Below are 113949 nucleotides of genomic sequence, written 5' to 3' on the forward strand. Positions count from 1 at the left end.
CGGTCTCGGACGTCTTTTTCAGGCCCACCTTCACGGCGTCTTCCATGCTGGTCTTGGATGACGCATTGACCTCGATGATCTTGGCGACGGACATGGTGCTTCCCTCCTCGGTTGCCCCGGCAAGACGCCGGACGGCCACCGTAGACCCGCCGGTGTTAAGGCCACGCCACGCGTGGGCAGTGCTAGCATCTGGAGCATCATGAATCCGGCCCCCAACCTGATCCTGGTCGGCCCCACCGGGGCCGGCAAGACATCCATCGGCAAGCGCGTGGCCGAGCGCTTCGGGCTGGTGTTCGTGGACGCGGACCAGGCCATCGTCGATCGCACCGGCGCCAGCATCACCACCCTGTTCGAGCACATCGGCGAAGCCGGCTTCCGCGAGCGCGAGAAGGCGACCCTGGGCGAACTGCTGGCCGGCCATGGCCAACTGGTCTCCACGGGCGGCGGCGCGGTCCTGGATGCGGACAACCGCGTCCTGATGAGGCAGCGCGGCTATGTGGTCTACCTGCAGGTCAGCGTGGAGGCGCAGTTGCGCCGGCTCGGCCGCTGCACCAACCGCCCGTTGCTGCAACGCCCGGACCGCGAACAGGTATTGCAGGACATGGCCACCCTGCGCGAGCCGTTTTATCGTGACGTGGCGGACCTGACCCTGGACACCGACGGCCTGACGCCGCCCGAGGCGACCGCCCGCCTGACCCAGCTGCTGGCGCATCGCTGGCAGCCCATCGAAGAGAACGCATGAGCAACGCACGCACCGTCGACGTCGGCGGCGAGACGCCCTACACCATCGCCATCGGCCCGGGACTGCTGTCCGATGGCACCGCGCTCGCCGGACACGTGCGCGGCCGGCACGTGCTGCTGGTCAGCGACTCCATCGTCGCGCCGCTGTACGCGGGCAGGGTGCGCGAAGCCCTGCATGCCGCGCGCCCCGACCTGGCCATCGGCACCTTCATCCTGCCTGCGGGCGAAGAGTCGAAGACGCTGGCGCATTTCGGCCATGCCATCGAGGCACTGGCCACGCTGGGCGCCACCCGCGACGCCTGCGTGATCGCGCTGGGCGGCGGCGTGGTTGGCGACCTGGCCGGCTTCGCGGCGGCCTGCTGGATGCGCGGCGTGGACTGCGTGCAGGTGCCCACCACGCTGCTGTCGATGGTGGATTCGTCGGTGGGCGGCAAGACCGCCGTCGACATCCCGCAGGGCAAGAACCTGGTGGGCGCGTTCCATCCGCCACGGGCGGTGTTCGCCGACACGGAGGTATTGGCGACACTGCCACCGCGCGAATTGCGCGCCGGTCTGGCCGAAGTGATCAAGTACGGCGCCATCCGCGATGCGCGCTTCTTCCAGTGGCTGGAACAGGAACGCGAAGCGCTGCTGGCGATGGACGGCGAGGCGCTGGCACTGGCCATCGCCGCCAGCTGCGAGCACAAGGCCGAGATCGTGGCGCGCGACCCGCTGGAAAAGGGCGAGCGAGCGCTGCTGAACTTCGGCCACACCTTCGGCCACGCCATCGAGACCGAGCAGGGCTACGGCGGCCTGGGCAACGACAACCTCAACCATGGCGAAGCCGTGGCGGTGGGCATGGTGCTGGCCGCGCGGCTTTCCGCCGGGCTCGGCATGGCCCCGGCGACCGACACCGACCGCCTGGAAACCCTGCTGGCGGGCTACGGGCTGCCGACGCATATTCCGGCCGGACTGGCACCGGAGGCCCTGCTTGCCCGCATGCGCCTGGACAAGAAGAACCTGGCCGGGCGCCTGCGGCTGGTGCTGTGGCGGGGCCTGGGCCAGGCCGATGTGGTGCCGGACGTGGACGAAAGCCGCGTGCTGGCGCTGCTGTCCGGCTAAAATGCCGGCATGCGCGTCTTCCTCCAGCAACGCCCCGACGCGGGCGAAGCGCCCCGCTACGTCCAGCTGACCCTGCAGCCCGATCTGTTCGGCGGCTGGGAGCTGTTGCGCGAAACCGGCCAGATCGGCGGTCGCGCCACGCTCAAGCGCGAACAGTACCTGCTGCAGGACGAGGCCAACGCGGCCTTCGAGAAGGCCCGCGACAGCCACCTCAAGCGTGGCTTCCAGCTGATGTTCGCCCGCGGCGCCGACGCGCCCAAGTAACCCTTTCCCCCGGATTCCCGATGACTGCCCTCAAGAACGATCGTTTCCTGCGCGCCCTGCGCCGCGAACCCGTGGACCGCACGCCCGTCTGGCTGATGCGCCAGGCCGGCCGCTACCTGCCGGAGTACCGTGCCACCCGCAAGGAGGCCGGCAGCTTCCTCGGCATGGCGAAGAACCCCGACATCGCCTGCGAAGTCACCCTGCAGCCGCTGCGTCGCTTCGACCTGGACGCGGCGATCCTGTTCTCCGACATCCTGACCATTCCGGATGCGATGGGCCTGGGCCTGTACTTCGTCGAAGGCGAAGGCCCGAAGTTCGAGCGCACCGTGCGCAGCGCCGCCGACGCGGCCAAGCTCGGCGTGCCGGACATGGAAACCGAACTGCGCTACGTGATGGATGCGGTGCGCGTGATCCGGCGCGAACTGGACGGCAAGGTCCCGCTGATCGGGTTCTCCGGCAGCCCGTGGACGCTGGCCTGCTACATGGTGGAAGGCGGCGGCAGCAAGGACTTCGCGCGCATCAAGGCGATGGCGCTGAACGAGCCGGACACGCTGCATCGGCTGCTCTCGGTCAACACCGACGCGGTGATTGCCTACCTCGCCGCGCAGCGCTCCGCTGGCGCGCAGGCACTGCAGGTGTTCGACACCTGGGGCGGCGTGCTGAGCCCGGCGATGTACCGCGAGTTCTCCCTGCCCTACCTGCAGCGCATCGCGAAGGAGCTGCAGCGTGGCGAGGGTAGCGAACGCACGCCCTTGATCCTGTTCGGCAAAGGCACCGCCGCCTATCTCGAAGACCTGGCCGACACCGGCGCCGAGGGCGTCGGCGTGGACTGGCTGGTGGAGTTGTCCGAGGCCGCACGTCGCACGCAGGGCAAGGTCGCGCTGCAGGGCAACCTGGATCCGGCCACGCTGTACGGCTCGCCCGACGCCATCCGCCGCGAGGCGCGCCGCGCGCTGGACAGCTATCGCGACGGCAACGGCGGTTCGCGCGAGGGCCACGTCTTCAACCTTGGCCACGGCATGTCGCCGGACATGAACCCGGACCACGTCGCGGTGCTGGTGGACGAAGTGCACGCCTACAGCGCGCGCTGATCCACGCCCTTTCCCGCCGGAGTGACGCAATGGAATGCCGCCCCCTGCTCGCCCCCGCTGCCGCCAGCCTGTTGCTGATGGCAGGGGCACATGCCCGCGCCGAAGACAACCGCGCGCCACACGTCCTGCATGTTGCCGGAGGTGACTTCCCGGCGCTGGTGATGGTGGTGCCGGATGACCACGCATCGCACGCACTGGACGTCGCGCCGGGCTGCGAACGCATCCGCGCACGCCGCCTGGATGAACTCGCGCCCGGATGGCGGCAACACGTGGTCCGCGTGGAACTGGACTGCGATGACGCCATGGCCGATGACGAAAGCGAAGCGCTCACGGCCGTGAATGCCCGTGCGCTGCTGCATCCTGAGCGCGTGCGGTTGGCGGGCCAGCCGGTGACGGAAGTGCGCCTGATGGATTCCCAGCGCTGGGGCGATCATCAATACGTGCTGGCGACGCCTTACGTCACGGCCGCGCCCGCGCTGCGGCGGTTCGTCGAAGATACCTGCCGCGAACAGGCCATCGCGCGGGAAGCAGTGGACATGGCCTGCACGATGCTGAAAGCCGACGATGGCCTTTACCTCCCGGCCGGCGATACCGGCGGGATCTGGATCCACGCCGATCCGGACGACGCCACCCGTACGCTGTACGTCGAAGCCTGGGCGGACTGAGGCCATGCGCTGCCTTGCCCTGTTCCTCCTGGCCTGCATAGCGCCTTCATTCGCTGAAGCAGGCGGACAACCGGCCTTCGTCGGCACGTATGGCCACGGCGCGACCGCACTCCCCGATGACGTGGTGTGGATCGTGCAGCAGGCAGGCGACCACTGGCGCGTCGTGCAGGTAGCCGATGGCGCGGCGTCCGACGCGCATCGATTGCAGCGGCGTGGCCGCGACGCATTCTGGGCCCGCATGGATTGGCCCGAGGGGACCAACGCCGAAGCGGACTGCCTCAGCTGGGGCGAAAAGCCCGGATCGCTCGAAGACCTGCTGTCGGATGTTCCGCCCGTGCCTTCCGCCCCCGGCGAAGACTACGGCCATGCCCTGCTCTGCCATGTGCCGCAGCCGTCACGCGCACGGATCGCGTGGCTGGCGGACAACACCAGCGACTGGTTCTACTACGACCCTGTGTTCGGCGTGATCGAAGTCCGCGCGTTGCGCTGAGGACGCAGGATCACCCCACGCCCGTGCGGCGTCCGCGCAGCCGTGGCGTGGTGCCGTCCGAGCGCTCCGGCGGCAGGCGATATTCGAAGCGGATCTCGCGCATGCCGTCCGGCACGGCGATCTCCATCATCTCGGGCGACACGCACCGGCCCCGCAGCACGTCGCGGATCGATTGGGCCTCGCTGCGCAGCCGCGCCATGTCCTGCTCGCGTGCGATCACCGCCGGGCGAAGATAGACCGTATCGTCGGCGATCCACATTTCGTCCTCGCGCCCGTCGTTCGTACTGGCCATCACCGCCTCCGGCCTCACGCCGCCCACAGGCAGCGGACTGACCTGCAGGATCTGCCGGCAGCGTCCTGTGTTCAGCACGCGCACCTCCTTGGCGAAGCCGGCGAGCAAGGCCTCGGCCTGCCCCTGCACATCCTCGTCGGAAGCAGTATCGGCCTCCACGCTGTAGCGGATCTTGATGAAGTACAGGTCGCGCACGGTCATCGCGAGCACGGACCGGTACCGCTTCTCGCGCATCGGGATCTCCATCGCGAACGAACGTGCCTTGACGGCCAGGTCGCCCAGCATCCCTTCGCCCGCCACCGGCTGCGAGGGGAGCGTCCGCGCGTCGCCCGGGCGCACGTCGCCGGCGCCGCGTGCGCGCGCGATCTGTACGATTTCGTCGACGCTCTGGTCGAACACGCGCTCGAATGCCGGATCGAACATCACGCCGGCCGGGTACAGGTACAGGTCCATCCAGCGATCCGGCTTGCGGGTGTCCTGGTAACGCACCGACACGCCCAGTTCCTGCTGTTCGTAGCGTTTTTCGCCGACGGCCTCCCAGTCGCCCACGCGCAGCGGGTACAGCGCGCGACTGTCGGTGATGTAGTCGCCCAGCAACGGAGGCTGCTGCGTTTCGGCAGCCGCAGTGCCGGCCAGCGCCAGTATCAGCACCAGGAGCACGCCGAGCCCGGGTTTCGCGACCTTCAAGATGCTTCTCCCTTCTGCGGCCCGTCGCTGCGTTCGAGGAGCAATGCGATTGCCATGGCCAGCATGTCGCCGGTCACCGGCTTGCGGATGAAGTCGTCGAAGCCGGCCTGCCGCGCGAGCGGCTCTGCCTCCGCATCGGTGCGCGCGGTCAGCGCGATCAACGGCATGGTCACGCCCCGCAACCGCAACTGCTGCGCCAGCGCCATGCCATCCAGCCCGGGCAGGTCCAGGTCGAGGAACGCCAGGTCGAAGGCAGTGCCCGCGACCTCGGTCAACGCCGCCAGTCCGTGGGGAGCGTGCAGCACGCGATGCCCGCGCGCGCGCAGCAGCCCCGCCACCACGTCCGCCACCGTCGCATCGTCCTCGACCAGCAGGATGTCCAGCGGCCTCACCTGCGCCAGGGTACCCACGGGCGGCGCCGGCGCCTGCACCAGTTCGCCAGCACTCGCGTGCAAGGCCGGCAGGTCGACGGAGAAGCGCGTGCCCTTGCCCGGTGCGCTCTCCACCTCGATGCGCCCTCCCATCGCCACCGCCAGTTCCTGGCAGATCGCCAGGCCCAGCCCGCTGCCGCCATAGCGCGAAGTGGTCTGCGCACCCTCGGCCTGCTCGAAACGACGGAAGAGCCGCATCTGCTGCTCGGCGTTGATGCCCGGTCCGGTATCGCCCACCGTCAGGCGCAAGCCCTGCGGCGCCAGCGGCAGTGCATGCAGCGAGACATGGCCCGCCTCGGTGAACTTGATGGCGTTGCCCAGCAGGTTCAGCAGGATCTGCCGCAATCGCAGCGGGTCACCGCGCACCACGCGCGGCACGCCCGCCGCGATACCGTCATGGAAAGCGAGCCCGCGCTTGCCCGCCACCGGGCCCATCAGCGCGACCACGTCGCCGATCAGCGCATGCAGGTCGAACTCGATCTGCTGCAGTTCCAGCTTGCCTGCCTCGATCTTCGCCAGGTCCAGCGCATCGTTGACCAGCCGCAGGAGGTGCGTGCCCGCACGCTGGATCGCATTCGTGTAGCCCTGCTGGCGCTCGTCCAGCGGCGTGGCCTGCAGCAGTTCGGTCATGCCCAGCACGCCGGTCATGGGCGTGCGGATCTCGTGACCCAGCGTGGCCAGGAAGCGCGTCTTCGCCAGCGAAGCCTGCTCCGCCACCTCGCGCTTGTGCTCGGCCAGCTGCCATGCGCTCCGGCGACGCACCCGCCTGCGATACGCCGCGCCGGCCGCCAGCAGCATCAGCAGGCCCAGGACGGCGAACAGCGCCAGGCCCCAGGTGCTGCGCCACCATGGCGGCAGCACATGGACCTGCAGTATCAGTTCCTTCGATGCGTTGCCGGCGGCATCGAAGGCCTGCACCCGAAGGCGGTAACGGCCCGGCGTCAGCGTCGAGAACACGCGCTCACCGCTGGAACCCTGGTCCATCCAGCCGCTGTCGAACCCCTCCAGCAGGGAGCGATAACGATTGCCCAGCGGATTCTCGTAGCTCAGCAGGCGGGTGCCCACCAGCAGTTCGTGATCCTCCGGGCGCAGTTCCAGCGCCGCCATCGGCGGCAGGTGCAGCACCGTGTCGCCTCGACTCACCTGCAGGCTGTCCAGCACCAGGTTGGGCGTGATCGGTCGGGGATCGGGCAGGTGCGTGTCGAGCAGCGCCACCGAACCGTCCGCGGCCGTCGTGGCGAGCAGCCCGTCGGCGGTCATCAATATGCCGCGATCATTCAGCTCCTGGCTCAGCAAGCCTTCGCGCACACCGAAGTTGCGCAGCAATGCGCGCGAGCCACGCAGGTTGGGATCGATGCGGAACAGGCCGCGACGCGTCCCCAGCCACACGCGCCGCTGCGGGTCCACGGCCAGGCCCGTGGACTCGACGGCCGGCAGCCCTTCCGCCGCGCCGATCCGGCGCTCGCGCACCCAGCCATCCGCCTCGCGGCGCCATGCCTCCACTCCCGACATGCGGTGCAGCCAGAGACGGTCGCCATGTTCGAAAGCGAAGGCATACACGCGCTCACTGCCCAGCGCGGGCACGGCGACGAAACGGCCGGCATCGGGGTCCCAGTGCAGCATGCCCTCCGCGCCTCCCAGCCACACGCGGCCACTGGGCGAGACCGCGATACCCTCGATGTCGGGAAGACTGCCGCTTCCGCCCTCTTCCTTGCGGATCGTCCTGAGTACGCGCCCGCTGACGGCGTCGCGCTGCTGCACGCTGCCCATCTGCGTGACCAGCCACAGCGTGTCGTCCCTGGCCTCGACCAGCCAGTCGATGGACGTGTTGTCGGGCGCAGCATCATCCCCTTCATGCGCCCACTGCAGCATCGCGCCGGTTCGCGGATCCGTGCGGATCAAGCCATTGCGGTGGCCGATCCACACCTGTCCACGACGGTCCTCCAGCACGGAGGTGAGGCGCAGTTCCGACAGCAGGGCGGCATGGTGCGGCAGCGGCGTGACGTGGCCGCGGCGCGTATCCAGGCGTTCCACCTTGCCGGTACTGCTGGCGATCCAGACGCCGTCGGCACCCGCCTGCGACAGGCCGCGATACAGCCCGCCACCGAGCCCTTGCGCCGGCGAGAACGCGGCGATGCGCCGCCAATCCGAATGGAGATAGGCCAGGCCGCGCGTCGGCACGGGCACCCACAGGCCACCGTCCGGCAGCGCGATCACCGCCTGCAGCACGCGACCGATGCCCACGCTCTGCGCGTCGTAGTTCACCGGTGCAGGCGCGCGATCATCCTCGGTCCGCCACAATCCTCCCTGGCTGGCCAGCCAGTACTCGCCCTGGCCGTCGCTGGCCATCGCGATCAACGCATTGGGGCGCGCGAACATCGGCGACCAGGGCGGCGACACCCAGCGGCCCTCGGGCGACCAGCGGTGCACGCCATCGGACGCACCCACCCATACCGAGCCCCCGTCGGCGGTCACCGAGTAGATGATCAGCGCATCGCCGCCGGGCAACGCCAGCCGCTGCACACGCTGGCCGTCATAGCGCGCCAGGCCGCTCATGGTGCCGATCCACAGCACGCCCTTGGCGTCGAACGCCAGCGACAGCACGCTGTCCGACGGCAGGCCTCCGGCATCCCCTGCATCCGCCGCGAACCGCGTGATGCCGCCATCGGCCGACAACCGGTGCAATCCGCCGCCGAACGTGCCGAACCAGATGTCATTGCCGCGACTGGTGATCGCGAACACATCGTCGCTGCCCATCTGCGGATGGGTGGCCTGGCGGTAGTGCCGGAAACCCTTGCGGTCGTTCCCCATCATGCTCAGGCCGCCGTTCTCGGTCGCCACCCAGACCCGGTCCGCGGCATCGATATGCAGCGCCTGCACCACGTTCCCGGGCAGCGATGCCGGATCGGCGGGATCGTGTCGCCACACCTTGAACCCGACACCGTCGTAACGGGCCAGGCCATCCCAGGTGGCCACCCACAGGTAACCGGCGCGATCGCGCGCAAGCGCGGGAATGGTGGTGGAAGGCAGCCCGTCACCCGCGCCGAGCAGGCGGAAGCGCGGAATCTCGGGCACGGTCGCCGGCGCGGACGCGCACAGCAGACACAGCAGCAACAGCCACCACGCACGCATCACCATTCCTGCCCGCCTTCATTCCCTGGTTGCCCCTCGGGCATCGTCGCAACGGACCGTTGCACGCGCAAGCGGGGTATCTTCATGGGCCGGCCCCTAGAATCCGTCCCCATGCCCGGATCGTCCTCCCGCCGCCTGTTGTTGCGCGCCCTCTGCCTCGCGGCCTTGCTGCCGGCGGCCGCGTCCGCGCGAGACGCACTGGCCGAGTACCGGCTGGACCCGGTGCATACACGGGTGATGTTCGCCATCAGCCACGCCGGCTTCTCGCAAGCCATCGGCACTGTCTCCGGCAGCACCGGCACCCTCGCTTTCGATCCCGGCGACTGGACGCGCGCGCGCGTCGATGTGCGCGTACCGCTGGCGCGCGTGGACCTGGGCGACGCGGACTGGAACAAGGCCACGCTGGCGAAATCCCTGCTGGATGCCGAAGGCCACCCGGAAGCGCATTTCGTGTCCACGCGCGTGGAGCCCATCGACGCGGCACATGCGCGAGCGCACGGGGAACTGACCTTGCGCGGCGTCACGCGCGACATCGTCCTCGATGTCGTGCTGAATGCCGTCAAGCGTCATCCGATGCCACCGTTCCGCCGTACGGTGGGATTTTCCGCCACCACGACGATCAGCCGCGCCGATTTCGGCATCACGGCCTGGAAGTCGGTGATCGGCGACCAGGTGGAACTGCGCATCGAAGCCGAAGCCACGCACGACGGCAAGGCCGACGACCGCAACACCGACATCCAGCCTTCCCCGCCACCGCCGGAGCCGACGCCATGACCTTCAAGAACACCGACCAGCGCTGGGGTGCGATCAGCCAACTGTTCCACTGGCTCATCGTGGTGCTGATCCTGGTGATGGCCTACCTCGGCCTGACCATGGGCGACCTGCCCAACGGGCCGCGCAAGATCAACATCTACGCGCTGCACAAGTCGATCGGCCTGACCATCCTGGCGCTGGTCGTGCTGCGCGTGCTGTGGCGTATGTATGCCGGCACACCGGCGCCGGTGCCGGGCACGCCCACCTGGCAGCAGCGCATCGCGTCGGTGACGCACGTGCTGCTGTACGCGCTGCTGTTCGCCATTCCGCTATCCGGCTGGGCGCTGAACTCGTCGGCGGGCTATCCGCTGCAGTGGTTCAAGCTGTTCAACCTGCCGGCCATCACCGGCCGCGATGATGGCGTGCACGAAGCGGCCGAAGGCGCGCACGAACTGCTGTTCTGGGTACTCGTCGTGCTGGTGCTCGCCCATGCCGCCGCCGCGCTGTACCACCATCTCTTCCAGGGCGACGCCACGCTGACCCGCATGCTGCCGGGCCGCGCCAAGGCCGCGTCGCCCGCCCCCGCGGCGGTCGCCGCGCCGGCGACCCTTTCCCCCACCCCGCAGGATTCCCCCGATGAAAACCCCTGACCGTGCGCGCCTCGCACTCGCCTCCCTGTTGCTGGCCACCACGCCGGCCATGGCCGCCGACTACGTGCAGGCCCCCGGCTCCACGCTGGTCTTTGCCAGCAACTACCAAGGCGAAACCTTCACCGGCAAGTTCGGCAGCTTCACCACCACGATGAGCTTCGATCCCAAGCAGCTGGCCACCAGCAAGCTGGACGTCGCCATCCAGCTCGCCGGCACGCAGACCGGCAACAAGGACCGCGACGACACGCTGGTCTCGGCCGACTTCTTCAACGTGGGCAAGTTCGCGCAGGCCCGCTACACGGCGACCAAGTTCCGCGCGCTCGGCGGCAACCAGTACGCCGCCGACGGCACGCTGTCGCTGCGGGGCGCCAGCAAGCCCGTGACGCTGACCTTCACTTGGACGCCCGGTGCGCAGCCGGTGCTGAGCGGCAAGGCCACGGTAAAGCGCCTGGACTTCGGCATCGGCGGCGGTGACTGGGCCGATACCTCGACCATCCCGAATGACGTGGCCATCAGCACGAAGGTGGTACTGAAACCCAGGCCCTGAGACCCGGCATCTTCAGCCGGCCGGCACCGCAGGAATGCCGAAACACCCGCGCCTGCCCGCTTCGTCCGTGAGGCAGGCGCGATGTGCACCCTCCCCCGCCGCCGCAACGTCGGGACGGATGACGAGACCGAACACGTCGCCTGCCCGCGTCAGCAGGACGGCTTCCCAGATCGTGTCGTTGCTGCCCAGTTGCAGAAACCCCTGCCCATCGTGGTCCGCCGTCCGCAAGGGAGCGCCAGCGGCATCGCGCAGCATGCGGCGCAGGTTGCGCAGATCGAGATCGGCGGGCGCGCTGGTCACCGCTTTCAGCAGCACGATGCGTTCGATGGCGTCCACCGGCAGCACCTGCGAGAGCGTCCGGCCTTGCCACGCGAAAGCCTCGGCACGGCCCGGGCCCGTCTTCACCAGGTCCACGTCCGTTGCCGAGGCACTGCCGGACGCGATGCCCAGCAAGGCAAGCCAACGCGACCAGGCGCGCATGTTCATGGCAGCCACGCCTTCACACGATCCGCACTGAACGGCCAATCCAGCTCCGCCCCCGTCGCGTCGTCGCGCAGCACCGGCACCCGCGCGCCGTAACGCGCCTCCAGCACGTCGTCATGGTCGATGAAGACGCTTTCGAACGCCGGTACGCGTGAAGCGGCCAGCACGTCCAGCGCCAGATCGCACAGGTGGCAATCGTCACGCTGGTAAAGGATCAGGGGCATCGAGGTCCTCGTTCCGGCAATCTGCTGCGACGCGGGAAGGGTTGTCCGCGCCGGCGGCATAGAATACGCGGCATGGCAGTCAGCACGTTCGACCTCTTCAAGATCGGCATCGGTCCCAGTTCGTCCCACACGGTCGGCCCCATGCGGGCCGCCGCGCGTTTTGTCGCCCGCTGGCTGGAAGAACCCGGCCGCCTGCACGACGTGGCGCGGATACGTGCGGAAGTGTTCGGTTCACTCGCCCTGACCGGCCGCGGCCACGGCACCGACAAGGCCGTGCTGATGGGGCTGGAAGGCCATTACCCGAACGAGATCGACCCGGACATCATCCCGCCGGCGCTGGAGCGCATCCGCAAGGACAAGCGCCTGCTGCTGGGCGGCACCCACGCGGTCGCCTTCGACGAGAAACGCGATCTGCTGATGAACAAGCGGCAGAAGCTGCCCTACCACACCAACGGCATGCGCTTCACCGCCTACGACGCGCTGGACGAGGTGATCGCTACGCGCGACTACTACTCCGTCGGTGGCGGGTTCGTCGTCAATCAGGATGACGCCGCAGTGGATCGCATCGTCGCTGACGAGACCCCGCTGCCGTATCCGTTCAAGAGCGGCGACGAGCTGTTGGCCCAGTGCCAGCGCAGCGGACTGAGCATCGCCCAGCTGATGTTCGAGAACGAGAAGGCCTGGCGCAGCGAGGATGAGATCCGCGACGGACTCCGCGCGATCTGGAACGCCATGCAGTCGTGCATGGCGCGCGGCATCCGCGAGGAAGGCACCCTGCCTGGCGGCCTGCACGTCTCGCGGCGCGCACCCGCGCTGCACCGCGAACTGTCCAGCAAGCCCGAAGCCGCCATGCGCGATCCACTGACCGTGCTGGACTGGGTGAACCTGTATGCGCTGGCGGTGAACGAGGAGAACGCCGCCGGTGGCCGCGTGGTCACCGCGCCTACCAACGGCGCGGCCGGCATCATCCCGGCGGTACTGCACTACTACGACCGTTTCTGTCCCGGCAACAGCGAGCAGCGCGTGTTCGATTTCATGCTCACTGCCGCGGCCATCGGCATCCTCTACAAGGAAAACGCCAGCATCAGCGGCGCCGAAGTGGGCTGCCAGGGCGAGGTGGGCGTGGCGTGCTCGATGGCCGCGGGCGGGCTGGTCGCCGCACTCGGCGGCACGCCGAGCCAGATCGAGAATGCGGCCGAGATCGGCATGGAGCACAACCTGGGCCTGACCTGCGATCCGATCGGCGGGCTGGTGCAGATTCCGTGCATCGAACGCAACGCGATGGGCGCGGTGAAGGCGATCAACGCCAGCCGCATGGCCATGCGCGGCGACGGCAAGCACAAGGTCAGTCTGGACAAGGTCATCAAGACCATGCGCGACACCGGCCGCGACATGCAGGACAAGTACAAGGAAACCAGCCGCGGTGGGTTGGCGGTTAACGTGATCGAGTGTTAGGCGGCATGACGTGAATCTTCACGACCTTGAAAAGCTGGCATTGCGTCTGAACGAGCTTTACGAGCAGCTTGAGATCAAACGTTATGGCCGCGTCTGGACCACTGAGGAACTGGCACTCGGGTTCGTCGGAGACGTTGGTGACCTGGCAAAGCTGATCCAGGCCAATGCCGGCGTCAGGCATATCGATGACTGCAAAGCCAAGCTTGGCCATGAACTGTCTGACTGCCTGTGGTCAATCATTGTTCTGGCGCACAAGTGCGGCATCGACTTGCAGGGCGAGTTCGTCGGGAATGTCACCGAACTGACCGGGTGTGTCTCCCGCGAACTGGGTGCAGATGCAGGTGCCACCTGATAGGTTGGCCCAAACCTGATCTTCACAGCGTCATCGAGCGCCAGCATCGCGGCGGGACGGCTCACACGCCGCGCTGTCCCGATCACAGTCAGCTGTCGCCCGGTTGTCGCGCTCGGCCATGCCTTTGCCGATGGAATACCCAAACCAGACAACCAAGCACACAAGCAGCACGGCGGGCATGAGCCATGAAGACGCGGCGCTCGCCGGCTTGGGCAGCGAAGGCCCCGTAGAGATGTCGATTGGCAGTTGAGTCCCGGCGATCAGACGCACTGGTACGTCCAGAGCCGCAGCCAATGCCATGCACGTTTCTTGGGATGCTGCCGAGCCTGCCTCGATCCGCTGCAGCGTCCGCGTGCTCAGCCCGGCGACCGTCGCCAGATGCTCCTGCGACCATGCGCGCTGTTCCCTCAGAGTTCGGATCCGTTCCGCGTTCAGTTTCATGTCCATGATGGTTTCAGGGTCCATGCCAGTGTAGGTGAGCCGTAAGCGTCGGAGGAGGACCGCCCCGGTACCACGACAAGAACCCGACACCAGGCCGACACCGCCCGCGGCGATGCCGCGCTTTCCCTTTAGGCACGCGGGTCCGCGCCGATACCCTTTTTGGTAAACCTACTTACCGGAGACGCGCCCTGTCCGACCACACGGACACGACCCGCCGTGCCCGCCCGTCCTGGCGGCACCGACTGGCGGCCTGGTGCCTGCCCCTGCTGGGCGGGATGGCGGGGCTTTGTCCGCCGGCACAGGCGCTCGACCCCTCCAAGTCGTTCCACCACTACGTGCGGAATCACTGGGCGCTGGAACAGGGCCTGCCCCAGCTGAGCGTCCTGGCCATCGCCCAGGATCGGCCGGGCTACCTCTGGTTCGGCACCCAGGCCGGGCTCAGCCGCTTCGACGGGGTGCGCTTCACCAATTTCGACCTGGACAACACGCCCGGCCTGCCCAGCACGTGGATCGAGGCGTTGCACACCGATGACGAAGGACGCCTGTGGATTGGCACGCCACAGGGGCTGGCGGTGCGCGAAGGCAACCAGGTCACGCCGCTGGCCCTGGCCGACGGCGAAGCACCGGGCGTGGTGGACGTGAACGCGCTGGCGCGCGATGCCCGCGGAAGGCTGCTGGTGGCCTCCAACCGGGGCGTGATGGTGGTCGTTGGTCGCCGCCTGCAGACCCTCCACCGGATCGAGGACGGCGGCGCGCTGGCCCTTCATGTCGACGCCGACGGGACGCTGTGGGCCGGTAGCCGCGGACGGGTGCACGTCTTCGATGGCGCAGGCGAACGCACGCTGACACTGCCCGGCAACGTCTCTGCGGATGCGATCACCTCGCTGGCACGCCACGATGGACGGCTCTGGGCCGGGTGCGGTACCGGCCTGTTCGTGTTCGATGGCCGCCGCTGGCAGCGGCACGGCGAAGTCGCGCCGGTGAGTGGCGGCGTGCAGGCACTGCACGAGGACCACGACGGCATCCTGTGGGCGAGCACGCGCGACACGCTCTACCGCTTTCGCCAGGGCCGACTGCTGGAACGGATCCGCGCCTCAGGTCCGCTGGCGGAGATCCGCGCACTCTACGAAGACCGTGAATCCAACCTCTGGCTGGGCAGCAACAACGAAGGCGTCAGCCGCGCCTGGAACGGCTGGACGCGCCGTTACAGTCGAGCGGAAGGGCTGGCCCAGCCTCTGCTGTGGTCGGCCGCGCGGGCCCCCGATGGCCGTACATGGGTGGGCAGCGACGACGGCGTGAGCGTGCTGGAAAGCGGCCGTTTCCGCACGCTGATACCGGGACGCGCACTGCCGCATCCCGCCGCCTACAGCCTGTTGCCCGAGAACGGGCAGACGTGGATCGGAACGCGCAACGGCGCGGCGCTCTACTGCGATGGACGCGTGCAGCGTCCGCGCATGCTGGCGGCGATGGACACCGCGCAGGTCAACGGCATCGTGCGGGACCGGAGCGGACGGCTCTGGTTCGCCACCAGCACCGGGCTGTACCGCTGGGATGGCGGAGACCGGCTGCACCGCTACGCCGAACAGGCGGGCCTGCGCGACATCCGCGTGCGCGTACTGCTGGAAACCCGTGACGGCCGCCTGCTGGTCGGCACGCAGAGCGGCCTGTACGAGTTCGTCGACGAGCAGTTGCTCGCAATCCCGTTTGGCGGCACCGGCCTGGACGCGCCGCACATCGTCGCATTGCACGAACTCGCCGGTGGGCAATGGGTGGCAGGCACGCTGTCGGAGGAAATGCTGCTCCTGTTCGACGGCCAGCGCTGGACGCGCCTGGACAAGCAGCGCGGCATTCCCGCGAACGCCGCGTTCTTCTTTGGCGAGGACGCCAGCGGATTCCTTTGGGTCGGTGGCCTGCGCGGGATCTATCGGGTCGCCGTCGCGGACCTGCTGGCCGCCACCGAAGATCCCGGTGTGCGCGTCAACGCCAGGACGCTGCTCAACGAACGCGGCGACCGCCACGGCGGCCAGAAGGGGGACTGCTGCAATGGCGCCGGCAACAGCCGCGGGTTCCTGGTCGACAACGCTCTATGGCTGCCCACGCGCGACGGCGTGGTGGTGATGGCGACGGACCAGGACCTGGCCAACGCCTACGTGCCCGAATCGGTGGTCGAACGCGTGCAGGTCCAGGGCAAGTGGCGCCCGGCGGATCCCGCCGCCGACTGGTCGCTGCCCAGCGCGGCGCGCGACCTGCGCTTCGAGTTCACCACCCTCAGTTTCCAGGCCTCGGACCACATCGACATCCGCTATCGCCTGAAGGGTTACGACGAAGACTGGCGGTTGCTGGAAGACCCCCACCAGCGCAGCGCGACCTATACCAACCTGCCCGCCGGACGTTACGTGTTCGAGGTCATCGGCACCAACAACAGTGGCGTATCCGGCCGTGCCGCTGCCACGCAGTCGTTCTCCATCGCTCCGTATTTCTACGAGAGCGCATGGTTCTACCTGCTGGTGGCGGTCAGCCTGGCGATCCTGGTGGTGCTTTCCAACCGCTGGGTGCTGCGACGCCACCACAACCGGCGCATCGCACTGGAACGGCTCGTGCAGCAGCGCACGCGGGACCTGCAGCAGGCCAACCGGCAACTGGAAGCCATCAGTCTCACCGACCCGCTGACCGGCCTGCACAACCGTCGCTACCTGACCCGGCAACTCCCCGCCGATATCGCGTACTACCAGCGCATGCCCGGCTTCGCGGCCGGGGTCGACGTACTGGCCTTCGCGCTGCTGGACATCGACCACTTCAAGTCGATCAACGATGGCCATGGCCACCAGGCGGGTGACCACGTGCTGCAGACCGTCGCGCATCGGCTGCGCACGCTGTCGCGCGACGGCGACTACGTGATCCGTTGGGGTGGGGAAGAATTCCTGATGGTGTTCAGGCCGATGCCGCGGCACGAGCTGCATGCGCTGGGCCGGCGCATCTGCACCGCCATCGCCGCACAACCGATCGAAGTGGCCGGCGCGCACCTGCAGGTGACCGCCTCCCTGGGCCTGATCGGCTATCCCCCCTTCGCGACGGCGCCCGAACTGCTGGGCTGGGAACAGCTGGTTTCGCTGGCGGATCGCGCGCTGTACGAGGTGAAGGCGAACGGCCGCAATGGCTGGGCGCTCTACGAAGCCACGACGTTGCCATTGCCTCCGCTCGATCCCGACCTGCTGCGCCGCGACCCCGGCGAGCTGGTCCGTCGCGGCAACCTCGCGTTGCGCGGCCCACATCATCCGCTCGCCACGCCGCCCGCGCCTCTGCCGCGGGATTGACGTCATCCAAAGGGCATCCGCGATACGCTGGCACACCACGTTGCGGAACCGTTGCATGAAGACTGTTCGCTGGAAGCTGGCCACGTTGGCGATGACCCTCGCCACCCTCCCGCCCGCGCATGCCGAGGCACTGCCCCGCCACGGCGCACGGCTCGAGGGGTTCGACTACCCGCACCCGGTGCGGACCTTCGCAATCGCATCACAGGCCCAATCGCTGGAGATGGCCTATCTCGATGTCGCGCCTGCAGCGCCGAACGGCCGTACCGTCGTGCTGCTGCACGGCAAGAACTTCTGCGCCGCCACGTGGGAGTCGGCGATCACCGCATTGACGGAGGCCGGCTACCGCGTGATAGCACCGGACCAGATCGGCTTCTGCAAGTCGGCCAAGCCGCAGCGCTACCAGTATTCCTTCGACCAGTTGGCTGCCAACACGCATGCCCTGCTGGCGGATCTCGGCATTCGGCGCGCGGTGGTCGTGGGTCATTCGATGGGCGGCATGCTGGCCACGCGCTATGCGCTGCAGTATCCGCAGGCCACGCAGCAGCTGGTGCTGGTCAATCCGATCGGGCTGGAGGACTGGAAGGCCGACGGCGTGCCGTGGCGGAGCATCGATGCCTGGTACGCGCGCGAGCTGAAAACCTCGTTCGACACCATCCGCGACTACCAGCGCACGGTGTACTACGGCGGCGAGTGGAAGCCGGAGTACGAACGCTGGGTACGGATGCTGGGTGGCATGTACGCAGGCGACGGCCGGGACGCGGTGGCATGGAGCCAGGCGCTGACATCGGACATGGTGTTCAATCAGCCTGTCGTCCACGAATTTCCGCGGATCACCGTACCGACGACCCTCTTCATCGGCCAGAAGGACCGCACCGCCATCGGCAAGGATCTGGCATCCCCCGAACTGGCGAAACGGCTGGGCGACTATCCTGCGCTGGGCAAGCGGGCAGCCGCTGCGATCCCCGGCGCGACGCTGGTCGAGTTCGACGACCTGGGGCACTCGCCACAGGTGGAAGCCCCGGCGCGCTTCAACGCGGCGTTGCTGGACGCCCTGACGCCATGACGCGCCCGGAAGGGACTTCTACGCCGCCTGCGAGATCGCCAGTACGTCGTCCAGCAGCGCCGCCGCGGTGACGTCCGCGCCGGCGCCCGGGCCCTGCACCACCAGCGGCTGTTCGGGGTAGCGGTCGCTGTAGATCGCCACGCGATTGTCGGTGCCGCCACCGCCGCACAGCGGATGATCGGCCGGCAGTGCCTGCAGCCCGACGCTGGCGCGCTCGGCATCGAAACGGCCGAGGAAGCGCAGGCGCGCGCCATTCCGGTAAGCGTCCTTGAAACGCGTTGCCAGCGGTGCATCCAGTTGGACGAGCGCCGCGTCCAGTTCCGCCAGCGGCAGCGCGGCGAGCTCCGTCGGCACCAGCGAATCCACCCGCACGTCTTCGGCCTGCAACGGGAAGCCCGCCGCACGCGCCAGGATCAGCAGCTTGCGGCGCACGTCCTCGCCGGACAGGTCCAGGCGCGGGTCGGGCTCGGTGAAACCGGCCTGTCGCGCCTGGCGGACGAAGCCGGAGAACGCGCGCATGCCGTCGTACTGGTTGAACAGCCACGCCAGCGAACCGGACAGCACGCCTTCGACGCGATGGATGCGGTCGCCGCCAGCCACCAGCGCGCGCAGGCTGCGCAGCAGCGGCAGTCCCGCGCCGACGGTGGCGGCATCGCCGTATTGCGCGCCGGAATCCGCTCTTGCACGCGCGATGGCCTGTGCGCGCGGCAGCGAGCTGCCGCTTCCCAGCTTGTTGGCCGTCACCACATGCACGCCCCGCGACAGCCATTCCGCATGCCAGTCCGCCACGGTCTCGCTTGCCGTGGCATCCACCACGATGTCGCCGGCACGCAGAGCTTCGCCCTCCGCCCACGGTGGCAGGTCGTCAGCGCGGGCGACGGCCTGGTTGGCCTCGTCCAGTGCCTGTCGCACGGACACGTCGCAAGGCTGCAAGGCGCGCGAGTTGGCCAGCCACGCCAGCGTCGGCACATGCAACGCGCGCTCCTGCAGGCGCTGGTAACGTGCGACGAAGGCACTGCCCACCACGCCCGTCCCCAGCAGCGCCAGTTTCGGCGCGGCACGCGGCGCGGTCGCCAGCCGGACGACGGTGCTCATGCGTCGGCGAGCCGGCGTTTGGAGTCGGCCACCACGGCTTCGGCGCGCGCCAGGGCGGCACCGATGTCGGCCAGCAGATCATCGGTGGATTCGATGCCCACCGACAGGCGCAGCAGGCCGTCGGAGATGCCGGCCTTGGCGCGCGCTTCCGGGGTCATCGCCGCATGCGTCATCGTCGCCGGATGCGCGACCAGGCTTTCCACCCCGCCCAGCGACTCGGCCAGGGTGAAGTAACGCAGGCCCTCGACGAAGGCGCGCACGGCTTCTTCGCCGCCCTCCAACTCGACGCTCAACATGGCGCCGAAACCCTTCTGCTGGCGCGCGGCGACCGCATGCCCCGGATGCGTCGCCAAGCCCGGGAAGTACACCTTCGACACCACCGGATGCCCATCCAGCAAGCCCGCGATGGCATCGGCATTCTCCTGGTGCACGCGCAGGCGCGCATCCAGCGTGCGCAGCCCGCGCAGCGTCAGGAAGCTGTCAAACGGCGAGCCGGTCAGGCCCAGCGCATTCGCCCACCACACCAGCTGCTGATGGGTTTCCGCATCGCGCGCCACCACCGCGCCACCGACCACGTCGCTGTGGCCGTTGATGTACTTGGTGGTGGAATGCAGCACGACATCGGCGCCGAACGCGATCGGCGTCTGCAGGGCAGGCGACAGGAAGGTGTTGTCCACCACCGTGCGCGCGCCGGCCTTGTGTGCGGCTTCGATGACGAAGCGCAGGTCGGTGATGCGCAGCAGCGGATTGGACGGAGTTTCGATCAGCACCAGCTTGGGCGACTGCGCCAGCGCATCGGCCAGCGAGCGCGGATCGGTCAGGTCGGCGGTGATCAGTTCAAAGTGGCCCTTCTTCGCCAGCGCGTTGAACAGGCGCCAGCTGCCGCCGTACGCATCGTGCGGCACCACTAGGCGGTCGCCCAGCTCAAGCAGCGCGTTGAGCACCAGCGTGATCGCGCCCATGCCGGTGGCGGTGATGACGGCACCGGCGCCACCCTCGAGTTCGGCCAACGCCTCGGCCAGCAAATCACGCGTGGGATTGCCGCTGCGCGTGTAGTCGTATTCGCGCTTCTGCGCGAAGCCGGCGAAGCTGAAGTTGGACGACAGCACGATGGGCGGCGTGACGGCGCCGTAGGCGGTATCGCGGTCGATGCCAGCGCGCACGGCGGCGGTGGCGGGACGACAGGCGGTGTCGGCGTCGGTGGGGATGAAGCTGCTCATGCGAGGTCTCCGGCGGCGCGCAGGGCCGAGGTGAGGATGGAATCGATGCGGTCGGTTTCTTTCAGGAAGGCGTCGTGGCCGTAGGGCGAACGCAGCACGCGCAACTGGCCCAGCGTGCCCAGGCCTTCCACCAGCGCCACGGAATCGGACAGCGGCACCAGGCGGTCGCCCTCCACCGCGACCACCAGCGTGGGCACGCGGACATCGGCGGGATCGACGCGGTGCAGGTCGATGGACTCGGACAGGCGTACATAGGCGGTCACCGGCGTGCGCGCGACGTACTGCGCACCGGCGGCATCCAGGTAGTCTTCGGCGGCCACGCGCACGCGGCCGTTGACGATCTCGGGCGCGCTGTCGAAGCGCACGCCGAACTCCTCCGGCGTGCGGTAGCTGAGCATGGCGAACTGCCGCGCCAGCGACAGCCCCTGCGCATCGGCGCACTGCAACTGGCCCAGCGTGACTGCACGCCGTTGCAGGGCACGCCAGGCGGCCGCATACGGATGCGCGCGATGGGCACCACTGACGGCGACCAGCTTCTTCACGCGTTCGGGATGGCGGGCGGCGAACTGCAGGCCGACCAGCGCGCCGTACGAGTAACCGACGAAGGCCTCCAGACGCGCGATGCCCAGTGCGCCCAGCAGCTTGGCGATGGCATCGGCCTGGTCGGCGGAGTCGATCGGCGCATCGAGGCGGCCGTCGGCACCGACGAAGTCGAACGCGAGCAGCTGCCGCTGCGCCGGATCCAGCGCGCGGCCAGCAGCGACCAGCTCGTTCAGCCAGCCACTTTCAGGGAATACGTGGCTGGCGGTCAGGTGGCGGTGCGCGGAAATGCCGCCGGCCACGAAGACCACCGGTGCGCCCACTGGCCCCTGCAGTTCGTAACGCAGCGTCACCGCACGGGTGCCGGCATGGCGCATGGCCAGTTCCACCACCACTTCGCCGCGCAGGGCGCGGGGCGCGTCGTCCTGCGTGGAAGACAGCGAGAGGCCCTCGAGCGACGAAGGCTCGGCAAGGCGATGGAGCGAAGGACTGACGAAACTCATGGCGGCATCCGGTGGGCGTGATCCCTTGCGGGACGGGACTGCACCACCGAGCTTCGCGGAGCTCGCGTTCGCCGTGCTGAGGACACGGTACGAACCATCTTCCGGCAGACGCTGAGGTCCCCGCAGGATTTGGCACCTACACGGCGCTTGCGCGTCGCTGGCTGCCCCGGCTTCTTCGGGCCTGTCCCTCTGCCGGTCTCGATGGTGAGGCTACTCTGCCGCCGGTTTCCGCCCGTGTCAATCGCTTTATTCGGATGAAGCGATGAAATTTGACGCCGGTCTCCCTGCCGGCCGCCACAGCGATAACGCATAATTCACAACATGACCCGGAATTGCCTCCTGGGCGGTCTCTGCGCGGCGCTGCTGGCCGCCTGCTCCACCGCCCCCCTGCACACCTCCACTCCGCCCGCGCCTCCGCCCAGGACCGCAGCCGACGCCACCATTGCGGAAGCCTGGGTCTCCGACCCGGTTGCCGGCGACGAACTCGATTCGCTGGTGGCATGGCCCGCGGAGGACGGCCAGGTCTGGCTGATCGCCACGGCCAAGGCCACCCACCACCTCGCCATCTACGACGCGGACACCGGCCAGCGCCTGCGCACGGTCGGTACGTCCGGAAGTGCAGTGGGCCAGTTCAACCGCCCCAACGGCATCGCGGTGTTCGGCGACCTGCTGTTCGTGGCCGAACGCGACAATCACCGGGTGCAGGCGTTCCGGCTGCCGGAGTTCGCGCCGCTGGGCGCGTTCGGGGCTGACGCGCTGCGCGCGCCGTACGGTCTGTGGGTTCACGAAACCGCGCCGGGCGAACTGGAGTTGTTCGTCACCGACAGCTTCATGGCCGATTTCCGCACCATGAAGCTGCCCCCGATGGAAGAATTGTCCGGGCGCGTGAAGCGGTTCCAGGTACGCGTGGAAGACGGTGGCAAGCTGGAGGCCAGCCTGGTGGGCGAGTTCGGCGACACGGGTGCGGCGGGTGCGCTGCGCATGGTGGAGTCGATCGCCGGCGATCCGGTGCACCAGCGCCTGCTGGTGGCCGAAGAGGACCGCCGCGTGGGCTCCACGCTGCGCGACTACACCCTGTCCGGGCGCTACAACGGCCACAGCCTGCCGGTGTTCGACGCCGATGCCGAAGGCATCGCACTGTGGGCATGCAGCGCCGAGGACGGGTACTGGGTGGCGGTGGACCAGCTGACCCCGACCCGCTTCCGCGTGTTCGACCGCACCACGCTGGCGCCCCGCGGTGTGTTTTCCGGGCAGGTGACGGCCAATACCGACGGCGAGACGGTCTACGCGATGCCGACCAGGCGGTTCCCGGCCGGCGCGCTGTTCGCGCTGCACAACGACGTATCACTGGCCGCCTTCGACCTGCGCGACATCGCCCGCGCACTCGACCTGCAGGGCGATTGCCCACGGTGAGCGCACGCGTACTGGCCCTGGCCTGCGGCGTCGCCGTGCTGGTTGCCAGCATCGGCGACGTCCACGCGGCCCGCCTGTACCGCTGGAAGGACAAGCAGGGCTATACGCAGTACGGCGACCAGCCCCCGCCGCCCGACCAGTTGGCGGACAGCAGCCTGGACGTCATGCGGTTCCGCAATCCGCCCAGTGCGCTGGTGCGCCTGCGGCTGGAGAAACAGGGCCTGCGCTACCAGGCCTGGGCCGACAACCTGATGCATGGGCCGGTGGAAGTGCAGCTCGGCTTCCGTCGCCAGCGCGACGTACGCAGCGTGCCGGCCTTGCCCGCCCGCGCCGTGGTCCCGGCGCGCAGCAGCGTGCTGGTGGCCGACATCGGGGTGACGGACCCGCTGCGGGGCGGCGACTTCGAACTGACCCTCGACGGCATGCCCGGCGATCCGGACAGCCGCCCGCAGGACTACGAGTACCGCCTGCCGTTCGATTACGGACGCGTGCGCGTGGACCAGGGGCCCGGTGGCCGGTTCAGCCACAGCGACGCGCAGAACCTGCACGCGGTCGATTTTGCCGTTCCCGAGGGCACCCGGATCGTGGCGGCCCGCGAAGGGCTGGTGATGCAGGTGGAATCGGATTTCGACAAGGCAGGGCTGAACCGCGAGAAGTACGGCGGGCGCGCCAATTTCATCCGTATCCTGCATTCCGACGGCAGCATGGCGCTGTACGCACACCTCAAGGCGGAAGGCGCACAGGTGCGCGTGGGCCAGTACGTGCGCAAGGGCCAGTACATCGGACTGTCGGGCAATACGGGGTTCTCCACCGCACCGCACCTGCATTTCGTGGTGCAGGCCAACCGTGGCATGCGGCTGGAATCGGTGCCGTTCCGCATGTTCGGCCCCCTGGGACGACTGCAGTTCCCGGCCAGCCGTTGAGCCGGCGCCGACGATCCATCCCCCGCGCCCCGCTATAATCGCGCCCCTCCCCGCTTCCTCTGCGCCCGTCCGGGCGCCCGCCCCATGTCCGATCCGAAAAGCGCAGTGGCCTCCGAAGCGGCGCGCCGCCGTACCTTCGCCATCATTTCCCACCCCGACGCCGGCAAGACCACGCTGACCGAAAAGCTGCTGCTGTTCGGCGGCGCCATCCAGATGGCCGGCTCGGTCAAGGGCCGCAAGGCCGCGCGCCACGCGACCTCGGACTGGATGGCGCTGGAAAAAGAGCGCGGCATCTCGGTCACCTCATCGGTGATGCAGTTCCCGTACGAGGGCAAGATCGTCAACCTGCTGGATACGCCGGGCCACGCCGACTTCGGCGAGGACACCTACCGCGTGCTCACCGCGGTCGACAGCGCGTTGATGGTGATCGACGTGGCCAAGGGCGTGGAGGAACGCACGATCAAGCTGATGGAAGTCTGCCGCCTGCGCGACACGCCCATCATGACCTTCATCAACAAGCTGGACCGCGAAGGCAAGGACCCCATCGACCTGCTGGACGAGGTTGAAAGCGTGCTCGGTATCCAGTGCGCGCCCGTCACCTGGCCGATCGGCATGGGACAGCGCCTGAAGGGCGTGGTGCACCTGATCACCGGCGAAGTGCACCTGTACGAGCCCGGCCGCAACTTCACCCGCCAGGATTCGACAATTTTCCCCTCGCTGGATGCGCCCGGTCTGGCGGAGAAGATCGGCGAAGAAATGCTGGCGCAACTGCGCGACGAACTGGAACTGGTGCAGGGCGCCAGCCATCCCTTCGACAAGCAGGCCTACCTGAACGGCAAGCAGACGCCGGTGTTCTTCGGCTCGGGCGTCAACAACTTCGGCGTGCAGCCGCTGCTGGACTTCTTCATCGAACACGCGCCGTCGCCGCAGCCGCGCGAGACCACCGGCCGCGAGGTGCAGCCGGAGGAGAACAAGCTCACCGGCTTCGTCTTCAAGATCCAGGCCAACATGGACCCGCAGCACCGCGACCGCGTGGCGTTCATGCGTGTGTGCTCCGGCCGCTTCGAGGCGGGCATGAAGACCTTCCACGTGCGTACCGGCAAGGAAATGAAGCTGGCCAATGCATTGACCTTCATGGCCAGCGACCGCGAGATCGCCGCCGAGGCCTACCCCGGCGACGTGATCGGCATCCACAACCACGGCACCATCTCCATCGGCGACACATTCAGCGAAGGCGAAGCGATCAGCTTCACCGGCATCCCCAACTTCGCACCGGAACTGTTCCGCCGCGCGCGCCTGCGCGACCCGCTCAAGCTCAAGCAGTTGCAGAAGGGCCTGGCGCAGCTGAGCGAAGAAGGCGCCACCCAGTTCTTCCGCCCACTGATGAGCAACGACCTGATCCTGGGCGCGGTGGGCGTGCTGCAGTTCGATGTGGTCGCGTACCGCCTGAAGGACGAATACGGCGTGGATGCGTCGTTCGAGAACGTCAGCGTGGCCACGGCGCGCTGGATCCGCTGCGACAACGCGAAGAAGCTCGAAGAGTTCCGCGACAAGAACGCCATGAACCTGGCCCTGGACGCGGCGGGCCAGCTGGTCTACCTGGCGCCGACGCGGGTCAACCTGCAACTGGCGCAGGAACGCGCGCCCGACGTGGCGTTCCTGGCGACGCGCGAGCACGCCCACAGCGTGGACCTGGGCTGACCAGCGGCGGGAAGCCGGTGCGGCATGCCGTTGAGGGCTCCAGGCCAAGCCGGAGCCCCTTCATCCACCGACCATGAGCGCCATGTCCATGCATCAGGTGCTGCATTGCGGTAACGTTGGCGCATGTCTGATTCCTCCCCTCTCGAGACCCTGCGCGCCCGCAAGCGGGCGGATCACCTGATCGATATCCGCGACGAGATCGCGAGCGCCCTGACGCACGGACTGGGTGCCGTCGCCGCACTTGCGGGTGGGGCAGTGCTGATCACGCTGGCGGCCATCCACGGCGACGGCTGGCAGCTGGGCGCCTCCATCGTGTTCGGCGTGACGCTGCTCCTGCTCTACACGGCCTCCACGCTGTATCACGCCATCCAGCACCCGGTGGCGAAGGGACGGCTGAAGGTCTTCGATCACTGCGCGATCTACCTGCTCATCGCGGGCACCTACACCCCGTTCACCCTGATCGGGTTGCGCGGACCATGGGGCTGGGGACTGTTCACGGCCATCTGGACGCTCGCCCTCGCCGGGGTGATCTTCAAGCTCTTCTACACCGGCCGCTTCAAGCTGCTCTCCACGATCATCTACATCGCGATGGGATGGCTGGTGGTCGTGGCGGTCAAGCCGCTGCTGACCTCCGTCGACCCGTGGACGCTGGGATGGATGCTGGCTGGCGGCCTGTTCTATACCTTGGGTACCTTCTTCTATCACCGCGAATCGATCCGCTATTCGCATGCCATCTGGCATCTTTTCGTCATCGCGGGCAGCGTCTGCCACTTCGTGGCGGTCACCCAGCAGGTGCTGACGCCGCGCCTGGCGCCCTGAACCGGCCCTCGACGTTCGTGTCCCGCACATGAACCGGCGGGCACGCACTTCGCAATGCATGAACACGCGGCGCCGGACGATGGGGCCATGGACGAAGCGCCCTCCCCACGCAGCCGTTTCGCTCTACGCACGTTGACGCGCACCCGCGCGCTGGTGCTGGGCGCGCTGGCCGCGTGCCTGGTGGTGCTGGCGCTGCTCTTCCAGTGGAACTGGCTTCGCGGCCCCATCGAACGCATCGTCACGTGGCAGACCGGGCGCAGCTTCGAGATCGCGGGCGATCTGGACGTGGACCTCGGGCGCGTGACGACGCTCCGCGCAAACACCCTGAGCTTCGGCAATGCGCCCTGGTCGAAGGTCCCTGTGATGGCCGCCGCAGACCGCGCCGAACTCAGCGTGGAAATCTGGCCGCTCCTGTTCAAACGGGAAACACGCATCACGGACATCCGGCTGACGAAGCCGCACCTCCGGCTTGAAACCGGGCCCGACCGCAAGGGCAACTGGGTGTTCGGCGACCGCGATGGCGAAAGCCACATCATCTATCGGGCGCTCTGGATCGACGACGGACGCCTGCTGTTCCTCGACCCGGCACGCAGGACGGACGTGGACGTGCGGCTGGCAAGCACGCCGGGCGCGACGCCTGCGGAGTCGCCCCCGGTCGACATCGAAGGCAAGGGCCGGTGGTCCGGAAACCGGTTCACCCTCGCCGGCCAGGTGGCCTCGCCTCTGGCACTGCGGGAGACCGACAAGCCTTACCGTATCGATCTCCGCGCCACTGCAGGCGCTACCCGGGCGCACGCACGCGGGACACTGCTGGATCCGTTCCGCCTGCGCGACTTCGACCTCAAGCTCATGCTCGCGGGGCAGAACCTGGAAGACCTGTTCCCGCTGATCGGCGTGGCCACGCCACCCACACCGCCCTACCGCCTCGATGGCCGCTTCACCCGCGACGGCAACACCTGGAACTACGATGGATTCACCGGCGTCGTCGGCGACAGCGACCTGGGTGGCTCCGCCAGCGTGACGGTCGGCCGCGACCGCCCTCTCCTGAAGGCAAACCTCGCATCGAAACGGCTCGACTTCGACGATCTCGCGGGTTTCGTGGGTGCCCCGCCACAGACCGGTGGCAGCGAAGCCGCCAACGCCCAACAACGTGCCGAGGCCGCCGCTCTGGCCGCCGACGCCCGGATGCTGCCCGACAGGCCCTACAACCTGGCGAAGCTGCGCGCGATGGATGCCGACGTGCGATGGAAGGCCCACCGCATCAATGCCCCCGGCCTGCCCCTCGATGACATGGATGCCCACCTGCTGCTCGAAGGTGGCCTGTTGCGCCTGGAGCCGCTGAACTTCGGTGTCGCGCAGGGCGACATCCGTTCGCAGATCCGCATGGATGCGCGCAGCAGCCCGATCCGCACCCAGGCCCGCATCGCGGCGCGCGGACTCGACCTGGGAGAACTGTTCCCGCAGGCCGAACTGACGAAGTCCGCCATCGGGCGCATCGGCGGCGATATCTCGCTGACAGGCACCGGCAATTCGATCGCCGCCATCCTCGGCAGCTCCAGCGGCGACGTGGCCATCGGCATGGGACGTGGCCAGATCAGCAATCTGCTGATGGAACTGGCCGGCCTCGATATCGCCGAGGCGTTGAAGTTCCTGGTGACGAAAGACCGCACCGTGCCCGTCCGCTGCGCATTCGGCGACTTCACCGTCAAGGGCGGCGTGATGCAGGCACGCGCGCTCGCGTTCGACACCACCGACACGCTCATCGTCGGCAAGGGCCAGATCAGCCTGAAGGACGAGACGCTGGACCTGGAACTGCGTCCAAGACCGAAGGACCGCAGCATCCTGGCGTTGCGCTCGCCGCTGGTGGTGGGTGGCACGTTCAAGGACCCGTCGTTCCGTCCCGACTTCAAGCGACTCGGCCTGCGCGGCGCCACCGCGCTCGCATTGGGCAGCATCGCACCGCCGGCCGCCCTGCTGGCGACGATCGAAGTGGGTCCCGGTGAAGACAGTGGCTGCGGCGGGCAGTACGCGAAGTAGTGGCGTCGGCCTCAGCTGGCGATGTAGCGCTGCAACTGGTCCAGTTCGACCTGCTGGTCCTCGATCACGGCCTTGACCAGGTCACCGATGGAAATCACGCCGACGATCGCCTCGCCTTCCACCACCGGCAGATGGCGGATGCGATGTTCGGTGACGATCTGCATGCAGTGGTCGACACTGTCGTCGGGACGCACCGTCACTACCCTGGCGGTCATGATGTCGCGCACCGGCGTGTTGGATGAAGACCGTCCCTGCAACACCACCTTGCGCGCGTAGTCGCGCTCGGACACGATGCCGCAGAGTCGCGCGCCCTGCATGGCGAGCACCGCGCCCACGCCCTTCTCCGCCATCAACTTGATGGCATCGAGGACGGAGGCATCGGGAGAAACCGAAAAGACTTCAGGGGTCTTGGACCCCAGCAACTGACGAACCGTGCGCATGGCGATCTCCGGAATGGGGAGCGGGTCGATCTGGCACGGGCAAGGATACTCCTGCCGCCGCCGGTTGCCACGCGTCGACCAGGTACAGCGGACGCTGCTTGGATTCCTCGTACAGACGGCCCAGGTATTCGCCGATCAGTCCCAGCGCCACCAGTTGGGTGCCGCCGAGGAACAGGATGACCACCATCATGGTCGGCCAACCCGCGACCGGATCCCCGAACAGGAACGCCTTGGTCACGATGTAGATGGCGAACGCGAACGCCATCAGTGCCGTGAGCACGCCGATGTACGTCGCAACCCTCAACGGCGCGGTGGTGAAACTGGTGATGCCCTCCAGCGCGAAGTTCCACAGCTTCCAGAAACCGAAGCTGCTGCTGCCGGCCACCCGTGCTTCGCGATGGTAGGGCACTGCCACCTGGTTGAATCCGACCCAGCCGAACAGCCCCTTCATGAAACGGTGCCGTTCCCGCAGTTCGCGCAATGCGGCAAGCGCACGCGGCGAGAGCAGGCGGAAGTCGCCGGTGTCGGCGGGGATGGGTGTCTTCGACAAGCGGCCGATCACGCGGTAGAACGCATGCGCCGTGGCGCGCTTCAGCCAACCCTCGCCGTCGCGCGCGATCCGCGTGCCGTGCACGTTGTCGTAACCGGCCTGCCACTGGCGCACGAATTCGCCAATCAGCTCCGGAGGGTCCTGGCCATCGGCATCCAGGATCAGCGCCGCACCGGTTTCCACGCGATCCAATCCCGCCGTCAGCGCCGCTTCCTTGCCGAAGTTGCGTGAAAGCCGCAGCACCGAGACCCGGGAATCCGCTGCGGCCAGGGCGCGCAGCACCGGCCATGTGGCATCCCGGCTGCCGTCGTCCACGTACAGCACGCGCCCCCGCACCTCCGGCATCGCATCCAGGGCCGCCACGATGCGCGGATGCAGCAGCGGCAGCGATAACGCTTCGTTATAGGCAGCCACCACCACGGTGACCTGCCACGTGGCCACGCCGCTCACCGCAACGTCTCCAGATAGGCCGTCCCGCCAATCTGGCCGACCTGCCGCTGGATGCGTCGTGCCTGGCGTTGCACGTAGGGGCCGGGCTTCTGCGCGCTGTAGCGGCGCGGTGCCGGGAGCACTGCGGCCAGGCGGGCGCTTTCGGCGGATGTCAGGCGCGCCGCATCCTTGCCCCAGTAGCTTCGTGCCGCAGCCTGGCCGCCGTACACGCCATCACCGAATTCCGCGATGTTCGCGTAGACCTCGAGGATGCGATGCTTCGGCCACAGGATTTCGATCAACACCGTGTACCAGGCCTCCAGCCCCTTCCGCGCCCAACGGGTGGCGGCATGACGGCCTTGCCACAGGAACAGGTTCTTGGCGACCTGCTGGCTGATGGTGCTGGCGCCACGCAGTCGCGTCACCGGCCGGCCGCGCTTTTCGGCACGCTCGACCATCTTGCGGTTGTGCGCGCGGGCCTTCTCGATGGCGGCCAGGTCGAACCCCCGATGGACGGCGAAGTTCTGGTCTTCCGCCGCCACCATCGACACCGGCAGGCTGGGGGCGATGCGCTCCATGTCACGCCAGTCGTAGGCAATGCGGAAGCCCCATTCCCCCTGCCCCCAGGCTTCGAACATCCGGGCCGCCATGAACGCGGTGAACGGCGGATCGACGAACCTCAGCACCGCGACCTGCAGGATGCTGGCGGCCGCGAACAGGAACGGCAGCGCGAGCAGCCAGCGGAACCAACGACGCGGACGCCGCGCCTTGGCGGCCGTCGGCACATTCATCGGGCCATCCCGAGCTTGAGGATGGTCATGGTTGCCCCCATCGTGGCGTTTCCCTTGGCGGATTCGTACGGCGCATTATGCCGAGACGCTCCGCCCGACCGCACTTCCCCTGTATGGATCTCCCGTGACCGCCGACACCACCGCCGATACCCTGACCCGATTCCTGCTCCCCGCTGCCGGCGTCCGTGGCGTGGCCGTGCGCCTGGACGATGCATGGCAGGCCGTGGCCGGACAGGATGCATATCCGCCGGCCGCCCGCGAACTGCTGGGTGAAGCCAGCGCTGCGGCAGTGCTGTTCACCGGCCACACAAAGGTGGATGGGCGGTTGTCCATCCAACTCCGCAGCAGCGGCGCCCTGCGTACCCTGTTCGCGGAGTGCACGGCGGCTGGCACCGTACGCGGCATCGTCCAGATGCCGGAAGAACAGGATGCCCCGCGCGATCTGCGCGACCTGGGCGACGACGCGCTGCTCGCCATCACCATCGAGAATCCCGGACTGGATCCCCGCGAACCCCAGCGCTACCAGAGCCTGGTCGGGCTTCAGGCCAGCCGCCTGGCAGAAGCCTTCGAGGACTACTTCCGCCAGTCCGAACAACTGCCTACCCGACTGCTGCTGTCCGCTGACGGCGAGCGCGCCTGCGGCCTGATGCTTCAGAAGCTGCCGGGTGACGAGGGCGACGTCGACGGCTGGAACCGGGCGGGCGCCCTCTTCGATACCCTCGGTGAAGCCGAACTGCTGGCGGTCCCCACCCGGGACCTGCTGCACCGCCTGTTCCACGAGGAAGCCCCGCAAATACTGACCGAACGCCCAGTTCGGTTCGGATGCTCTTGTTCGCGCGAACGGGTTGAGAGCATGCTGCAGTCGTTGGGGGAGGAGGAGGCGACGGCCGCACTGGCCGACGGGGTGGCTGAAGTCCGTTGCGAGTTCTGTGGGCAACAGTATCGATTCACGCCCTCGGAGATCGCGGAACTTTTCAGTCCGCACCCGGTCGAAGTCGAGGCGCCGCACCGCCTGCAGTAGTTCGGTCATCAGCCGGACGCCCCGGGGACTTGTTAAAGAAACATAAACGGCATAGCATCGGTTCCCCTTCGGGAGGGGAACTCCAGGTCGTCCTAGGAGTCTGAAGCGAGCCATGAACCTGCGTAGCCTGTCACTGTCGCTTGCCCTGCTGCTCGCCTCCGGCGTGGCAGTGGACGCACATGCACAGAAGAACACGCGCAAGCCGGCCGCCGATGCCCAAGCCACTGCCCTGCCCATCTGGAACAACGATGGCAAGGTCGAGGCCGTCCTGTTGCTGGAGCCTACGGGCCAGGCAGAGGCCGGTGCCCGCTGGCGCATGGGCCGCAATTCACTCACCACGGCATTCGGGCTGGAAAGCGGCGATGCGCTTGGGCTGGTCTGCAATCGCAAGGCCGGGGTGGTTGGCAACATCGGCAACCTGGCGAGCCACTGCATGCTGGCGACCCTGGACGACGAGGACGAGGCAACGTCCAGCCAGCGCATCAGCGCGTCTGCCGTCCTCAGCCGCCCGGGCGGCAAGCTCGGTCTTTCGGCCGGCACCGGCCGCGACACGCTGCCGGCATGGCTGTCGTCCGGCCGTGGCACGGGTCGGGTCGAACAGAACGATCTGGCCGTGTTCGGGCAGAAGAACATCGGTCGCGAGGGCTTCGTCTCCATCGGTGGCGCAGTCGCCAAGGCCACCTTGGTACCGGCTTCCGACCTGCCGGCGTTCGCGGAGCGATGGAACAGCCGCAGCCTCACCGTCGGCGGCGGCTACGGCCCCTTCAGCGCAAACATCATCGGCCGCGTCATCGACGTGCCTGGCCAGCCTGGCAAGTTCGAGGGCCTGGGCCTGGGCCTGACCTGGCGTACCCCGTGGAGCGGACAGCTCACCGTGGGTGCCGAGAACGTCATCACCCGCGGCAAGAATCCGTTCTCGTTGACCAACGACAACGCCGACGAAGGCACCGTGCCTTACGTCCGGTACGAGCAGGACCTCTAGTCCGCCACTACCTTCTGCGGCTCGCCTCATTCGGGGGCGTACGGCCCTGTGCTTGCGTATGCACAACCCCGATTCGCCCCTCTCCAGCACCATACGGGCACGCGTGGCGGCTGAATTGTGTGCGCCACCTCACAAAAACGTAACAAAACTTACGTCTCTCCCCTCTCAATCTTCACGCGGGTTTAATTCCCGTTAAAAGCCGACTAGTATCCGGTCACCCCCTCGTTTCGTGGTCACCCTTTTGACCGCCTCGAGGGACACCTTGGGATACCCCTTACGGGAGAGAGAGAAAAATGAACTGCAAAACCACGAAGCTTCGTGACGCGATTTCGTTCGCGCTCGCGGTCGGTGCTGTGTCGGCCACGGGCGTGGGCGCTGCCTTCGCTCAGGAAGCCAGCAGCGATCAAACCACGACCCTCAATCGCATCGAGGTGACGGGTTCGCGCATCAAGCGCACCGATATCGAAACAGCAGCGCCGATCACCACGATCACCCGTGCGGACATCGAAGCGGCGGGCGAACTGTCGGTCTCCGACTTCCTGCGCAACAACGTCTACAACTCGTTCGGCTCGGTGCGTGAGTCCTCGGGTTCCGCCACCGGCTCCCAGGCGACCATCAACCTGCGCGGTCTGGGTTCGGCCTATACGCTGGTCCTGATCGACGGCCGTCGCATGACCAATTCCGGCGCCCTGGCCGGCGGTGCGGCCAACATCAACATGATCCCGACCTCGGCGGTCGAGCGCATCGAGATCCTGCGCGAAGGCGCAGGCGCCGTGTACGGTTCCGATGCCATCGGCGGCGTGGTCAACATCATCCTGCGCAAGGATTATGAAGGCCTGAACCTGACGACCAGCTACGAGACTTCGTCCGAAGCCGGCCCAGACGGCAACACGCTGAGCGTCTCCGGCGGCATTTCGTCCGACCGCGGCAACGTCACCTTCGTGCTGGACCACCAGCAGCGCGACATGATGTACAACCGCGACGTCCGCGACAAGATTCCTGCCGCGTGGTGGACCGCCGGCCTGAGTACCTATAATTCGTCGGCCACGTTCTCCAACGGCAGCGGCACCCGCAACGTCGCCAACTGCGACCAGTTCGAAAACAGCATCCGGATCAGTCCGACCCGCTGCGCCTTCGACCATGGCGCCACATCTGCCAATGAATCCTCGCTGCGCCGCAACTCTCTGCTGGTCAACGGCAACTACAACCTCACCGAAGCCACGCAGTTCTTCTTCCGTGCGCTGAACTCGGAAACCCGCAGCCTCGGCGTCTATGCCTCGGCGCCCGTCGACAACGGCGGCCGCGGTGCCGGCTTCCTGCCGACCATCTCGGCGACCAACCCGTTCAATCCGTTCGGCCAGGCGGGCACGCTGTTCTACCGCTTCACCCCCCTCGGCACCCGCGATTCGATCCGCTACGACAAGCAGCGCGAGTATTTGGTCGGCCTCAACGGCAGCAACGACTGGTTTGGCGGCGCCGACTGGGAAGTGAGCCTTGGTCACGGCCTGAACACGCAGAACAGCATCAACTACAACTACGGTATCGGCAGCACGCTGCAGCAGCTGATCGACTCGGGTTCGTTCAACCCGTTCGATCCGACCCACCCGAGCGTGGCCGCCAATGCGGGTCGTATCGGCCACACCGTGTTCGTCGAATCCCAGATGCGCTCCGTCACCGGCGATGGCCATATCAGCTTCGACCTGTTCGAGCTGCCGGCCGGTGCCGTTGGCTTCGTGACGGGCTTCGAGTATCGCGATGACCGCTTCACGCAGATCTACGACGCCCAGAGCGCGGCCGGCAACGTATTCGGATCGGCAGGTGCGGGCGGTGACGGCGAGCGCGCCTACTACGCGGCCTACTTCGAAACCCTGGTTCCGATCTTCGAGAGCCTGGACCTGACCCTGGCCGGTCGCTATGACAGTTACAACGACCTGGGCAGCAAGTTCTCGCCGCGCGTGTCGCTGGAGTTCCGTCCGTTCGACGAACTGCTGTTCCGTGGCACCTGGGGCAAGGGCTTCCGTGCCCCGACCCTGGTCGACATGTACGGCGACAACCGCAGCACCAACCTCAACAGTGGCCCTGGCCCGACGCTGAGCCCGACGCATGCCGGCGGCGACGAACTGGCCTGCGCCGCGCTGACCGCAGTCCGTGCCACCCCCGGCAACGCGACCTACCAGCCCTACCCCGTCAACCCCTGCATCTCGAGCCCGCAATACACCTGGATGATCACCTCCAATCCGGATCTGACCCCGGAAGAGTCGACCAACTGGGGCTTGGGCGTGGTGTGGAGCCCGAGCGCCGACCTGTCGTTCGCCCTGGACTACTATGACGTCGAACTGGAGAACGTCATCGGCACCGTGCCGCGCGCCCTGGCCTTCCGCCTGGGTGATGCCGGCGAGCCACTGTATGGCGTGACTCGTGGCCCTTCGATCACGGCCCCGAATGGTGCCGTGTTGCCGGGCCCCGCCAATCTGATCATGCTCCCGACCGTCAACGGTGCAGTCCAGACGGCGCGTGGCGTCGACCTCGAAGCCAACTGGCGCTTCCAGACCGACAGCTGGGGTTCCTTCAGCACCAAGCTCGCCTGGTCGCATCAGCTTGAGTACGACTTCACCCCTGTGGGAGCGGGAACCATTGAACAGGCGGGCACGGCGGGCTTCCCGGATGACCGCGGCCAGTTGGCACTGAACTGGTCGGGCGGCATCTACAGCTTCGGCGTGATCACCAACTACATCGGCGACAGCGGCAACTCAAGCACTACCGCCTTCCTGCCGTCGTGGACCACCGTCGACGTCCAGGCTGGCGTGCAGCTGCCCTGGAAGGCCAAAGTCACCGTGGGCGCACGCAACGTCGGCAACAAGGATGCGCCGATGAGCAACGTGCTGTTCGGCTTCCCGTTCTACAGCAACACCCTGCACAACATGTACGGCCGCATGATGTACATGAAGTACGAGCAGAACTTCTGATCTGATCAGAGACTGTGAACCGGACTCAATCCATCGGGTCCACGCGATGCCCCCTAACGGGGGCATCGTGCTTTCCGGTCCACCCGATGCACCGGAACACCGGCATGGCATCATGAAATCCAGATATCCGAGGGCGACGGCATGACGGACAACATCATCCAGGCACAGGTTTTTCCGCTCTACGCGGTGCCGATGCTGCAATGCCAGATCGCCGACGCTTCGCGGCTCAACGCTGAACTCTCTTCGTTGTTCCTTCGCTTGGAAAGCCAGGGCGACAAGCATCGCGACCCCATACGCCGGGACACCCAGTACGGCATCTTCGAGAGCCACTTTTTCCTGCACCAGCGCCCGGAGAAGGCTATCCAGGAACTTTTCGGTTTCCTGCGCGCGTCGTTGCAGACCTTCATCCAGGGCATCAACCAGCTGTCCGACGAAGACATGGCCAACATCAACCTGGACATGCATTCCTGGTTCCATGTCACGAGGAAGGGCGGGTTCCAGAGCCTGCACAACCATCCCAACGCCAGCTGGTCCGCCATCTACTGCGTTGATCCTGGCGATGCGAGTGCACCGGAAAGCGGTGCCGTACGATTCCACGATCCCCGGACTGGTTGCGACATGTACCGCGACCCATCCATCGAACGCATGCAGACCCCTTACCGGATTGGCCCGTGGCAGCTGAACCACAAGCCCGGCCAGATGATCGCCTTCCCTTCCTACCTGCTGCACGAAGTGTTCCCCTACACCGGTGAGCGTCCCCGGATCGTCGTTGCACTGAATTCCTGGTGCCGCTGGAAGAACGTGCCTGCGCCGTGAGCCACGAACACACCATGCCGACTGGACCCGCGGCCCTCGAAAGCGATGCCTGGAGCAGGCTCTGGCGCGCCGGCGTGCTGCACTCCTGTTCCACCGCCATCGAAGGGAACTACGACGGCGAGATCGCGGCATTCTGGAATGCCCGCTTCAACGGTCTCCAAGCACGGCAGCGGGTGGTGGACATCGGCACCGGCAACGGCGCATTGCCCCTGCTTGCAAAGCGGCATGCCGCGCAGCGTGGCATCGACTTCGATATCCATGGTGTGGATGCGGCGGATATCGACCCTCCGCGCTGGGCATCCGGTGCGACGTCATTCGACGGGATCACCTTCCATGCCCGCACGCGCATGGAGGATCTGCCCTTCGAAGCGGGCAGTGTCGCGCTCGTCACGTCCCAATACGCCTTTGAATATTCACGCACGCGAGAACCTGCGCTGCAGGAGATTTTCCGGATCATCGGGCACGCGGGCACGGCGGCGTTCCTGCTGCATAGCTCGGACTCGCTGATTTCCATGACGCTGCGCCAGCAACATGAAGCGTGCGCCCTCTTGTTCGACGAAACCAGGATCCTCGACCTGGCGCATCAGTGGGTCTCGAGCCTGGCCGGGCCGCCGGCTTCGAGCCAAGGCACCGCGCAGATCCAGCAGGCCTTCCAGTCGGCGTCCACCCGGCTTGTCGCCGCCGCCTCGGCGCTTCCCGAGGCGGCGATCCTGCGCAAGGCATTCCACTACCTGCACGCCACGCTGGAACAGGCGCAAGGTTCGCCATGGCACGCGCTGCAGTATCTTGCAAATGCACGCGATGACCTGGAAAACGAACGCACGCGACTGCAACACCTGGCCGGCGCCATCATGGACCTGCGGGAACTCGAGGGCCTGCATCAACAGTGCATTGAGGCAGGTTACGCATCATCCATCCTGCGCCCTCTCGACCAGGCCGCTGGCAGCCGCATGGGCTGGACCCTCGTCGTCTCGCCATGACGGACGCCGAGCAAGCGCGCCGTTCACACGCGGCCGGTGATGCCGTCACCGCGGGCATCCACTACGAACGCGCCCTCGCGGCGGATCCTGCGAATGCCGCACTCCTGTTCGACTACGCGCTCCTGCTCATGCAGACGGGGCGAACCCAGGATGCGGCGAAGATACTGACGGATGTCAGGCGCCTCGCCCCCGGCGACGCCCAGGTGCTGCTCGCGCTGGCCACGTGCCTGCGCGAGGGCGGCACCGTCGAAGACGCGATGCAGGCGGCGGACGAAGCCACGCGGCGTTTGCCGCATGACGCGATGGCCTGGATGCTGAAGGGAAGCATCGACGTCCGGGCGGGCGAGTATCCGCGCGCGGAGATGTCGTTGCGGCGCGCCCTTTCGCTTGCGCCGGGATTCGGCGAAGCCTGGCATTACCTGGGGGAAAGCCTTCATCAGCAGCAACGCTGGGAAGAGGCTATCCACGCCTACACGAGAGCCTCGGCCGAACAGCCGGGAGAGATCTACAACATCGCGATGTGCGCCGAGCAGTCGGGGAACCTGGCGTTCGCACGCAGTGGATACCAGCAGGCGTGCCGCCTCTATCCCGACCGTCCGGACATCCTCCTTCGCCTGGCGCAGACCGAAGCGCGACTCTGCGAGTTCTCGAGCGAACATGAAACGCTTGAGCGGTTCCGGCGCCTGGTCGCCGATGGCATTCCACGCGAGCCCGTTCTCGAGGCGTTCCCGCTCACGTATCTCCCGTTGGAGAGCGCGTTGGTCCAGGCCGCCCTGAACCACTACATGGAGGCTGTTTCCGCGCGTACGGCTGCCCTTGTCCGACTCGCGCCCGCAGCCCCGGAACCCATTCCAGCCGGCGGCAGGATCCGGATCGGCTATCTCTCCGCAGACCTGGGCATGCACGCGGTGGGGCAACTGGTGGACGATGTGTTCCGCCTCCATGATCGGGAGCGATTCGAGGTCTTCGTCTATTCCCTCCGCCGGCACGATGATGCGGTGGCATCGCGGATCCGCGAGAGCAGCGACATGTACGTGGAGTGCGGGGATCTGGGCGTCGCTGGCGTCGTCGAGCGTATCCGGCAGGACGGCATCCACGTCCTGATCGATCTGAACGGACCTACCACGGGCGCACGCCTGGAAATCCTGGCATCCCGTCCCGCAGCCCTGCAACTCGGCTGGCTTGGCTTCCTTCATGCCCAGCAGGCGCCCTGGCTGGACGCCATCCTGCTCGATGAACATGTACAACCGTCAACGCAGGCCTGGCCCTTCGACGACCGTGTCGTCCGCCTTCCGGTAAGCGTCTTCCCTCCTCCCCCGCGGGTTGGCGGTCGCAGACAGCGCGAACGTTTCGGCCTGCCGGCGGAGGGAAGCCCGGTTCTTGCCAGCTTCAACAACAGCTACAAGCTGGACGCAGCGCTGGTGGCGGCATGGCTCGAGATCATGAGGCTGGCGCCGCGGGCCACGCTGATGGTGTATCTGCCTCCTGCGGCCCGGCCGGGCTTTCTCAGGCAATGGAGCGCCATCGGAGGTGATCCATCCAGGCTCATGGTGGTCGACGCCCTTGCACCGGAAGAGCAGGCCGACCGGGCGGCGAGCTGCGACCTGATGCTCGACGCCTTCCGCTATCAAGGTGGCGCCACCACACTCGATGCGGTCGCCAGCGGACTGCCCGTACTCTGCCGCGCCGGGCAGACCCCACCCTCACGCCTTGGTGTCAGTGTCAACCGGGCCCTCGGGCTGGAAGAACTCGTGGTGGCGGATACCACCGAGTATGTGGAGCGGGCCGCCTGGCTCGCGAACCATCCCGACGAACTGGAAGCGCTGCGCCATCGCGTCGCGACGGCCGTGCGGGAAGGCGTCCTGTTCGACGCAAGGCGCTCGGCAGCGGGAATAGAAGCGACCTGCGAGCGGATGCTCCGGGAGAAAGGCATCCTCGCCTGACGGACCATTCCCTCCGTTCGGCAGGGTCCAACCGGTAACCACGAGATGACGAACGAACATTCCTCCATCGAAGAACTGATTTCCCGGGCACGCGCGGCGTTGCAACAGGGCCAGACCGGTGAAGCGATCCGGCTTTACCGCCTGTGCCTGGAAGCGGGGGCTCCCGTTGCCAGCGAACTGGCCGGCGTGCACTACCAGGTGGGCAACCTTGCCGCCGCGCGGGAGGTGCTGGATCGCGCCATCGCGCAGGCACCGGGACACGATGACTGGTACTTCCAGCGCGGTCTGGTCCTCATGGGATTGAGCGAGCCGGCACAGGCCTGCGCGGATTTCGACCACTTCATTTCGGCGTCGCCCGGCTTCGCGCCGGCCTACTTCCAGCGTGCGCTGGCCCACCTCGGCCTGCACCGGCTCGGCGAGGCCCTGGACGATTTCCGGCACGCCACGCAACTACAACCCGACATGGTGGATGCCTGGGTCAACATGGGCATCCTGCTGCTGCGGAAGGGCGATGCGGCCGACGCCATCCACGCACTGCGCGCCGCGGAACTGCGTTCGCCCGGACAACCGGCGATCCTGCACGCGCTGGCCAGCGCCTACGATGGCGCGGGAGATGTTCCGTCTGCGCTGCAGCTCTATTCGCGGCTCGAACCCGCAACGTCGTCCAATCCCGAGTTCCTGACCAACCACGCCCTGTGTCTTCTGCGGGGACGCCAGCCCGACGCGGCCTACCGGCGATTCGAGCGCGCACTCGCGCTGGCACCGGGAGACCAGACCGCCCTGGCAGGCCTGTACATCGCAGCCAACGAGCTTGGCCGCCACGACGAGGTGGATGCGCTGATGGACTTCGCCGCATTGCTCGGCGTGACGACTCTCGACACCCTTCCCAAGACCGCACGGGACGGATTGCGCGTGGCCGTCGAATCCCATCCCGAGCTCAACTGGGAGCCGGCCGGCCGTTCAACGGTGCGCGGCCAGCAGAGCATCATGCTCGACCTGACGGAAGGGTCTCCCTTCCATGCGCTTGGCGAGGCGGTGTCCGAAGGGGTTACCCGCCAGATGGCGGCACTGGCCGCCAATCCCGGGCTGGCAACGCATCCCTGGCGGCTTGCCATGCCCCGGCGCTGGCGCTTGCAGATGTGGGCCACCGTTCTGCACGAAGGAGGCCACCAGACGCCCCATATCCATCCGGCTGGCTGGATGAGTGGCGTCTTCTATCTGGATGCGGGCCAGCCCACGGCGACGGACAGTGGTGCCATCGTGTTCGGGCATCCGCAGCCCGAGTTTGCCCGGAGCGTGCCTCCCCGCAGCCTCCAGCACGTTCCCCGCACGGGTGAAGTGCTGCTTTTCCCTTCGTACTTCTTCCACCACACCGTCCCCTACAGCGGCCCCACCGCGCGCATCAGCCTGGCGTTCGACGTCATCCCCACCTGATCCCCGCCGAATCTGGGGCTTTCACCCGTTCATCACGCGCATGAATAGAGGGAAATGGAAATTTCTCCCGCCCGGGCCTGCCAAAGCGCCTTAACGACTCTTTAATTCTCCCGGCCGCGCGTCTATGATCGGGTCACCCCAGCATTTTGGTAGCCGTATTTGGCTTGCCAGCCGGGTATCCCTAGGGCGTAACAGACCTCATCTGGAGAGAGAATGAACTTCAAGACCACCAAGCTGCGCGAAGCCATCGGCTTCGTCCTCGCAGTGGGTGCGACCAGCGCTGCCGGCACCGGCCTCGCGTTCGCACAGGAATCCACCACCGAAGGCGCCAAGACCCTGGACGCCATCCAGGTCACCGGTTCGCGCGTTGCCCGCGTTGAAACCGAGACCGCCAGCCCGGTCGTGATCATCGACCGCGCCGCCATCGAACAGACCGGCAAGCTGACGCTGGGCGATCTGATCCAGGAACTGCCCGCCGTTTCCGGCGCCGCCACCAACCCGCAGGTCAACAATGGCGGTGGCGACGGCTCGTCCACCGTGGAACTGCGCGGTCTGGGTTCCGAGCGCACCCTGCTGCTGGTCAACGGCCGCCGCATCGTCAACAACGACCTCAACTCCATTCCGTCCTCGGCCGTCGAGCGCATCGAAGTGCTGATGAGCGGCGCCTCGGCGGTGTACGGCTCCGATGCCGTCGCAGGCGTGGTCAACTTCATCCTGCGCCGCGATTTCGAAGGCCTGACCGCATCGGTCGACTTCGGCATGACCCCCAGCCACCAGGACGGCCAGCGCAGCGGCGGTTCGGTGACCTTCGGCCAGGTGGGCGAGAAGGGCAACATCATCGCCGGCCTGAACTACAACAAGTTCGATGGCATCTCTTCGGCTGACCGTGATTTCTCGAAGGATGCGACCTACCTGTACAGCGGTGCGGTCTCCATCGCCGGTTCGAGCCGCGCTCCGCGTGGTCGCATCTTCTTCCCGGAAGGCAGCCCGCTGATCGCACAGTACGGCTGCGACAACGTCACCCGCATCCCCGGTGCTGCCGGCGACACCACCGACGATTACCGCTGCTACACGGGCTCGACCGACTCGTACAACTACCAGGCCACCAACCTGATCATGACGCCGCAGGAGCGCACCAATGCGTTCTTCCTGGCGAACTACCAGATCACGGACAACCTGAACGCATTTGCCGAGGTCTACCACAACAAGACGTCGTCGAACTTCGCGATCGCCGCGCTGCCGTTCGACACCTCGTCCGACGGCGTTGTCATCTCCGCCGACAACTACTACAACCCGTTCGGTGTGAACTTCGGGCCGGTCAGCGCCACCGATGACAACCTGTTCCTGACGCGCTTCACTTCGCTGGGCCAGCGTCGCTCTTACTACGACACCACCACCTCGCAGGTCGTCGCAGGCCTGGAAGGCTTCGTCGGCGAAACCTGGAAGTGGGACGCCGCGTTCAACTATGGCCACTACCTGAGCGAGAACACCAGCTACGGCTACGTGTACTACGCGGGCCTGGCCGATGCACTGGGTCCGTCGTTCCTTGACACCGACGGCGTGGTCAAGTGCGGCGCCCCGGGCGCCATCATCGCCGGCTGCACGCCGCTGAACATCTTCAACATCGATGACCCGCAGACCATCGCGACGCTGAGCCAGTACGAAGCACGTCCGTACTACTCGACCATGCGCCAGAACCGCAGCTTCGAAGCCAACGCGAGTGGCGAGTTGTTCAACCTGCCGGCCGGCGCCGTGCAGCTGGCCTTTGGTGCTTCGTGGCGCGAGGAATACCAGCGCAGCGAAGTCGACTACATCGCCATCGCCAACGAGGAAGGTCGCTGCTTCATCTCGCAGGAAGCCTGTAGCTCGGCACTGTCCGGCAAGTTCGATGTGTCCGAAGTGTACGGCGAACTGTACGTCCCGATCCTTTCGGAGATGCCGTTCGCGCACCTGCTGTCGGTCAGCATCGGTAGCCGCTACTCCGACTACAGCACCTTCGGCGACACCACCAACAGCAAGCTGCAGGTGGAATGGCGTCCGATCGAGAACCTGCTGTTCCGCGGCACGGTGGCCGAAGTCTTCCGTGCGCCGCGCATCCAGGATCTGTACGCCGGTCCGCAGGGCGACTCTCCGCAGCTGGACGACCCCTGCCAGGGCTACGGCGCCACCGGCGCACCGCGCAACCACGAGAACGCGTGTGGTGCGGGTGCCGGCGCGACCAACATCCCCACCACCGGTATCGGTGCTGCCCCGACGTCCCAGACCAACGGCGTGTGGTCCGGCTCCGTGGCCGCCGGCTTCGACCTGCAGCCGGAAGAAGGCAAGTCGTTCTCCTGGGGCGCGGTCTACGATCCGGAGTTCCTGCCGGGCTTCTCGGTCAGCCTGGACTACTGGCGCCTCTACCTCAACGAGACCATCACCCGCGCTGACGCGCAGACCGTGGTGAACACCTGCTTCAGCAACGACAGCCACCCGTTCTGCGACTTCATCAATCGCCGTTCCAATGGCCAGGTCGACTTCATCCGTGAGCCGATCGTGAACCTTGGCCGCCTGGACACGAAGGGCTGGGACCTGGCGCTGCGCTACCGCCTGCCCGACACCGCGTGGGGCAGCTGGGTGCTCGGCATGGACGCGACGTACATCGCGCAGTACGACAATGACGTGAACCCGCTGGATGACACCGATACGGTCGTGAGCCTCGCCGGTACGTACAACAAGTCGTACGGCAACTACTCGCGCGTCCGCGCCCGTACCTTCGTCAACTGGCAGAAGGGTGACTTCGGCGTTTCCTGGCGCACGCGTTACGTCAGCGGCTTCGAGATCGCCAGTGCGGACGGCGGTTGCAGCGCCGACAGCCCCGAGTACTGCTACTCGGTGGACTTCGACGACTACCTGACCCACGCCATCAGCGCCAGCTACAACCTGCCGTGGTGGAACTCCAAGGTCGAGGTCGGCCTCGACAACGTGTTCGACAAGCAGCCGCAGATGATGTACCAGAACAACGTGCTCAATGCGAACACCGACGTCAACACGTTCGATACGGTCGGCCGCTACCTGTGGGCCCGCTATACGATGAACTTCTGAGTCTAGATTGCACTTTCGTGTACTTGAGCCGCGCGGTGTCCCCGCGCGGCTTTTTCTTTCCCGGTTTGCGATACTTCCGGGATGAATCGCAGCTCCATCGCCAGCATCGTTGACGCCTACGAGTCCGGGCGCTACGCGGTCGCACTGACGTTGTGCCGGGCCGCCCTGGAGGACCAGCCGGAGGATCCGTCGCTGTGGACGCTCATGGGCATGGTCCTGCAGGCACAGGGGCAGTTCCCCGGCGCGGTTGCGGCATACGAACGCATGGCGGCCAGGCATCCGGGGGTGCTCGCGCATTGGGCCAACCTCGGCGCTGCCGCACGCATGGCGGGTGACTACCAGAAGGCGGATCACGCATACCAGCGTGCAGTGGCGATCGACCCGGGCCGCGTATCCTTGCTCATCGATCACGGCCTGTTGCTGTTGGAAATGGGGCGACTGGGGGAGGCAAGGCATCGTTTCCTCGACGCGGTGGACTTGGCGCCCGGCTCGGCGGAAGCCCGCATCAACGCCGCACTTGCCTGTTTCGAATGCGGCGACGCGCAACGTGCGGCGGCGTTGATCCCATGCGAAAGCGAATGGCTCGCCCTGCCGCCGGATCTCAAACACGAACTTGCCACGGTCCTGATGCAGGTCGGACGGACCGACGATGCCGAACGGCTGCTGTTGTCCGCCGAACCCGACAGCGTCGGCACGATCGTGCGGCTCGCCCAGTTGCTCGAACGCACCAACCGCATCGGTCGCGCCAGGGAATTGGTCTCGCAACTCGAACATCGTGTTGAATCGCTGAACCTGCACGAACGCATCGACCTGCTGCAACTGCAGGCGGCCATCGCCATGCGCGACAAGAACTACGCGCAGGCACTGGCTGCATCGAATGCAATCCTGGACCGTACGCCGCACGTGCAGGCCGAGACCACTGCCTTGTTCACGCTCGCCAGCATTGCGGACAAGCAGGGGCGACCAGCCGATGCGATGTCCTGCCTTGAGAAGGTCCACGCCATCCAGTTCCGGCTTGCTGCTGACGTCGTGCCGGAGATCGCGCATTCCGGTGCCGAGCCGCTCAAGGTGTCCAGCAAATGGCTGACTGCGGACGAAGGCGCGTTCCGCCACGACCCCCGCGCGCCGTCAGCGGGTGACTCCCCCGTCTTCATCGTCGGCTTTCCGCGCTCCGGCACCACCATGCTGGAACAGATGCTGGACGCCCACCCGCACTACGCCTCGATGGACGAACGCGCCACGCTGCAGCGCTGCATCGAGCGGATGGAAGCGCGTGGCGTCGAGTATCCGCATGGACTGGACATGCTCGATGGTGCGGCCGCCGACGAGCTGCGCGCCGTGTACTGGTCCGAAGTCGCCAAGGTCATCACCCTGCAGCCCGGGCAACAGCTGGTCGACAAGAACCCGCTCAACATGCTGCGCCTGCCGATGATCCTGCGCCTGTTCCCCAATGCAAAGATCATCCTGGCACTGCGCCACCCCTGCGACGTGCTGCTCAGCTGCTACATGCAGAATTTCCGCTCACCCGCCTTCATGGTGCTGTGCTCCAGCCTGGAGCGGCTGGCGAAAAGCTACGTCAATGCGATGAAGTTCTGGATCCATCACCAGGCATTGCTGGCACCCGACACGCTGGTGCTGCGCTACGAGGACACCGTCGGCGATTTCCCCGCGCAGGTGGAACGCATCGGCAGCTTCCTGGGCATCCAGGACCGCGACTTCCTCGCGCAGTTCAGCCAGCACGCCGCGCGCAAGGGTTACATCAGCACGCCCAGCTATTCGCAGGTGGTGGAGCCGGTCAATGCGCGCGCCGTCGGCCGCTGGCAACCCTATTCGCGCTGGCTGGTGCCCGCGCTGCCCATCCTGCAACCCGTGGCCGACCACTGGGGCTACGACCTCACCGTACGATGACCCCATGAAAGCGCTGGCCGACTACATCCGCATCTACGACGACGCACTGCCGGCGGCGTTCTGTCGGCAGCTGATCGACGGCTTCGAGTCTTCCACGCAATTCCAGGCGCCCAACGGGCGTGGCTACCGGCCGGCGCTGGACGACAGCCGCTGGACCGAGTTGAATCTCACCCGCCTGGCCGATCCCGCCTTCGTCGGGTTCTTCATGACCCGCATCGAGGAAGCCCTGGCACGCTACAACGCAGACCTGTCGCTGACCCTGCCCGTACCGCTGCGCCCGCGCATCGACCGGCTGACGATGAAGAAGTACCGCGCCAATGCAGGCGAAGGCTTCCAGCCGCATTTCGATTCCGTCGACGAGGTCGCGGGGCGCTACATGGTGTTCCTGTGGTACCTCAACGACGTGCAGGAAGGCGGCAGCACCCGCTTCATGGACCTGGGGGTCGACGTGCAGCCACGCGCGGGACGGCTGCTGGTGTTTCCGCCGTACTGGATGTTCCAGCACGTGGGCAACGCGCCGGTTTCGAACGACAAGTACATCCTTTCGACCTACCTGCTGTTCGACAAGCCCGGCAGCCCCGAGCACACGCACGAGTAAGGCAGCGATCAGCCCAGGCCCGCCTGCCTGTTGAATCCGCCGATGACCTCCACCAGCTGTTTCAGCGCCTGGGTTTCCTCGGGCCTGAGGCGCGGATGCCAGGTGTCCAGGATCATCACCACGCGCAATTGGCTGCTGTGGTTCCAGGCCTGGTGCAGGTAGGAGTCGTCGAAGGTCACGCAGCGTCCTTCCTGCCAGTCGTGCTGCACCCCGCCCACCTCCAGCGCGCAGTCCGCGGGCACGATCAGCGGCAGGTGGGTGACCACGCGGCTGTTGGTCACCCCATGGTGCGGCTTGATCAGGGTCCCCGGTGACAACAGCGAGAACAGCACCTCCGGCGCGTGCGCGTCGATGCGCGTCAGCGGCACCTGCGCCAGCGCCCGGGCGGTGGCGGGACACGCAGCCAGGTGTTCGGGATAGGCCTGCCCATGGCGATGGAAGAAATACGCATCCCACGCGGCCGCGTCGATGTCCTGCCGGCTCGCCAGGAAATCATCCTTGCGTGCAGTGCCACTGAAATCGAGGAAGGGCTGCAATCCGTCGCGCGCCTGCAGCACCTGCTGCAGTTCGGCACGGATCGCATCCGTTGCCTGCTCCAGCGCTTCGTACCACGGGAACAATGCACGCTCGAAATAGGGCTCGGGCTGCAGGTCGGGGATGTACAGGAACGTGGGGCGTTGGCGCGGGTCCGGGCTGCCGCCCGGCGCGATGCCCAGATAGGCTTCCAGCGCGCGCGTGACCCGCGACAGCGCCTGTGCGCCGTGCTGTTGCTGCAGTGGCGCGATGGCCGAGAAGAACAGGCGGTGCCGGCCTTCATCGATCAGCCGCATGGCGGTCTTCACCCGCTCCCGCAGCTCGGGCGCGGTGGTCGCATCATTGAGCCAGCGCCCCTGTGCCTGCGCCGTGGTCACGGCCCGGAAGTACTCCACCAGCGCCGCATCCGGATCTCCCTGCTGCAGGCATTCGGCCAGTTGCAGCCGCGCCGGCGCCGCCTCCGGCATGAGCGCCAGGCCCCGCCGCAGCGCTGCAGTGGCGGCCACCGGATCGTCCAGCCGTTTCAGGCAGGCTCCCAGTTTCAGCCAGGCATCGCCATGGTCGGGCTGGGCGTGCACCAGCGCTTCAAGTTGGCGGGCTGCGGCGGCAGGTTGCTGCAGTGCCACCAGGCTGAGCGCGGCCACCCATTGCAGGTCCGGGTCATGCGGATGTACTTCCAGCCCCTGCCCGGCCGCGGACAGCGCGTGTGCGGCATTGCCGGTTGCCAGGTGGCGTCGCGCCTGCTGGACGTGGAATGCCGCACTCGTCATGCCTGCCTCTGTATCACCGGAAACCCGTCCCGATGATACGGGAGATGCGGCGCGCGTCCGTGCGGCCGACTTACTCCACGCGCACTTCCGCGCTGCCCGAGAACGTCTCCACCGTGACGCGGGCACTGCCGCTGCCGTAGCGGGTGGAGAAACTGGCGCCCGGGCCGCGGCGCTTCTCGATGTCCACGCCCGTGGCCTTCAGGCTGCCGCTGAAGCTCTCGCCACTGACCTGCGCGGACACATCCTTCGGCAGGCGCAGCAGCAGGTCGCCGCTGACCGATTCCATGCTGATCTCGCCACCGGGCGCCAGCGCCGTACTGACATGCGCCGTGCCGCTGACGGTGCTCGCGCTGAGATCGCGGATCTCTTCGCCGGTGACGGCGACTTCGATGCGGCCGGACACCGTCTCGGTGCTGATGTCGCCATTGAGCCGTCCGCGCAGCACGATGTTGCCGCTGACGGTCTGCACGTCCACGTCCGCGCTGTTGAGGGTCAGGTGGGCGCTGCCGCTGACGGTTTCGATGTCCGCTTTCTGCGGTGCGGCGGCGGCGGCCACGCTGCCACTGACACTGCTGATGGAAAGTTCGCCCGAGGCAACGCCGGTCACGTACACGTCGGCCGCGACCGACTCGATGTCCAGGTCGGCGCGCAACGGCACCATCAGCACCAGGTCGGTCGGTCCGGTCTGGTTGCCACCCCAGCCGCTGCTCTTCGGGTAGCGCACTTCCACGCTCAGGTGCGGGCCACCGCCGTCCACCTCCAGGCGCTCCACGCCCTTGCCCAGGGTGCCGGTGATCTTCACCTCGTCGCGCTCCCAGCCGCGCACTTCGATGCGGCCCTTGAGGTTGCTGATGTCCACCCGGCCACGGGCGTCCAGCGGCCGGGTTTCGTTGATGGCGGTCTGCGCCAGCGCCGCGGGCGCCAGCAGTGCGCTGCCCAGCAGCAGCGAGAAAGCGATGGTGGTACGCATGGGTAACTCCTCAGGTCATGGCCGCGCGCTGGGTCAGCGCGAGGCGTCGTGCATAGGTGCGGCGCAACTGGTTCAACAGGAAGTGCGCGTTGGGTTCGGTGGCGATGGCGTGGCGGATCTGCGCGGCGCTCTCGTCCAGCGCATGCAGCGCGGGGGCGATCTCGGGTACGGTCTGCACCTGCGTGTCCAGTTGCGCCAGTGCACCGGTGTAATCGCGGGTCAGCGCGGCGGCTTCGCGCTGGATCAGCGCATCGCCTTCCGGCGCTTTCTGCAGTTGCCAGGTCACCGTGACCGCCAGCAGCACCGACGCGGCCAGGGCAAAGGGCGCCATGCGGCGGCGTGGCGGTGCCACGGCCTGCTGCGGCGTGGCGGCCAGGCGCGCGGCCAGGTCCGGCCACAGATCGCGCGAGGGCGGCGTGTCCTGCCGCAGTGCGCGCAGCTGCCAGCGCAGCGCGTCGTCTGAAAGCGGGGTGGGATCGTGGGGGGTCATGCGTGTCCTCCTAAACGCTCGCGCAGCAGGTGCCGCGCCCGGTGCAACTGTGCTTTTGAACTTCCGACCGCCATGCCCAGCTCGGTGGCGATCTCCTCGTGCTTCCAGCCTTCCACGTCGTACAGCACCAGCACGGCCCGCGCCCGTGGCGGCAGGGTGGCGACGGCGCGCTCCAGGTCCAGCGACAGCGCCGTGCCATGGCCCGCGCTGTCCGCCATGCCCAGGTCGTCCAGCGCGTCCTCGTCGTCATCGAAGCGGGGACCGCTGCGGCGGCTGCGCAGTTCCATCAGCGCGGTGGTCACCGCCAGGCGATGCAGCCAGGTGGAGAAAGCACTCTCGAAGCGGAACGCCGGCAATGCCTGCCACGCCCGCACGAACGCTTCCTGCGTCAGGTCTTCCGCCCGCACGCCCTGCCCGCCCACCAGCCGCTGGATGACGCCATGCACGCGGCCCGCATGGCGGCGGTAGAGCGCCTCGAACGCCCGCATGTCGCCACCCGCAGCCGAACGGGCCAGTGCGGTGTCCTGGGCGGCGGAGGCCTCCGGGGCGAGGCTGTCAGCGAAAGGTTCGATCACGGCATTCAGCATACTGACTGGGATGCAGCCGGGAACGCAGGGGTTTAGAGCTGCACGGCATTTTCCGCCGGCGATTGTTCAGCCTGGAACTCATGGCCCTCTCCCCGTGCGCAGATCCCCTCTCCCCGTGGAACGACGGGAAGGAAAGCCGGACGCAAGAAAAAGCCCCGCGGCGTCCGGGGTGGACGCACACGGGGCGTGCGCAGGAAACAGGATGCGCGAGGCGGGGAATCAGTGCGCCAGGCGGGCCGCGATGCGTTGCTGTTCGTCCTTCAGTGCCTGCGGGGTGCGGTCGCCGAATTCCTGCAGGTACTCGCCGATGCTGGCGAACTCGGCCTGCCAGCCGGCGCGATCGAAGCCGAACAGCAGCTCGTGCGCTTCATCGCTCAGTGCCACGCCGTCCAGATTGAGGTCTTCGGCGCGCGGCAGGTGGCCGATCGGCGTTTCCACCGCGTCCGCCTTGCCCTCGACGCGCTGGATCATCCACTCCAGCACGCGCAGGTTCTCGCCGAAGCCAGGCCACAGGAATTTGCCGTCGCCGCCCTTGCGGAACCAGTTGACGTGGAAGATCTTGGGAAGCTTCGCATCGGTATCGCCGAACGACAGCCAGTGGGCGAAGTAGTCGGCGAAGTTGTAGCCGCAGAACGGCTTCATCGCCATCGGGTCGCGACGCATCACGCCCACCGCGCCGGTCGCGGCGGCGGTGGTCTCAGAACCCATCGCCGCGCCGACCAGCACGCCGTGCGTCCAGTCGCGCGCTTCGAACACCAGCGGCACCAGCGAGGCGCGGCGACCGCCGAAGACGATGGCGCTGATCGGCACGCCCTGCGGATCCTCCGCCTTGGCCGAATAGCTCGGGCACTGGCGTGCGGAGACGGTGAAACGCGAGTTGGGGTGCGCGGCCGGACCGTTGGCCGGGTCGTACTTGCGCCCCTGCCAGTCCAATGCCGGCGTGCGCGAATCCAGTCCTTCCCACCACGGCTCCTGCTCGTCGGTGACGGCGACATTGGTGAAGATGGTGTGGTGGCTGATGGTGGCCAGCGCATTGGGGTTGGAACTGTCCGAGGTGCCCGGCGCCACGCCGAAGAAGCCGGCTTCCGGATTGATCGCGTACAGGCGGCCGTCGGCGCCGGGGCGCATCCAGCAGATGTCGTCGCCGACCGTCCACACCTTCCACCCGGCCTGGCGATAGCCCTCCGGTGGAATCAGCATGGCCAGGTTGGTCTTGCCGCACGCCGACGGGAACGCCGCCGCGATGTAGTGCGTCTCGCCCTGCGGGTTTTCGATGCCGACGATCAGCATGTGCTCGGCCAGCCAGCCTTCGCTGCGCGCCTGGTGCGAAGCGATGCGCAGCGCGTGGCACTTCTTGCCCAGCAGCGCGTTGCCGCCATAGCCGGAGCCGAAGCTCTTGATGGTCAGCTCATCCGGGAAATGCATGATGAAGCGGCGGTCCGGGTCCAGCTCGCCGATGGAGTGCAGGCCCTTAACGAACGAACCGTCGCGTTCGATCCGCGCCAGCGCCGGTGCGCCCATGCGGGTCATGATGCGCATGTTGGCCACCACGTATGGCGAATCGGTGATCTCCACGCCGCAGCGCGACAGCGGCGAATCGATCGGGCCCATGCAGTAGGGGATCACGTACAGCGTGCGCCCGCGCATGCAGCCGGCGAACAGCGCATCCATCTTCGCGTGGGCCTCGGCCGGGGCCATCCAGTGGTTGTTGGGGCCGGCGTCTTCCTGCTGCGGCGTGCAGACGAAGGTCAGGTGCTCCACGCGCGCCACGTCGCTCGGGCTGGAGCGGTGCAGCCAGCTGTGCGGGTGGGTTTCGGGATTCAGCGGCAGCAGGGTGCCGTCGGCCAGCATCTGCTTCGTCAGCAGCGTGTTCTCGGCATCGCTGCCGTCGCACCAGTGGATGTGGTCGGGTTGGGTGAGCGCGGCAACCTCGGCAACCCAGGCATTCAACGCGGCAAGCGAACTGCCCGGAAAATCGTTGCGTTTGAAAACATCGACCGCTGCGTTCATGCCACGCCCTCGAAAAGTGAGACCAAAATGATACCAATGTCCTGTCCCCGTGACGAGGAGAACGCGGCCAGGGTCGGCGGGCGGTCAGCCCAAGGGGGGATGCCGGGCGAACTCTGTCGCAGGCACGAGGTTGCGTCTCACGGCCGTGCGAGAAATCGCGGAGTGCGAGGCTCGGAGCCGTGTCGATGGGGCTCCGAGGGCCGGGGATGGAGATTGGAAGGCCGTTGATGGGGCGCGGAAGCCGATCGATGAGGCTCCGGGAGCCATCGGTCGCGCCCGCCATGCCGTCGATGGGGCTTATGCACTCCCATCGATGGCTTTCAGAAAGCCATCGATGGCACTCGCAGAGCCATCGATCGGGCACCGAGCCTCATCGATCAGGCTCGGACAGCCCGCGATGGAGCTCATAGACCCATGGACGGAGCTCCGAGGGCCATGTCGATGGAGCTCAACGGCTCATCGATGCAGCTCGAGGGGCGATCGATGGAGCTCTGAAAGCCATCGATGGGATTCCGGGCCCCATCGACGGCACTCCGGGCACGATCTCCGCCACAGCGCTTACCCGTCGCGCGAGCGCCGGTACGGGTTGAACAGCTGCAGCAGCCAGGGCTTCTGCGCCAGCACCAGGCTGACGCCGACGCGGTCTTCCGCCGGCAGCGTGGCATCGCGGGCCAGCAGCGCATCGAACTCGCGCGCGACTTCCTCCAGTCGCTGGCGCACCTGCTTCACCCCGTCGATGCTCAGGCTGCCGCTGAGCAGCAGCAGTGCGTCCTGTTCGCCATCGAACGGATCGGCGAAGTAGTCGGTCAGCAGGGTCAGCCGGAAGTAGCGCTCCATGGGCCCATCGGCGCGCCAGCGGAAATTGCGTGCAGTCAGCGCGCGGCCACGGTTGCCGGGCATGAGTTCGATGATGCCCAGCCGGTCCAGCTTCACCAGCAGGCCGGTCCACTGCGCGGGCGTAAAGCCGAAGTGCCCCATCACGTTGTCCTCGCGCCAGCGGTTGAGCGTGAGGAACAGCGCCATCAGCAGCGGCGGATCGTCCACCAGCGCCTGTTCCTGCGCTTCGCTCAACTGCGCCATCGCCTTGCGCCCGCGCGAGGCTTCGGCGCTGAGCTCGGCCAGGCCCACGTCCAGCACGTCGCAGACCTGCTCCAGCCGCTGCAGGCTCATCGCCCGGCGGGAGAACATGCGCTTCACCGCCGCCTCGCTCATGCGGATGCGCGCGGCCAGGTCGCGGTAGGTCATGTCCTGCGCGCGCAGGCAACGCTTCAGTGCATCAACCAGATCTACCGAGACGGCCATGGGTAGCGGATTCCTATACCTGTCGTTCCGCCAGAGCTTACCTTGTCGATGATCCTTGAATCCCTGCCAAGCCTGCGCCCACCCTCCGGCGTCCCTGGAGGAACCCGCATGCGCCGCCTGATCGCCCGCTCACTGACCCTGGCCCTGGCCACCGCGCTCTCCGGCGGCGTCGCCCTCCCCACCCACGCCGCGCCGCAATCCGATGGCGCCAGCCGGATGTCGCAGGCCAGCCTGGAGGCGTCCATCGAGGTGCCGGTGGCGGTGATCCACGCACTGGGCCACGGCGCCTCCGCGGTGGTCAGCGGCGTGGCCGTGGTCGCCGGCAGCGTGGCGGTGACGGTCTCCGTCGCGGCGGCGGGCGCGGTGGCCGGCGCGTCGTTCGTGGTCTACCTGAGCGTGGAAGCGATCCGTCGCCTGGGCATCGCGGTCGGCACCGCGATCAGCGTCACCGTGGTGGCGACGGGCTGGATCCTGAGCGCCGCGGGTGAAGCGCTGTGCTTCATCGCCAACGACGCCGCGCGTCCGCATATCCACAGCCATCGCTACGGCGGGTGATCGCGTGATGCGCGCGCTCGCGATTCTGGGTTTCGTCTTCGTCCTCGCGCTGCCAGGGACGGCGCGCGCGGGCGATGCCTGCAGGCAACTGGAGATGCCGCCGTACAAGGTGGCGGAAGCAGCCCGCACCGCGCTGCTGGCGGCGCAGCAGTTGGACGAGGTGGACGCACCCGTCGCACTGATCGCGCGCGTCGGCACCGACCTGTCGAAGCAGGGCCTGGTCTACAGCCACGCGGGCTTCGCCGTGCGCGACCACGCGCAGGGGCGCTGGACAGTGGTACACCTGCTCAACGAATGCGGCAGCGACCGCTCGGGCCTGTATGCGCAGGGACTGGTGAACTTCTTCGCCGACGACCTGGTGAACCAGGACCTGCGCATCGTGTGGTTCACCCCCGACGTCGCCAACCGGCTTGCCGCGCGCCTGCAACAGATGCCGCGCCACAGCCTTCACCTCCCGCGCTACAACCTGATCGCACGCCCCGGCAGCGAGGACTACCAGAACTCCACCGCGTGGATCGTGGAGGTGATGGCGGCGGCGCTGGCCGACCGTGGCATTTACGACCGCCGCAGCGCATACGCGTTCGCGCGGGACGACGGCTTCGTGCCGGATACGGTGCACGTCGCGTACTCCAAGCGCGTGCTGGGCGGACTGTTCTCCGCCAATACCGACTTCACCGACCACCCCGTCGGCACGCGTCTGTCGGGCGACTACCCGGTCGTCACCGTGCGTTCGATCTTCCAGTGGCTGGAGCGCAGCGGGTATGTGCGCGAGCAGCGGGAATGGCGGGGTGGTGTGCGGCAGGCGGCGATGGGGCCGGCGTGACCGCTACTTTCGAAGAATCGAACAGGGAGGACTATTCGTGGTGAGTCGATGCGTCGCCATGGCGGCAACGCTTTTTCTGGCGGGTTGCTACATGGTGAGCTATGAAGATGTCAGTCGCGAACCGAAGTATTCGAAGTATGTGGGAATCGATTACGTCACCACATCAGACATGCACATCTACCGTGTCAGCATAGATCAGAACTACGGCCCGTCTCCGAGCGTGTACATGATCGTCCAGCCCCCCGGATTCGATGGCCCGGAGGTCATCTCCAGCGCACGCTTCCCGGAGGGATCAACGATGAAGGTCTTGACGATCCAGCGATGCACGGATTGTTTCTTGGACTTCTCGCCGAGAGTTCACGCGACAGTACGTGTCACGTCGAGTGCCGAGTTCGATGATCTGGACGTGGAAGTCGATCTGGACCTGTTGTCTTCGCACATGCAGACCATCAGCAAACCCGTCTCGGACAGCTGACTCTGGGAGGTACGCGACCCGCCATCCACATGGCGACCGACGCGGTGGGCCAAGGCCCACCCTACGATCAGGTCGGGATCAACGTCGAGATGACGTGCTCGAGGTAGGTCTCGAATTCTTCCGAGGTCATCCGCGGCTGCTGCAGTTGCAGCGACAACTGCAGGAAGCCCACATAGGCCGCGTACGTCAGGCGCGCGCGGTGGGTCGCGTCGGTCCGCTGCAGGCCGGCCTGGCGGAACATGGCGACCAGATAGTCCAGGCGACGCTGGGAGATGCGGTCGATCACCGGCTGCACGGACGGGTGGTCCAGCGCCTTCAGCAACTCGCTGTAGATGATGTGCGGCTTCACTTCGTGGCCGACGAGCTGGAACAGCGTCCGCAGGCGCTCGCGGGGATCGGCGACCTTCTCCAGGCTGCCGAAGATGTTCTCCTGCTCGCCCGCCTCCCAACGTTCCAGCGCCGCCTGCAGCAACGCATCACGTGAGGGAAAGTGCCAGTAGAAGCTGCCCTTGGTCACGCCAAGACGCCGCGCCAAAGGCTCCACCGCGACCGCCGAGACACCCTGCTCCGCGATCAGGTCGAGGGCGGCCTGCGCCCAGTCATCGGCGCTGAGGCGCGCGGTGCGGGCGGGGGGAGAAGAGGGGCTTTCCGGACTGGGTGTGCTCATGTTCCGCATTTAACCATACGCCGGGGTGTGTAGCGGTACGTTTGCTGCGGCGCGTCATAAATAAAGGCAAATCAATCGGTTGCATTTGAAACGCTTGCGCGGGATCGATTGACTGCTCTAAATGCGAGAGCCCATACTAGCCCGTATGGTCACAACCCCCTCCCCTGTCTCTTTCCGCTTCGACGGTGACACTGCTGCCGCATCGGATCGCATGCTGCCGGGACAGGGGAATGTCGCCCTGGCGATCCGTCGCTTTGCATCGCCACGCGCGCTCCAGGGCCATCCTGCATTGATCTATGCACACGGTTTCGGGCAGACGCGCGGTGCGTGGAACCGCACCGGCGAAGCCATGGCGGCCCACGGTTACGCGGGGCTCGCCTACGACGCGCGCGGCCACGGCGAATCGTCGCGCAACGCGGCCGACGTGCCCTACACCGGTGACCAGTTCGCCGACGATCTGATCGTGGTGGCCGGGGAACAATCCGAGCCGCCGGTGCTGGTGGGCGCTTCGATGGGCGGACTGTTCGGGCTGATCGCCGAGTCGCGCTGGCCCGGCCTGTTCCGCGCGATGGTGCTGGTCGACATCACCCCGCGCTGGGAGCACGCCGGCCTGCAGCGCATCCTCGCCTTCATGACGGCGTTCCCCGACGGTTTCGCATCGCTCGAGCACGCGGCCGACATCATCGCCGCCTACCAGCCGCAGCGTCGTACGCGCAAATCGGCAGACGACCTGCGCGAGCTGCTGCGCGAAGGCGACGATGGTCGCTGGCGCTGGCACTGGGATCCTCGCCTGGTCGACGAACTGGCCCGCGACAGCGCCCAGCACCAGGACGCCATCGCCGAGGCGGCGCGCCAGGTACAGTGCCCCGTGCTGCTGATCAGCGGTGGCCGCAGCGACCTGGTCTCGGAGAAGACCGTCGACGAGTTCAAGGCCCTGGTGCCGCATGCGCGCCACGCCAACCTGCCGCAGGCCACGCACATGGTGGCCGGCGACGACAACGACGCATTTACCAGCACCGTGCTGGAATACCTGGCGAGCCTGTCGGCCGCGCCGGGTAATGCCGAATCCGATGTAACCGAATCCGTGTCCGGAGCAACCCCATGAGCATCGTCATTCCCTTCATCGCCTTCCTGCTGGCGGGTGCGTTCGCCGCCTATCACCGGATCCGGCTCGCGTACTGGGCCGCCATCACCGCCAGCCTGCTGGTCGCGTGCTGGCTTCTGGGCGCCAATCCCACCGCCACCCTTGTCGCGGCGGTTGTCGTGGTGGCGATCGCGGTGCCGCTGCTGATCCCGGCCATCCGCAAGCCGCTGATCACCGCGCCGGCGCTGGGCTTCCTGCGCCGCGCACTGCCGCCGCTGTCGCAGACCGAACGCATCGCGCTGGAAACCGGCTCGGTCGGCTTCGAAGGCGACCTGTTCACCGGCGACCCGGACTGGAACAAGCTGCTGGCCTATCCCAAGCCGCAGCTCACCGCCGAAGAGCAGGCCTTCCTCGACGGCCCGGTGGAAGAGCTGTGCCGGATGACCAACGACTGGGAAATCACCCACGTCCACGCCGACCTGCCGCCGGAGTTGTGGGACTACATCAAGAAGAACAAGTTCTTCGGCATGATCATTCCCAAGCAGTACGGCGGCCTGGGCTTCTCGGCGCTGGCGCACCACAAGGTGATCCAGAAGATCGCCTCGGTCAGCAGCGTGGTCAGCTCCACCGTCGGCGTGCCGAACTCGCTCGGCCCGGGTGAACTGCTCAACCACTACGGCACGCAGGAACAGAAGGACTACTACCTGCCCCGTCTGGCGATCGGCCAGGAAGTGCCCTGCTTCGGCCTGACCGGACCGTTCGCCGGCTCCGATGCGACCTCGATCCCCGACTACGGCATCGTCTGCAAGGGCGAGTGGAACGGCGCCAACGTGCTGGGCATCCGCCTGACGTTCGACAAGCGCTACATCACGCTGGCGCCGGTGGCGACGATCATCGGCCTGGCTTTCCGCATGTACGACCCGGACGGCCTGATCGGCGATACGCGCGACATCGGCATCACCCTGGCGCTGCTGCCGCGCGATACCGACGGTGTCGAAGTCGGTCCGCGCCACTTCCCGCTCAACTCCCCGTTCCAGAACGGCCCGGTGCGCGGCAAGGACGTGTTCATCCCGCTCAGCCAGCTGATCGGTGGCGTGGAGATGGCCGGCAAGGGCTGGAACATGCTCAACGAGTGCCTCGCCGTGGGTCGCTCGATCACCCTGCCCTCCACCGCCAGCGGTGGTGCGAAGGCCGGTGCGCGCGTCACCGGCGCCTATGCACGCATCCGCAAGCAGTTCGGCCTGTCGGTCGGCCGCTTCGAGGGCGTGGAAGAAGCGCTGGCCCGCATCGGTGGCAAGGCCTATGCGATCAGTGCGCTGTCGCAGGCCACCGCCGCCGCCGTGGACCGCGGCGACGTGCCCTCGGTGCCGTCGGCCATCGCCAAGTACCACTGCACGAACATGGGCCGCGACGTGGCCAAGGACGTGATGGACATCGTGGGCGGCAAGGGCATCATCCTGGGCCCGCGCAACTTCGCCGGCCGCGCGTGGCAGGCCTCGCCGATCGCCATCACGGTGGAAGGCGCGAACATCATGACGCGCAGCCTGCTGATCTTCGGCCAGGGGTCGATCCTGTGCCATCCCTACATCATCAAGGAGATGCGCGCCGCGCAGGATCCGGACACCGGGGCCGGCGTGAACATGCTGGATGCCGTGCTGTATCCGCACATCGGTGGCGCGATCTCCAACGCGGTGCGTTCGTTCTGGTTCGGCATCACCGGCTCGAAGATCGGCGCCGCGCCTGGCGATGCATATACGAAGAAGTTCTTCCGCAAGCTCGATCGCTACGCGGCCAACCTGGCGCTGCTCACCGACATCTCGCTCGGCGCACTGGGCGGCAAGCTGAAGTTCAAGGAATCGCTCTCCGGCCGCCTGGGCGACGTGCTGAGCCACCTCTACATGATGAGTGCCGTGCTGAAGCGCCATCATGACGAAGGCACGCCGGAAGCCGACAAGCCACTGCTGGCCTGGGCCTTCCACAACAGCGCGTACGAGATCGAACTGGCGCTGTCGCAGGCGCTGCGCAACTTCCCGATCAAGCCGCTCGGCTGGCTGCTGTGGCCGGTGGTGTTCCCGTTCGGCCGCCGTGCCGTGGCGCCGGGCGACCGCCTGAGCCATCGCGTGGCGATGCTGCTGATGGCGCCGAACGAAGCACGCGACCGCCTGGGCCAGGGCGTGTTCCTGACTCCGTGCGAGAACAACCCGGGTGGCCGCATCGACAGTTACCTGGCGACCGCCGTTGCCGCCGAGCCGGTCGAACGCAAGTTCCTGAAGGCGTTGAAGACCAAGGACATCGAGGCGCTGGACTACAGCGCGCAACTGGACGAAGGCGTGCGCGAGGGCTGGATCACGGTCGAGGAACGCAAGCTGCTGGAAGAGCTCCGCGCGATCACCCTGGACACGATCACCGTGGACGAATTCGAGACCCACGAGTTGCGTGCGGCCAGCTACTACGACCTGCCACAGAACAAGCGCCAGCCGCGCGAAGCGGCCTGAGGACGCGATCTGATCCCTCTCCCGCCAGCGGGGGAGGGCTGGGGTGTGGGGCGACCGAAGCCCCCTCCCCGTGCGGGTCGTGATGCCATCCGAAGACGGTCGCGGTGCGCAGTGAACCGGCATCACTGTCGCCGCTTGCCCCCCATCCCAACCTTCCCTCGCAAGCGGGGAAGGAGCAGACAAGGAAGCCTTGAATGAGCGCGAATGTCCTCGGGATCTACCGCCGCCTGGAGCGCAAGCCGTTCGGCGCCTGGCTGTTCTCGCGCCTGATCTGCTTCAAGGCGCCCTACTTCGGCAGCATCGGCCCGCGCATGGTGCGGCTCGAACCCGGGCGCGGCGAGGCGACGATCCGCCACCGGCGCTCGGTCACCAACCATCTGGGCACGGTGCATGCGATCGCGCTCTGCAACCTGGCGGAATTCGTCGGCGGGCTGACCACCGACGTCAGCATCCCGCGCTCGATGCGCTGGATTCCCAAGGGCATGACGGTGGAATACCTGAAGAAGGCGGTCGGCACGATGCACGCCGTCGCCACGCCGGCGTTCGAGCCGCGCGAATCCATCGAGGGTTACGAGCTACCGATGGAGGTGGTGGTCAGCAACCCGCAGGGCGAACCGGTGTTCCGCGCCCGCATCAGCATGTGGGTGTCGCCGAGGCCTGCGCGGTGAGGTGCTGACGTTGTAGGAGCGACGTCAGTCGCGACCGCCCGGCATCCGTTCGCGCGAACAAGCGGCGATGGCGATTCGAAACGTGCGGTCGCGACTGACGTCGCTCCTACAACCGCGTCTACGACAGCCAGACCGCGCCCAGCGCCGCGATCGCCGGCAGTCCCTGCACGAAGAAGATGCGCTTGTTGACGCTCCAGGCGCCGTAGAGCGCCGCCACGATGACGCACAGCAGGAAGAAGACGACCACGTTCCACTGCGAGGTCAGCAGGCCCCATAGCAGGCCGGCGGCCAGGAACCCGTTGTAGAGCCCCTGGTTGGCGGCCAGCACGCGCGTGGTCTCGGCCTTCTCGGGCGTGTTGCGGAAGGTCTTAAGGCCCAGTGGCTTGGTCCAGAGGAACATCTCCAGGACCAGGAAGTACCCATGCAGCAGTGCCACCAGCACCACCAGTCCCGTCGCGATCACGTCCATTCGCACCTCCCGTCATGTGGCAGGCAGCATAGCGTCAACACACACGGGCGTCAGGCGCTCGCCTTGGTCGATGTCTTCCCGGGGAGGGCGCGCTCGGACGGCAGCTTCGACTCCTCGCGCAACAGGCGCCACGCGCTGAAGGTCATCGCGCTGGCGACCAGCAGGCCGGCGCCGAACACCACGTTCGAGCCGAATGCGGACAGGAACTTGTGCAGCCAGACGAAACTGAGGTCGCCGCCGCGGTAGATCACGGTATCGATGGCCGCGCCCGCCTTGTAGCGCCATTCGCGGCCGACGCGGGTGTAGATGGTCTCGCGCGCCGGCTTGGCCAGCGAGAACTCGCTGGCGCGCGTCACCACCTGCACGATGGCCACCATCATCGGCAGCGGCGAGGCGGTCAGGAAGGAGTAACCGAGGATGATGGCGCAGCCGGGGATCAGCAGCGCCGGCCCGATGCCGAAGCTGCGCAGCAGCCAGCGCGTGACCAGCAACTGGATGAGCAGCGTCAGCACGTTGACCGCCATGTCGATGCCGGCGTAGTACGCCGTGCTGGCGGCGGGATCGGTGTAGTACTGGCGCACGATCGCGGCCTGTTCGTTGTAGAGCAGCGTGCCGACGCCCACGCCCATCACCACCAGCGACGCCAGCCAGCGCAGCAGCGGCTCGCGCGCGATGAGCTTCAGGCCGGCCAGGATCTCGCCACCCATCGGCTGTTCGCCACTGACCGCCTTGCGCTCCTGCTCGCGCGCCACTGCCCACAGGCGCAGGCGAAGTTGGCATACCACGCAGACGGACAGGAACGCCGCCGACACCAGCATCAGGTTGGCGATGCCGATGCGCTCCACGAAAGTGCGTGTCAGTACGGGCCCCAGGATCGCGCCGACGGTGCCGGCTGCCCCGATGTAGCCGTAGAACTTGCGTGCTTCGGCATTGCTGAACACGTCGGCCATGAAACTCCAGAACACCGCGACCGCGAACAGGTTGAACACCGCGATCCACAGGAAGAAGGCCATTCCGCGCCCGGGCATGCCGCTGTCGAACAGCAGGTAGAACAGCAACAGCGTGCCGATGAAGAAGCCGTAGACCGCCGGGAGGAAGACACGCCGCGGATACCGGCTTACCAGCCAGCCATACACCGGCTGCAGCAGCAGCATGATGATGAAGGTGCAGGTGAACAGGACCTGCAACGTGAAGTCCTTCAGCGCCATGCCGCGCGCGGCGAAGAACTCGATCATGGCGGGCGGGAACACGGCCTGTACGTCGTTGGACGCCCCCATCGCCTCGCGCACCGGGCGCAGCACGTAATAGCCGCTCAGCAGGCAGAAGAAATAGACGAAGGCCCACAGCAGCGGAGGCGATTCGGCCATCGCGGCGCGGAACCGGCCGAACCGGGTGGTCGCTGGGGAAGACGGGTCCATGGTGTGCGGCCTGCCAATCGCATCATCGGGAGCGGACGAGGCCCGCCTGTGGCGCGCAAGGTATCCGATGCACTGCAACATCGCCAGCCTCTTGCGCCGCGTACCGCGCCGGAACACCGGCGATGCGGGCGCCGATGCGTTCCCCCGCGCCAGCCCGAGCATTTGCTCTACCCCTCGCCGCTAGGTTCGGCCGTACTTCGCAACAGGGCAGCATGTGTACGACTACATCATCGTGGGCGCCGGTTCAGCCGGCTGTGTCCTGGCCCACCGCCTGAGCGAAGACCCCGCCTGTCGCGTGCTGCTGCTGGAAGCCGGCCCGCGCGACTGGCATCCCTTCATCCACATGCCGGCCGGCCTGGCCAAGCTGGTCGGACAGAAGGGCGTGAACTGGAACTACGACACCGCGCCGGAGCCGCAGCTCGACGGGCGCCGCCTGTGGTGGCCGCGCGGCAAGGTGCTCGGCGGTTCCAGTTCGATCAACGCCATGTGCTACACGCGCGGCGTGCCGGAGGACTACGACGCGTGGGCCGAAGCGGGCGCGGAGGGTTGGGACTGGGCCGGCGTACTGCCCTACTTCCGCCGTTCCGAACGCAATGCGCGCGGTGCGGATGCGCTGCATGGCGACGAAGGTCCGCTGTACGTATCGGACCTGCGCCACACCAATCCACTGTCCGCAGTCTTCATCGAGGCCGGCACCCAGGCCGGCTTCGCGCGTAACGGGGACTTCAACGGGCCGGCCCAGGCCGGTTTCGGTCTGTACCAGGTGACCCAGAAGGAGGGCGCGCGCTGCTCGTCGGCGGTGGCGTACCTGGATCCCGCACGCGATCGCCAGAACCTCGACATCGTCACCGGCGCCCTGGTCCGTCGTGTGCTGCTGGAGAAGGGCCGCGCGATCGGCGTGGCGTACGCACGTGGCGGGCAGGAGATCGTTGTCCGCTGCGACCGCGAAGTGCTGCTGAGCGGCGGCGCGATCAACTCGCCGCAGTTGCTGATGCTGTCCGGCATCGGACCGGCGGAGCATCTGCAGGAACAGGGCATCACCGTCCGCCATGCGCTGCCGGGCGTCGGCCGCAACCTGCAGGACCATCTGGACATCTGCACGCTGCAGCACTGCACCCAACGCGTCACCTACGACCGCACCAGCGAACTCAGGACCGCCTTCGACTACTTCCTGCGTGGCCATCGCGGCCCGGGCAGCAGCAATATCGCCGAGGCCGGCGCCTTCGTGCGTTCAGCGCTCGCACCCGACGAGCGCCCCGACATCCAGTTCCATTTCGTCCCGGCGATGCTGGACGACCACGGACGCAACCGCCTGCCCGGGGACGGCTACACCGCCCATGCGTGCTTCCTGCGCCCGCGCAGCCGCGGCCAGATCCTGCTGGCCAGCGCCGACCCACGCGTGGATGCGCGCATCGAGGCGAACTACCTGAGCGACCCGGAAGGGTTCGACCTCAGGATGATGGTCGAATGCGCCAGGATCTCGCGCGAGTTGTTCGCGCAGCCCGCCTTCGACGCCTACCGTGGCGCCCCCATCCACCCGGCGCGCAACGACCTGTCGGATGCCGAGCTGATCGCCTTCATCCGCGCCAAGGCCGAAACCGTCTACCACCCCGTCGGCACCTGCCGCATGGGTGAAGACGAAGACGCCGTGGTCGATTCCGGGTTGCGCGTGCATGGCATCGCGGGACTCCGCGTGATCGATGCCTCGGTGATGCCCACGCTGATCGGCGGCAACACCAACGCACCGACCATCATGATCGCCGAGCGCGCCTCGGACCTGATCCGCGGACTGCCGGTGCTGTCGGGCCACCCTGCGCGTGCGGCGACCACGGCACCTGCCGCCCTTGCCGCCACCGACTAGGACGGGACGGGCAGCGCGCCACTCGCGCGTCACGCATCTCCGGGCTGCGACTCGCCCCGGTTGCGGCCCGGCCCCGCATTCAGCCTGTCCGACGCCCGCCGCAGCGCATCGCGCGTGCGCATGCTGAATGCGGTGCCGCGATGTTCCTCAATTACCGGCATTCGATCGCCCACGACGCTCCGCACTTGCAGCGCTCCGGCGAATCGGGCCGAAACGGCGCGGAAATTGCATGCGATGGATAGCAGGCATTCCTGAACGTGTCGCATGCGTTCAACCGCCTGTTGGAAGCGTCCGCGCCTTACTGAACTGGGACGACCGCCACACCTGTAATCAGCAGCAGGATGAACAACATGGACATGGAATCTCTCCCTGTTTGTGCAATCGAAAAAAGCGGCGTTATGATCCGAGCAGGCAAGGGTCTTACGCAGGCGTCACGCACGATGAAACACAAGACAAGCCGGCGCTCGCTGCACGTCTTCCGGATCGGCCTGGTCGGGCTGCTGCTTCCGCTGACGCTGTCGTCCACGGCACAGACACCGTTGCGCTGGACGTCCGCCAGTCACGGCGCTGAAACCGCCCCGGTCTCCGCCAACGCGGCTGCGAGCGCGGGTGCCTACGTCTCGCCAACGCAGCCGCGCCCGTACCGCACGGCGCTGACGGGACAGAACATCCAGCCGCTCGCGGCGGGGTTCGATGTGCGGGCCTTCGAGACCATGGCCGAACACCTGACGGTGGGCCAGCGGGTTCCCGGCCTCGCCATGGCCATCGTCCACAACGGCCGCGTGATGAGTGCGCGCGGCTACGGCGTCACCGACGTGGTCAATCCGCAGCAGGTCGACGCGCATACGGTGTTCCGGCTGGCGTCCTTGTCCAAGGCCTTCGCCAGCACGCTGACCGGCCTGATGGTGCAGGACGGTTCGCTGCGCTGGGACAGCAAGGTCAACCAGTACGTGCCGGGCTTCCAGTTGAGCGATGCGAATGCGACCTCCCATGTGACCGTCGCGGACGTGCTGAGCCACAGCGTCGGCCTGCAGGCGCACAACGCCTTCGACCGCGACATCGAAGCCAATGCGGAGTACTACGACGTGGCCCGCAAGCTGGCGTACGCGCCGCTGAAGTGCGCACCCGGCGAATGCTATGCCTACCAGAACGTCGCCTTCAGCCTGATCGGCGACGTGGTGTTCGCCGCCACCGGCACGTTCTACGACCAGGCGGTGGACCGTCGCATCTTCAAGCCGCTGGGCATGAACGATGCGAGCATGGGCCTGGCCGGCATACAGGGCAGCACGCGCTGGGCGCGACCGCACGTGCGCAGCCGCAATGGCTGGGTGTCCCTGACGCCGAAGCCCACCTATTACCGGTTGCCGCCTGCCGCGGGCGTCAACGCCAGCGCCAGCGATCTTGCGCAGTGGCTGATCGCCCAGACCGGCCATCGCCCCGACGTGCTGCCGGCGCCGCTGCTGGCGACGCTGCATGCACCCGTGGTCACCACGCCCGGCGAAATGCGCGGTGGCTGGCGACGCGAACGCATCCACTCGGCCAGCTATGCGCTTGGCTGGCGCGTGTTCGACTACGCAGGCCAGCAGGTCGTCTTCCACGCGGGGGCCGTCCAGGGATATCGCGGCCTGGTCGCACTGGTTCCCGGACAGGATCTGGGCGTGGCGATGGTGTGGAACAGCGACAGTTCGCTTCCCTCGGGGCTGTTGCCGACCATCCTCGATCGCGCAATGGGCCTGCCCGGTGAACCCTGGGTCGAGACACCGGCAGATTACGACCTGCTGCTCGCCGAGTCGCCCGAGGCGACGCCTGCGGACGGAAAGAAGGACAGCGGCACGTCTTCGCACCGCAGCACCGCGTCTCCGCGTTAAGAGGCACGTGCACGGCGGCGCTGCCCGCCGTGCCCCCATCGGGTCAGGCCTGCGTGCCTTCCAGCAGCGACTTGAGCTTGCCCAGTCCCTTCTCGTAGTCGGCACCGATCATCCGGTCGAACAACAGGCCCAGCCAACGCTTGAACGGATTCATGCCGTGCTGGGTATCGAACGCCCACGTCAGGCGGGTGCCATTTCCTTCCGGCTCCAGCAGGTAGGCTGCCTGCGCCTGGCTGCCGTCGAAGTCGAGCGCCACCACGACGCGCCGGTGCGGCTCGCTGGCGGTGATCTCCTGGCTACCGCTGCCTACGGAACGATTGCCGGACCATCGCATGCGCGCGCCGACGCCGCTGGCCGGACCCTCGAACGTGTACTTCGCCTGTGGGTCGTACTCTGCCCATGGCGACCAGGCGCTGAAGCGCTCGAACGAGTTGAGCGTTGCGAAGACCTGCTCCGGGCTGCGTTCGATCACCACGCTGCGCTCCACGTGCGTCGTTGCCGGCAACAGCAGGCCGCCCAGCCCCAACAGCAACCCGATGGCCGCGATGGCCGCCAGTACCCACTTGAAGAACCTCATGCCTACCCTCCTCGCATCTCCAGAGGAGGCAGCCTAGCCGTTCGCCCATAAAAAAACTCTCCCCCCGCTGGGCACAGGGAGAGAGTCCATGGTGTTACGGCTAATCGGGTTGGCTTAGATCAGCGGAGCCGGGGTTGCCGGCAGCGCGACGGGGGCCGCTTTCTTCTTGGACTTCTTGGCAGGCTTCTTGGCGGCCTTCTTAGCGGCCTTCTTGGCCGGCTTCTTGGCTACTTTCTTGGCAGCCTTCTTCGCGGTCTTCTTGGCAGCCTTCTTCGCCGTCTTCTTGGCGGGCTTCTTGGCTACTTTCTTGGCCGACTTCTTGGTGGCCTTCTTCGCGGTCTTCTTGGCAGCCTTCTTCGCCGGCTTCTTGGCTACCTTCTTCGCAGCCTTCTTGGCGACCTTCTTCACTGCCTTCTTGGCCTTGGCGACCTTCTTGGCGACCTTCTTGGCAGCCTTCTTCACTGCCTTCTTCACGGTCTTCTTAGCAGCCGCCTTCTTGGTGGCCTTCTTGGCAGCCTTCTTGGCGGCCGGTTTCTTTTTCGCAGCTTTCTTCGTTGCCATGTGATGGCTCCTCGTCAATGAACTATGGATTTTTACGTCTGGTTACAGCACATCTGCCCGGAGGCAGGCCCAGCTGCAAGAAACGCCGCGGGAGTCGGACCCGTCGGCAGCCGTCGTCGCGACACGCGCGGCGATGCGGATTCCCCAGGGGGCCAGGCGTGCGAAACCCGGCTCCCTACAAATACGAAAACACCCGTGTCGCCAGGCGACACGGGTGCGATGAAGGAGGTGCTTTGCGTTTTTCCGGGGGAAGCGAGTCCTGCGTCCACCGTGATCCCGGTGCGGACGATGGGCTGTGTTGTCTTTCGCGCTGTCGTGTTGATTCGACTCACTCGCTTCCGCAGGACGCTCTGCTTGGGGCGAAACCTAATCACGGTTTTTCAAGGTGTCAACACCTTCGCTCAACTTTTTTTCTCTGGTCGTCATGGCCGGACGGTGCCGGCAAGCGTGGATGGCGGCGACGCCATGCCGCCGACGGGCGAACCCGATTCGACTGACGGACATGCGCCTGAAAAAAAACATCGGTAAAACGCGCTTTTTTTTCTCCGAGGTCCTGCACGCCACCGGTTGGAGCGACGATGCAATGCGTCCTCGACGGCTGCGCGCTGCCGCCCTGACGGGTTGAACAGCGGCTAAAAAAAACTTTTGCCGAGGGTGTCCGATTTCGCGTCGCACAAGTCGGATTGCGCCGATTTGCGCAAACATTTTTCCTTCCACCGGCGACTTCGTCGCCATCGCCGGCGCCGGAAAGTCGACACGACGGGCATCGCATCGCGGACTCGGCACGCCACTGCACGCGCTCGCATCGGCAGGCGTACCTGGCATTCCGCTTCGCCGTTCGTCGGCTACGGCCCTTCGCGCGTGTCGCCCTCCGCGCTACGCACGGCGGACGTGACGCGCCTGGCGGTCGGTGATCCGTCCTGGGTGGTGGCGGGAAATCCGTGGCGCCACACAGGAGCAGGAAACGAAACGGGGAACCGGCAACGGGGAACACCAGGTTCCATCGTTGCCGGTTCCCCGTCGGGGGACAGCCTGTACGGATGCCTCAGTTGTCGTCGTCTTCGATCAGTTCGGCATAGTCATCGGGCGACAGCAGGTCGTTGAGCTGGTCCGGCTCCTCGGCCTCGATCACGAAGATCCAGCCTTCGCCATAGGCGTCCTCGTTGATGGTCTCGGGCTTGTCGGCCAGCGCCGCATTGACCTCCACGATCTTGCCGGTGACCGGGCTGTAGACATCGGACGCGGCCTTCACCGATTCGACCACCGCGCTGGCGTTGCCCGCTTCGATGCGGTCGCCGACGTTGGGCAGCTCGACGTAAACCAGGTCGCCGAGCAGGCCTTGCGCGTGGTCGGAGATGCCGACGGTGATGCGACCGTCACCTTCGAGGCGGGCCCATTCATGGGACTTGAGGAATTTCAGATCGCCAGGAATTTCACTCATTGGGGGCTCCGGATTGCTGCTGGGGTCGGGTAGGGGAAGATAGTTTAGCGGAGGAATGCGCGGGTGAAGAATGTCGGGGTGCGATCACGCCAGCACGCCGGGCTGGGCTTGGCCGTCGCGCACGAACGGGAACTTCACCACACGCACTGGCACCTCTTTGCCACGGATGTCCACGCGCACGCCGCCCTCGGCACCGAGCGGGATATCGCCGGCCGGCACGCGCGCGAAGGCGATGGCCTTGCCCAGCGTCGGCGAGAACGTGCCGGACAGGATCTCGCCGTCGCCATGCGCGGTGAGCACTTTCTGGCCGTGGCGCAGCACACCCTTCTCATCCATGACCAGGCCGATCATCTGCCGCGGTGCGCCGCCGGCCTTCTGTGCTTCCAGCGTGGCGCGGCCGGTGAAGGCGCGACCTTCGTCCAGCGCGACCGTCCAGGCCAGCGCGGCTTCGTACGGCGAGACGGTGTCGTCCATGTCCTGCCCGTACAGATTCATGCCCGCCTCCAGCCGCAACGTGTCGCGCGCACCGAGGCCGGCGGGCTTGACGCCCGCCTCGATCAGCGCGTTCCAGAACGCCACGGCCTGCGCCTGCGGCAGCACGATCTCGTAGCCGTCCTCGCCGGTATAGCCGGTGCGGGCGACGAACAACGGCACGCCGTCGGTGCTGGTGGTGTCGGTGGCGGCGAACCGGGTCAGCTTGCCGACTTTCGCACGGTCCTCCTCGCGCAGCAGGCCGTGCACGCGCTCGCGCGCCGTCGGACCCTGCACGGCGACCATCGCGAAGTCGGGACGCTCGGTGACCTGCACATCGAACGCGACCGCCTGCGCGGTGATCCACGCCAGGTCCTTCTCGCGGGTGGCGGCATTGACCACCAGGCGGAAGAACGCCTCGTCCAGGAAATAGATGATCAGGTCGTCGATCACCCCGCCCTGTTCGTTGAGCATGGCGGTGTACAGCGCCTTGCCCGGCTTCTGCAGCTTGTCCACCGAGTTGGCGACCAGCTGGCGCAGGAACTCCCGCGTGCGCGCGCCGCGCAGGTCGACCACGGTCATGTGGCTGACGTCGAACATGCCGGCGTCGCGGCGCACCTGGTGGTGCTCTTCGATCTGGGAACCATAGTGGATCGGCATGTCCCAGCCGCCGAAGTCGACCATCTTGGCGCCAAGCGCGCGATGGGTGTCGTTGAGGATGGTCTTCTGGGTCATGGCGGCGTCCGGGCGGGCAAAGAAGCGCATTATCCCAGAACGCACCAGCAGGGTGCGCCGTCGCTACAACCCGTAGTACGCCTCGTTGATGCAGTCGACGGTGCGCGCATCCAGCACCTCGAAACGGGCGTCGGGCAGGCGCAGGCGGCCCGCCCAGGCGACATCCTTCAACCATTCCGTCGCCGTGTCGTGCTGGCGCACGATGGCCGCGACGCGGGCATCGTCCTGCCCCTTCACGCGACAGGTACCGAACTGCAGGTAGTAGCCGGGCCGGTCGCCCGCGTATGGCACGGCATCGGTGATGCGCCATAGCGCGCGAGGCCCATCGCGTCCCGCCAACTGGCCGGCCACCACGAAGCGCGGCACCGGCTCATCGCTCTCGGCGGCGGCGCGCGAGGCCAGCACGCCGACCGAGTACTCGCACACACGGTCAGGATCCCGGGACAGGGAAACGCAACTCCCGCCCAGTTCGTCGAGCCCGTCGGGATACGGCGGCATCACCCGGCCGACGAGGTCCGCTGCCGTGACGGACAGCGTCGCCAGCACGGACATCGATCGCGCCAGCCCCGTCGCACCCATCTAGGCCTCCTGCACCTTCAACGTCATGCCATTCACCGCGACCACCCTCACGCGCGTGCCGACCGGCAGGTCGGGGCCTTCCACTGCCCAGAACGCGTCGTCGATCCTGACCCGGCCGCGTTCTCCCACGATGGCCTGGTCCAGCACGGTCACCGTGCCGACCAGTTGCTCCGCGCGGCGGTTGAGCAGTGGCTTGTCGCTCTGGCGACCCTTGCCACGGAACCACGTGCGGTAGATCTGGATGGACACGAAACTCAGCACGACGAAGGCCGCCACCTGGGCCAGCAGCGGGATGCCCGGCACCACCAGTACGCCGATGAACACCACTACGGCGGCAAAGCCCATCCACAGCATGAAGGCGCCTGGTGCCATGGTCTCGGCGGCGAACAGCAGCAGTGCCACCGCCGCCCAACCCGCAACGTCCCAGCGCATGGCTCAGCCCCCCACCCGCGGCGGCACGCGCGGCGGCGCGGCCTGCTGCTTGCCCAGGGCCTCCTTGGCCAGTTCGGCGATGCCGGCGATGGAGCCGATGATGCCGCTGCTCTCCATCGGCATCAGAACGAACTTCTGGTTGGGCGCCGTGGCCAGCTCCTTGAAGGCTTCCACGTACTTCTGCGCGATGAAATAGTTGATCGCCTGCACGTCACCCTTCGCGATGGCGTCGCTGACCATCTGGGTGGCCTTGGCTTCCGCTTCGGCCAGGCGCTCGCGCGCCTCGGCGTCGCGGAACGCGGCTTCCTTGCGGCCCTCGGCCTCCAGCACGGCGGCCTGCTTCTCGCCCTCGGCACGCAGGATCTCGGACTGGCGCGAGCCCTCCGCTTCGAGGATCTGCGCGCGCTTCTCGCGTTCGGCCTTCATCTGGCGCGCCATCGAGTCGATGAGGTCGCGCGGCGGCTGGATGTCGCGGATCTCGATGCGGTTGACCTTGATGCCCCACGGATTGGTGGCCTGGTCGACCACGCTGAGCAACTGCGCGTTGATGGTTTCGCGCTGGCTCAGCGACTCGTCCAGGTCCATCGAACCGATCACGGTACGGATGTTGGTCTGCACCAGGGCGATGGTTGCCACCTCGAGGTTGGACACCTCGTATGCCGCCTTGGCCGCGTCCAGCACCTGGAAGAACACCACCCCGTCGACCTTCACCACGGCGTTGTCCTTGGTGATCACGTCCTGGCTGGGCACGTCCAGCACCTGCTCCATGACGTTCACCTTGCGACCCACGCCATAGATGATAGGCACCAGGAAGTGCAGGCCCGGATCCAGCGTGTGGGTGTACTTGCCGAAGCGCTCCACCGTCCATTCGTAACCCTGCGGCACCATCCGCACGGTCTTGAACAGGATGATGACGCCGGCCACCAGCAGGATGATGGCCACGAAACTGGTCTCGAACATCGATGTTCCCCTCTTGGTCCCTGATGCGACCCAGTATAGACCCGCGGGCACGGCCGTCCGGGGCCGCAGCGTGCCGGCGATCGATGAACTTTCCGCACGCTGCGACGGTATTGCCCTCTGCCGCATCCCTGTATGGGACGACCCGACGAATTCCCCCGCTTGAGCCGATCCCAGTTCGCCATCGACGTCCCCGACAGCCTGGTCGCCCGTGCGCGCACAGGATGCAGGGAGGCGTTCGAACAGATCTATCGACGGTTCGAGCGCCCGGTGTTCACGCTGGCGCTGCGCATCTGCGGCGACCGGGAGCAGGCGGGCGATGTGTTGCAGGACACCATGCTGAAACTGTTCCACCACCTGCCCGACTATCGCGCCGACTGCCCGTTCTGGGGTTGGCTGCGCCAGATCGCGGTGAACGAAGCGCTGCTCCGCCTGCGCAGGCAGAAGCGGCTGGTGGCCGAGATCGCGGTCGACGAAGACGACCTGCCCGAAGACCAGGGCCTGCCACCCACTGCAGCAGCCGATGCCGTCCTGTTGCAGCGCGCACTCGATGCCTTGCCGGCCGCCACCCGCAGCGTGCTGTGGCTGTACCACGCCGAGGGCTATACCCACGACGAGATCGCCGCACTGATGCAGCGCACGCCCAGCTTCTCCAAATCGCAACTTTCGCGCGGCACCCGTCGCCTGCGCGCGTTGCTGCAGATCGAGGAACCCGTCCATGCCTGATGTCCGCACCCGCGATGCCATGCCGCGTGACTGGGGAGACGCCTTTGCAGGCCTGCCGCTGGAAGCAGCACCCGCTGACAGCTGGGCGACCCTGGTTGCCCGCCTCCCTCCGCCCGTGGTGGTACAGCCCCATCGCTGGCCGCGGCGCGTGGCCATGGCCGCCGCGCTTGCACTCGCCGTGGTGCTGCCCCTGCGATGGACGGACCCAACCACGCCTTCACCCGCACCCCCGACCACCTCGACACATCAACCCGCCCCGCCGGCGGACACGGATTCGCCACCTTTATATGCAGAGGCCGCAAAAGGTTTGCCCACCCCGATCGGCGCGCGCGCCACGGACACCGCAGCCGCGCGGTCCACGCTCCAGCGCGGCACCCTTCCGGTCGCCCGGCAACGCGCGGCACGTCCCACCGGTGACATCGAGCCTGCAAAGGTCGCCGCGCCCCCCGCCACTGATCCGCTGGATGCGCTGTATGCCGAATCGGCACAACTGGAAGCCGTGCTGGCACGGCTGCCCGAATCGCGCATGGCCAACGCCGCCACGGAAGCGCTGTCCGCCGGACTGCAGGAGCGGGTGGCCAGCATCGACATGGCGCTGTCGCAGGCCGCCTTGTCCGACGACACGCAGGCGCAACTGTGGCAGGCGCGCGTGGACACGCTCCGGCAGTTGACCGGCGTGGAAACCACCCAGCGCTGGCAGGTGGCGCGCGGCGAATCCTATCCGCACCCCGACACCGCGATCTACTGACCCGACACCGACCCATGCCGGAGGCACGCATGAAACCCGCCCTGCTCACCGCTTCGTTGCTGATCATCGCAGCGGCATCACCCCTCGACAGCCTCGCCCGCCAGGACGCGGGCTCCATGCAACAGAAGGAGCTGGAAGCGGCGCGTGCCGACCTGCAACGGGCGGCCAGGCGCGTGGCCGAACTGTCGCGGGGTTCCGCCGTACTTCCACACGCCATTCCCATGCACAGCCCGCTCCAGCGCAAGCCACGCCTGGGCGTCCTGCTGACCGGCGATGACGACACCGGCGTGCGTATCACCGGCATCACGCCCGACAGCGGCGCGGCGAAGGCTGGCCTGAAGGCCGGCGATCGGCTGGTCGGCATCGGCGGCAAGCCGATTGCCGGCACCAGTGCCGACGAGCGCCTGGCCAACGCACGCGCGGCCCTCGCGGACTTGAAGATCGACGTGCCCGTTTCGGTTTCCTACCAGCGCGATGGTCGGGACCACGAGACCAAAGCCACGCCCATTCCCATCCGTCCCCAGTTCGCCTTCTCCACCCACCGGATGGCCGGGTCGGACGCGCTCAGTGGTCTGGATGAAGACATCACCATCACGCTCGACGATCTGCCGGTGGGCATTGCACCGGAGGTGCAGCGCGAGCTCCGGCAACTCGGCAGGCTCGGGGATTGCAAGGAGCAGGAATGCAGGCTGCCGGTCCTGGCCGAAGCTTTCCGCTGGAGCAACCTGAATCTCGCCCGCGTCGATCCATCGCTGGGGCGCTACTTCGGAACCGATACCGGCGTGTTGGTGCTCTCGGTGGGGGAAGAGCTGAAGGGCCTGCAGGCAGGCGATGTCATTCGCAGGATCGAAGGCAAGCCGGTGACCACGCCGCGCGAAGTCATGCAGGCACTGCGTGGCAGGCCCGAAGAAGCCAAGGTGTCGATCGACTACCTGCGCGACCGCCGGACGCAAACCACGACGCTGACGGTCCCCGAAGCCACGTCGTTCCATTTCCCCGCCATGTCGCGGATGGAAGCAAGGCCGCGCGTTGGCGCGACACCCGGCACGGCGCCGAAAGTCCTCGAAAGCCGGCGCGTGATGATCATCGACCAGGACGGCAACGTGCGTACGTTCGAAGACGAGAAAGCCGCCCCGTTGCCGCTGCCCGCATCTCCTGTTCCACCCGCCGGCAAAACCGGCACTCTGCTCTGACCCGCACTACAACAAGAGACGCGTTGAATCCCCTGCCGCCGCATCTGCGGGGGTCTTTTTTCCAGGAAGAACGGCACGTCCCTGTGCCGGAGAGAGCGTCAGCGGACTGTGTCCGCGGTGCCGGCGTGTTCGGGCGGCGCGGGCTCCACCCAGTCGGTGAACACCTTGGCGATGTCCGCGTCCGGTACCGGCTTGCCGGCCTGCACATCGCCGGCCTGGGTGAACAGCGGGATGATCATGGCCATGCCATCGACCTTGGTTTTCAGGTGCAGCCCCGGCGCCCTGGACAGGAAACCGTTCCAGTGCGCCCGTACCTTGGCCCAATACCCGGCCGTCGCCTGCCAGTAATCGCGCGCGGGCCTGAAGTCGACCTCGGTGGTCTTCACGTAGTCGTTGAAGCCGAACTCGCGTGCCAACGCCACCTGCGTGCCATCCGGCTTGCGCAGCACCTTGGTGTTGAACTGTTCGTGCGTCCAGCCATTCGGCGTCAACGTGTGGCGGTTGACGACCGACAGCGCGTTGTAATCGCTGCGCTTGGTGTACTCGCGCCGCGGCAGCGGCCGCCAGCTGAGATCGCTCGTCCAGGTGGCCACGCCGTGGGCGTAGTCCCAGCGGCCGGTGCCGCAGTACCGCGGCGCATCGCTGACTTCGTAGACGCACTGGGTCCAGGCACCGCGGGTCACCTCGGCCGGGACCGGACGCACCCTCCAGGTCTGGTCGGCACTGAACTCGAAGCGTGTCGGCGCCTGGTAGACCCAATCCTGGCGCCAGTGCTTGGTGACATGGCCGCTCCTGGCGTCGACCAGAATGTGCTGCAGGACGATCCTGGTCGGCGTGTCCTCGACGACGATCACCGTCTCGTCGCCGCCACTGCGCATGGCCGCCTGGCGTTCGTAGTCGGGTTGCAGCAGCACGGTTTCGTCGAAAGCGAAATCAACGATGTAGTCGCCCTGCATCGCCAGGATGGACTGGCGGTCACGGGCGGGATCGGCCGCGGCAGAGGCAGAGGCAGCGTGGCACAGGGCGGCAATCGACAGGATGACGGCGACCGGCTTCTTCATGGTGGCTTCTCTCATTTCAATCTGACCAGCGGAACGACGTTGTCGTCCGCCTCCTTTTCATTCCGTGGATATGCACTCACCGGATGCACGGATGGCGCGCAGCGGCCATCGTGCAGTCCGCTTTCAAGCTCGGCGCCTTCGGCATGCGCGATGCGGCGTGCGGTGGCCACGCCGAGGGCGGACATCAGCGACAGGCTCGCCGCCAGCACCGGCAGCGAGGCAGGCTGCGGCACCGCGTGCAGTTGCAGGGCGCAGGCACGCCACTGGCCTCCCAGAAGGCGGCCGGCCAGGCGCTGCCACAAGCGATCGGCCAGTCCGGCCGTGCCCTCGTCGCACCCCTTCGGCAACGAGGCCACCAGGCGGTCCCAGGCGACGAAATCGCTGTCCGGAAGCAGGCAAAGACGCCAGCAGCAACGTCCCTGCGCATCGAAGAACAGCAGCCGCTCATCCAGGCCATCGCTGTCGAGTCCGGCATGCGCCTGCACGCGCACCGCCTGCTGCCAGCCCGCGAGTTCGCTGCCCTGCTGCGTGCGGTAGAGACACAGCACCGGACCCAGCGCCGCCACCTGGGCGGCGGTGGGGAACGCATCCCGTGACCTGCCGGTGACAGAGCCCTGCACCGCGCGCAGTGTCGCCATGGCGGCTACCAACTCACCGCCACGCTGGCCGACAGCGAGCGCCCGGACGCGGTGTAGCGGTCCAGCGTGGTGCTGTCGGCTGCGACCAATGCGATGTCGCCCGCCTCGATGTAGGTGCGATCAGCAAGATTGAAAACGCCGACATTGAACTTGGCCCCGGGCGCGAAGTCCCAGTGCGCGTACAGGTCCAGCACGCCGTAGCCCGGCTGTCGGTAGTAGCGGTCATCGGACACGCGCTGCTTGCGTTCGACGAACCGGCCCGCCAGCTCCAGGCCCCAGGCATCGGCGTCGTACGCCAGGCCGAGCGTCGCCGTGAGGGGATCCACGCTGTCCAGGTCACGGGTGACGACCTGTTCGACGGTGTTGCCGTTGCCAAGATCCACAGACTCCGGCCCCCTGCCCTTGCCCCGCGACCACGCCATCGCGCCACGCAGCGACCATCCCTGCCAGCGCTCGGACAGGGCGCCGAAATCCACGCCCGCCTTCATCTCGACGCCATGGATGCGCGCCTCGGCGATGTTCTGCGACTGGTACACGGACAATCCTGTCGGCCCCAATGCCGGGTCGAATCGGATATTGCGCATGGAGGCGATGAAATCTTCGTACTCGTTGTAGTACCCGCTCAGTTCGGCATACATCGCATCACCCGAGTAACGCACGCCAAGCTCGAGCCCATCGCTGGTTTCCGGCTTCAGATCCGGGTTGGCGATGGCCGTGTAGCCGAACTGCACGTTGGTGAAGCCGATGTTGACGTCGTTGTAGGGCGGCGAACGGAAGCCGTGCGCATACCCGCCGAACAGCGACCAGGCCGGCGCGAATTTCCACACCATGCCCAGCTTGGGCGACACGCTGGTCTCGCGGATGTCGGCCAGCGCCACGCCGGGGTTGTCGGCATCGAAGATCGCGTCATGCCGCGGATCCAGGCGGTAGTGGTCAACGCGCAGGCCCGGCACCAGGCGGAACGCGCCCCCGGCGAAGCCGATTTCGTCCTGCACGTACAGCGCCGCCGTGGTGGTCCTGCTGACCGGGAAGTCGCGCACGGGAAACACATCCGGCGACATCACCGGCGTGCTGGCGCCTGTCAGCGGAAAGGTCCTCAGACCGTCGCGCTTCTGCCGTGTATCACCGCGCGCCAGGTCCACGCCGTAGACGAGGTCATGCCGCACCGCCTGACCGAACGTCTTGCGGAAGTTCGCCTGCAGGCCATACGTCCGCTGGTCGAAGTTGAACTCGCGCTCGCGGATGTCGCGCAGCGTCGGCGCCGCCAGCGTGCGCTCCTCGCGCGTGTACTGGGTGGTCTCACTGTCCTGGCGATACACCTGCCAGTCCAGGCTGTCGGCGAAGCCCGCCGACAGGTCGTCCCATTCGTGCGCAAACGCCACCCGCGCGCGGGTCTGGTGATCGCGGGCGATGACGCGATCGTTGGTGGCGCGCGTGAGCGACTGGTAGCCCTGCTGGTTCAGCAGGTCGGTATCGACGCTGTCTTCATTGCCTTCCACCGTCAGCCTGAAGCGCTGCCCTTCACCAGGCGCGAACACCAGCTTGGCCAGCAGGCTGCGGCCGTCACGCTCCTGCGGGTTCGGCAGCGTACGCGTGGCGCCGGTGCCGCCGACATCGGCCCGGTTCTCGGTCTCCTGGCCCTGGCGATGGCTGACGTTGACCAGGCCGCTCCAGCGCTCGCCGCCGAACGCGGTGGTGGCATTGCCGAACAGGCCATTCCAGCTGCTGTCATGACCGAGGCGGAAGCCGAAGTAGGCGTCCTTGCCTTCATCCAGGTAGTCGGATGGATCCCTGGTGATGAAGGACACCACGCCGCCGAGTGCATCCGAACCGTACAGCGAGCTGGACGGGCCGCGCACGATCTCGACCTGCTTCAGCGTATCGAGATCCACGAAATCGCGATTGGCATTCGAGAAGCTGCCGATGGAAAACGCATCGGACACGGCGATGCCGTCGGTCTGGATACGCACACGGTTGCCTTCCAGCCCGCGGATGCGGAAACCCCCCAGGCCGAAGCGGCCGAAGCTGGAAGTGACGGTCACGCCGGGTTCGTAGCGCACCAGATCCTTGATGTCGCGGACCAGGTGATCGTCCAGTTCCTCGCGGTCGATCACGCTGACGATGTTCGGCACGTCGACGACCGCGCGTTCGCTGCGCATGGCGGTGACCTGGATGCGCTCCAGTTCATGCGTGCCGGCGTCGGCGGAAGCGGGAGAAGCCATGGTGGCTTCGGGTGCAGCGTAGGCGGGCCCGGCAAAGGCCAGCCACACGGCCGCGGTAAGCAGCGTGGGGCGCATCATGGCGTACAGCTTTCCTGTGGGTGATGGAGAACCCGGAAGGCTGGCGGCCGGAAAATCCTTGGCTGGCGCCCGGTGGAGAGAGGGAGTGACCGCAGGACGACGGCCTGCGACGGACACCGCGTTGGAGGGCGATGCCGGACTGCGTGGCTACTTGGTGAGGATCAGCTTGTCGTTGCTGGTGTGGCGCAAGCGATAGACGCGATCGCCATGGCGGATCAGCACTTCGCGCTGCCCCTTGAGCAGTGCATCGCTGTCCAGCGTTTCCTCGGCGCGAGGCGCAGCCTGCGGCAGGGACAGGCGCTCGCGCAGCGCCGGCGTGTCGATGGTGGGCAAGGCAGTGACGTTCGAGATCATCGGGAAGCTCCGTGGCGGAACGGAATTTGATGATAATGATTCTTATTACGGAGTCAACGGGTCCGTGCCGGGTTTCATGCGGTTCAATCGGCCGCTGCGGTCAGCCGGGCCCACACGGCATCGTCGTAGCGCGCCGCCAGTTCGAGCGCCGTGAGGTTTTCGCGCAGTTGCTCCGGGCGGCTGGCGCCCAGGATGACGCTGGAGACGTGAGGGTTGCGCAGGCACCAGGCGATCGCCAGCGGTGCAGGCTTTTCGCCCAGTTCGCCGGCGACCTGGGCGTACCGCCGGGCGCGCTCCCGGCGACGCGCGCCTGCCGTGCCGAAGACCATGCGCTGGAGTTCCTCGTGCCCGGGCTGGCCGAGTCGCGTGTCAGCGGCCACGCCTGCGTCGTACTTGCCCGTCAGCAGGCCGGACGCCAGGGGCGACCAGGTGGTGGTTCCCAGTCCGAGTTCCGCGTACAGCGGCGCATATTCCAGTTCCACCCGCTGCCGGTGCAGCAGGTTGTACTGGGGCTGTTCCATGGTCGGCCCGTGCAGATGATGCCGGCGCGCGATCGTGGCGGCCTCGCGGATGCGCGCGGCCGGCCATTCCGATGTGCCCCAATACAACACCTTCCCCTGCCGCACCAGCGTATCCATCGCCCATACCGTTTCCTCGACCGGCGTGTCCGGGTCGGGACGGTGGCAGTAGTACAGGTCCAGGTAATCGACCTGCAGCCGCCGTAGCGCTGCATGACAGCCTTCAACCACATGTTTGCGCGACAGCCCGCGCTGGGTCGGGCGCGGATTCTCCACGGCACCGAAGCAGACCTTGCTCGACACGCAGTAACCGTCGCGTGGCAGGTCGAGGTCGCGCAACACCTCGCCCATGACGCGCTCGGCTTCGCCATGACCATACACCTCGGCGTTGTCGAAGAAGTTGATCCCCTGGCCCCAGGCCAGCGCGATCAGTTCGCGCGCCTCTGCGCGTCCGACCTGTTGCCCGAAAGTCAACCAGGCACCGAAGGACAGTGCGGAGATCTGCAGGCCAGAATTGCCCAGGCGTCGGTAGTGCATGGCGTGCTCCGGTGACAACGACCCATCCTAGCGCCGTTCGACCGGACGACCACGCGATGCCCGCACAAATGAGAATGACTCCGCCGCGGCGGGCGGTGCCTCCGTACAATGCGCGCACTTTCCTCCTCCGGGGAGTAGCCCACTCGTTCTGACGGGGTCCGCGCGTCAACACACTTGGTCGCCGACCATGGTGCGCGGGACGAAGCGATCCGCTTCGCCGGGCAAGACCGAAGGCAGGCGTCGCGCTTACCCGGGCCGGGCAGTGCGTCGTTTGCCTTCGCGTTCGACGCGAATGCCTGGCCCCGGAGTTGCTGATGCTGTCCCTGCATGCCCTGCTGGTTTCCACCGGCACCGTCACCCTGGCCGAAATCGGCGACAAGACCCAGCTGCTGGCCCTGCTGCTGGCAGCGCGCTATCGCAAACCCTGGCCGATCGCGCTGGGCATCCTCGCGGCAACCTTGGTCAACCATGCGATCTCGGCCTGGCTGGGCGCGGAACTGACCGAGTGGCTGTCGCCCGAAGTATTGCGATGGGGCGTGGCGGCGAGCTTCCTGGCCGTGGCCCTGTGGACGCTGAAGCCGGACACCCTGGAGGACGAGGCCGACAACCTGCCCGCGCATGGTGCGTTCCTGGCAACGACGGTGGCCTTCTTCCTGGCCGAGATCGGCGACAAGACCCAGGTAGCGACGGTGTTGCTGGCGACCCGGTACGAACCGCTGTGGCAGGTCATTGCCGGCACCACGCTCGGCATGCTGCTGGCCAACCTGCCGGTGGTCTGGCTGGGCCATCGCTTTGCGGACAAATTGCCGTTGACGCTGGCCCGGAGGCTGGCCGCCCTGGTGTTCCTGGCGCTGGCCGGCTGGGTCGCCTGGCGGGGTGTCGGCTGAACGGTCGCGCGCGGGGGCCGGCTGCTAGACTGCGCGATCAGAAAAACGACGATGGCTGGGGGATGGCATGGTGGAAGTCCTGGGGCGGATTGGCTTTGGCCTGTTCGGCCTGGCGGTGCTGATCGGCATCGTCTGGCTGTTTTCCAACAATCGGAAGGCCATCGACTGGAAGCTGGTCGCCACCGGCATCACCCTGCAGATCGCCTTCGCCGCCCTGGTGCTGCTGGTGCCGGGCGGGCGCGAAGTGTTCGACGCGCTGGGCCACGGCTTCGTGAAGATCCTCAGCTTCGTCAATGCCGGCTCCAGCTTCATCTTCGGCAGCCTGATGAACACCGAAACCTACGGTTTCATCTTTGCCTTCCAGGTGCTGCCCACCATCATCTTCTTCGCGGCACTGATGGGCGTGCTGTACCACCTGGGCGTGATGCAGTTCATCGTGCGGATCATGGCGCTGGCCATCACCAAGGTGATGAAGGTGTCGGGCGCGGAAACCACCAGCGTCTGCGCCAGCGTCTTCATCGGCCAGACCGAGGCGCCGCTGACGGTGCGCCCGTACATCCCGAAGATGACCGAGTCCGAGCTGATCACCATGATGATCGGCGGCATGGCGCACATCGCCGGCGGCGTGCTGGCGGCCTACGTGGGCATGCTGGGCGGGGGCGACGCCGAGCAGCAGGCCTTCTACGCCAAGCACCTGCTCGCCGCCAGCATCATGGCTGCCCCGGCCACGCTGGTCGTCGCCAAGTTGCTGATCCCGGAAACCGGTACGCCGCTGACGCGCGGCACGGTGAAGATGGAAGTGGAGAAGACCTCCAGCAACATCATCGATGCCGCCGCGGCCGGTGCAGGCGATGGCCTGAGGCTGGCGCTGAACATCGGCGCGATGCTGCTCGCCTTCATCGCCCTCATCGCCCTGCTCAACTGGCCGCTGACATGGTTCGGTGAAGCCACCGGCCTGGCGGCGGCGATCGGCAAGCCGACCGACCTGGCCACGATCTTCGGCTACCTGCTGGCCCCCATCGCGTGGGTGATCGGCGTGCCGTGGCAGGACGCGACCACAGTCGCCTCGCTGATCGGCCAGAAGGTCGTCATCAACGAGTTCGTCGCGTATCTGCAGCTTGCCGACATCGTCAACGGCAAGGTCCCGGGCGTGACGCTGTCGGAAGAAGGCAAGCTGATCGCCACCTATGCGCTGTGCGGCTTCGCCAACTTCAGCTCGATCGCCATCCAGATCGGCGGCATCGGCGGGCTTGCGCCCGAGCGGCGCTCGGACCTGGCGCGCTTCGGCCTGCGCGCCGTGCTGGGCGGCACCATCGCCACGCTGATGACGGCCACCATCGCCGGCGTGCTCTCGAACTTCGGCTGATCCGGGCCGGGCGGCCGACGGCCGCCCCGCTCCTTCCGTTTACGTTTCCCTCCCGTGACCGTAGCACTGCTGCGGTCCGGACTGCAGGTACCGCATCATGAACACGCCATCATCCTCCGCCTTCCGCGTCGTCGTCGTGGGCTCCTTCAATGTCGACCACGTATGGCGCTGCGATACCCTTCCCGCCGCCGGCGCGACCATCGCCGGCCGCTATGCGAGCGGTCCCGGCGGCAAGGGCTTCAACCAGGCCGTCGCGGCGGTCCGCGCGGGGGCGCAGACCATCTTCGTCTGCGCGCTCGGCGACGATGCCGGCGGCAGGCTGGCACGCGATCTTGCCGCCGCCGACCGGCTGGACCTGCGGGCGCAGGCCAGCGATGAACCCACGGGGACGGCGGGCATCTACGTGGACGCGCACGGGCGCAACACCATCGTCATCGGTGCGGGCGCCAATGCGGCCCTGGCGACCGATTTCGCGGCTGCGCAGGGCGACGTCCTGGCGACGGCCGGCGTGCTGCTTGCACAACTGGAATCCCCTGCGGAGACCGTGCTCGCCGTCCTGCAGGCGGCCCGCCACCACGGCTCGACGACCGTGCTCAATCCGGCGCCCGCGAATGCCGCGACGACCACCGAGCTGCTTGCGCACGCCGACATCATCACGCCCAACGAAACCGAGTTCGCCGCCCTGCTCGCGCGCCACCTGGGCGAGCGGATCAGCGCCGACGACGTCGCCACGCTCGACGGCGTGACCCTGCACCAGCATTGCCGCCAGCTGTTCCCGCATGGCACCGTGGTGGTGACGCTGGGCGCGACCGGCGTCTACGTCTCCCATCCGGAAGACGCACTGCGCGGCGACATGCGCCCGCATTACCGCGTCGCGGCCGAGGCGGCGACCGTGGTGGATACCACCGGCGCCGGCGATGCCTTCAATGGTGCGTTGGCGGCGTCGCTGGCGGAGAACGCGGTGCCGGCCTTCGCCGACCACGTGCGTTTCGCCAACCGCTATGCCGCGCTCTCGACCGAGCGCGCGGGCGCTGCGCTGGCGATGCCGACACGCGCTGACCTCCTTGCCCGCCAGGGCGAATAACCGCGTCACCGGTTCCCCCGCCGACACGCGCGGCGGATAATGCCGCCATGCAGATCGGCCCCTACCGCATCGAACCCGCGGTGATGCTGGCCCCCATGGCCGGCGTCACCGACAAGCCATTCCGGCTGCTGTGCAAGCGGCTGGGCGCGGGCATGGCGGTGTCGGAAATGACCATCAGCGACCCGCGTTTCTGGAACACCTCCAAGTCGCTGCATCGCATGGACCACGAGGGCGAACCAAGCCTGGTCAGCGTGCAGATCGCCGGCACCGAACCGGAGCAGTTGGCGAATGCCGCGCGCTACAACGCCGACCACGGCGCACAGATCATCGACATCAACATGGGCTGCCCGGCGAAGAAGGTGTGCAACACCTGGGCGGGTTCCGCGTTGATGCGCGACGAGCCGCTGGTGGGCCGCATCCTGGAAGCGGTGGTGAAGGCCGTTGATGTGCCGGTGACGCTGAAGATCCGCACCGGCTGGGATTGCGACCACCGCAACGGCCCGGTGATCGCGCGCATCGCGCAGGAAAGCGGCATCGCATCGCTGGCGGTGCATGGTCGCACCCGCGACCAGCACTACACCGGCAGCGCCGAGTACGAAACCATCGCCGCGATCAAGGCCGCGCTGCGTATTCCCGTGGTGGCCAACGGCGACATCGATTCCCCGGACAAGGCGGCGCGCGTACTGGCGCAGACCGGTGCCGACGCCGTGATGATCGGCCGCGCCGCGCAGGGGCGCCCGTGGATCTTCCGCGAAGTCGCCCACTTCCTCGCCACTGGCGAATACCTGCCGCCGCCGTCGCTACCCGAGGTGCGCGACATCCTGCTGGGGCACCTGCACGCACTGCATGGCTTCTATGGCGAACCGCAGGGCGTGCGCATCGCGCGCAAGCACCTGGGCTGGTACGCCAGGGACCGCCCCGAAAACCTCGCATTCCGCGCGGTGGTCAATCGCGCCGAGAGCGCGGACGAGCAGGTGCGGCTGACACGTGACTACTTCGACGCCCTGATCGCCGGCGTCGCGCCGGTACTGCCTGCCGCCGCCTGAGGAGAGAGCCCATGTCCGAGAACGATGAACGCCCTGCCTACCTTCATGGATTCTCGTCGGTCGAACAGGCGCGCCTGATGAAGCAGGCGCGCCTGCTCGAAAGCACGCTGTTCAACCATGTCGACTACACCGGGGCACGCCGGTTGCTGGAAGTGGGCAGCGGCGTGGGGGCTCAGACCGAGATCCTGTTGCGCCGCTTCCCCGACGTGCACGTGACCTGCGTCGATTTCAACGACGTGCAACTGCAGGCCGCGCGGCAGAACCTGGCCACCATGCCCTGGTGCCGCGACCGCTACACCCTGCAACAGGCAGATGCCAGCCGGCTGCCTTACGGCGCGCGCGAGTTCGACGCTGCCTTCCTATGCTGGATCCTGGAGCATGTGCCGAACCCGGCACGCGTGCTGAGCGAAGTGCGCCGCGTGCTGGCACCCGGTTCGCCGATCTACATCACCGAAGTGATGAACTCATCGTTCCTTCTGCATCCCTATTCGCCGAATACATGGCGCTACTGGATGGCATTCAACGACTTCCAGTACGACAGCGGCGGCGACCCGTTCATCGGCGCGAAGCTGGGCAACCTGCTGCTCGCCGGCGGCTACCGCGACGTCGCCACCGAGATCAAGACGGTGCACTTCGACAACCGCGAGCCGGCACGGCGCAAGGACATGATCGCGTTCTGGGAAGAACTGCTGCTGTCGGCGGCCGACTCGCTGGTCGAAGCCGGCCGCGTGACGCAGGACGTCGTGGACGGCATGCGCCGGGAAATGCGCGACGTGCAGAACGACCCGGATGCGGTGTTCTTCTATGCGTTCGTGCAGGCGCGCGCAACGGTTTACTGATGAAGGTATACGCACGCTAAACATGACCTGAGTCACCGTGCTTTCCGGCACTGGGGCGTGCAGCCATGCAGCGCGAGGATGGGCGTGCCGGTTCCCCCGCCGGCCTGCGGAGTACCGCAGCCAACAAGCGGTAATCACCTCCCCTGGAGGCTGTCATGAATGCAAGAACCCCGCTCTTCGTCGCCTTGTTCGCCCTGCCCTTCTCCGTGCAGGCCGGCGACAGCATCAAACAACTTGCCGAGTACACCGGCATGAGCGAACGCAAGGTACAGATGGTGATCGGTCCGCGCACCGCTTTCCCGGAATATCGCGCTTCCTACCAACGCGCCGCCACCCAGTTCCGTGCCGCGGTGGGTGAAGACAATTTCCGGCGGGCGTTGAACGGCGAGTCGTTCGTTCTGGAACGCCGCACCGATTCCAGCCCGCAGCAACGTGTTGCGGTGGACGCGGTGCCGGCAGCGCAACCCGCGGACCCCGTCCGCAAGGAACGGCTCACTGGCTCCTGACGCCTCGCCTGTCCCACGGGGCTGACGTGCCGGCTTCCACGACGCGTCAGCCGATGGCGGACCGCAATGGCTCCGTTGATGGATGACGGATGCGATGCCACATGGCGGCAACCAACTGCAGCAGCCCTTCCGTGCCCGACACGGGTGCGGCCCAGGGCTGTTGCACCGGCGTCACCGGAGTCCACGCTCCGTCGCGTCGCTCGGCCACTTCGAAGCTGAAGCTGTAGTCCGGCTCCAACCCCATTCGCAGATCCGACAGCACCAGGCGATCCTGCTGCACTCGCGCGCGCATGAAGCCGCGGTTGAACCAGGACAGCCGCTGGACCGCTGGAACAGCGTGCGCCTCCGCCAGTGCCTGCACGTTGGACGGATAGCCGCGGAACCGCAGCGGACCGTCATCGGCCAGGACGGATCGCTCCGCTTCCACGTATCCGGACGGCGTCATCGCCACCACGCGCCACAGCAGCGTATTGAACGGCATCGGCACGGAGAAGCGAGGCGCAGCGCCCAGCCCCATCGAGGCAAGCGTCCGCTCCGCCTCGCGATCGACCATGGCCTTGGCCAGCAGCGACCACCCCAGGTATGCGCTGCTCAACACGAGACCGACCGCGAGCGCGCGTTGCGCCGCGGCGCGTTCGCGCAGGAACCACGCCACGATGCAGGCCACCAGCAACCACACCGTGTACAGCGGATCGATGATGAAGACGCTGGACCACATGACCGGCGGCGGCGTCAGTGGCCACCACAGCTGCGTGCCGTAGACAGTAAAGGCGTCCAGCAGCGGATGCGTGACCAGGGCCAACTGGATGGCCCAGAACCACCGCGTCGGCGATGCGGCAACCCGCCCATTGCCGAACCGCTTGAACAGCCACCAGACCAACCAGCCGACCAGGGGCAACACGAATAGCGAATGGCTGAAACTGCGATGCACGGTCATCAGCGTGACCGGGTTGTCCGAGAACAATGCGATGGGCAGGCTGTCGAGGTCCGGCAGCGTGCCGAGGGCCGCGCCGGCGAGCAGCGCGGCACGGCGATGCGCGGCGGGGGCGATGGCGGCGGCGATGGCACCGCCGAGGAAGATCTGGCTGAGGGAATCCATGCGGCGATCCTAGCAGCCGCCGAAGGGATTCCTCACGCCGCGCGCGGCACGTCCTGCGGGACCAGGCGCAGGCGCGGCGCAACCTCGGCCAGCACCTTGCCGGTATGCGAGAGCAGGCACAGGGTGCCGTCGGCCTCCTCGCTGAGCGCGGTAAGGCTTTCGACCCAGTCGCCGTCATTCGCGTACAGCAGACCATCGCGCTGGAACAGCGACGCGCGATGGATGTGTCCGCAGACGATGCCGTCCAGCCCGCGGCGCCGCGCATCGTCCAGGCCCGCCTGCACGAAGCGGGCGATATAGCGCTCGGCCGCATCGCTCTGCCGCTTCAGGTATTCCGCCAGCGACCAGTAGCGCAGGCCGAGCCGGCGACGCAGCTGGTTGGTCAGCCGGTTGCCGGTGAGGATGCGGTAGTAGAGCCAGTCGCCGAACTTCTCCTGCAGCCCGCCGAAGTGGGTGATGCCATCGTAGTCGTCGCCATGCGTCACCAGCAGCCTGCGTCCGTCCAGGGTGGTGTGGATCGCGCGACGCCTGACCTGCATGGCGGGCAGCATCAGGCCGCAGAACCGCCGGATGGGCCGGTCGTGATTGCCGGGGACATAGATGAGCTCGGTGCCGTTGCGTGCCAGCGCGTGCAGCGCCTCGACGACCCGATTGTGGGCCGCATCCCACGACGCGCGGCGCTGCGCCATCCACCACAGGTCGACGATATCGCCCACCAGATACAGGCGCCTGCAGCGCAGGCCGGCGAGGAAGTCGGCGAACTCAGCGGCGTGGCAGTGCTTGGAACCGAGGTGGACGTCGGAGACGAAGACCGCGCGCCGCATCGGGGGTGGCGCGGCCAGCGGGCTCATGCCGCCGTCTCCATCGGACGCCACGCGTCGCCGAGGTAGCGTTCCCGCTTCCTCGGGCGGATCCGGTGCAGATCCACTTCGATCAGGCCATCGATGGAGTCGCTGAAATCAGGATCGACGCCGAACGCGAGGAAGCGTGCACCACCGGGTTCGCACAGGTCGGTGTACTGCTTGTAGAGCATCGGTACGGTCGCCCCCAGCGTGTCCAGGTTGGTCTTCAGCACGCGGAATGCGGTGTCGGCATCCAGCGCATCGAAGCGGGGGGGCGTGGCGGTGTAGCGGAACGGATGGCGCGAGCTTGCTTCGCCGTTCGGGTCGCCGTAGTAGTGGGCGTAGTACGCGACGATCTGCTCGCGCGCATCCAGCGGCAGCGCCGCACTCATCGACACTGCGCCGAACAGGTAGCGCACGCGCGGATGGCGGCGCAGGTACGCGCCGATGCCCTGCCACAGGTAGTCGATGCTGCGGCTGCCCCAGTAGTCGGGCACCACGAAACTGCGCCCCAGTTCCATGCCGGCGGCCAGGCGAGGCAGGGCGTCGTCCGCATAGTCGAACAGCGAGGCCGTGTAGAGGCCCTTCAGGCCCTGCGCCGCCAGCACCGGCGCGCCGCGCGCGATCCGGTAGGCGCCGGCGATCTTCCGCTGCGCGGCATCCCACAGCACGATGTGCTCGTACCACGCGTCGAAGGCATCCACGTCCATCCGCTTGCCGGTGCCCTCGCCCACGGCTCGGAACGTCAGCTCGCGCAGACGCCCGATCTCGCGCAGCAGCGCCGAGCCTCCGGCCAGGCGCCCCACGCAGATGCGCTTTCCATCGCTGGTTTCGCCCAGCACGTCGAGCGAAGCGATGCAGGCTTCGAGCGCTTCCGGCGCCAGCGCATCGACCAGGGGCTCCAGTGGCTCGCCAGCGTCCGGCGCGGGCAATTCCACCCCGCCCCCCAACGCATACAGCGCCTTGCGCACGCGCAGGATCTGCGCAGCGGCATCCTCCTGCGCATCCATGCGCAGGCACTGCCCCACATGCAACCGCAGGCGCCGCTGATGGCGACGGAACATCTCGCGCGCAAGCAACGCCGTGCCGGCCGGCTTGAACAGCGCCGATGCACCGTAGAACAGCGCCGAATTGCGCGCTTCCACCCGGATGGGCAGTACCGGAGCGGCTGTCGTGCGGGCGAAACGGAGGAAGCCCCGGCGCCAGCGGGTATCGCGCACGCCCCGCGGGCCAAGCCGGGACACCTCGCCGGCGGGGAACACAATCACGCATTGCTCGGCTTCCAGCGCCTGTTCGACCGCGCGCACGCTGTCAGCGCCCGGCTTGCCACCAAGGATGCGGACCGGCAGCAACAGGCTGGCCAGCGGTGCGATTCCCGTCAGGAAGTCATTGGCGACGATCTTCACGTCACGCCGCACACGACCGACCAGTTGCAGCAGCGCCAGGGCGTCCAGCGCACCGGAAGGATGGTTGGCCACGATCAGCAACCGGCCCTGCGCCGGGATGCGTCGCTCCGCAGCAGGGTCGACGGTCGGCCGCAGGTTGAGGTGGTCGATGGCGGCATCGACGAAGTCGAGTCCGTGCAGGTGGCCGTGATCGGCCAGGAAGGCATACGCCTGGTCCAAGCGGGACCAGCGGCCCAGGGTGCGCAGCAGTGGCCGGGTCAGCCCGGCGCGACGGCCGCGGAACCAGTGCGGATAGCGTTCGACGATCTGCTGTTCCAGGGGGCGCATGGTCGTGGCAAAGCCTGGCGGCGGGGTTTCGCCGCGCAGCCTGCGCCTGGCCGGCGACAGCCCGGTTTCCGTTTTCTGGCAGTCAGGTGACAGCGGAGCCGTGATCCCCGCTTAACCCGCGGCAACCCTGAACGACGCAGAATGCACGCACCGCCTCCGGCGTGTATCATGCGCGCCCATCTTTTCATCCGAATCAAAGGATATAAGCCTGATGTCCAGCTACCTGTTCACCTCCGAATCGGTCTCCGAAGGCCATCCGGACAAGATCGCCGACCAGATCTCCGACGCCGTGCTGGACGCGATCCTGGCCCAGGACAAGCGCGCACGCGTTGCCTGCGAGACGCTGGTGAAGACGGGCGCCGCCATCGTGGCCGGCGAAGTCACCACCACCGCCTGGGTGGACATCGAGTCGCTGGCGCGCAAGGTCATCAACGACATCGGCTACGACAATTCGGACGTCGGCTTCGACGGCCACACCTGCGCCATCATCAACATGCTGGGCAAGCAGTCGCCGGACATCAACCAGGGCGTGGATCGCAAGAAGCCGGAAGAACAGGGCGCTGGCGACCAGGGCCTGATGTTCGGCTACGCCTGCAACGAGGCGCCGGAATTCATGCCGGCCCCGCTGTACTACAGCCACCGCCTGGTGGAACAGCAGGCCAAGGTGCGCAAGAAGGGCAAGCTGAAGTGGCTGCGCCCCGACGCCAAGTCGCAGGTCACCCTGCGCTACGACGGCAACACCGTCCTGGGCCTGGATGCCGTGGTGCTGTCGACCCAGCATGATCCGGACATCAAGCAGAAGGACTTGATCGAGGCCGTGCGCGCCGAGATCCTGGTCCCCGTGCTGCCGAAGAAGTGGCTGGACGCGCTGCCGAAGAACAAGGTGCACATCAACCCGACCGGCAAGTTCGTCATCGGCGGCCCGGTGGGCGACTGCGGCCTGACCGGCCGAAAGATCATCGTCGACAGCTACGGCGGCATGGCCCGTCACGGCGGCGGCGCGTTCTCGGGCAAGGATCCGTCGAAGGTGGACCGTTCGGCCGCCTACGCCGCGCGCTACGTCGCGAAGAACATCGTGGCCGCCGGCCTGGCCGACAAGTGCGAAGTGCAGGTCTCCTACGCCATCGGCGTGGCCGAGCCGACCTCGATCTCGGTGACCACCTTCGGCACCGGCAAGGTCGGTGACGACGTGATCGAGAAGCTGATCCGCAAGCACTTCGACCTGCGTCCGTACGGCATCACCAAGATGCTGGACCTGGAGCACCCGATCTACCAGCCGACCGCCAGCTACGGCCACTTCGGCCGCAAGCCGCGCGAGATCAGCTACGTGGACGGCGCCGGCAAGAAGCAGACCGCGACCGCCTTCTCCTGGGAGAAGACCGACCGCGCCGAGGCCCTGCGCAAGGACGCCAAGCTGAAGTAACCGCCGCCGGACATCGCGACGACCGGAACGGGCCGCTCACGCGGCCCGTTTTCTTTTCCGGCGACGGGCCGCACGCCCCACGCCGGGATCGGTTAGCCTGCGCGCCTCACCTTGCGGAGGCGTGCCATGGAATCGCTGAAGAGCCACCAGCTCACGATGACGGTGCTGATGACGCCCGACATGGCCAATTTCTCCGGCAAGGTCCACGGCGGCGCGATCCTCAAGCTGCTGGACCAGGTGGCCTACGCCTGCGGCAGCCGCTACGCCGGCAAGTACGTGGTCACCCTGTCGGTGGACCAGGTGATGTTCCGCCAGGCCATCAACGTGGGCGAGCTGGTGACCTTCCTCGCCTCGGTCAATCACACCGGTACCTCGTCGATGGAGATCGGCATCAAGGTGGTGGCCGAGGACATCCGCAAGCAGAGCGTGCGCCACGCCAACAGCTGCTTCTTCACCATGGTGGCCGTGGACGACGAGGGCCGCACCACCCCGGTGCCGCCGCTGGAGCCCACCACACCGGACGAGATCCGACGCTTCGCCGCCGCACGCCTGCGCCGCCAGTTGCGCGAGGAAATGGAACGGCGGCACGCCGAACTGGGCATCCGGGCAGCGGAAAACGCCTGAACCGCCGTTTCGGCCGGCGCGCGCCGGCTACAATACGCACATGTCCTTGATGCAATTCCAGCGGGTCGACTTCAGTGTCGGCGGGCCGCTTCTCCTCGAACACGTAGACCTTTTCATCGAACCCGGCGAGCGCGTCTGCATCGTCGGCCGCAACGGCATGGGCAAATCCACGCTGATGCGGCTGATGGCCGGCGAGCTGAAGCCCGACGACGGCGAAATCCGCGTGCAGAACGGTGTCGTCGTCGCGCGCATGGCGCAGGAAGTCCCGCAGGACACGCAGGGCACGGTGTTCGATGTGGTGGCCGAAGGGCTGGGCGACCTGGGCCAGTTGCTGGCGCGCTACCACCATGCACTGCACGACGGCGACATGGACGCGATGGGCGAGGCGCAGGCACAGATCGAGGCGCAGCATGGCTGGGACCTGGATCTGCGCGTGCAGCAGGTGCTGACGCGCCTGGAACTGCCCGAGGAGACCGACTTCGCCGCCCTGTCCGGCGGCATGAAGCGGCGCGTACTGCTGGCGCAGGCCCTGGTCCGCAAGCCCGACATCCTGCTGCTGGACGAGCCGACCAACCATCTGGACATCGAAGCGATCGCCTGGCTGGAGGGCTTCCTCAAGCAGTTCGACGGCAGCATCGTCTTCGTCACCCACGACCGCAGTTTCCTGCGTTCGCTGGCCACGCGCATCGTCGAGATCGATCGCGGCCAGCTGACCAGCTGGCCCGGCGACTACGACAACTACCTGCGTCGGCGCGAGGAGCGCCTGCATGCCGAAGCGCAGGAGAACGCGCGCTTCGACAAGCTGCTGGCGCAGGAAGAAGTGTGGATCCGCCAGGGCATCAAGGCGCGCCGGACGCGCAACGAAGGCCGCGTGACCGCGCTGAAGGCGATGCGCCGCGAACGCGCGCAACGGCGCGAACTGTCCGGCAACGTCCGGATGGAAGTGGCCAGTGCGCAGAATTCCGGCAAGAAGGTCATCGAGGCGAAAGGCATCACCCAGGCCTACGACGGACGCGTGCTGCTGGACGATGTGTCGGCCACCATCATGCGTGGCGACCGTGTCGGCATTGTCGGCCCGAACGGCGCCGGCAAGTCGACGCTGCTGAAGATCCTGCTGGGCGAACTCGCCCCGCAGCACGGCGAAGTGAAGCTGGGCACCGGGCTGCAGATCGCCTACTTCGACCAGCACCGCAGCCAGCTGGATGAATCGCGCACCGCGCTGGAGAACGTGGCCGAAGGCAGCGACTTCGTCGAACTCAATGGCAGCCGCAAGCACATCATCGGCTACCTGCAGGACTTCCTGTTCTCGCCCGAGCGCGCACGCGCGCCGATCACCCGCCTGTCCGGCGGCGAACGCAACCGCCTGCTGCTGGCCAAGCTGTTCGCGCAGCCATCCAACCTGCTGGTAATGGACGAACCGACCAACGACCTGGACGTGGAAACGCTGGAGCTGCTGGAAGAACTGCTGCTGGACTACAAGGGCACGCTGCTGCTGGTCAGCCACGACCGCGACTTCCTCGACAACGTGGTCACCAGCACCCTGGTGCTGGAAGGCGAAGGCAGGCTGGGCGACTACGTGGGCGGCTATTCGGATTGGCTGCGTCAACGCCGCATGCCGGCCGCGACCTCCGGATCACCCACCAAGCCGACGCTCTCGCAGCAGCCCGAACCTGTCGCCGCCAAGCGCAAGCTGGGCTTCAAGGAAGCCCGCGAACTCGAACAGTTGCCTGCACGCATCGAAGCACTGGAAGGCGAGGTCGCGAAACGCACGCAGGCCATGAATGACCCGGCCTACTATCAGCAGCCTCCTGCCGACCTCCAACGCGCGAACGACGAACTCGCGGCGAAACAGGCGGAACTGGACCACGCCTACCAGCGCTGGTCGGAGCTGGATGGGTGAGCAATGGCTTCACTGTAGGAGCGACGTGAGTCGCGACCGCAGGCGTTGACTGCCGGTGGCCGTCGTTGCATCCGCCGGCCCATCGATCACGTCTTCTCTCTGTTTCGATCCACCGCGACCGGATAGCGTGCGGTCGCGACTTGCGTCGCTCCTACAACGGCAGGTTCGCTCACCCCGTGTTCTGTACGCCCTGTGACACGCCGTTGATGCTCGCCACCAGTGCGTGCAGCAATGCCTCGTCCTCGCGCCCGCTCGCGCGCCAGCGCTTCAGCAGGTCGGCCTGCATGACGCTGATGGGATCGATGTAGGGGTTGCGCAAGCGGATGGACAGCGCGAGGCGCTGGTCGTGCTGCAGCAGCCATTCGTTGCCGTTCAGCGCCAGCACCCAGTGCAGTACCGAAGCATGTTCGCGCTGCACCTGCGGGAAGAACACGTCGTGCAGGTCACCCGCCATGCGCGAGTACATCTCGGCAATGCTCAGGTCGCCCTTGGCCAGCACCATCGATACGTCGTCCAGGAAGGTCTTGAAGAACGGCCAGTCGCGCGCCATCTCGCGCAGCGCGTCTTCGCCGTAGGCGTCCGCAGCTGCCTGCAGGCCGGCGCCCACGCCGTACCAGCCGGGGATCACCGCGCGTGCCTGGCTCCAGGCGAACACCCACGGAATCGCGCGCAGGTTGCCGAGTGCCGCGTCCTGCCCCAGGCGTCGCGAGGGACGCGAGCCCAGCGTCATCCGCTCGATCACATCGATCGGCGTGGCGCTGCGGAAATAGTCCATGAAGCGCGGCGACTGCACGAACGCGCGGTAGGCCTGCGTGCTCTCGCTCGCGACCAGCGCCATGACTTCGCGCCAGCGTGCTTCGCGCGGTTCCGGTGGACGCGGGCGCAGGCTGGACAGCAACACGGCGCCGACGGACTGTTCAAGCGAGCGCAGTGCCAGCGCACGGATGCCGTACTTGCGATGGATCACTTCGCCCTGCTCGGTCACGCGCAGGCGGCCGTCGACGCTTCCGCGCGGTGCCGCTTCCAGCGCGCGCGAGGTCTTGCCGCCCCCGCGGATGATCGACCCGCCACGGCCATGGAAGAACGTCAGCTTGATGCCGAGTTCATGCGCGGCATCGACGAGATCCACCTGTGCCCGCTGCAGGCCCCAGCGCGAGGCGGCGATGCCGCCGTCCTTGCCGCTGTCGGAGTAGCCCAGCATCACCATCTGCACGTTGTCGCGCGCGGCCAGGTGGGCGCGGTAGACGGGGTCGGCCAGCAGGTCGCGCAGCACGTCGGTGCCGTGCCCGAGGTCGTCGATGGTTTCGAACAGCGGCGCGATGTCGAGCGGCACCTGCCCTGCATCGTCGACCAGCCCGCCCCGCCGCGCCAGCGCCAGCACGGTCAGCACGTCGGCGCGACTGTGCGCCATGCTGATGATGTAGGTGCCCAGCGCGTCGGTGCCATGGCGCGTGCGCGCATCGGCCAATGCACGGAACACGGCGTCGAGGCGTTCGTTGCCTTCCTGATCGGATGCGGGCAATGCCTTGTCGCCGTGCGCGTAAGGCCCCAGCAGCGCTGCACGTTCCACGGCGTCACGGTTTTCCCACCCGCCATCGCCGAGTGCGGCCGCCACGGCGCGCGCGTGCACGCTGGATTCCTGGCGCACATCCAGCCGAGCGAGATGGAAGCCGAAGGTCCGCACGCGCCACGCCAGCCGGCGCACGGCGAACCAGCCGGCATGGATGCCGCGGTTGGCTTCCAGGCTGTGCAGGATCAGATCGATGTCGTGCGCCAGTTCCTCCGGCGAGGCATAGCCTTCGGCGCGGTCTTCCAGCGTGGCCTGCAGGCGCGCACGCATCAGGTCGTTGAGCAGGCGGTACGGCATGTCGCCATGGCGTGGGCGCGACTTCTTCACGGCCTCCGGCATCAGCGCGCGATACGCCTCCACGCGCGCGGTCACGTCGGACGACACCCCGATGATGGAACTGGACTGGCTGAGCAGCGTGGTGAGCTGGCGCAGTTCCTTCAGGTAGCGCGTCAGGATGGCGCGCCGTTGCGCATCCAGCGTGGCGGTGACGGTGCCGGCGTCGACGTTGGGATTGCCGTCCATGTCGCCGCCGACCCAGGTGCCGAAACGCAGCACGCGCGGGAGGTGCGCGGTGACCTGCGGCGCAGCGCCGTAGACCTCGGTGATCGCGTTCTCCAGCGTTTCATACAGCACCGGAATGACCCGGTAGAGCACTTCGATCAGATAGAAGCCGACATGCTCGCGCTCGTCTTCAACGCCCGGGCGTACGGGTGACGAGTCGGCCGTCTGCCAGGCCGAGGTCAGCGCCATGCGGAAGCGTGCCGTGTCGGTCGCCAGCTCGCCCGGCGTGCGCGTGCCATCCAGCCCGTTGATCAGGCTGGCCACCATCAGTTGCTCCTTCTCCAGCAGCGCCCGGCGCACGGCTTCGGTCGGATGGGCGGTGAACACCGGCTCCACATCGATGCGCGGCAGCCACTGCGCCAGCTCGTCCAGCGTCACGCCCTGTGCTTTGAGCTTGGACAGGGTGTCGTGCAGGCCGTCGGGCTGCGGCCGGGCGCTGCCGGCCCGCTGGTAGTCGCGGCGGCGACGGATGCGGTGGACGCGCTCGGCGATGTTCACCACCTGGAAGTACGTGCTGAAGGCGCGGATCAACGATTCCGCCTGTTCGGGCGGTTGGCCATCCAGCAGCCCGGCCAATGATTGCGGCGGCTCGCCGGTCTGCCGGCGCGCGATGGCCGTGGTGCGTACGCGCTCCACGCCCGCCAGGAAGTCCGGTGACACCTGTTCGGCCAGCATGTCGCCGACCAGGGCGCCCAGCCGGCGCACATCTTCACGCAGGGGGACGTCGGGTGGAGCGAATTCGAGACTGCGGGGGCTGTTCATGCGCGGCGCGTGGATCCCGTCGTTCGTTTGGCTTGTATTGGTATTGCCCAGAAGGACAATTGGTCTGCTGCAGGGCAACAATCCAAGCCTACCCGATCAGGCAAACCCGTGCGCCATCGTTTCATCCGGAACAAGCGATATATAATGGCCGCCCTTCGCCGAGGGGCGCTGCGACCGTGACCATGGAGTCCGGCCAGGCTCGGTGGAATGAACCTGCAACGGCGCCCGGATAACCTGCGACCCTGATCGCACAGACCGGAGCAAGAGCCATGAACGCAGTACGGACGTTTTCGACCGAGGGCGACTACAAGGTCGCCGACATTTCCCTGGCCGACTGGGGCCGCAAGGAACTCGACATCGCCGAGCACGAGATGCCCGGCCTGATGTCGATCCGCCGCAAGCACGCCGCCACCAAACCGCTGAAGGGCGTTCGCGTGACGGGCTCGCTGCACATGACGATCCAGACCGCGGTGCTGATCGAGACGCTGAAGGACATCGGCGCCGACGTGCGCTGGGCTTCGTGCAACATCTTCTCGACGCAGGACCACGCCGCCGCCGCGATCGCTGCCACCGGCACGCCGGTGTTCGCCTGGAAGGGCGAGACGCTGGAGGAATACTGGGACTGCACGCTCGACGCACTGACCTTCACCCTGCCCGACGGCACCCAGACCGGTCCGGAACTGGTGGTGGACGACGGTGGCGACGTCACCCTGCTGATCCACAAGGGCTATGAGCTCGAGAACGGCAGCGACTGGGTCAACACCGCGTCGGGCAACCACGAGGAGCAGGTGATCAAGGACCTGCTGAAGCGCGTCGCCAAGGAGCGTCCGGGCTACTGGACCCGCGTGGTCAAGGACTGGAAGGGTGTGTCCGAAGAGACCACCACCGGCGTGCACCGCCTCTACCAGATCGCCGAGCAGGGCAAGCTATTGGTACCTGCGATCAACGTCAACGACTCGGTCACCAAGTCCAAGTTCGACAACCTGTACGGCTGCCGCGAGTCGCTGGCCGATGGCCTGAAGCGTGCGATGGACGTGATGCTGGCCGGCAAGCTCGCCGTGGTCTGCGGCTATGGCGACGTGGGCAAGGGCTCGGCGCACTCGCTGCGCGCGTACGGCGCCCGCGTCATCGTCACCGAGATCGATCCGATCTGCGCGCTGCAGGCGGCGATGGAAGGCTTCGAGGTCAACACGGTCGAAGACAGCCTGGGTCTGGCCGACATCTATGTCACCACGACCGGCAACAAGGACATCATCACCCTCGAGCACATGAAGGCGATGAAGGACCAGGCCATCGTCTGCAACATCGGCCACTTCGACAACGAAATCCAGGTGGACGCGCTGTACGCCTCGGAAGCCAAGCGCATCAATATCAAGCCGCAGGTCGACAAGTTCGTGTTCCCCAACGGCAACGCGATCTTCCTGCTGGCCGAAGGCCGCCTGGTGAACCTGGGCTGCGCCACCGGCCACCCGAGCTTCGTCATGTCGAACTCCTTCGCCAACCAGACGCTGGCGCAGATCGACCTGTGGGCGAACAAGGACGTGTACGAGAAGACCGTGTACCGCCTGCCGAAGCAGCTCGACGAGGAAGTCGCGCGCCTGCACCTGGAGAAGATCGGCGTGAAGCTGACCACGCTCACGAAGGACCAGGCCGACTACCTCGGCGTGGCGGTCGAAGGCCCGTACAAGCCGGACCACTACCGCTACTGATCGCGGCGGCGGTTTCGCTGCACTACCGGAACGGGCGCCCCAGGGCGCCCGTTCTGCATTGCGTGACGGAATGCGCTTTACCGTCACCGTCACCACACCCCGGCGCTTGCCTCCCCGGCGCGATCATCGCAAGCTTGGCCGCCGTTTCGGTTTGCGCCGGGCACTGTCCTTCGTGACCCGTCGCGCAACGACGTCAATCCGGGAGTGGACATGCAACGCGACCAGGGGAGCGGCGGCACAGCGCACCCCGCAAGCAAGGCAACACCAGCAACGGAACCCCGCCTGGGCGAAAAACTCGGCTACGGCGTCGGCGATTTCGGCTTCAATCTGTATTGGGCCAACATCTCGGCGTTCCTGCTCATCTTCTATACCGACGTGATGGGACTGGCGGCTGCTGCGGTCGGCACGATGATGCTCGTCACCAAGGTGGTGGACGCCATCACCGATCCGCTGATGGGCGCGCTGGCCGATCGCACGCGCAGCCGGTTCGGCCGCTTCCGGCCCTACCTGCTCTATGGCGCATTGCCGATGGCATGCGCGGGCGTGCTGACCTGGACCGTGCCCGACCTGGGCGACGGGGGAAGACTGGTGTGGGCGTACGCGACGTTCACCCTGATGATGCTCGCCTATACGGTGCTGAGCATTCCCTACTCCGCGCTCTCCGGCGTGATCACCGCCGACAGCCAGCAGCGCACGCAGTTGATCAGTTTCCGCTTCATCGCCGCCTTCGCCGGCACGATGGCGGTGAACTGGCTCACGCTGGATCTGGTGCGGTGGCTGGGACGCGGCGACGAGGCGCTGGGCTGGCAGTTGACGCTGTCGCTGTACGGCGTGATCGCCACGGCAGCATTCGTCACCGTGTTCCTGACCACGCGCGAGCGCGTCGCGCCTCCACCGCAGCAGCGCAGTGCGATCCGGCAGGACATCGCGGACCTGCTGCACAACCGGCCGTGGATGGTGCTGTTCGCGCTGGCGCTGATCATCATGGTGACCATCGTGATGCGTGGTGGCTCGCTGGCGTATTACCTCAAGTACCACCTCGAGCGGCCGGAGCTGACCGGTCTTTTCCTTGGCACCTATGCGCTGGCCCTGGCCGTGGGCGCCGGACTGACGCCCCTGATGACCCGCTACGTGGACAAGCGGCGATTGATGGCATGGCTGATGGCGGGCGTCGGCGTGGTGAGCTGTGCGATGTTCTTCATCCCCCCTGACGCGGTCTGGCTCATGTTCGCGCTGAACCTTCTGGTCGGACTGATGCTGGGGCCCAAGTCACCCCTGGCCTTTTCGATGTACGCCGACTGCGCCGACTACACCGAATGGAAGACCGGTCGGCGCGCCACCGCGATGACCTTCGCCGCGGCGACGTTCTCGCAGAAGCTCGGCGGCGCGCTGGCTTCGGCGACCATCGCCTGGATCCTGGCCGGGATGGGCTACGTGGCCAACGCAGCGCAGTCGGACGCCTCGCGGCTGGGCATCGTGCTGCTGCTGACCGTGATTCCGGGCGCCGTCGCCCTGCTGGCCGCGTGGGTCATGCGGTTCTATCCGCTGGATGGCGCCACGTTGTCGCGGGTCCAGGCCGAACTGCAGTCCCGCCGGGAGGCATCGGCATGACGGACGTGCCTTGCGGCTTCGAGGAGCAGGGCCGCCGCTTCGTCCTGACCAGCCCCACGGCGATGCCCGCCGCGTCCACGTTCCTGTGGAACCGGAGGATGCTGCTGCAGCTCAACTGCCGCGGGTTCGCCACGGCGCAGTTCATGCAGCCGGAGCCCGCCAAATACGCGCATGCACCGACGCTGGAGGCCAAGACCTTCATGCAGCCGGAGCAGCCGTACTACGCGCATCACCCGGGCCGCTTCTGCTACGTGAAGGACGAGGAGGACGGCGGACTTTTCTCCGTGCCGCACGAACCGGTGCGACGGATGCCGGAGGCATTCGCGTTCTCCGTCGGCCTGGCCGATGTGGCGTGGCGCGTGCGATGCGCGGGCATCGAGGTCGAAATGGGCGTGGTGTTGCCGGTCGACGAGGTGGCGGAGTTGTGGACGGTGCGCGTGCGCAACCGGTCGGGGCGTCGACGACGCCTCAGCCTGTATCCCTACTTTCCGGTCGGCTACATGTCGTGGATGAACCAGTCGGGCAGCCATCGCGCCGATCTGGGCGGCATCGTCTGCGCCAGCGTCACGCCTTACCAGAAGGTCGAGGATTACTTCCGCAACCGCGACTTCAAAGACCGCACCGTCCTGCTCTACGAGCGGACGCCGGATGCATGGGAAGCCCACCAGGCGAACTTCGAAGGCGAAGGCGGATTGCATGCGCCGCAGGCCATCGTCGGCCAGGAACTGCTGGGCGGCGGCGACGCGGCCTACGAAATGCCCACCGCCGTGCTGCAGTACCGGGTGGACCTCGCGGAGGATGAGGTACAGGAGTACCGCTTCCTGTTCGCGCCGGCGCGCGATGACGACGAGATCCGGCGCCTGCGCGAACGGCATCTGTCGAAGGAAGCGTTCGCAGGGGCGGCGACAGGCAGCGCGGCCTACGTCGACGCGGGCACGGGATGCCTGCGCATCGAGACACCGGACCCGTGGCTGGATGCGTTCGCCAACCACTGGTTGCCGCGCCAGGTCTACTACCACGGTGACGTCAACCGCCTGACCACGGACCCGCAGACGCGCAACTACCTGCAGGACCACATGGGGATGGGCTTCCTGCGTCCGGAAGCCGCACGGGCGGCGTTCCTGCACGCCCTGTCGCAGCAGGAGCCTTCCGGGGCGATGCCGGACGGCATCCTGCTGGTGGAAGGTGCCGAGCTGAAGTACATCAACCAGATCCCGCACACCGACCACTGCGTGTGGCTGCCGATCTGCCTGCGCGCATACCTGGACGAGACCGGCGACGACGCCATCCTCGACGCCCTGGTGACCGACCGCCATGGAGAAACGGTCAGCGTGTCCGAGCGCATCACGCGCGCCATGCGCTGGCTGCTGCAGGCACGCGACGCGCGCGGCCTGAGCTATATCGCGCAGGGCGACTGGTGCGACCCGATGAACATGGTCGGCTGGCGCGGACGCGGCGTGTCCGGCTGGCTGACGCTGGCCAGCGCCTATGCATTGAAGCAGTGGGCGGAGATCTGCGCGCGCCGCGGCGATGACATGCTCGCCGGCGAGTTCCGCGTGGGCACGCAGGCGTGCAACGCCGCCATGAACACACACCTGTGGGACGGAGACTGGTACGGGCGCGGCATCACCGACGATGGTGTCGCGTTCGGCGTCAGCGGGGATGGCCAAGGCCGCATCTTCCTCAACCCGCAGAGCTGGGCCATCCTCAGTGGCGCGGCCGACGCCGACAAGCGCGCGCGCATGCTGGCCGCCGTCGACACGCACCTGGTGTCGCCCTACGGCGTGACCATGTATGACCCGCCGTACACCCGCATGCGCGAGGATGTCGGACGGGTAACGCAGAAATTCCCCGGCACGGCCGAGAATGGCGCGGTCTACAACCATGCGGCGGCGTTCTATCTGTACAGCCTGTACCAGGCCGGCGACGCCGACCGTGCATGGCAGGTACTGCGCGCGATGCTGCCGACGCCGGACGCCGCCGATTGCCTGCAGCGTGGCCAGTTGCCGGTGTTTGTGCCCAACTACTACCGCGGCGCTTGGCGCCTGCACCCGCGCACCGCCGGCCGCTCCAGCCAACTTTTCAATACCGGCACGGCCGCCTGGCTGTACCGCTGCCTGGTGGAGGAACTGTTCGGTATGCGTGGCGATGGCGATGGGCTGCGGATCGCGCCCCAGCTGCCTTCCCATTGGCCATCGGCACGCGCAACGCGCCGCTTCCGGGGCGCCGTGTTCGAGACGCACATCGAACGCGTCACAGGGCTCGCGCGGATGCGCGTCGCACTGGACGGGCAGTGGCAGGACGACAATGCGATCGAAGGTATCGAAGCCGGACGCACGTACCAGGTGCGGGTGGAACTGCCGGCATGAGCGGCATTCGGGTCGCGGTGGTGATGGGTGTATCCGGCAGTGGCAAGACCACACTGGCGCACGCACTGGCCGACGCCTGGCCCGCGACGTTCCTGGATGCCGATGATTTCCACAGCATCGCCGCGAAGGCGCGCATGGCCGGCGGGCTTCCCCTCACCGACCGCATGCGGGCCCCTTGGGTGCGCCGCATCGCCCTGGAGCTGCAGCGCCGCGTGGCGGCAGGCGAACGCGTGGTGCTGGCGTTCTCCGGCCTGCGCCGACGTCACCGCGATAGGCTGCGTGCGACCGGGTTGCCGTTGCGCTTCCTGTTCCTGCACGGCGACAAGCGGCTCATCGCCGCACGGATGCACGCGCGCAGCGGCCACTACATGCCCGCGTCGCTGCTGGACAGCCAGTTTGCCGCGCTGGAAGAACCCACTGCGGAGACCGATGTAGTCCGGCTCGGCATTGAACAGTCACCGGCAGTGCAGCTGGACCAGGCGTTGGCAGAGCTGCAATGACGTTCTGCGTGCAGTAGATGGCCACCGCGTGAATGCACGGCTTCCCGCATCGCGCATCAGGGGCGCCAGTTGGCGTTGCGGTCCCAGAACGCCACGCTCTGCCGGTAGGCCTCGGCATCCAGCGGCACGCCCGACCCACCCTCCTCCACGCCCAGCGCATTGCGCATCATCGTGATGGGCGCCATGGGGATCTCGTGCGGCGTGGCGGTGTAAAGGCAACCCACCACGCCCCAGTCGCCGTCGATCGGCGCCTTCTCCTTCGCCAGCTGCGCGGCGCTGTACAGGATGACGATCAGGTAGTCGGCCACCGGCGGTTCGACCCCTTCGAACCAGCGCACCAGCACGGGCAGTTCCGCCGACGAACGCGCTTCGTAGGCCGACCGCAGCAGATGCCGGTTGTCGTCGGTGATGGGCACGGTCAGGCAGCGGGTCGCCGTCCAGTTCCGGTGCACATGCAGGCGACAGAACGGCGCATAGCCGGCGAGTACTTCGAACGGCTTCTCATCGTTCAGGCGTTGCTCGAATGCCTCCGGGGTGCAGTCCTGGATGGCATTGCGGCGCCTGTCGGCCGGGAACAGGCGGGTACGGGCGAAAGGGGTCAGGACGATGGTCATGCGGCAGGCGAAGGTGGGAGGGCGACAGGGTAGCTGCGCGGGCCCGCTGTGGGATACGGCCCGGCGCCACAAAGATGCATCATTCATCCGGATGAAGAGATATAATGCCCCCACGATCCGACGGGCGCCCTCCATGCCATCCATCAGCTTCGAGTTCTATCCCCCCAAGACCGATGAGCAGCGCACGCAGCTCGATCGCACCGCGGACAAGCTGAAGACGCATGCGCCCGACTACGTGTCCTGCACGTTCGGCGCCGGCGGCTCCACGCTCAGCTACACATCGGAAACGGTCCGGCACCTCAACCAGCACCACGGCTTCGACGCCGCGCCGCACCTGTCGTGCGTGGGGGGCAGCCGCGAGGAGATCCGCGAACTGCTGCGCCTGTACCGCGCGCTCGGCTGCAAGCGCATCGTCGCCCTGCGCGGCGACCTGCCTTCCGGCATGGGGCATCCGGGTGATCTGCGCTACGCGTCGGAGCTGATCGAATTCATCCGCGCCGAACACGGCGATGCCTTCCATATCGAAGTCGGTGCGTATCCCGAGACGCACCCGCAGGCAGAAGACGCGCTGACGGACCTGCACCACTTCAAGGCCAAGGTCGATGCCGGTGCCGACGGCGCGATCACGCAGTACTTCTACAACCCGGATGCGTACTTCCACTTCGTGGATGCGGTGCGCAAGCTCGGGGTGGAGATCCCGATCATCCCGGGCATCATGCCGATCTCCAACTTCACCCAGCTGCGTCGCTTCTCCGAAGCATGCGGCGCGGAGATCCCGCGCTGGATCGGCAAGCGCATGCAGGCACTGGGCGACGATGCGGACGCCATCCGCGACTTCGGTGCCGACGTGGTCGCCAGCCTGTGCGAACGCCTCGTCGCCGGCGGCGCACCCTCGCTGCACTTCTACACGCTCAACCTGGCCAAGCCCACCCAGACCGTGCTGGCGCGATTGGGCTGGGCCCGTTGAGCGTCGGCCACCGGGTCCGTCCTTCCGGCAGGTGAACGACCTCCCATTCCGTGCGCTTGCGCCATGACCTGGACGCAGGCGCGGATTAGGCTGGCCACATGCGTTCCCTGCCCTGTCTTGCCCTGATTTGCCTGGCCCCGTGGACCTGCCTGAAGGTGCATGACGCACGTGCGCAGCAGCAGGGCGTGCAGCGCTGCAGCACGATGTCCGGCCAGACCGTCTACACCGACAAGCGTTGCGAGGACATCGGCGCGATGGACCGGTTGCCGTCGGGCGACACGCCCGCCGCCGCGACGGGCGCCCTCTACCGTGGAGGTTGCTCCCGCACGCTCAGCGACCTGGTGATGCAGGTCTCGTCCGCGATCCAGGCGAAGGACGTCAACCGCCTGGCCGGCGTTTACCACTGGACCGGCACATCAGACGCCACCGCACTGCGCATCCTCGACCGGCTCGATGCGGTCACCCAGCGTCCGCTGGTCGACATCGTCCCGGTCCGGCCAGCACCTGCACCAGTGCTGGATGCCGCCGGACAGGTGGTCGACGCCAACCAGGATGGCTATTACCCGCATACCGCGCAGCGGCAGCGTCCCATCGGCCTGCGCGTGGTGCAGACGCTGAAGAACAGCGCCACACCCGCCGACACCACGTTCGGCCTGCGCAGGGCCTACAACTGTTTCTGGATAACGCTGTAAGAAACCCCGGGGCCTCACGCGCCCTGCGGCGCAGCGCCCGGCGACTCCGGCGACGTGTCCCGCGCTGGCGAGAAACGCAACGTGGCCACAACGCCTTTCGAGTCCCCCGGACGGACGCCGACCTGCCAGCCATAGAGCGCGCACAGGCGACTGACGATGGACAGGCCGATGCCGCCGCCTTGCGAATGGCCGGCATGCGTGCCGCGATAGCCGCGCTCGAACAGCCGCGCGGCGTCTTCCTTGCTCAGCCCGGGCCCGGAATCGACGACTTCGACGGCATCCGGCAACAGGCGGACGACCACTTCGCCATCCTTGGTGTACTTGACCGCGTTGCCGATCAGGTTGCCCAACGCCACCGACAGTGCGGCTTCGGGCGAGTCCACGGTGATGCCACCTTCGCCTTCGACCCGGAGGATCAGCGGCTTTCCTCCCAGCGTGGCGCGATGGGCATCGAGCAACTGGTCGACCACGCGCGCGACATCGGTGTTGCCATGGCCACGCTCGTTGCGCGACAGCAGCAGCAGCGCGCTGATCAGGTCCGTGCATTGCTGCTCGGCGCGCTGGATGCGCTGGATGCGGGTGCGCGTCTTCTCGTCCATGTCCGGCCGCGACAGCATCAGCTCGACCGAGCCGCGGATGATGGCGAGTGGCGTGCGCAGCTCGTGGCTGACGTCGGCGTTGAACTCGCGGTCGCGCTGGACCACTTCGGTCAGGCGGCCGGAATAGTCGTCCAGCGCCTTGGCGAGTTCACCGACCTCATCCTCGGGAAAGTGGGATGCCAGCGCGCGAGGGTTGCTGCTGCCGCGATAGGAACGGAGACGTGCGGCGAGTTCGGATACGGGGCTCATCACGCGCGAAGCGGACCACCAGCCGATCAACAACGATATACCAGTGAACACCACCACCACGCCGATCAATGCACGATTGAACTTGTCCTTGCCCTTGGCGGACTCTGTCATGTCGTAAGCAAGGAAAAACCACGCGTCCGGCGTCTTCTGCACGGCAAGCCAATAGGAAAACGGCGACCCGTCCTCGTCCGTGCCGGACAACGCGTGTATGCCGTTCGCCAGTTCGTACCAGTCGGGTTGCTCGTTCTTGAGCTGATCGAACTTGTCCGGCGCAAACGCGTAGGCGCGCATCGTCTGGACACGCAGGTCGCGCTGGCGTCCTCCGCTCTCGACATAGCGCCGCTGGTACTCGCTGATGTTCTGGCTCATCGCATCGACCACGAGGTCTTCCTCGACGCGATTCCGCACCCAGTTCGCCGAGAACGCGAGAAGCAGCGTCAGGCAGAAACCCAACAGCACGAACGACAGGATGATGCGAGTGCGCAGCCGCCGCCGGAAGCGGCGGTGGCGACGGGGTTTCGGCGACTCAGCTGCTGGCATCGGGCGCGGCGATGCGGTATCCGATGCCGTGACGGGTCTGGATGTACGGGCTGTCGAACGGCTTGTCCACTACCGCACGCAAGCCATGGATGTGCACGCGCAGGGAATCGGAGTCGGGCAATTCCTCGCCCCAGACCCGCGTTTCCAGCTCCTGGCGCGTCACCACGGCGGGAGACGCCTCCATCAAGGCCTGCAGGATCTTCAACGCAGTGGGATTCAACTGCAGCAGCTTGCCCTGGCGGCGCACTTCCAGCGTATCCAGGTTGTACTCCAGCTCGCCGACCTCCAGCACCCGCGTCTGCACGCCCTTGCCGCGCCGGGACAGCGCATTCAGGCGCACCTCGACTTCCTGCAGCGCGAACGGCTTGATCAGGTAGTCGTCGGCACCGGAATCGAAGCCGGCCAGCTTGTTGTCCAGCGAGTCCCGCGCCGTCAGCATCAGCACCGGCGTCTGCTTGCGAGCCTCGTTGCGCAGCTTGCGGCAGACCTCCAGTCCGTCCATGCCGGGCAGGTTGAGGTCGAGCACGATCGCATCGAACTCATGCACGACCGCCAGGTGCAGTCCGGTCACACCGTCGGCCGCGAAGTCCACCGTATGACCCCGCTCCTCAAGGTAGTCACCAAGGTTGGCGGCGATGTCGCTGTTGTCTTCGATAACCAGGATTCGCATGTCAGGCTTCAGTCAATAATGGGGGAGCGGAAATTCTTGTCCATCTCGTTCCGCGCTTCTTCACGATGACGTCGACGCTCCGCGACCGTGATGCAATGGGTGGTGGCGCGCCTGGTTCCGACAGGCTTCTCCCTCGTGCACACGAGTCGACTCTCTTCGCCTGCATGAGTAAGGATGGCGTTGATCAACTCCTGGTCATTCAATACTGCCACCCGTTGCTCGGCGGACAGTCCGTCTACTGAGCCATTGGCTCTGTCCAGCTGGCTGGACATGCGGCTCAACGCTTCCTTCACCTTGGCCGAATCCTGGGGGCTGATCTCACCATATTTCTCGCCTCCGGCCAGATCATTCAGGATCCGCTGCTGCTGGGCTTCAAAGGGCGACTGGATATCCAGTGCATTGCGGGAGCCCTCGCGTGTAGACAGGGAATCAATCTTGGCATGCGCTACCGAGGATGTGACCAGCAATACGCCCAGAACAATCGCCTTGTGCATGCTTTGAATCTCCTGATGGGTGGCTTGGAAGCACGGTCGAACACGTCGCAAAAACTATCTTGGGATGGCCCGGCTGCAGGGTCGCCTGAACGACCGGCACTGGACCTTCGCCCCTCAACTGCCCTTGTTGTAGGTCCCCGAGGGGTTACGGCGCATCACTTCCTGCGCGTCCTGGGCATCGCGACGACGTTCCGCAACCGTCTTGCACTGGGTCGTCGTCCGCAGCGACCCGATCTGTGCCTCGCGACGGCAGACAAGACGGCTGTCGGCGGCGGCCTGGGACAGGATCTGGTTGATTTCGTTCTGCTCGTTGACCAGCTGGGTTTTCTGCTCGGGGTTCAAGGACCCGCCACTCTCGTTGATGATCGCGGCAAACCGGGCAAGGGATTCCTTGACCTTGGCACGGTCGGCGGTCGCGATCTCGACATAGGTTTCGCCGTCGTCCAATTGCTTCTGGATCAGCTCGACCTGTTCGGGCAGCGGCTTGTCGAGATCCAGCGCTTGCGGTTTGGTGGACTTGTCGCGGGGAGCGCCGTGGGCGGTCGCTGCCAACAGCAGCAGCATCAATGCCATGAAGGGAGGGCGACGCATGCTGCTTCCTTACGTGATGGGGATTACCGAATTTAGCCAACGGGACCCATGCCAGCAAGTATCGGAAGGGCTGGCTGAGAAAAACAAAGGCCCAAGCGGGCTTCCACCCGCTTGGGCCAAACTAATGCCCCGATTACCGTAAACCTGTGCTTTCCAGATGCAAACACCGGGAGGAACGCAGAGCTGCGGTTCGGACAAGGCTACGCGGGTTTCGATTAAACCACCGTTAAAGAGCGCGTTAATTTCACGTGAAAACAGGATGTTGGGGGCTGCAAAGCGCCCCGTCACCCTATTCAGCGCGTGCGGCGAGGTGCTCCACGATCCGCCCCGCGACGTCCACGCCACACACCGCCTCGATGCCTTCCAGTCCCGGGGTCGAGTTGACCTCGAGGACCAAGGGGCCACGCTTCGCGCGGATCAGGTCCACGCCCGCCACGCCCAGACCCAGTACCCGTGCCGCCCGTATGGCGACGGCGCATTCCTCTTCCGTGGCCACCGCGTGCTGGGCCGTGCCGCCCCGATGCAGGTTGGACCGGAAGTCACCCTCCGGGGCCTGGCGGCGCATCGACGCCACCACCTCGTCACCGACCACGAAGCAGCGCAGGTCGGCCCCCTCGGCCTCCGCGATGAATTCCTGTACCACGAAGCTGGCATACAGGCCGCGCAGGGCCTCGACGACGCTGCGGGACGCGGATGGCTTCTCCGTCAGCATCACGCCGGCCCCCTGGGCGCCTTCGTTCAACTTGATGACGTGCGGAGGGGGACCCAGCATCGAAAGCAGGTCGTGGGTATCGTCCGGGTTGTCGCCGAAGACGGTCACCGGCAGATCGATCCCCTGCGCCGCCAGCAACTGGTGCGTGCGCAGCTTGTCGCGTGCACGCAGGATGGCATCCGACGGGTTGGGACTGTACGTCCCCATGAGCTCGAACTGCCGCAGCACGGCCGTGCCGTAGCGCGTGATGGAGGCGCCGATGCGCGGGATGACCGCATCGTAGTCCGCCAGCGACCTGCCCTTGTAGTGCAGTTGGAAGCCGGTGGACGCGATGCGCATGTAGCAGCGCAGCGGGTCCAGCACCCGCGCCGTGTGGCCACGCTGGCGCGCGGCCTCGACGAGACGTCGTGTGGAATACAGCTTGCCGTTGCGCGACAGGATGGCGAGCTTCATGGGTGGGCAATCACGGGGGCCGGGCACAGCATGCCACGCACGGGATACCGGGCGATGACAGGACGCGGGAAAGGGAATGCGGAGATGGAGCGGGTGATGGGAATCGAACCCACGCTAGCAGCTTGGGAAGCTGCAGTTCTACCATTGAACTACACCCGCACGATGCGGCGAGTCTATGCCGCAGGACGCGGCAAGGCAATGCGGCGCCGTCATTCGGCGCCGCATCGCGGGTCGTGCATCAGAAGTTGCCGCTCAAGGTCATGAACGCCGTGGTGTTGGTCCCGCCGCCCTGGTTGACCGTCGTGTTCACGCCCAGGTTGGCGTCGAAGCCGAACAGCCGCGTGCGCGCACCCAACAGCAACGTCCCGTAGCTGTCATCGGTGTCCAGGCCAGGTACCGCATAGGGCGCGGTGCCCGGCAACGACAGGGCCTGCGCGAAGACTTCTTCCGCCGGGTCCTCGAATTCCCTGTCCACCGTCAGCCGGGCATAGGGCGCCAAGTGATCGTTGATCGCGTAGCTGACCTGCCAGCCCGCACTGCCGATCAATGAATCGAAATCCTGGTCCGGATACGCCAACGCCGTCGAATTGACGTTGCTTTCGGTGTAGCCATCCATCTCGATGGTCTGGGACACGACACTCACCATGGGACCATGGCGGAACGCACCCTCGCCGAATTCGTAGCCGGCGCTTGCACCCACCGTCAGGTTGGTGCCGTCCGGTGAGCCGCTGTGCCGGCGGGTCACGCCACCCAGCTGCACTTCGCGGTCCACGTCGTACGAGAGCCAGCTGTAGCTGACCTGCGCGTTGGTCCACAGGTGGTCGCCGTACCAGCCGGCAAAACCGCCCAGCGTGGCATCGGATTCGTCGAAGCTGCCGCGACGCAGGCCGAAGTCGTACTTCGCGCGACCGTAACCGGCGAAGGCGCCGTAGACCCAGGAGCCCTTCGACCAGTCGACGCCGAAGGTTCCCATCGGGCCCGCGCCGTCGTACAGGTCGCCATCACCGTAGCGCAGGAAGTCGCCCCGGACGTCACCCCACCAGCGCATGCCGTCGCCGTCCGGCTTGCCGGCCACGTGTGACGCCACGCGGTCTGCGCGCGCGCGCCCATGCACGGAAGCGGTGTAAGGCAGCAGCGCGATCTGGCGCGGGCCTTCCAGCATCGCCACCGCGTATTGCGACAGGATGCCGTGGGCCTTCGACGACGGATGCACGCCATCGGCGAAGGCATACACGTCCGGCGCGTTCGGGGTGGCGTAGTTGAGCGGGCTGCAGGTGACCGAGGATGCGGTGATCTGCGGATTGCAGGCGGTCCCGGTGACATTGCCGAAGCCGTATTCCGCCGGACTGGCGACGATCTCGCGCAGCAGCGTGAAGGTATCCAGCGGGATCACCCGCAGGCCGGCCGTGTTGATGGCCCCGAAGAGCGCATTGTTGTAGGTCGTGGCCAGCTGCGTGCCGGCGGCCGCGCTCGCAGGTCCCTGTGCGCGGAACGACGGCGTGACGCCCAGGTCGGGTACGGTCGGCACCAGGATGTAGCGCGCACCCGCATTCTGCAGCGTCCCGATGATGCCGACCTGCGCCGTGACCGCGCCGCCGATGGTGGTGGTCGGGTTGGCGCCGGCAACCACGGCGAACAGGTCGTTCGCCCCGCCCCAGACGGTGTACAGCGCGTTCGGATCGGCGCGGCCGCCATTGGCCGACAGGTAGCTGGTCAGCTGCGTGGTCATCGACGGGATCGGGCCCAGCGCACCCGCCGTATTGGTGCCGACGCGCGCACCACCGACGGCGTAGTTGGTGCCGCCCTGGTTGGCGCTGCCAGCGCCCGTGCCGTAGTACTCGGCCAGGTACTCGGACCACACCAGGCCCGGATTGGTGGTGAAGCGGCCCAGCAAGGCGCCGTTCGGCCCCACCGCCTGGACCAGCGCCGGGCGGAAGTGGCCGGAATCGGTCAGGCTGTCACCGAAGAAGATGGTCTGGGAGTACGGGTTGTCGCCTGCCAGGGCAGGGGCGGCCGCCACCGCCAGCGCAACGGTCAGCAGCGAGCGGACGGGCGAAAAGGAACGCTTCATGGAATCTCCGGGGCAAGGGATGGTCGACTGCGCGCCGGCTCTGCCGTACGGCTGCGCATGGCGCGCATCGTTCCACCAAGCCCGCCGGCGCACACGCTGCAATGCGGCAAGCGCCCGGGCCATCGGCGACAATGGCGGCATGGACATCCACTTGAACGGGCAGCCGCTGGCGCTGCCGGACCACAGTACCGTCGCCACCCTCCTCCACCTGCAAGGCCTGGCCGAGCGCCGGGTGGCGATCGAGGTCAATGGCGAGATCATCCCGCGCGGACAGCACGCACGGTGCGTGCTGCAGGCGGATGACCGTGTCGAGATCGTGCACGCACTGGGCGGCGGCTGAAACTGCGGATCGATCCGGGTCGGCGGGACGCACCGGCATGACATGGGCGATAATCGCCGCATGTCCAACACCGCCCCCCATGACCCGCTGGTGATCGCGGGCAAGACCTATCGTTCCCGCCTGCTCACCGGCACCGGCAAGTTCAAGGATTTCGAGGAAACCCGCCTGGCCACCGAGGCCGCGGGCGCCGAAATCGTCACTGTCGCCATCCGCCGCACCAACCTGGGCCAGTCGCCCAACGAGCCCAACCTGCTCGACGTGCTGCCGCCGGACCGCTACACCATCCTGCCCAATACCGCCGGCTGCTATACGGCCGACGATGCCGTACGCACCTGCCGGCTGGCGCGCGAACTGCTCGACGGCCACACGCTGGTGAAACTGGAAGTGCTGGGCGACCAGAAGACCCTCTACCCGGATGTCGTGCAGACCCTGGCCGCAGCTGAAAAGCTGGTGGCCGACGGCTTCGACGTGATGGTCTACACCAGCGACGACCCGATCCTGGCCCGTCGCCTGGAGGAGATCGGCTGCGTCGCGGTGATGCCCCTGGCCGCCCCCATCGGCTCCGGCCTGGGCGTGCAGAACAAGTACAACCTGCTGGAAATCATCGAGAACGCCAAGGTGCCCGTGCTGGTCGATGCCGGGGTCGGCACCGCCTCCGACGCCGCCATCGCGATGGAACTCGGCTGCGACGGCGTGCTGATGAACACCGCCATCGCCGGCGCGAAGTACCCGGTGCTGATGGCCAGCGCCATGAAGAAGGCCGTGGAAGCAGGACGCGAAGCCTTCCTGGCCGGACGCATTCCGCGCAAGCGCAACGCTTCGGCCTCCAGCCCGATCGACGGCCTGATCGGCTGAACCGATGACGGACCCGTTCTCCAGTTCCGGCGCCAAGGCCCCGCCCAAGCCCTTCACGATCAGCGAAGGCCGACGCGAAATCCGCAGCTTCGTGCTGCGGCAGGGCCGCTTCACCGACGCCCAGCAGCGCGCATTCGACACGCAATGGCCGCGCTTCGGGCTGGACTACACGGGCGCGCCACGCGACTACGACGCTGTGTTCGGCCGCACCGCACCGCGCGTGCTCGAGATCGGCTTCGGCAACGGCGAAGCCCTGCGCTTCGCGGCGGCCCGCGACAAGGACCGCGACTACCTCGGTCTGGAAGTGCATGCGCCCGGCGTGGGCCGCCTGTTGAATGCACTGGCCGAAGACGGCAGCGACCACGTCCGTGTCTACCACCACGATGCGGTGGAAGTGCTGCAGCACGAGGTGGCCGACGGCTCTCTCGACGAAGTCCGCATCTACTTCCCCGACCCGTGGCACAAAAAGCGCCACAACAAGCGCCGGCTGGTGCAGCCCGACTTCGCGGCGCTCATCGCGCGCAAGCTGCGCCCGGGCGGCCGCCTGCATTGCGCCACCGACTGGGAAGCCTATGCCGAGCACATGTGGGACGTGCTGGACGCGACGCCGGGACTGGCCAACCGCGCCGGCCCGCGCGGCAGCGTGCCGCGCCCCGACTGGCGGCCGCAGACGCATTTCGAGACCCGCGGCCAGAAGCTCGGCCACGGGGTGTGGGATCTTCTGTACGACCGCGAGTAATACCGCAGCACGCACCAGGAAACCGACCGCGACATGGAAAACGCGCTGACGCTGACCAACGACATGAAGCTCGTCCTCGGGCTGGTCGGCTTCACGATGGCGATGTTCCTGTTCGAACGCATCCGCGCGGATCTGGTCGCCCTGGTCGTGCTGGTGGTCCTGGGCATCACCGGGCTGATCGCGCCGGAAGAGATCTTCGGCGGCTTCTCGGGCAACGCGGTGATGAGCATCATCGCCACCATGATCCTCGGTGCGGGACTGGACCGCACGGGTGCGCTCAACCGCCTCGCCTCCTGGCTGCTGCGGCGTGGACATGGCATCGAGCAGCGGCTGCTGCTGATGACCACCGCCATCGCCAGCCTCAACTCCTCCTTCATGCAGAACCCATCGGTGATGGCGCTGTTCATGCCGGTCGCCTCGCGGCTGTCGTCGCGCACCGGACTGTCGTTGCAGCGCCTGTTGCTGCCCATTGCCGCCGCCATCGTCATGGGCGGCGCGTTCACCATGGTCGGCAACTCGCCGCTGATCCTGCTCAACGACCTGCTGGTCTCCGCCAACAACAACCTGCCCTCCGGCATGGCCACGCTGGAGCCGCTGCGCATGTTCGCGCCGCTGCCGATCGGACTGGCGCTGGTCGCGGCGTCGCTGCTGTACTTCCGCTTCCATGGCGACCGGAAGTTGAAGGAGGAAACCCCTGACGCTGACGGTGCCGTCACCCCGGCACGCACCGAGAGCTACTTCGCCAATACCTACGGCATCGAAGGCGACGTGTTCGAACTGGTGGTCACCGCGGAAAGCCCGCTGGTGGGCATGTCGCTGGGCGAGGCCGAAGCGCTTCACGATGCGCCGTTGATGCTGGCCCTGCAGACGGGCAACGATACGCGGCTCGCACCGCCGGCCGACATGCGGATCTGGGTGGGCAGCGTGCTGGGCGTGATGGGCACGCGGCAGGAGGTGGGCGATTTCGCCCAGAACCAGTTCCTGCGCATGTCCTCGCGCCTGCGCCACTTCGGCGACCTGTTCAACCCGAGCCGCGCCGGCATCTCCGAGGCCGTGGTGCCGCCGACCTCCAGGTTCATCGGCAAGACCGCGCGCGAGCTGCGCCTGCGCAAGCAGAACGGCATCAGCCTGCTGGCGATCAACCGCGACAAGAAGGTCATCCGTGACAACGTGCGCGAGGAGAAGCTGCGCGCCGGCGACATGCTGGTGTTCCACAGCATCTGGCAGGACCTGGGACTGGCCGCCGAGAGCCGCGACTTCGTGGTGGTGACGGACTATCCGAAGGGCGAACAGCGTCCGCACAAGTTCAAGATCGCGATGACCATCTTCGCCATCACCATCATCATCGCGTTGACGTCCAAGCTGCCGGTCGCGCTGACCCTGATGACCGGCGTGGCCGGCATGCTGCTGACCGGCGTCCTGCGCATGGACGAAGCCTATAGCGCGATCAACTGGAAGACCGTGTTCCTGATGGCCGGCCTGATCCCGCTGGGCTGGGCGATGGACAGCAGCGGCGCTGCCGCCTGGGTGGCCGGGCACACGGTCGAACGACTGCCCGAGGGCATCCCCGTGTGGGCGCTGGAGATCGCCATCGCGCTGCTGACCACCGCCTTCTCGCTGGTCATCAGCCATGTCGGGGCCACCATCGTGATGGTGCCGATGGCGATCAACCTGGCGTTGGCGGCGGGT

Annotated in this window: 103 protein-coding genes, 1 tRNA gene and 2 riboswitches (2 of these 106 cut by a window edge); of the genes, 59 read left to right on the plus strand and 45 right to left on the minus strand. The window is 67.0% G+C overall.

The features are described 5' to 3' along the window. On the minus strand, window positions 1-94 hold the 5' portion of the coding sequence (locus WBN46_RS04605; protein WP_142123577.1) for a dodecin family protein. 110 nt of this gene lie to the left of the window's left edge; only the first 94 of its 204 coding nucleotides appear in the window; it begins with the start codon at window positions 92-94; the stop codon falls past the left edge of the window. A gap of 105 nt (window positions 95-199) precedes the next feature. Here WBN46_RS04605 and WBN46_RS04610 point away from each other — a divergent pair, with 105 nt between their 5' ends. The 6 genes from WBN46_RS04610 to WBN46_RS04635 are packed head-to-tail and all read left to right on the plus strand — an operon-like array spanning window position 200 to window position 4352. After that, window positions 200-742, plus strand: coding sequence for a shikimate kinase (locus tag WBN46_RS04610; RefSeq protein WP_337730481.1), 543 nt, complete (start codon window positions 200-202; stop codon window positions 740-742). Continuing rightward, entirely contained in the window at window positions 739-1842 is a 1104-nt protein-coding gene (aroB, locus tag WBN46_RS04615) for a 3-dehydroquinate synthase (protein WP_337730482.1), read from the plus strand. Before WBN46_RS04610 ends, aroB begins: the two co-directional genes overlap by 4 nt. Window positions 1843-1851: 9 nt before the next feature. Then, on the plus strand, window positions 1852-2106 hold the full coding sequence (locus WBN46_RS04620; protein ID WP_093300856.1) for a WGR domain-containing protein: 255 nt from the start codon (window positions 1852-1854) through the stop codon (window positions 2104-2106). Window positions 2107-2126: 20 nt separating this feature from the next. Further along, the gene (gene hemE / locus WBN46_RS04625; protein WP_337730483.1) at window positions 2127-3197 is read left to right on the plus strand and encodes a uroporphyrinogen decarboxylase; all 1071 of its coding nucleotides are present in this window, start codon (window positions 2127-2129) and stop codon (window positions 3195-3197) included. A 29-nt stretch (window positions 3198-3226) separates the two neighbouring features. Further along, on the plus strand, window positions 3227-3862 hold the full coding sequence (locus tag WBN46_RS04630; protein WP_337730484.1) for a hypothetical protein: 636 nt from the start codon (window positions 3227-3229) through the stop codon (window positions 3860-3862). A gap of 4 nt (window positions 3863-3866) precedes the next feature. Continuing rightward, window positions 3867-4352 (plus strand): hypothetical protein, encoded by a 486-nt coding sequence (locus WBN46_RS04635; RefSeq protein ID WP_337730485.1) that lies wholly within the window; start codon window positions 3867-3869, stop codon window positions 4350-4352. A 10-nt stretch (window positions 4353-4362) separates the two neighbouring features. Here WBN46_RS04635 and WBN46_RS04640 read toward each other — a convergent pair whose 3' ends face one another. Both WBN46_RS04640 and WBN46_RS04645 read right to left on the minus strand, forming a co-directional pair. After that, window positions 4363-5331 (minus strand): hypothetical protein, encoded by a 969-nt coding sequence (locus tag WBN46_RS04640; RefSeq protein ID WP_337730486.1) that lies wholly within the window; start codon window positions 5329-5331, stop codon window positions 4363-4365. Beyond that, on the minus strand, window positions 5328-8894 hold the full coding sequence (locus tag WBN46_RS04645; RefSeq protein WP_337730487.1) for an ATP-binding protein: 3567 nt from the start codon (window positions 8892-8894) through the stop codon (window positions 5328-5330). Before WBN46_RS04645 ends, WBN46_RS04640 begins: the two co-directional genes overlap by 4 nt. Window positions 8895-9005: 111 nt before the next feature. On the opposite strand from WBN46_RS04645, the gene WBN46_RS04650 reads away from it, so the two are divergent. From WBN46_RS04650 to WBN46_RS04660, 3 genes are read left to right on the plus strand one after another with little or no spacing between them, the layout of a single operon-like run. After that, window positions 9006-9668, plus strand: coding sequence for a YceI family protein (locus WBN46_RS04650; protein WP_337730488.1), 663 nt, complete (start codon window positions 9006-9008; stop codon window positions 9666-9668). Continuing rightward, a complete protein-coding gene (locus WBN46_RS04655; protein ID WP_337730489.1) occupies window positions 9665-10297 on the plus strand; it encodes a cytochrome b in 633 nt (210 codons plus the stop codon). The genes WBN46_RS04650 and WBN46_RS04655 overlap by 4 nt, the downstream gene beginning before the upstream one ends. Then, window positions 10284-10844, plus strand: coding sequence for a YceI family protein (locus WBN46_RS04660; RefSeq protein WP_337730490.1), 561 nt, complete (start codon window positions 10284-10286; stop codon window positions 10842-10844). The genes WBN46_RS04655 and WBN46_RS04660 overlap by 14 nt, the downstream gene beginning before the upstream one ends. 12 nt (window positions 10845-10856) lie before the next feature. Here the strand turns inward: WBN46_RS04660 and WBN46_RS04665 are convergent, their stop codons facing one another. Together WBN46_RS04665 and WBN46_RS04670 are read right to left on the minus strand one after the other, a co-directional pair. Further along, window positions 10857-11330: a hypothetical protein gene (locus WBN46_RS04665; RefSeq protein ID WP_337730491.1), complete on the minus strand. Its 474-nt coding sequence runs from the start codon at window positions 11328-11330 to the stop codon at window positions 10857-10859. Further along, a complete protein-coding gene (locus WBN46_RS04670; protein WP_298125639.1) occupies window positions 11327-11551 on the minus strand; it encodes a glutaredoxin family protein in 225 nt (74 codons plus the stop codon). Before WBN46_RS04670 ends, WBN46_RS04665 begins: the two co-directional genes overlap by 4 nt. A 72-nt stretch (window positions 11552-11623) precedes the next feature. Here WBN46_RS04670 and WBN46_RS04675 point away from each other — a divergent pair, with 72 nt between their 5' ends. Together WBN46_RS04675 and WBN46_RS04680 are read left to right on the plus strand one after the other, a co-directional pair. Beyond that, window positions 11624-13006: an L-serine ammonia-lyase gene (locus tag WBN46_RS04675; protein WP_337730492.1), complete on the plus strand. Its 1383-nt coding sequence runs from the start codon at window positions 11624-11626 to the stop codon at window positions 13004-13006. 10 nt (window positions 13007-13016) lie between these two features. Continuing rightward, complete coding sequence (locus WBN46_RS04680) at window positions 13017-13358, plus strand: nucleotide pyrophosphohydrolase (protein ID WP_337730493.1); 342 nt, start codon at window positions 13017-13019, stop codon at window positions 13356-13358. 30 nt (window positions 13359-13388) lie between these two features. On the opposite strand, the gene WBN46_RS04685 is transcribed toward WBN46_RS04680, so the two are convergent. Then, entirely contained in the window at window positions 13389-13823 is a 435-nt protein-coding gene (locus WBN46_RS04685; RefSeq protein WP_337730494.1) for a helix-turn-helix transcriptional regulator, read from the minus strand. A 251-nt stretch (window positions 13824-14074) separates the two neighbouring features. Here WBN46_RS04685 and WBN46_RS04690 point away from each other — a divergent pair, with 251 nt between their 5' ends. After that, the gene (locus WBN46_RS04690) at window positions 14075-17113 is read left to right on the plus strand and encodes a two-component regulator propeller domain-containing protein (RefSeq protein WP_337730495.1); all 3039 of its coding nucleotides are present in this window, start codon (window positions 14075-14077) and stop codon (window positions 17111-17113) included. A gap of 55 nt (window positions 17114-17168) precedes the next feature. Continuing rightward, a complete protein-coding gene (locus tag WBN46_RS04695; RefSeq protein ID WP_337730496.1) occupies window positions 17169-18176 on the plus strand; it encodes an alpha/beta hydrolase in 1008 nt (335 codons plus the stop codon). 18 nt (window positions 18177-18194) lie between these two features. On the opposite strand, the gene WBN46_RS04700 is transcribed toward WBN46_RS04695, so the two are convergent. From WBN46_RS04700 to WBN46_RS04710, 3 genes are read right to left on the minus strand one after another with little or no spacing between them, the layout of a single operon-like run. Next, a complete protein-coding gene (locus WBN46_RS04700; protein ID WP_337730497.1) occupies window positions 18195-19271 on the minus strand; it encodes a homoserine dehydrogenase in 1077 nt (358 codons plus the stop codon). Continuing rightward, window positions 19268-20491 carry an O-succinylhomoserine (thiol)-lyase gene (locus tag WBN46_RS04705; protein WP_337730498.1) on the minus strand — a complete coding sequence of 408 codons (1224 nt, stop codon included), beginning with the start codon at window positions 20489-20491 and terminating at the stop codon, window positions 19268-19270. The genes WBN46_RS04700 and WBN46_RS04705 overlap by 4 nt, the downstream gene beginning before the upstream one ends. Continuing rightward, window positions 20488-21534 carry a homoserine O-succinyltransferase gene (locus WBN46_RS04710; protein WP_337730499.1) on the minus strand — a complete coding sequence of 349 codons (1047 nt, stop codon included), beginning with the start codon at window positions 21532-21534 and terminating at the stop codon, window positions 20488-20490. The genes WBN46_RS04705 and WBN46_RS04710 overlap by 4 nt, the downstream gene beginning before the upstream one ends. 91 nt (window positions 21535-21625) lie before the next feature. Further along, window positions 21626-21742, minus strand: a riboswitch (SAM riboswitch). Window positions 21743-21855: 113 nt separating this feature from the next. Here WBN46_RS04710 and WBN46_RS04715 point away from each other — a divergent pair. The 5 genes from WBN46_RS04715 to WBN46_RS04735 all read left to right on the plus strand — a co-directional run bounded on the left by WBN46_RS04715 (window position 21856) and on the right by WBN46_RS04735 (window position 28427). Continuing rightward, a complete protein-coding gene (locus WBN46_RS04715; protein ID WP_337730500.1) occupies window positions 21856-22947 on the plus strand; it encodes a phytase in 1092 nt (363 codons plus the stop codon). Then, window positions 22944-23870, plus strand: a complete 927-nt coding sequence (locus tag WBN46_RS04720) for a M23 family metallopeptidase (RefSeq protein ID WP_337730501.1) — start codon at window positions 22944-22946, stop codon at window positions 23868-23870. The genes WBN46_RS04715 and WBN46_RS04720 overlap by 4 nt, the downstream gene beginning before the upstream one ends. Before the next feature lie 84 nt (window positions 23871-23954). After that, window positions 23955-25571 carry a peptide chain release factor 3 gene (locus WBN46_RS04725; protein ID WP_337730502.1) on the plus strand — a complete coding sequence of 539 codons (1617 nt, stop codon included), beginning with the start codon at window positions 23955-23957 and terminating at the stop codon, window positions 25569-25571. Window positions 25572-25694: 123 nt separating this feature from the next. Next, window positions 25695-26390, plus strand: a complete 696-nt coding sequence (locus WBN46_RS04730) for a hemolysin III family protein (RefSeq protein WP_337730503.1) — start codon at window positions 25695-25697, stop codon at window positions 26388-26390. An 87-nt stretch (window positions 26391-26477) separates the two neighbouring features. Beyond that, a complete protein-coding gene (locus WBN46_RS04735; RefSeq protein ID WP_337730504.1) occupies window positions 26478-28427 on the plus strand; it encodes an AsmA family protein in 1950 nt (649 codons plus the stop codon). Window positions 28428-28438: 11 nt separating this feature from the next. Here WBN46_RS04735 and WBN46_RS04740 read toward each other — a convergent pair whose 3' ends face one another. From WBN46_RS04740 to mtgA, 3 genes are read right to left on the minus strand one after another with little or no spacing between them, the layout of a single operon-like run. Next, complete coding sequence (locus tag WBN46_RS04740) at window positions 28439-28867, minus strand: CBS domain-containing protein (RefSeq protein WP_192200322.1); 429 nt, start codon at window positions 28865-28867, stop codon at window positions 28439-28441. After that, window positions 28827-29858 carry a glycosyltransferase family 2 protein gene (locus WBN46_RS04745; protein WP_337730505.1) on the minus strand — a complete coding sequence of 344 codons (1032 nt, stop codon included), beginning with the start codon at window positions 29856-29858 and terminating at the stop codon, window positions 28827-28829. The genes WBN46_RS04740 and WBN46_RS04745 overlap by 41 nt, the downstream gene beginning before the upstream one ends. A gap of 5 nt (window positions 29859-29863) precedes the next feature. Continuing rightward, entirely contained in the window at window positions 29864-30637 is a 774-nt protein-coding gene (mtgA, locus tag WBN46_RS04750) for a monofunctional biosynthetic peptidoglycan transglycosylase (protein ID WP_337730506.1), read from the minus strand. Between the two features lie 124 nt (window positions 30638-30761). Here mtgA and WBN46_RS04755 point away from each other — a divergent pair, with 124 nt between their 5' ends. The 10 genes from WBN46_RS04755 (at window position 30762) to WBN46_RS04800 (ending at window position 46369) form a co-directional block, all read left to right on the plus strand. Continuing rightward, window positions 30762-31658 (plus strand): Hsp33 family molecular chaperone HslO, encoded by an 897-nt coding sequence (locus WBN46_RS04755; RefSeq protein ID WP_337730507.1) that lies wholly within the window; start codon window positions 30762-30764, stop codon window positions 31656-31658. A 118-nt stretch (window positions 31659-31776) separates the two neighbouring features. Then, complete coding sequence (locus WBN46_RS04760) at window positions 31777-32640, plus strand: hypothetical protein (RefSeq protein WP_225590920.1); 864 nt, start codon at window positions 31777-31779, stop codon at window positions 32638-32640. A 293-nt stretch (window positions 32641-32933) separates the two neighbouring features. Next, on the plus strand, window positions 32934-35606 hold the full coding sequence (locus WBN46_RS04765) for a TonB-dependent receptor (RefSeq protein WP_337730508.1): 2673 nt from the start codon (window positions 32934-32936) through the stop codon (window positions 35604-35606). A gap of 141 nt (window positions 35607-35747) precedes the next feature. Then, on the plus strand, window positions 35748-36422 hold the full coding sequence (locus tag WBN46_RS04770; RefSeq protein WP_337730509.1) for a TIGR02466 family protein: 675 nt from the start codon (window positions 35748-35750) through the stop codon (window positions 36420-36422). Beyond that, window positions 36392-37402, plus strand: coding sequence for a methyltransferase domain-containing protein (locus tag WBN46_RS04775; protein ID WP_337730510.1), 1011 nt, complete (start codon window positions 36392-36394; stop codon window positions 37400-37402). The genes WBN46_RS04770 and WBN46_RS04775 overlap by 31 nt, the downstream gene beginning before the upstream one ends. Then, window positions 37399-39345, plus strand: coding sequence for a tetratricopeptide repeat protein (locus WBN46_RS04780; protein ID WP_337730511.1), 1947 nt, complete (start codon window positions 37399-37401; stop codon window positions 39343-39345). Before WBN46_RS04775 ends, WBN46_RS04780 begins: the two co-directional genes overlap by 4 nt. 45 nt (window positions 39346-39390) lie before the next feature. Beyond that, window positions 39391-40779 carry a putative 2OG-Fe(II) oxygenase gene (locus tag WBN46_RS04785; RefSeq protein ID WP_337730512.1) on the plus strand — a complete coding sequence of 463 codons (1389 nt, stop codon included), beginning with the start codon at window positions 39391-39393 and terminating at the stop codon, window positions 40777-40779. Window positions 40780-40992: 213 nt separating this feature from the next. Next, window positions 40993-43863, plus strand: coding sequence for a TonB-dependent receptor (locus WBN46_RS04790; RefSeq protein ID WP_337730513.1), 2871 nt, complete (start codon window positions 40993-40995; stop codon window positions 43861-43863). Between the two features lie 81 nt (window positions 43864-43944). After that, entirely contained in the window at window positions 43945-45771 is a 1827-nt protein-coding gene (locus WBN46_RS04795) for a sulfotransferase (protein WP_337730514.1), read from the plus strand. Window positions 45772-45775: 4 nt separating this feature from the next. Next, window positions 45776-46369 carry a 2OG-Fe(II) oxygenase gene (locus WBN46_RS04800; protein WP_337730515.1) on the plus strand — a complete coding sequence of 198 codons (594 nt, stop codon included), beginning with the start codon at window positions 45776-45778 and terminating at the stop codon, window positions 46367-46369. 8 nt (window positions 46370-46377) lie between these two features. On the opposite strand, the gene WBN46_RS04805 is transcribed toward WBN46_RS04800, so the two are convergent. From WBN46_RS04805 to WBN46_RS04830, 6 genes are all read right to left on the minus strand, one after another. Next, window positions 46378-47673, minus strand: coding sequence for an aspartyl/asparaginyl beta-hydroxylase domain-containing protein (locus WBN46_RS04805; protein WP_337730516.1), 1296 nt, complete (start codon window positions 47671-47673; stop codon window positions 46378-46380). Window positions 47674-47743: 70 nt separating this feature from the next. Beyond that, complete coding sequence (locus WBN46_RS04810; RefSeq protein WP_337730517.1) at window positions 47744-48643, minus strand: DUF4097 family beta strand repeat-containing protein; 900 nt, start codon at window positions 48641-48643, stop codon at window positions 47744-47746. A gap of 10 nt (window positions 48644-48653) precedes the next feature. Further along, window positions 48654-49133 carry a hypothetical protein gene (locus WBN46_RS04815; RefSeq protein WP_337730518.1) on the minus strand — a complete coding sequence of 160 codons (480 nt, stop codon included), beginning with the start codon at window positions 49131-49133 and terminating at the stop codon, window positions 48654-48656. Further along, window positions 49130-49720 carry a sigma-70 family RNA polymerase sigma factor gene (locus WBN46_RS04820; protein ID WP_337730519.1) on the minus strand — a complete coding sequence of 197 codons (591 nt, stop codon included), beginning with the start codon at window positions 49718-49720 and terminating at the stop codon, window positions 49130-49132. The genes WBN46_RS04815 and WBN46_RS04820 overlap by 4 nt, the downstream gene beginning before the upstream one ends. Before the next feature lie 219 nt (window positions 49721-49939). Beyond that, a complete protein-coding gene (locus tag WBN46_RS04825) occupies window positions 49940-51730 on the minus strand; it encodes a phosphoenolpyruvate carboxykinase (GTP) (RefSeq protein WP_337730520.1) in 1791 nt (596 codons plus the stop codon). Between the two features lie 558 nt (window positions 51731-52288). After that, window positions 52289-53032 (minus strand): helix-turn-helix transcriptional regulator, encoded by a 744-nt coding sequence (locus WBN46_RS04830; RefSeq protein ID WP_337730521.1) that lies wholly within the window; start codon window positions 53030-53032, stop codon window positions 52289-52291. Window positions 53033-53140: 108 nt separating this feature from the next. Here WBN46_RS04830 and WBN46_RS04835 point away from each other — a divergent pair, with 108 nt between their 5' ends. Genes WBN46_RS04835 through WBN46_RS04845 form a run of 3 tightly spaced genes read left to right on the plus strand, consistent with a single transcriptional unit; the run spans window position 53141 to window position 54885 of the window. Then, window positions 53141-53587, plus strand: coding sequence for a hypothetical protein (locus WBN46_RS04835; protein ID WP_337730522.1), 447 nt, complete (start codon window positions 53141-53143; stop codon window positions 53585-53587). 7 nt (window positions 53588-53594) lie between these two features. Then, window positions 53595-54410, plus strand: coding sequence for a DUF2145 domain-containing protein (locus WBN46_RS04840; protein WP_337730523.1), 816 nt, complete (start codon window positions 53595-53597; stop codon window positions 54408-54410). Between the two features lie 58 nt (window positions 54411-54468). Beyond that, window positions 54469-54885: a hypothetical protein gene (locus WBN46_RS04845; protein ID WP_337730524.1), complete on the plus strand. Its 417-nt coding sequence runs from the start codon at window positions 54469-54471 to the stop codon at window positions 54883-54885. A 67-nt stretch (window positions 54886-54952) separates the two neighbouring features. Here the strand turns inward: WBN46_RS04845 and WBN46_RS04850 are convergent, their stop codons facing one another. Then, on the minus strand, window positions 54953-55552 hold the full coding sequence (locus WBN46_RS04850; protein WP_337730525.1) for a TetR/AcrR family transcriptional regulator: 600 nt from the start codon (window positions 55550-55552) through the stop codon (window positions 54953-54955). Window positions 55553-55763: 211 nt separating this feature from the next. Here WBN46_RS04850 and WBN46_RS04855 point away from each other — a divergent pair, with 211 nt between their 5' ends. The 3 genes from WBN46_RS04855 to WBN46_RS04865 all read left to right on the plus strand — a co-directional run bounded on the left by WBN46_RS04855 (window position 55764) and on the right by WBN46_RS04865 (window position 59799). Then, the gene (locus WBN46_RS04855) at window positions 55764-56657 is read left to right on the plus strand and encodes an alpha/beta hydrolase (RefSeq protein WP_337730526.1); all 894 of its coding nucleotides are present in this window, start codon (window positions 55764-55766) and stop codon (window positions 56655-56657) included. After that, a complete protein-coding gene (locus WBN46_RS04860; RefSeq protein WP_337730527.1) occupies window positions 56654-59131 on the plus strand; it encodes an acyl-CoA dehydrogenase in 2478 nt (825 codons plus the stop codon). Before WBN46_RS04855 ends, WBN46_RS04860 begins: the two co-directional genes overlap by 4 nt. A gap of 194 nt (window positions 59132-59325) precedes the next feature. Then, window positions 59326-59799: a hotdog fold domain-containing protein gene (locus WBN46_RS04865; protein ID WP_337730528.1), complete on the plus strand. Its 474-nt coding sequence runs from the start codon at window positions 59326-59328 to the stop codon at window positions 59797-59799. Window positions 59800-59917: 118 nt separating this feature from the next. On the opposite strand, the gene WBN46_RS04870 is transcribed toward WBN46_RS04865, so the two are convergent. Together WBN46_RS04870 and WBN46_RS04875 are read right to left on the minus strand one after the other, a co-directional pair. Continuing rightward, the gene (locus tag WBN46_RS04870) at window positions 59918-60268 is read right to left on the minus strand and encodes a DUF1304 domain-containing protein (protein WP_337730529.1); all 351 of its coding nucleotides are present in this window, start codon (window positions 60266-60268) and stop codon (window positions 59918-59920) included. A gap of 50 nt (window positions 60269-60318) precedes the next feature. Beyond that, entirely contained in the window at window positions 60319-61686 is a 1368-nt protein-coding gene (locus WBN46_RS04875) for an MFS transporter (RefSeq protein ID WP_337730530.1), read from the minus strand. Window positions 61687-61900: 214 nt separating this feature from the next. On the opposite strand from WBN46_RS04875, the gene WBN46_RS04880 reads away from it, so the two are divergent. Together WBN46_RS04880 and WBN46_RS04885 are read left to right on the plus strand one after the other, a co-directional pair. Beyond that, entirely contained in the window at window positions 61901-63547 is a 1647-nt protein-coding gene (locus WBN46_RS04880) for a choline dehydrogenase (RefSeq protein ID WP_337730531.1), read from the plus strand. Between the two features lie 440 nt (window positions 63548-63987). Continuing rightward, window positions 63988-65415, plus strand: coding sequence for a serine hydrolase domain-containing protein (locus WBN46_RS04885; protein WP_337730532.1), 1428 nt, complete (start codon window positions 63988-63990; stop codon window positions 65413-65415). Between the two features lie 43 nt (window positions 65416-65458). Here WBN46_RS04885 and WBN46_RS04890 read toward each other — a convergent pair whose 3' ends face one another. Then, a complete protein-coding gene (locus WBN46_RS04890; RefSeq protein WP_337730533.1) occupies window positions 65459-65992 on the minus strand; it encodes an SRPBCC family protein in 534 nt (177 codons plus the stop codon). 114 nt (window positions 65993-66106) lie between these two features. Then, a complete protein-coding gene (locus WBN46_RS04895) occupies window positions 66107-66553 on the minus strand; it encodes a histone (protein WP_142123522.1) in 447 nt (148 codons plus the stop codon). Between the two features lie 502 nt (window positions 66554-67055). On the opposite strand from WBN46_RS04895, the gene WBN46_RS04900 reads away from it, so the two are divergent. Beyond that, on the plus strand, window positions 67056-67178 hold the full coding sequence (locus WBN46_RS04900) for a hypothetical protein (RefSeq protein ID WP_337730534.1): 123 nt from the start codon (window positions 67056-67058) through the stop codon (window positions 67176-67178). A 420-nt stretch (window positions 67179-67598) separates the two neighbouring features. Here WBN46_RS04900 and gcvH read toward each other — a convergent pair whose 3' ends face one another. From gcvH to WBN46_RS04925, 5 genes are all read right to left on the minus strand, one after another. Next, window positions 67599-67994 (minus strand): glycine cleavage system protein GcvH, encoded by a 396-nt coding sequence (gene gcvH, locus WBN46_RS04905; protein WP_277728816.1) that lies wholly within the window; start codon window positions 67992-67994, stop codon window positions 67599-67601. A gap of 84 nt (window positions 67995-68078) precedes the next feature. Continuing rightward, window positions 68079-69200 carry a glycine cleavage system aminomethyltransferase GcvT gene (gene gcvT / locus WBN46_RS04910; RefSeq protein WP_337730535.1) on the minus strand — a complete coding sequence of 374 codons (1122 nt, stop codon included), beginning with the start codon at window positions 69198-69200 and terminating at the stop codon, window positions 68079-68081. Window positions 69201-69263: 63 nt separating this feature from the next. Further along, entirely contained in the window at window positions 69264-69779 is a 516-nt protein-coding gene (locus WBN46_RS04915) for a hypothetical protein (RefSeq protein WP_337730536.1), read from the minus strand. Continuing rightward, window positions 69780-70211: an NfeD family protein gene (locus tag WBN46_RS04920; protein WP_337730537.1), complete on the minus strand. Its 432-nt coding sequence runs from the start codon at window positions 70209-70211 to the stop codon at window positions 69780-69782. A 3-nt stretch (window positions 70212-70214) separates the two neighbouring features. Further along, entirely contained in the window at window positions 70215-71171 is a 957-nt protein-coding gene (locus WBN46_RS04925; protein WP_192200289.1) for an SPFH domain-containing protein, read from the minus strand. Window positions 71172-71330: 159 nt separating this feature from the next. On the opposite strand from WBN46_RS04925, the gene WBN46_RS04930 reads away from it, so the two are divergent. From WBN46_RS04930 to WBN46_RS04940, 3 genes are read left to right on the plus strand one after another with little or no spacing between them, the layout of a single operon-like run. After that, on the plus strand, window positions 71331-71894 hold the full coding sequence (locus tag WBN46_RS04930; protein ID WP_337730538.1) for a sigma-70 family RNA polymerase sigma factor: 564 nt from the start codon (window positions 71331-71333) through the stop codon (window positions 71892-71894). Then, window positions 71887-72642: a hypothetical protein gene (locus tag WBN46_RS04935; RefSeq protein ID WP_337730539.1), complete on the plus strand. Its 756-nt coding sequence runs from the start codon at window positions 71887-71889 to the stop codon at window positions 72640-72642. The genes WBN46_RS04930 and WBN46_RS04935 overlap by 8 nt, the downstream gene beginning before the upstream one ends. 29 nt (window positions 72643-72671) lie before the next feature. Then, window positions 72672-73835 (plus strand): PDZ domain-containing protein, encoded by a 1164-nt coding sequence (locus tag WBN46_RS04940; protein WP_337730540.1) that lies wholly within the window; start codon window positions 72672-72674, stop codon window positions 73833-73835. Window positions 73836-73933: 98 nt separating this feature from the next. On the opposite strand, the gene WBN46_RS04945 is transcribed toward WBN46_RS04940, so the two are convergent. The 5 genes from WBN46_RS04945 to WBN46_RS04965 all read right to left on the minus strand — a co-directional run bounded on the left by WBN46_RS04945 (window position 73934) and on the right by WBN46_RS04965 (window position 79243). Further along, window positions 73934-74896, minus strand: coding sequence for a DUF6607 family protein (locus WBN46_RS04945; protein WP_337730541.1), 963 nt, complete (start codon window positions 74894-74896; stop codon window positions 73934-73936). A gap of 11 nt (window positions 74897-74907) precedes the next feature. Further along, window positions 74908-75534: a Hemin transport protein gene (locus tag WBN46_RS04950; protein WP_337730542.1), complete on the minus strand. Its 627-nt coding sequence runs from the start codon at window positions 75532-75534 to the stop codon at window positions 74908-74910. A 5-nt stretch (window positions 75535-75539) separates the two neighbouring features. Beyond that, window positions 75540-77756, minus strand: a complete 2217-nt coding sequence (locus WBN46_RS04955; protein ID WP_337730884.1) for a TonB-dependent hemoglobin/transferrin/lactoferrin family receptor — start codon at window positions 77754-77756, stop codon at window positions 75540-75542. A gap of 225 nt (window positions 77757-77981) precedes the next feature. Then, a complete protein-coding gene (locus WBN46_RS04960; protein ID WP_337730543.1) occupies window positions 77982-78188 on the minus strand; it encodes a hemin uptake protein HemP in 207 nt (68 codons plus the stop codon). An 83-nt stretch (window positions 78189-78271) separates the two neighbouring features. Then, a complete protein-coding gene (locus WBN46_RS04965) occupies window positions 78272-79243 on the minus strand; it encodes an aldo/keto reductase (RefSeq protein WP_337730544.1) in 972 nt (323 codons plus the stop codon). A gap of 314 nt (window positions 79244-79557) precedes the next feature. On the opposite strand from WBN46_RS04965, the gene WBN46_RS04970 reads away from it, so the two are divergent. The 6 genes from WBN46_RS04970 to WBN46_RS04995 all read left to right on the plus strand — a co-directional run bounded on the left by WBN46_RS04970 (window position 79558) and on the right by WBN46_RS04995 (window position 84971). Beyond that, window positions 79558-80130, plus strand: a complete 573-nt coding sequence (locus WBN46_RS04970; protein WP_337730545.1) for a TMEM165/GDT1 family protein — start codon at window positions 79558-79560, stop codon at window positions 80128-80130. A 67-nt stretch (window positions 80131-80197) separates the two neighbouring features. Further along, window positions 80198-81496, plus strand: coding sequence for a nucleoside transporter C-terminal domain-containing protein (locus WBN46_RS04975; protein WP_337730546.1), 1299 nt, complete (start codon window positions 80198-80200; stop codon window positions 81494-81496). Between the two features lie 97 nt (window positions 81497-81593). Then, window positions 81594-82580 (plus strand): ribokinase, encoded by a 987-nt coding sequence (locus tag WBN46_RS04980; RefSeq protein WP_337730547.1) that lies wholly within the window; start codon window positions 81594-81596, stop codon window positions 82578-82580. A gap of 47 nt (window positions 82581-82627) precedes the next feature. Further along, window positions 82628-83626 (plus strand): tRNA dihydrouridine synthase DusB, encoded by a 999-nt coding sequence (dusB, locus tag WBN46_RS04985; RefSeq protein ID WP_337730548.1) that lies wholly within the window; start codon window positions 82628-82630, stop codon window positions 83624-83626. Window positions 83627-83637: 11 nt separating this feature from the next. Then, the gene (locus tag WBN46_RS04990) at window positions 83638-84465 is read left to right on the plus strand and encodes a methyltransferase domain-containing protein (protein ID WP_337730549.1); all 828 of its coding nucleotides are present in this window, start codon (window positions 83638-83640) and stop codon (window positions 84463-84465) included. A gap of 185 nt (window positions 84466-84650) precedes the next feature. Beyond that, window positions 84651-84971, plus strand: a complete 321-nt coding sequence (locus WBN46_RS04995; RefSeq protein WP_337730550.1) for a hypothetical protein — start codon at window positions 84651-84653, stop codon at window positions 84969-84971. 46 nt (window positions 84972-85017) lie between these two features. Here WBN46_RS04995 and WBN46_RS05000 read toward each other — a convergent pair whose 3' ends face one another. Genes WBN46_RS05000 through WBN46_RS05010 form a run of 3 tightly spaced genes read right to left on the minus strand, consistent with a single transcriptional unit; the run spans window position 85018 to window position 88645 of the window. After that, on the minus strand, window positions 85018-86070 hold the full coding sequence (locus WBN46_RS05000) for a metal-dependent hydrolase (RefSeq protein WP_337730551.1): 1053 nt from the start codon (window positions 86068-86070) through the stop codon (window positions 85018-85020). Between the two features lie 32 nt (window positions 86071-86102). Then, a complete protein-coding gene (locus tag WBN46_RS05005; RefSeq protein ID WP_337730552.1) occupies window positions 86103-86921 on the minus strand; it encodes a UDP-2,3-diacylglucosamine diphosphatase in 819 nt (272 codons plus the stop codon). Then, window positions 86918-88645, minus strand: a complete 1728-nt coding sequence (locus WBN46_RS05010; RefSeq protein ID WP_337730553.1) for a GNAT family N-acyltransferase — start codon at window positions 88643-88645, stop codon at window positions 86918-86920. Before WBN46_RS05010 ends, WBN46_RS05005 begins: the two co-directional genes overlap by 4 nt. Window positions 88646-88856: 211 nt before the next feature. Here WBN46_RS05010 and metK point away from each other — a divergent pair, with 211 nt between their 5' ends. The 3 genes from metK (at window position 88857) to WBN46_RS05025 (ending at window position 92592) form a co-directional block, all read left to right on the plus strand. Continuing rightward, window positions 88857-90068: a methionine adenosyltransferase gene (gene metK / locus WBN46_RS05015; RefSeq protein ID WP_192200270.1), complete on the plus strand. Its 1212-nt coding sequence runs from the start codon at window positions 88857-88859 to the stop codon at window positions 90066-90068. 126 nt (window positions 90069-90194) lie between these two features. Then, a complete protein-coding gene (locus WBN46_RS05020; RefSeq protein ID WP_337730554.1) occupies window positions 90195-90692 on the plus strand; it encodes an acyl-CoA thioesterase in 498 nt (165 codons plus the stop codon). A 40-nt stretch (window positions 90693-90732) separates the two neighbouring features. Continuing rightward, on the plus strand, window positions 90733-92592 hold the full coding sequence (locus WBN46_RS05025; protein WP_337730555.1) for an ATP-binding cassette domain-containing protein: 1860 nt from the start codon (window positions 90733-90735) through the stop codon (window positions 92590-92592). Between the two features lie 169 nt (window positions 92593-92761). Here the strand turns inward: WBN46_RS05025 and ppc are convergent, their stop codons facing one another. Then, window positions 92762-95485, minus strand: coding sequence for a phosphoenolpyruvate carboxylase (gene ppc / locus WBN46_RS05030; RefSeq protein WP_337730556.1), 2724 nt, complete (start codon window positions 95483-95485; stop codon window positions 92762-92764). Between the two features lie 154 nt (window positions 95486-95639). Beyond that, a riboswitch (S-adenosyl-L-homocysteine riboswitch) is annotated at window positions 95640-95719 on the plus strand. Between the two features lie 35 nt (window positions 95720-95754). On the opposite strand from ppc, the gene ahcY reads away from it, so the two are divergent. The 4 genes from ahcY to WBN46_RS05050 all read left to right on the plus strand — a co-directional run bounded on the left by ahcY (window position 95755) and on the right by WBN46_RS05050 (window position 101674). Further along, on the plus strand, window positions 95755-97194 hold the full coding sequence (gene ahcY / locus WBN46_RS05035) for an adenosylhomocysteinase (RefSeq protein WP_192200266.1): 1440 nt from the start codon (window positions 95755-95757) through the stop codon (window positions 97192-97194). 210 nt (window positions 97195-97404) lie between these two features. Beyond that, window positions 97405-98805 (plus strand): MFS transporter, encoded by a 1401-nt coding sequence (locus WBN46_RS05040; RefSeq protein WP_337730557.1) that lies wholly within the window; start codon window positions 97405-97407, stop codon window positions 98803-98805. After that, window positions 98802-101174: an NdvB protein gene (locus tag WBN46_RS05045; protein WP_337730558.1), complete on the plus strand. Its 2373-nt coding sequence runs from the start codon at window positions 98802-98804 to the stop codon at window positions 101172-101174. Before WBN46_RS05040 ends, WBN46_RS05045 begins: the two co-directional genes overlap by 4 nt. After that, complete coding sequence (locus WBN46_RS05050; protein ID WP_337730559.1) at window positions 101171-101674, plus strand: gluconokinase, GntK/IdnK-type; 504 nt, start codon at window positions 101171-101173, stop codon at window positions 101672-101674. The genes WBN46_RS05045 and WBN46_RS05050 overlap by 4 nt, the downstream gene beginning before the upstream one ends. 56 nt (window positions 101675-101730) lie before the next feature. Here WBN46_RS05050 and WBN46_RS05055 read toward each other — a convergent pair whose 3' ends face one another. Next, window positions 101731-102288, minus strand: coding sequence for a DUF3228 family protein (locus WBN46_RS05055; RefSeq protein ID WP_337730560.1), 558 nt, complete (start codon window positions 102286-102288; stop codon window positions 101731-101733). A gap of 133 nt (window positions 102289-102421) precedes the next feature. On the opposite strand from WBN46_RS05055, the gene metF reads away from it, so the two are divergent. Together metF and WBN46_RS05065 are read left to right on the plus strand one after the other, a co-directional pair. Further along, a complete protein-coding gene (gene metF, locus WBN46_RS05060; RefSeq protein WP_337730561.1) occupies window positions 102422-103255 on the plus strand; it encodes a methylenetetrahydrofolate reductase [NAD(P)H] in 834 nt (277 codons plus the stop codon). Window positions 103256-103353: 98 nt separating this feature from the next. Further along, window positions 103354-103947, plus strand: coding sequence for a hypothetical protein (locus tag WBN46_RS05065; protein WP_337730562.1), 594 nt, complete (start codon window positions 103354-103356; stop codon window positions 103945-103947). A 14-nt stretch (window positions 103948-103961) separates the two neighbouring features. Here the strand turns inward: WBN46_RS05065 and WBN46_RS05070 are convergent, their stop codons facing one another. The 7 genes from WBN46_RS05070 to WBN46_RS05100 all read right to left on the minus strand — a co-directional run bounded on the left by WBN46_RS05070 (window position 103962) and on the right by WBN46_RS05100 (window position 110293). Continuing rightward, window positions 103962-105335 (minus strand): HAMP domain-containing sensor histidine kinase, encoded by a 1374-nt coding sequence (locus WBN46_RS05070; protein ID WP_337730563.1) that lies wholly within the window; start codon window positions 105333-105335, stop codon window positions 103962-103964. Then, a complete protein-coding gene (locus WBN46_RS05075) occupies window positions 105322-106005 on the minus strand; it encodes a response regulator transcription factor (RefSeq protein WP_055936695.1) in 684 nt (227 codons plus the stop codon). Before WBN46_RS05075 ends, WBN46_RS05070 begins: the two co-directional genes overlap by 14 nt. An 8-nt stretch (window positions 106006-106013) precedes the next feature. Then, on the minus strand, window positions 106014-106499 hold the full coding sequence (locus WBN46_RS05080) for a hypothetical protein (RefSeq protein WP_192200259.1): 486 nt from the start codon (window positions 106497-106499) through the stop codon (window positions 106014-106016). A 114-nt stretch (window positions 106500-106613) separates the two neighbouring features. Then, complete coding sequence (locus WBN46_RS05085) at window positions 106614-107090, minus strand: hypothetical protein (RefSeq protein WP_337730564.1); 477 nt, start codon at window positions 107088-107090, stop codon at window positions 106614-106616. Between the two features lie 289 nt (window positions 107091-107379). Further along, window positions 107380-108255, minus strand: a complete 876-nt coding sequence (rimK, locus tag WBN46_RS05090) for a 30S ribosomal protein S6--L-glutamate ligase (RefSeq protein ID WP_192200258.1) — start codon at window positions 108253-108255, stop codon at window positions 107380-107382. Window positions 108256-108340: 85 nt separating this feature from the next. Further along, window positions 108341-108414, minus strand: a tRNA-Gly gene (locus tag WBN46_RS05095). Between the two features lie 79 nt (window positions 108415-108493). Beyond that, on the minus strand, window positions 108494-110293 hold the full coding sequence (locus tag WBN46_RS05100; protein ID WP_337730885.1) for an autotransporter domain-containing protein: 1800 nt from the start codon (window positions 110291-110293) through the stop codon (window positions 108494-108496). A 172-nt stretch (window positions 110294-110465) separates the two neighbouring features. Here WBN46_RS05100 and thiS point away from each other — a divergent pair, with 172 nt between their 5' ends. The 4 genes in view from thiS to WBN46_RS05120 are tightly spaced (at most 60 nt apart) and all read left to right on the plus strand, a layout consistent with a single transcriptional unit that may run on beyond the window. Beyond that, entirely contained in the window at window positions 110466-110666 is a 201-nt protein-coding gene (thiS, locus tag WBN46_RS05105; RefSeq protein ID WP_337730565.1) for a sulfur carrier protein ThiS, read from the plus strand. A gap of 60 nt (window positions 110667-110726) precedes the next feature. Beyond that, window positions 110727-111521, plus strand: a complete 795-nt coding sequence (locus WBN46_RS05110) for a thiazole synthase (RefSeq protein WP_192200256.1) — start codon at window positions 110727-110729, stop codon at window positions 111519-111521. Between the two features lie 4 nt (window positions 111522-111525). After that, window positions 111526-112260 carry a tRNA (guanosine(46)-N7)-methyltransferase TrmB gene (gene trmB, locus WBN46_RS05115; protein ID WP_337730566.1) on the plus strand — a complete coding sequence of 245 codons (735 nt, stop codon included), beginning with the start codon at window positions 111526-111528 and terminating at the stop codon, window positions 112258-112260. A gap of 33 nt (window positions 112261-112293) precedes the next feature. Next, a protein-coding gene (locus tag WBN46_RS05120; RefSeq protein WP_337730567.1) for an SLC13 family permease crosses the window boundary here: on the plus strand, window positions 112294-113949 show its 5' portion. It continues 213 nt past the right edge of the window; 1656 of the gene's 1869 nt are visible here — the first part of the coding sequence; the start codon lies at window positions 112294-112296; the stop codon falls past the right edge of the window.

Source organism: Pseudoxanthomonas sp. CCNWLW251 (assembly GCF_037402255.1).
Lineage (GTDB): Bacteria > Pseudomonadota > Gammaproteobacteria > Xanthomonadales > Xanthomonadaceae > Pseudoxanthomonas_A.

What these genes read in the sequence shown, in the direction of transcription:
- WBN46_RS04610 (WP_337730481.1), top strand. Translation starts at nt 200, where the DNA reads ATGAATCCGGCCCCCAACCTGATCCTGGTCGGCCCCACCGGGGCCGGC.
- aroB (WP_337730482.1), top strand. Translation starts at nt 739, where the DNA reads ATGAGCAACGCACGCACCGTCGACGTCGGCGGCGAGACGCCCTACACC.
- WBN46_RS04620 (WP_093300856.1), top strand. Translation starts at nt 1,852, where the DNA reads ATGCGCGTCTTCCTCCAGCAACGCCCCGACGCGGGCGAAGCGCCCCGC.
- hemE (WP_337730483.1), top strand. Translation starts at nt 2,127, where the DNA reads ATGACTGCCCTCAAGAACGATCGTTTCCTGCGCGCCCTGCGCCGCGAA.
- WBN46_RS04630 (WP_337730484.1), top strand. Translation starts at nt 3,227, where the DNA reads ATGGAATGCCGCCCCCTGCTCGCCCCCGCTGCCGCCAGCCTGTTGCTG.
- WBN46_RS04635 (WP_337730485.1), top strand. Translation starts at nt 3,867, where the DNA reads ATGCGCTGCCTTGCCCTGTTCCTCCTGGCCTGCATAGCGCCTTCATTC.
- WBN46_RS04645 (WP_337730487.1), bottom strand. Translation starts at nt 8,894, where the DNA reads ATGCGTGCGTGGTGGCTGTTGCTGCTGTGTCTGCTGTGCGCGTCCGCG.
- WBN46_RS04650 (WP_337730488.1), top strand. Translation starts at nt 9,006, where the DNA reads ATGCCCGGATCGTCCTCCCGCCGCCTGTTGTTGCGCGCCCTCTGCCTC.
- WBN46_RS04655 (WP_337730489.1), top strand. Translation starts at nt 9,665, where the DNA reads ATGACCTTCAAGAACACCGACCAGCGCTGGGGTGCGATCAGCCAACTG.
- WBN46_RS04660 (WP_337730490.1), top strand. Translation starts at nt 10,284, where the DNA reads ATGAAAACCCCTGACCGTGCGCGCCTCGCACTCGCCTCCCTGTTGCTG.
- WBN46_RS04665 (WP_337730491.1), bottom strand. Translation starts at nt 11,330, where the DNA reads ATGAACATGCGCGCCTGGTCGCGTTGGCTTGCCTTGCTGGGCATCGCG.
- WBN46_RS04670 (WP_298125639.1), bottom strand. Translation starts at nt 11,551, where the DNA reads ATGCCCCTGATCCTTTACCAGCGTGACGATTGCCACCTGTGCGATCTG.
- WBN46_RS04675 (WP_337730492.1), top strand. Translation starts at nt 11,624, where the DNA reads ATGGCAGTCAGCACGTTCGACCTCTTCAAGATCGGCATCGGTCCCAGT.
- WBN46_RS04685 (WP_337730494.1), bottom strand. Translation starts at nt 13,823, where the DNA reads ATGGACCCTGAAACCATCATGGACATGAAACTGAACGCGGAACGGATC.
- WBN46_RS04690 (WP_337730495.1), top strand. Translation starts at nt 14,075, where the DNA reads ATGGCGGGGCTTTGTCCGCCGGCACAGGCGCTCGACCCCTCCAAGTCG.
- WBN46_RS04695 (WP_337730496.1), top strand. Translation starts at nt 17,169, where the DNA reads ATGAAGACTGTTCGCTGGAAGCTGGCCACGTTGGCGATGACCCTCGCC.
- WBN46_RS04700 (WP_337730497.1), bottom strand. Translation starts at nt 19,271, where the DNA reads ATGAGCACCGTCGTCCGGCTGGCGACCGCGCCGCGTGCCGCGCCGAAA.
- WBN46_RS04705 (WP_337730498.1), bottom strand. Translation starts at nt 20,491, where the DNA reads ATGAGCAGCTTCATCCCCACCGACGCCGACACCGCCTGTCGTCCCGCC.
- WBN46_RS04710 (WP_337730499.1), bottom strand. Translation starts at nt 21,534, where the DNA reads ATGAGTTTCGTCAGTCCTTCGCTCCATCGCCTTGCCGAGCCTTCGTCG.
- WBN46_RS04715 (WP_337730500.1), top strand. Translation starts at nt 21,856, where the DNA reads ATGACCCGGAATTGCCTCCTGGGCGGTCTCTGCGCGGCGCTGCTGGCC.
- WBN46_RS04725 (WP_337730502.1), top strand. Translation starts at nt 23,955, where the DNA reads ATGTCCGATCCGAAAAGCGCAGTGGCCTCCGAAGCGGCGCGCCGCCGT.
- WBN46_RS04730 (WP_337730503.1), top strand. Translation starts at nt 25,695, where the DNA reads ATGTCTGATTCCTCCCCTCTCGAGACCCTGCGCGCCCGCAAGCGGGCG.
- WBN46_RS04735 (WP_337730504.1), top strand. Translation starts at nt 26,478, where the DNA reads ATGGACGAAGCGCCCTCCCCACGCAGCCGTTTCGCTCTACGCACGTTG.
- WBN46_RS04740 (WP_192200322.1), bottom strand. Translation starts at nt 28,867, where the DNA reads ATGCGCACGGTTCGTCAGTTGCTGGGGTCCAAGACCCCTGAAGTCTTT.
- mtgA (WP_337730506.1), bottom strand. Translation starts at nt 30,637, where the DNA reads ATGAATGTGCCGACGGCCGCCAAGGCGCGGCGTCCGCGTCGTTGGTTC.
- WBN46_RS04765 (WP_337730508.1), top strand. Translation starts at nt 32,934, where the DNA reads ATGAACTGCAAAACCACGAAGCTTCGTGACGCGATTTCGTTCGCGCTC.
- WBN46_RS04770 (WP_337730509.1), top strand. Translation starts at nt 35,748, where the DNA reads ATGACGGACAACATCATCCAGGCACAGGTTTTTCCGCTCTACGCGGTG.
- WBN46_RS04780 (WP_337730511.1), top strand. Translation starts at nt 37,399, where the DNA reads ATGACGGACGCCGAGCAAGCGCGCCGTTCACACGCGGCCGGTGATGCC.
- WBN46_RS04785 (WP_337730512.1), top strand. Translation starts at nt 39,391, where the DNA reads ATGACGAACGAACATTCCTCCATCGAAGAACTGATTTCCCGGGCACGC.
- WBN46_RS04790 (WP_337730513.1), top strand. Translation starts at nt 40,993, where the DNA reads ATGAACTTCAAGACCACCAAGCTGCGCGAAGCCATCGGCTTCGTCCTC.
- WBN46_RS04795 (WP_337730514.1), top strand. Translation starts at nt 43,945, where the DNA reads ATGAATCGCAGCTCCATCGCCAGCATCGTTGACGCCTACGAGTCCGGG.
- WBN46_RS04800 (WP_337730515.1), top strand. Translation starts at nt 45,776, where the DNA reads ATGAAAGCGCTGGCCGACTACATCCGCATCTACGACGACGCACTGCCG.
- WBN46_RS04805 (WP_337730516.1), bottom strand. Translation starts at nt 47,673, where the DNA reads ATGACGAGTGCGGCATTCCACGTCCAGCAGGCGCGACGCCACCTGGCA.
- WBN46_RS04810 (WP_337730517.1), bottom strand. Translation starts at nt 48,643, where the DNA reads ATGCGTACCACCATCGCTTTCTCGCTGCTGCTGGGCAGCGCACTGCTG.
- WBN46_RS04815 (WP_337730518.1), bottom strand. Translation starts at nt 49,133, where the DNA reads ATGACCCCCCACGATCCCACCCCGCTTTCAGACGACGCGCTGCGCTGG.
- WBN46_RS04820 (WP_337730519.1), bottom strand. Translation starts at nt 49,720, where the DNA reads ATGCTGAATGCCGTGATCGAACCTTTCGCTGACAGCCTCGCCCCGGAG.
- WBN46_RS04825 (WP_337730520.1), bottom strand. Translation starts at nt 51,730, where the DNA reads ATGAACGCAGCGGTCGATGTTTTCAAACGCAACGATTTTCCGGGCAGT.
- WBN46_RS04830 (WP_337730521.1), bottom strand. Translation starts at nt 53,032, where the DNA reads ATGGCCGTCTCGGTAGATCTGGTTGATGCACTGAAGCGTTGCCTGCGC.
- WBN46_RS04835 (WP_337730522.1), top strand. Translation starts at nt 53,141, where the DNA reads ATGCGCCGCCTGATCGCCCGCTCACTGACCCTGGCCCTGGCCACCGCG.
- WBN46_RS04840 (WP_337730523.1), top strand. Translation starts at nt 53,595, where the DNA reads ATGCGCGCGCTCGCGATTCTGGGTTTCGTCTTCGTCCTCGCGCTGCCA.
- WBN46_RS04845 (WP_337730524.1), top strand. Translation starts at nt 54,469, where the DNA reads ATGGCGGCAACGCTTTTTCTGGCGGGTTGCTACATGGTGAGCTATGAA.
- WBN46_RS04850 (WP_337730525.1), bottom strand. Translation starts at nt 55,552, where the DNA reads ATGAGCACACCCAGTCCGGAAAGCCCCTCTTCTCCCCCCGCCCGCACC.
- WBN46_RS04855 (WP_337730526.1), top strand. Translation starts at nt 55,764, where the DNA reads ATGCTGCCGGGACAGGGGAATGTCGCCCTGGCGATCCGTCGCTTTGCA.
- WBN46_RS04860 (WP_337730527.1), top strand. Translation starts at nt 56,654, where the DNA reads ATGAGCATCGTCATTCCCTTCATCGCCTTCCTGCTGGCGGGTGCGTTC.
- WBN46_RS04865 (WP_337730528.1), top strand. Translation starts at nt 59,326, where the DNA reads ATGAGCGCGAATGTCCTCGGGATCTACCGCCGCCTGGAGCGCAAGCCG.
- WBN46_RS04870 (WP_337730529.1), bottom strand. Translation starts at nt 60,268, where the DNA reads ATGGACGTGATCGCGACGGGACTGGTGGTGCTGGTGGCACTGCTGCAT.
- WBN46_RS04875 (WP_337730530.1), bottom strand. Translation starts at nt 61,686, where the DNA reads ATGGACCCGTCTTCCCCAGCGACCACCCGGTTCGGCCGGTTCCGCGCC.
- WBN46_RS04885 (WP_337730532.1), top strand. Translation starts at nt 63,988, where the DNA reads ATGAAACACAAGACAAGCCGGCGCTCGCTGCACGTCTTCCGGATCGGC.
- WBN46_RS04890 (WP_337730533.1), bottom strand. Translation starts at nt 65,992, where the DNA reads ATGAGGTTCTTCAAGTGGGTACTGGCGGCCATCGCGGCCATCGGGTTG.
- WBN46_RS04895 (WP_142123522.1), bottom strand. Translation starts at nt 66,553, where the DNA reads ATGGCAACGAAGAAAGCTGCGAAAAAGAAACCGGCCGCCAAGAAGGCT.
- WBN46_RS04900 (WP_337730534.1), top strand. Translation starts at nt 67,056, where the DNA reads ATGCGCCTGAAAAAAAACATCGGTAAAACGCGCTTTTTTTTCTCCGAG.
- gcvH (WP_277728816.1), bottom strand. Translation starts at nt 67,994, where the DNA reads ATGAGTGAAATTCCTGGCGATCTGAAATTCCTCAAGTCCCATGAATGG.
- gcvT (WP_337730535.1), bottom strand. Translation starts at nt 69,200, where the DNA reads ATGACCCAGAAGACCATCCTCAACGACACCCATCGCGCGCTTGGCGCC.
- WBN46_RS04915 (WP_337730536.1), bottom strand. Translation starts at nt 69,779, where the DNA reads ATGGGTGCGACGGGGCTGGCGCGATCGATGTCCGTGCTGGCGACGCTG.
- WBN46_RS04920 (WP_337730537.1), bottom strand. Translation starts at nt 70,211, where the DNA reads ATGCGCTGGGACGTTGCGGGTTGGGCGGCGGTGGCACTGCTGCTGTTC.
- WBN46_RS04925 (WP_192200289.1), bottom strand. Translation starts at nt 71,171, where the DNA reads ATGTTCGAGACCAGTTTCGTGGCCATCATCCTGCTGGTGGCCGGCGTC.
- WBN46_RS04935 (WP_337730539.1), top strand. Translation starts at nt 71,887, where the DNA reads ATGCCTGATGTCCGCACCCGCGATGCCATGCCGCGTGACTGGGGAGAC.
- WBN46_RS04940 (WP_337730540.1), top strand. Translation starts at nt 72,672, where the DNA reads ATGAAACCCGCCCTGCTCACCGCTTCGTTGCTGATCATCGCAGCGGCA.
- WBN46_RS04945 (WP_337730541.1), bottom strand. Translation starts at nt 74,896, where the DNA reads ATGAAGAAGCCGGTCGCCGTCATCCTGTCGATTGCCGCCCTGTGCCAC.
- WBN46_RS04950 (WP_337730542.1), bottom strand. Translation starts at nt 75,534, where the DNA reads ATGGCGACACTGCGCGCGGTGCAGGGCTCTGTCACCGGCAGGTCACGG.
- WBN46_RS04955 (WP_337730884.1), bottom strand. Translation starts at nt 77,756, where the DNA reads ATGGCTTCTCCCGCTTCCGCCGACGCCGGCACGCATGAACTGGAGCGC.
- WBN46_RS04960 (WP_337730543.1), bottom strand. Translation starts at nt 78,188, where the DNA reads ATGATCTCGAACGTCACTGCCTTGCCCACCATCGACACGCCGGCGCTG.
- WBN46_RS04965 (WP_337730544.1), bottom strand. Translation starts at nt 79,243, where the DNA reads ATGCACTACCGACGCCTGGGCAATTCTGGCCTGCAGATCTCCGCACTG.
- WBN46_RS04970 (WP_337730545.1), top strand. Translation starts at nt 79,558, where the DNA reads ATGCTGTCCCTGCATGCCCTGCTGGTTTCCACCGGCACCGTCACCCTG.
- WBN46_RS04975 (WP_337730546.1), top strand. Translation starts at nt 80,198, where the DNA reads ATGGTGGAAGTCCTGGGGCGGATTGGCTTTGGCCTGTTCGGCCTGGCG.
- WBN46_RS04980 (WP_337730547.1), top strand. Translation starts at nt 81,594, where the DNA reads ATGAACACGCCATCATCCTCCGCCTTCCGCGTCGTCGTCGTGGGCTCC.
- dusB (WP_337730548.1), top strand. Translation starts at nt 82,628, where the DNA reads ATGCAGATCGGCCCCTACCGCATCGAACCCGCGGTGATGCTGGCCCCC.
- WBN46_RS04990 (WP_337730549.1), top strand. Translation starts at nt 83,638, where the DNA reads ATGTCCGAGAACGATGAACGCCCTGCCTACCTTCATGGATTCTCGTCG.
- WBN46_RS05000 (WP_337730551.1), bottom strand. Translation starts at nt 86,070, where the DNA reads ATGGATTCCCTCAGCCAGATCTTCCTCGGCGGTGCCATCGCCGCCGCC.
- WBN46_RS05005 (WP_337730552.1), bottom strand. Translation starts at nt 86,921, where the DNA reads ATGAGCCCGCTGGCCGCGCCACCCCCGATGCGGCGCGCGGTCTTCGTC.
- WBN46_RS05010 (WP_337730553.1), bottom strand. Translation starts at nt 88,645, where the DNA reads ATGCGCCCCCTGGAACAGCAGATCGTCGAACGCTATCCGCACTGGTTC.
- metK (WP_192200270.1), top strand. Translation starts at nt 88,857, where the DNA reads ATGTCCAGCTACCTGTTCACCTCCGAATCGGTCTCCGAAGGCCATCCG.
- WBN46_RS05020 (WP_337730554.1), top strand. Translation starts at nt 90,195, where the DNA reads ATGGAATCGCTGAAGAGCCACCAGCTCACGATGACGGTGCTGATGACG.
- WBN46_RS05025 (WP_337730555.1), top strand. Translation starts at nt 90,733, where the DNA reads ATGTCCTTGATGCAATTCCAGCGGGTCGACTTCAGTGTCGGCGGGCCG.
- ppc (WP_337730556.1), bottom strand. Translation starts at nt 95,485, where the DNA reads ATGAACAGCCCCCGCAGTCTCGAATTCGCTCCACCCGACGTCCCCCTG.
- ahcY (WP_192200266.1), top strand. Translation starts at nt 95,755, where the DNA reads ATGAACGCAGTACGGACGTTTTCGACCGAGGGCGACTACAAGGTCGCC.
- WBN46_RS05040 (WP_337730557.1), top strand. Translation starts at nt 97,405, where the DNA reads ATGCAACGCGACCAGGGGAGCGGCGGCACAGCGCACCCCGCAAGCAAG.
- WBN46_RS05045 (WP_337730558.1), top strand. Translation starts at nt 98,802, where the DNA reads ATGACGGACGTGCCTTGCGGCTTCGAGGAGCAGGGCCGCCGCTTCGTC.
- WBN46_RS05050 (WP_337730559.1), top strand. Translation starts at nt 101,171, where the DNA reads ATGAGCGGCATTCGGGTCGCGGTGGTGATGGGTGTATCCGGCAGTGGC.
- WBN46_RS05055 (WP_337730560.1), bottom strand. Translation starts at nt 102,288, where the DNA reads ATGACCATCGTCCTGACCCCTTTCGCCCGTACCCGCCTGTTCCCGGCC.
- metF (WP_337730561.1), top strand. Translation starts at nt 102,422, where the DNA reads ATGCCATCCATCAGCTTCGAGTTCTATCCCCCCAAGACCGATGAGCAG.
- WBN46_RS05065 (WP_337730562.1), top strand. Translation starts at nt 103,354, where the DNA reads ATGCGTTCCCTGCCCTGTCTTGCCCTGATTTGCCTGGCCCCGTGGACC.
- WBN46_RS05070 (WP_337730563.1), bottom strand. Translation starts at nt 105,335, where the DNA reads ATGCCAGCAGCTGAGTCGCCGAAACCCCGTCGCCACCGCCGCTTCCGG.
- WBN46_RS05075 (WP_055936695.1), bottom strand. Translation starts at nt 106,005, where the DNA reads ATGCGAATCCTGGTTATCGAAGACAACAGCGACATCGCCGCCAACCTT.
- WBN46_RS05080 (WP_192200259.1), bottom strand. Translation starts at nt 106,499, where the DNA reads ATGCACAAGGCGATTGTTCTGGGCGTATTGCTGGTCACATCCTCGGTA.
- WBN46_RS05085 (WP_337730564.1), bottom strand. Translation starts at nt 107,090, where the DNA reads ATGCGTCGCCCTCCCTTCATGGCATTGATGCTGCTGCTGTTGGCAGCG.
- rimK (WP_192200258.1), bottom strand. Translation starts at nt 108,255, where the DNA reads ATGAAGCTCGCCATCCTGTCGCGCAACGGCAAGCTGTATTCCACACGA.
- thiS (WP_337730565.1), top strand. Translation starts at nt 110,466, where the DNA reads ATGGACATCCACTTGAACGGGCAGCCGCTGGCGCTGCCGGACCACAGT.
- WBN46_RS05110 (WP_192200256.1), top strand. Translation starts at nt 110,727, where the DNA reads ATGTCCAACACCGCCCCCCATGACCCGCTGGTGATCGCGGGCAAGACC.
- trmB (WP_337730566.1), top strand. Translation starts at nt 111,526, where the DNA reads ATGACGGACCCGTTCTCCAGTTCCGGCGCCAAGGCCCCGCCCAAGCCC.